The organism is Blastococcus sp. CT_GayMR19 (assembly GCF_004570385.1).
Taxonomy (GTDB): Bacteria; Actinomycetota; Actinomycetes; order Mycobacteriales; family Geodermatophilaceae; genus Blastococcus_B.
On record NZ_SPQL01000009.1, the window covers coordinates 1 to 115,079 of the forward strand.

At 73.3% G+C, this 115,079-nt stretch carries 99 protein-coding genes and 1 pseudogene (1 of these 100 running past the window's edge); 67 read left to right on the forward strand and 33 right to left on the reverse strand.

What is annotated here, in order from left to right:
• The 6 genes from E4P39_RS13410 to E4P39_RS13435 all read left to right on the forward strand — a co-directional run.
• Positions 1–803, forward strand: an 803-nt coding sequence (locus E4P39_RS13410) for a hypothetical protein (RefSeq protein ID WP_135137091.1), incomplete at its 5' end; no start/stop codon positions are given.
• 10 nt (positions 804–813) lie between these two features.
• Positions 814–1,320, forward strand: coding sequence for a dUTP diphosphatase (gene dut, locus E4P39_RS13415; protein WP_245159811.1), 507 nt, complete (start codon positions 814–816; stop codon positions 1,318–1,320).
• Positions 1,320–2,060, forward strand: coding sequence for a DUF3710 domain-containing protein (locus E4P39_RS13420; protein ID WP_135137092.1), 741 nt, complete (start codon positions 1,320–1,322; stop codon positions 2,058–2,060). Before dut ends, E4P39_RS13420 begins: the two co-directional genes overlap by 1 nt.
• Positions 2,061–2,068: 8 nt before the next feature.
• A complete protein-coding gene (locus tag E4P39_RS13425; protein WP_245159812.1) occupies positions 2,069–2,845 on the forward strand; it encodes an alpha/beta fold hydrolase in 777 nt (258 codons plus the stop codon).
• A 3-nt stretch (positions 2,846–2,848) separates the two neighbouring features.
• A complete protein-coding gene (locus E4P39_RS13430) occupies positions 2,849–3,226 on the forward strand; it encodes an OB-fold nucleic acid binding domain-containing protein (RefSeq protein WP_135137094.1) in 378 nt (125 codons plus the stop codon).
• Between the two features lie 68 nt (positions 3,227–3,294).
• On the forward strand, positions 3,295–4,110 hold the full coding sequence (locus tag E4P39_RS13435; protein ID WP_135137095.1) for a DUF3159 domain-containing protein: 816 nt from the start codon (positions 3,295–3,297) through the stop codon (positions 4,108–4,110).
• A 7-nt stretch (positions 4,111–4,117) separates the two neighbouring features.
• Here the strand turns inward: E4P39_RS13435 and E4P39_RS13440 are convergent, their stop codons facing one another.
• Positions 4,118–4,777, reverse strand: a complete 660-nt coding sequence (locus E4P39_RS13440; protein WP_135137096.1) for a TrkA family potassium uptake protein — start codon at positions 4,775–4,777, stop codon at positions 4,118–4,120.
• Positions 4,777–5,445 (reverse strand): TrkA family potassium uptake protein, encoded by a 669-nt coding sequence (locus E4P39_RS13445; RefSeq protein WP_135137097.1) that lies wholly within the window; start codon positions 5,443–5,445, stop codon positions 4,777–4,779. Before E4P39_RS13445 ends, E4P39_RS13440 begins: the two co-directional genes overlap by 1 nt.
• A gap of 185 nt (positions 5,446–5,630) precedes the next feature.
• Between E4P39_RS13445 and E4P39_RS13450 the strand changes: the two genes are divergently transcribed.
• The 9 genes from E4P39_RS13450 (at position 5,631) to E4P39_RS13490 (ending at position 14,172) form a co-directional block, all read left to right on the forward strand.
• The gene (locus E4P39_RS13450; protein WP_135137098.1) at positions 5,631–7,667 is read left to right on the forward strand and encodes an APC family permease; all 2,037 of its coding nucleotides are present in this window, start codon (positions 5,631–5,633) and stop codon (positions 7,665–7,667) included.
• On the forward strand, positions 7,660–8,964 hold the full coding sequence (locus tag E4P39_RS23240) for a TRAM domain-containing protein (RefSeq protein ID WP_135137099.1): 1,305 nt from the start codon (positions 7,660–7,662) through the stop codon (positions 8,962–8,964). The genes E4P39_RS13450 and E4P39_RS23240 overlap by 8 nt, the downstream gene beginning before the upstream one ends.
• A gap of 50 nt (positions 8,965–9,014) precedes the next feature.
• The gene (locus E4P39_RS13460) at positions 9,015–9,245 is read left to right on the forward strand and encodes a DUF4177 domain-containing protein (RefSeq protein ID WP_135137100.1); all 231 of its coding nucleotides are present in this window, start codon (positions 9,015–9,017) and stop codon (positions 9,243–9,245) included.
• Between the two features lie 60 nt (positions 9,246–9,305).
• Positions 9,306–9,674, forward strand: coding sequence for a hypothetical protein (locus E4P39_RS13465; RefSeq protein ID WP_135137101.1), 369 nt, complete (start codon positions 9,306–9,308; stop codon positions 9,672–9,674).
• Between the two features lie 138 nt (positions 9,675–9,812).
• Positions 9,813–11,741: a 1-deoxy-D-xylulose-5-phosphate synthase gene (dxs, locus tag E4P39_RS13470; RefSeq protein WP_135137102.1), complete on the forward strand. Its 1,929-nt coding sequence runs from the start codon at positions 9,813–9,815 to the stop codon at positions 11,739–11,741.
• Between the two features lie 64 nt (positions 11,742–11,805).
• Positions 11,806–12,087: a thiamine-binding protein gene (locus tag E4P39_RS13475; RefSeq protein ID WP_135137103.1), complete on the forward strand. Its 282-nt coding sequence runs from the start codon at positions 11,806–11,808 to the stop codon at positions 12,085–12,087.
• 342 nt (positions 12,088–12,429) lie between these two features.
• Positions 12,430–12,747 (forward strand): metalloregulator ArsR/SmtB family transcription factor, encoded by a 318-nt coding sequence (locus tag E4P39_RS22945; protein ID WP_135137104.1) that lies wholly within the window; start codon positions 12,430–12,432, stop codon positions 12,745–12,747.
• A complete protein-coding gene (locus E4P39_RS22950; RefSeq protein WP_135137105.1) occupies positions 12,744–13,286 on the forward strand; it encodes an SRPBCC domain-containing protein in 543 nt (180 codons plus the stop codon). Before E4P39_RS22945 ends, E4P39_RS22950 begins: the two co-directional genes overlap by 4 nt.
• A 187-nt stretch (positions 13,287–13,473) precedes the next feature.
• Entirely contained in the window at positions 13,474–14,172 is a 699-nt protein-coding gene (locus E4P39_RS13490) for a DNRLRE domain-containing protein (protein ID WP_135137106.1), read from the forward strand.
• Positions 14,173–14,183: 11 nt separating this feature from the next.
• On the opposite strand, the gene E4P39_RS13495 is transcribed toward E4P39_RS13490, so the two are convergent.
• Positions 14,184–15,440 carry an HRDC domain-containing protein gene (locus E4P39_RS13495; RefSeq protein ID WP_245159813.1) on the reverse strand — a complete coding sequence of 419 codons (1,257 nt, stop codon included), beginning with the start codon at positions 15,438–15,440 and terminating at the stop codon, positions 14,184–14,186.
• A 167-nt stretch (positions 15,441–15,607) separates the two neighbouring features.
• Positions 15,608–16,240, reverse strand: a complete 633-nt coding sequence (locus tag E4P39_RS13500) for a DUF3000 domain-containing protein (RefSeq protein WP_135137108.1) — start codon at positions 16,238–16,240, stop codon at positions 15,608–15,610.
• A gap of 119 nt (positions 16,241–16,359) precedes the next feature.
• Between E4P39_RS13500 and hemE the strand changes: the two genes are divergently transcribed.
• Together hemE and hemG are read left to right on the forward strand one after the other, a co-directional pair.
• The gene (gene hemE, locus E4P39_RS13505) at positions 16,360–17,439 is read left to right on the forward strand and encodes a uroporphyrinogen decarboxylase (protein ID WP_135137109.1); all 1,080 of its coding nucleotides are present in this window, start codon (positions 16,360–16,362) and stop codon (positions 17,437–17,439) included.
• A complete protein-coding gene (hemG, locus tag E4P39_RS13510; RefSeq protein ID WP_135137110.1) occupies positions 17,436–18,803 on the forward strand; it encodes a protoporphyrinogen oxidase in 1,368 nt (455 codons plus the stop codon). Before hemE ends, hemG begins: the two co-directional genes overlap by 4 nt.
• 72 nt (positions 18,804–18,875) lie before the next feature.
• Here hemG and E4P39_RS13515 read toward each other — a convergent pair whose 3' ends face one another.
• On the reverse strand, positions 18,876–19,232 hold the full coding sequence (locus tag E4P39_RS13515) for a hypothetical protein (RefSeq protein WP_135137111.1): 357 nt from the start codon (positions 19,230–19,232) through the stop codon (positions 18,876–18,878).
• 61 nt (positions 19,233–19,293) lie between these two features.
• Here E4P39_RS13515 and hemQ point away from each other — a divergent pair, with 61 nt between their 5' ends.
• Together hemQ and E4P39_RS13525 are read left to right on the forward strand one after the other, a co-directional pair.
• Entirely contained in the window at positions 19,294–20,004 is a 711-nt protein-coding gene (gene hemQ, locus E4P39_RS13520) for a hydrogen peroxide-dependent heme synthase (RefSeq protein ID WP_135137112.1), read from the forward strand.
• 181 nt (positions 20,005–20,185) lie between these two features.
• On the forward strand, positions 20,186–21,751 hold the full coding sequence (locus E4P39_RS13525) for an HNH endonuclease signature motif containing protein (protein WP_135137113.1): 1,566 nt from the start codon (positions 20,186–20,188) through the stop codon (positions 21,749–21,751).
• A 1-nt stretch (position 21,752) separates the two neighbouring features.
• Here the strand turns inward: E4P39_RS13525 and msrB are convergent, their stop codons facing one another.
• The 3 genes from msrB to E4P39_RS13540 all read right to left on the reverse strand — a co-directional run bounded on the left by msrB (position 21,753) and on the right by E4P39_RS13540 (position 25,141).
• A complete protein-coding gene (gene msrB, locus E4P39_RS13530; protein WP_135137114.1) occupies positions 21,753–22,172 on the reverse strand; it encodes a peptide-methionine (R)-S-oxide reductase MsrB in 420 nt (139 codons plus the stop codon).
• Positions 22,173–22,204: 32 nt separating this feature from the next.
• Positions 22,205–22,861, reverse strand: a complete 657-nt coding sequence (locus E4P39_RS13535) for a response regulator transcription factor (RefSeq protein ID WP_245159814.1) — start codon at positions 22,859–22,861, stop codon at positions 22,205–22,207.
• Positions 22,862–23,011: 150 nt separating this feature from the next.
• Positions 23,012–25,141 carry a sensor histidine kinase gene (locus tag E4P39_RS13540; protein ID WP_135137115.1) on the reverse strand — a complete coding sequence of 710 codons (2,130 nt, stop codon included), beginning with the start codon at positions 25,139–25,141 and terminating at the stop codon, positions 23,012–23,014.
• 177 nt (positions 25,142–25,318) lie between these two features.
• On the opposite strand from E4P39_RS13540, the gene E4P39_RS13545 reads away from it, so the two are divergent.
• Complete coding sequence (locus E4P39_RS13545; protein WP_135137116.1) at positions 25,319–25,963, forward strand: hypothetical protein; 645 nt, start codon at positions 25,319–25,321, stop codon at positions 25,961–25,963.
• Positions 25,964–26,041: 78 nt separating this feature from the next.
• On the forward strand, positions 26,042–26,506 hold the full coding sequence (locus tag E4P39_RS13550) for a hypothetical protein (RefSeq protein ID WP_135137117.1): 465 nt from the start codon (positions 26,042–26,044) through the stop codon (positions 26,504–26,506).
• A gap of 78 nt (positions 26,507–26,584) precedes the next feature.
• Here the strand turns inward: E4P39_RS13550 and E4P39_RS13555 are convergent, their stop codons facing one another.
• On the reverse strand, positions 26,585–26,788 hold the full coding sequence (locus tag E4P39_RS13555) for a cold-shock protein (RefSeq protein ID WP_014377016.1): 204 nt from the start codon (positions 26,786–26,788) through the stop codon (positions 26,585–26,587).
• Positions 26,789–27,070: 282 nt separating this feature from the next.
• Here E4P39_RS13555 and E4P39_RS13560 point away from each other — a divergent pair, with 282 nt between their 5' ends.
• Positions 27,071–27,361, forward strand: coding sequence for a hypothetical protein (locus E4P39_RS13560; protein ID WP_135137118.1), 291 nt, complete (start codon positions 27,071–27,073; stop codon positions 27,359–27,361).
• A gap of 21 nt (positions 27,362–27,382) precedes the next feature.
• On the opposite strand, the gene E4P39_RS13565 is transcribed toward E4P39_RS13560, so the two are convergent.
• The 5 genes from E4P39_RS13565 to treZ form a co-directional block, all read right to left on the reverse strand.
• Positions 27,383–28,450, reverse strand: coding sequence for a DNA polymerase domain-containing protein (locus tag E4P39_RS13565; protein WP_135137119.1), 1,068 nt, complete (start codon positions 28,448–28,450; stop codon positions 27,383–27,385).
• Positions 28,451–28,483: 33 nt separating this feature from the next.
• The gene (locus tag E4P39_RS13570) at positions 28,484–30,133 is read right to left on the reverse strand and encodes an alpha/beta hydrolase (protein WP_135137120.1); all 1,650 of its coding nucleotides are present in this window, start codon (positions 30,131–30,133) and stop codon (positions 28,484–28,486) included.
• Between the two features lie 61 nt (positions 30,134–30,194).
• Complete coding sequence (locus E4P39_RS13575) at positions 30,195–31,268, reverse strand: ATP-dependent DNA ligase (RefSeq protein ID WP_135137121.1); 1,074 nt, start codon at positions 31,266–31,268, stop codon at positions 30,195–30,197.
• 310 nt (positions 31,269–31,578) lie between these two features.
• A complete protein-coding gene (locus E4P39_RS13580) occupies positions 31,579–32,310 on the reverse strand; it encodes a pyrimidine reductase family protein (RefSeq protein ID WP_135137122.1) in 732 nt (243 codons plus the stop codon).
• 1 nt (position 32,311) lies between these two features.
• Positions 32,312–34,069 carry a malto-oligosyltrehalose trehalohydrolase gene (gene treZ / locus E4P39_RS13585; RefSeq protein WP_135137123.1) on the reverse strand — a complete coding sequence of 586 codons (1,758 nt, stop codon included), beginning with the start codon at positions 34,067–34,069 and terminating at the stop codon, positions 32,312–32,314.
• A 239-nt stretch (positions 34,070–34,308) separates the two neighbouring features.
• On the opposite strand from treZ, the gene E4P39_RS13590 reads away from it, so the two are divergent.
• The 3 genes from E4P39_RS13590 to E4P39_RS13600 are packed head-to-tail and all read left to right on the forward strand — an operon-like array spanning position 34,309 to position 37,315.
• Complete coding sequence (locus tag E4P39_RS13590) at positions 34,309–35,355, forward strand: efflux RND transporter periplasmic adaptor subunit (protein WP_135137124.1); 1,047 nt, start codon at positions 34,309–34,311, stop codon at positions 35,353–35,355.
• Positions 35,352–36,098, forward strand: coding sequence for an ABC transporter ATP-binding protein (locus E4P39_RS13595; RefSeq protein ID WP_135137125.1), 747 nt, complete (start codon positions 35,352–35,354; stop codon positions 36,096–36,098). Before E4P39_RS13590 ends, E4P39_RS13595 begins: the two co-directional genes overlap by 4 nt.
• Positions 36,095–37,315 carry an ABC transporter permease gene (locus tag E4P39_RS13600; protein ID WP_135137126.1) on the forward strand — a complete coding sequence of 407 codons (1,221 nt, stop codon included), beginning with the start codon at positions 36,095–36,097 and terminating at the stop codon, positions 37,313–37,315. The genes E4P39_RS13595 and E4P39_RS13600 overlap by 4 nt, the downstream gene beginning before the upstream one ends.
• 37 nt (positions 37,316–37,352) lie before the next feature.
• On the opposite strand, the gene E4P39_RS13605 is transcribed toward E4P39_RS13600, so the two are convergent.
• The 3 genes from E4P39_RS13605 to glgX all read right to left on the reverse strand — a co-directional run bounded on the left by E4P39_RS13605 (position 37,353) and on the right by glgX (position 42,732).
• Positions 37,353–38,201 carry an alpha/beta hydrolase gene (locus E4P39_RS13605; protein WP_135137127.1) on the reverse strand — a complete coding sequence of 283 codons (849 nt, stop codon included), beginning with the start codon at positions 38,199–38,201 and terminating at the stop codon, positions 37,353–37,355.
• Positions 38,202–38,275: 74 nt separating this feature from the next.
• Complete coding sequence (gene treY, locus E4P39_RS13610) at positions 38,276–40,609, reverse strand: malto-oligosyltrehalose synthase (RefSeq protein WP_135137128.1); 2,334 nt, start codon at positions 40,607–40,609, stop codon at positions 38,276–38,278.
• Positions 40,606–42,732 carry a glycogen debranching protein GlgX gene (gene glgX / locus E4P39_RS13615; RefSeq protein ID WP_135137129.1) on the reverse strand — a complete coding sequence of 709 codons (2,127 nt, stop codon included), beginning with the start codon at positions 42,730–42,732 and terminating at the stop codon, positions 40,606–40,608. The genes treY and glgX overlap by 4 nt, the downstream gene beginning before the upstream one ends.
• A 421-nt stretch (positions 42,733–43,153) precedes the next feature.
• On the opposite strand from glgX, the gene uvrB reads away from it, so the two are divergent.
• From uvrB to E4P39_RS13670, 11 genes and pseudogenes are all read left to right on the forward strand, one after another.
• Positions 43,154–45,268, forward strand: a complete 2,115-nt coding sequence (gene uvrB / locus E4P39_RS13620) for an excinuclease ABC subunit UvrB (RefSeq protein ID WP_135137130.1) — start codon at positions 43,154–43,156, stop codon at positions 45,266–45,268.
• Between the two features lie 18 nt (positions 45,269–45,286).
• Positions 45,287–45,645: pseudogene (locus E4P39_RS22955) on the forward strand (MmcQ/YjbR family DNA-binding protein).
• A gap of 281 nt (positions 45,646–45,926) precedes the next feature.
• Positions 45,927–47,012: a TerC family protein gene (locus tag E4P39_RS13630; RefSeq protein WP_135137131.1), complete on the forward strand. Its 1,086-nt coding sequence runs from the start codon at positions 45,927–45,929 to the stop codon at positions 47,010–47,012.
• A 125-nt stretch (positions 47,013–47,137) separates the two neighbouring features.
• Positions 47,138–48,232, forward strand: coding sequence for a TerC family protein (locus tag E4P39_RS13635; protein WP_135137132.1), 1,095 nt, complete (start codon positions 47,138–47,140; stop codon positions 48,230–48,232).
• Positions 48,233–48,284: 52 nt separating this feature from the next.
• Positions 48,285–49,607, forward strand: coding sequence for an MFS transporter (locus E4P39_RS13640; RefSeq protein ID WP_209306530.1), 1,323 nt, complete (start codon positions 48,285–48,287; stop codon positions 49,605–49,607).
• Positions 49,608–49,665: 58 nt separating this feature from the next.
• Positions 49,666–51,729 carry a S9 family peptidase gene (locus E4P39_RS13645; protein WP_135137133.1) on the forward strand — a complete coding sequence of 688 codons (2,064 nt, stop codon included), beginning with the start codon at positions 49,666–49,668 and terminating at the stop codon, positions 51,727–51,729.
• 13 nt (positions 51,730–51,742) lie between these two features.
• Positions 51,743–52,846 (forward strand): winged helix DNA-binding domain-containing protein, encoded by a 1,104-nt coding sequence (locus tag E4P39_RS13650; protein ID WP_209306531.1) that lies wholly within the window; start codon positions 51,743–51,745, stop codon positions 52,844–52,846.
• Positions 52,847–52,897: 51 nt separating this feature from the next.
• Positions 52,898–54,109: an alpha-hydroxy acid oxidase gene (locus E4P39_RS13655; protein WP_245159815.1), complete on the forward strand. Its 1,212-nt coding sequence runs from the start codon at positions 52,898–52,900 to the stop codon at positions 54,107–54,109.
• 40 nt (positions 54,110–54,149) lie between these two features.
• Positions 54,150–55,151, forward strand: a complete 1,002-nt coding sequence (locus E4P39_RS13660) for an acetamidase/formamidase family protein (RefSeq protein ID WP_135137135.1) — start codon at positions 54,150–54,152, stop codon at positions 55,149–55,151.
• 19 nt (positions 55,152–55,170) lie between these two features.
• Positions 55,171–55,935: an SDR family oxidoreductase gene (locus E4P39_RS13665; protein ID WP_135137136.1), complete on the forward strand. Its 765-nt coding sequence runs from the start codon at positions 55,171–55,173 to the stop codon at positions 55,933–55,935.
• Between the two features lie 49 nt (positions 55,936–55,984).
• A complete protein-coding gene (locus E4P39_RS13670; RefSeq protein ID WP_135137137.1) occupies positions 55,985–56,266 on the forward strand; it encodes a hypothetical protein in 282 nt (93 codons plus the stop codon).
• Between the two features lie 66 nt (positions 56,267–56,332).
• On the opposite strand, the gene E4P39_RS22675 is transcribed toward E4P39_RS13670, so the two are convergent.
• Positions 56,333–56,866, reverse strand: a complete 534-nt coding sequence (locus E4P39_RS22675) for an SHOCT domain-containing protein (protein WP_209306532.1) — start codon at positions 56,864–56,866, stop codon at positions 56,333–56,335.
• Positions 56,867–56,954: 88 nt separating this feature from the next.
• Positions 56,955–57,623, reverse strand: coding sequence for an MBL fold metallo-hydrolase (locus tag E4P39_RS13680; RefSeq protein ID WP_135137138.1), 669 nt, complete (start codon positions 57,621–57,623; stop codon positions 56,955–56,957).
• Positions 57,624–57,670: 47 nt separating this feature from the next.
• Here E4P39_RS13680 and E4P39_RS13685 point away from each other — a divergent pair, with 47 nt between their 5' ends.
• From E4P39_RS13685 to E4P39_RS13695, 3 genes are all read left to right on the forward strand, one after another.
• Positions 57,671–59,098: an amidase gene (locus tag E4P39_RS13685; protein ID WP_135137139.1), complete on the forward strand. Its 1,428-nt coding sequence runs from the start codon at positions 57,671–57,673 to the stop codon at positions 59,096–59,098.
• A gap of 141 nt (positions 59,099–59,239) precedes the next feature.
• A complete protein-coding gene (uvrA, locus tag E4P39_RS13690; RefSeq protein WP_135137140.1) occupies positions 59,240–62,131 on the forward strand; it encodes an excinuclease ABC subunit UvrA in 2,892 nt (963 codons plus the stop codon).
• Positions 62,132–62,199: 68 nt separating this feature from the next.
• Positions 62,200–63,129: an alpha/beta hydrolase gene (locus tag E4P39_RS13695; RefSeq protein WP_135137141.1), complete on the forward strand. Its 930-nt coding sequence runs from the start codon at positions 62,200–62,202 to the stop codon at positions 63,127–63,129.
• A gap of 27 nt (positions 63,130–63,156) precedes the next feature.
• Here the strand turns inward: E4P39_RS13695 and E4P39_RS13700 are convergent, their stop codons facing one another.
• Positions 63,157–63,672 carry a hypothetical protein gene (locus E4P39_RS13700; RefSeq protein ID WP_135137142.1) on the reverse strand — a complete coding sequence of 172 codons (516 nt, stop codon included), beginning with the start codon at positions 63,670–63,672 and terminating at the stop codon, positions 63,157–63,159.
• 106 nt (positions 63,673–63,778) lie between these two features.
• Between E4P39_RS13700 and uvrC the strand changes: the two genes are divergently transcribed.
• The 10 genes from uvrC to E4P39_RS13750 all read left to right on the forward strand — a co-directional run bounded on the left by uvrC (position 63,779) and on the right by E4P39_RS13750 (position 74,906).
• Complete coding sequence (gene uvrC / locus E4P39_RS13705) at positions 63,779–65,818, forward strand: excinuclease ABC subunit UvrC (protein WP_135137143.1); 2,040 nt, start codon at positions 63,779–63,781, stop codon at positions 65,816–65,818.
• A gap of 31 nt (positions 65,819–65,849) precedes the next feature.
• Positions 65,850–66,797 (forward strand): RNase adapter RapZ, encoded by a 948-nt coding sequence (gene rapZ / locus E4P39_RS13710; protein ID WP_135137144.1) that lies wholly within the window; start codon positions 65,850–65,852, stop codon positions 66,795–66,797.
• A gap of 14 nt (positions 66,798–66,811) precedes the next feature.
• Positions 66,812–67,780 (forward strand): uridine diphosphate-N-acetylglucosamine-binding protein YvcK, encoded by a 969-nt coding sequence (yvcK, locus tag E4P39_RS13715; protein WP_135137145.1) that lies wholly within the window; start codon positions 66,812–66,814, stop codon positions 67,778–67,780.
• 196 nt (positions 67,781–67,976) lie between these two features.
• Positions 67,977–68,957, forward strand: a complete 981-nt coding sequence (gene whiA / locus E4P39_RS13720; RefSeq protein ID WP_135137256.1) for a DNA-binding protein WhiA — start codon at positions 67,977–67,979, stop codon at positions 68,955–68,957.
• A gap of 212 nt (positions 68,958–69,169) precedes the next feature.
• Positions 69,170–70,174 carry a type I glyceraldehyde-3-phosphate dehydrogenase gene (gene gap / locus E4P39_RS13725; protein ID WP_135137146.1) on the forward strand — a complete coding sequence of 335 codons (1,005 nt, stop codon included), beginning with the start codon at positions 69,170–69,172 and terminating at the stop codon, positions 70,172–70,174.
• On the forward strand, positions 70,174–71,379 hold the full coding sequence (locus tag E4P39_RS13730; RefSeq protein ID WP_135137147.1) for a phosphoglycerate kinase: 1,206 nt from the start codon (positions 70,174–70,176) through the stop codon (positions 71,377–71,379). Before gap ends, E4P39_RS13730 begins: the two co-directional genes overlap by 1 nt.
• Before the next feature lies 1 nt (position 71,380).
• Positions 71,381–72,208 carry a triose-phosphate isomerase gene (gene tpiA, locus E4P39_RS13735; protein WP_135137148.1) on the forward strand — a complete coding sequence of 276 codons (828 nt, stop codon included), beginning with the start codon at positions 71,381–71,383 and terminating at the stop codon, positions 72,206–72,208.
• 52 nt (positions 72,209–72,260) lie between these two features.
• Positions 72,261–74,042, forward strand: a complete 1,782-nt coding sequence (locus E4P39_RS13740) for an ABC transporter substrate-binding protein (RefSeq protein ID WP_245159816.1) — start codon at positions 72,261–72,263, stop codon at positions 74,040–74,042.
• A 156-nt stretch (positions 74,043–74,198) separates the two neighbouring features.
• Positions 74,199–74,438: a preprotein translocase subunit SecG gene (gene secG / locus E4P39_RS13745; RefSeq protein WP_245159817.1), complete on the forward strand. Its 240-nt coding sequence runs from the start codon at positions 74,199–74,201 to the stop codon at positions 74,436–74,438.
• Positions 74,439–74,564: 126 nt separating this feature from the next.
• Positions 74,565–74,906 (forward strand): RNA polymerase-binding protein RbpA, encoded by a 342-nt coding sequence (locus E4P39_RS13750; protein WP_135137150.1) that lies wholly within the window; start codon positions 74,565–74,567, stop codon positions 74,904–74,906.
• 388 nt (positions 74,907–75,294) lie between these two features.
• On the opposite strand, the gene E4P39_RS13755 is transcribed toward E4P39_RS13750, so the two are convergent.
• The 7 genes from E4P39_RS13755 to tkt form a co-directional block, all read right to left on the reverse strand.
• On the reverse strand, positions 75,295–76,131 hold the full coding sequence (locus E4P39_RS13755) for a PIG-L family deacetylase (RefSeq protein WP_135137151.1): 837 nt from the start codon (positions 76,129–76,131) through the stop codon (positions 75,295–75,297).
• 61 nt (positions 76,132–76,192) lie between these two features.
• On the reverse strand, positions 76,193–76,963 hold the full coding sequence (pgl, locus tag E4P39_RS13760; RefSeq protein WP_135137152.1) for a 6-phosphogluconolactonase: 771 nt from the start codon (positions 76,961–76,963) through the stop codon (positions 76,193–76,195).
• Entirely contained in the window at positions 76,960–78,006 is a 1,047-nt protein-coding gene (locus tag E4P39_RS13765) for a glucose-6-phosphate dehydrogenase assembly protein OpcA (RefSeq protein ID WP_135137153.1), read from the reverse strand. The genes pgl and E4P39_RS13765 overlap by 4 nt, the downstream gene beginning before the upstream one ends.
• Before the next feature lie 46 nt (positions 78,007–78,052).
• Positions 78,053–79,570 (reverse strand): glucose-6-phosphate dehydrogenase, encoded by a 1,518-nt coding sequence (gene zwf / locus E4P39_RS13770; RefSeq protein ID WP_135137154.1) that lies wholly within the window; start codon positions 79,568–79,570, stop codon positions 78,053–78,055.
• Between the two features lie 106 nt (positions 79,571–79,676).
• The gene (locus E4P39_RS13775; protein ID WP_167761853.1) at positions 79,677–81,275 is read right to left on the reverse strand and encodes a glucose-6-phosphate isomerase; all 1,599 of its coding nucleotides are present in this window, start codon (positions 81,273–81,275) and stop codon (positions 79,677–79,679) included.
• Positions 81,276–81,348: 73 nt separating this feature from the next.
• Complete coding sequence (gene tal, locus E4P39_RS13780; RefSeq protein WP_135137156.1) at positions 81,349–82,449, reverse strand: transaldolase; 1,101 nt, start codon at positions 82,447–82,449, stop codon at positions 81,349–81,351.
• A gap of 43 nt (positions 82,450–82,492) precedes the next feature.
• Positions 82,493–84,703, reverse strand: coding sequence for a transketolase (gene tkt, locus E4P39_RS13785; RefSeq protein ID WP_135137157.1), 2,211 nt, complete (start codon positions 84,701–84,703; stop codon positions 82,493–82,495).
• A gap of 287 nt (positions 84,704–84,990) precedes the next feature.
• On the opposite strand from tkt, the gene E4P39_RS13790 reads away from it, so the two are divergent.
• Both E4P39_RS13790 and E4P39_RS22375 read left to right on the forward strand, forming a co-directional pair.
• Positions 84,991–85,923 carry a heme o synthase gene (locus E4P39_RS13790; protein WP_135137158.1) on the forward strand — a complete coding sequence of 311 codons (933 nt, stop codon included), beginning with the start codon at positions 84,991–84,993 and terminating at the stop codon, positions 85,921–85,923.
• A 100-nt stretch (positions 85,924–86,023) separates the two neighbouring features.
• Positions 86,024–86,308 carry a hypothetical protein gene (locus E4P39_RS22375; RefSeq protein ID WP_167761855.1) on the forward strand — a complete coding sequence of 95 codons (285 nt, stop codon included), beginning with the start codon at positions 86,024–86,026 and terminating at the stop codon, positions 86,306–86,308.
• A 73-nt stretch (positions 86,309–86,381) separates the two neighbouring features.
• Here E4P39_RS22375 and E4P39_RS13800 read toward each other — a convergent pair whose 3' ends face one another.
• Complete coding sequence (locus E4P39_RS13800) at positions 86,382–87,317, reverse strand: COX15/CtaA family protein (RefSeq protein WP_135137160.1); 936 nt, start codon at positions 87,315–87,317, stop codon at positions 86,382–86,384.
• A 114-nt stretch (positions 87,318–87,431) separates the two neighbouring features.
• On the opposite strand from E4P39_RS13800, the gene E4P39_RS13805 reads away from it, so the two are divergent.
• The 8 genes from E4P39_RS13805 to E4P39_RS13840 are packed head-to-tail and all read left to right on the forward strand — an operon-like array spanning position 87,432 to position 94,400.
• Positions 87,432–88,250, forward strand: coding sequence for a metalloregulator ArsR/SmtB family transcription factor (locus tag E4P39_RS13805; RefSeq protein ID WP_245159819.1), 819 nt, complete (start codon positions 87,432–87,434; stop codon positions 88,248–88,250).
• On the forward strand, positions 88,247–89,686 hold the full coding sequence (gene sufB / locus E4P39_RS13810; RefSeq protein WP_135137162.1) for a Fe-S cluster assembly protein SufB: 1,440 nt from the start codon (positions 88,247–88,249) through the stop codon (positions 89,684–89,686). Before E4P39_RS13805 ends, sufB begins: the two co-directional genes overlap by 4 nt.
• Positions 89,686–91,035: a Fe-S cluster assembly protein SufD gene (gene sufD, locus E4P39_RS13815; protein WP_135137163.1), complete on the forward strand. Its 1,350-nt coding sequence runs from the start codon at positions 89,686–89,688 to the stop codon at positions 91,033–91,035. The genes sufB and sufD overlap by 1 nt, the downstream gene beginning before the upstream one ends.
• Positions 91,032–91,385, forward strand: coding sequence for a non-heme iron oxygenase ferredoxin subunit (locus E4P39_RS13820; RefSeq protein WP_135137164.1), 354 nt, complete (start codon positions 91,032–91,034; stop codon positions 91,383–91,385). Before sufD ends, E4P39_RS13820 begins: the two co-directional genes overlap by 4 nt.
• Before the next feature lie 9 nt (positions 91,386–91,394).
• On the forward strand, positions 91,395–92,246 hold the full coding sequence (gene sufC / locus E4P39_RS13825) for a Fe-S cluster assembly ATPase SufC (protein ID WP_135137165.1): 852 nt from the start codon (positions 91,395–91,397) through the stop codon (positions 92,244–92,246).
• A complete protein-coding gene (locus tag E4P39_RS13830; protein WP_135137166.1) occupies positions 92,243–93,553 on the forward strand; it encodes a cysteine desulfurase in 1,311 nt (436 codons plus the stop codon). The genes sufC and E4P39_RS13830 overlap by 4 nt, the downstream gene beginning before the upstream one ends.
• The gene (gene sufU, locus E4P39_RS13835) at positions 93,553–94,014 is read left to right on the forward strand and encodes a Fe-S cluster assembly sulfur transfer protein SufU (protein ID WP_135137167.1); all 462 of its coding nucleotides are present in this window, start codon (positions 93,553–93,555) and stop codon (positions 94,012–94,014) included. The genes E4P39_RS13830 and sufU overlap by 1 nt, the downstream gene beginning before the upstream one ends.
• Positions 94,011–94,400 (forward strand): metal-sulfur cluster assembly factor, encoded by a 390-nt coding sequence (locus E4P39_RS13840; protein WP_135137168.1) that lies wholly within the window; start codon positions 94,011–94,013, stop codon positions 94,398–94,400. The genes sufU and E4P39_RS13840 overlap by 4 nt, the downstream gene beginning before the upstream one ends.
• Before the next feature lie 78 nt (positions 94,401–94,478).
• On the opposite strand, the gene E4P39_RS22380 is transcribed toward E4P39_RS13840, so the two are convergent.
• The 3 genes from E4P39_RS22380 to E4P39_RS13855 form a co-directional block, all read right to left on the reverse strand.
• A complete protein-coding gene (locus E4P39_RS22380) occupies positions 94,479–96,263 on the reverse strand; it encodes a hypothetical protein (protein ID WP_167761857.1) in 1,785 nt (594 codons plus the stop codon).
• A gap of 80 nt (positions 96,264–96,343) precedes the next feature.
• Complete coding sequence (locus E4P39_RS13850; protein ID WP_135137169.1) at positions 96,344–97,090, reverse strand: response regulator transcription factor; 747 nt, start codon at positions 97,088–97,090, stop codon at positions 96,344–96,346.
• Positions 97,087–98,349 carry a sensor histidine kinase gene (locus E4P39_RS13855; RefSeq protein ID WP_167761859.1) on the reverse strand — a complete coding sequence of 421 codons (1,263 nt, stop codon included), beginning with the start codon at positions 98,347–98,349 and terminating at the stop codon, positions 97,087–97,089. Before E4P39_RS13855 ends, E4P39_RS13850 begins: the two co-directional genes overlap by 4 nt.
• Positions 98,350–98,567: 218 nt before the next feature.
• Here E4P39_RS13855 and E4P39_RS13860 point away from each other — a divergent pair, with 218 nt between their 5' ends.
• Together E4P39_RS13860 and E4P39_RS13865 are read left to right on the forward strand one after the other, a co-directional pair.
• Entirely contained in the window at positions 98,568–102,239 is a 3,672-nt protein-coding gene (locus E4P39_RS13860) for an efflux RND transporter permease subunit (protein ID WP_167761861.1), read from the forward strand.
• The gene (locus tag E4P39_RS13865) at positions 102,239–105,484 is read left to right on the forward strand and encodes an efflux RND transporter permease subunit (RefSeq protein ID WP_209306533.1); all 3,246 of its coding nucleotides are present in this window, start codon (positions 102,239–102,241) and stop codon (positions 105,482–105,484) included. The genes E4P39_RS13860 and E4P39_RS13865 overlap by 1 nt, the downstream gene beginning before the upstream one ends.
• On the opposite strand, the gene E4P39_RS13870 is transcribed toward E4P39_RS13865, so the two are convergent.
• Complete coding sequence (locus E4P39_RS13870; protein ID WP_135137172.1) at positions 105,481–107,637, reverse strand: DUF2157 domain-containing protein; 2,157 nt, start codon at positions 107,635–107,637, stop codon at positions 105,481–105,483. The two genes, E4P39_RS13865 and E4P39_RS13870, sit on opposite strands and share 4 nt — an antisense overlap.
• Positions 107,638–107,767: 130 nt before the next feature.
• Here E4P39_RS13870 and E4P39_RS13875 point away from each other — a divergent pair, with 130 nt between their 5' ends.
• Positions 107,768–109,369 carry an ABC-F family ATP-binding cassette domain-containing protein gene (locus E4P39_RS13875; protein ID WP_135137173.1) on the forward strand — a complete coding sequence of 534 codons (1,602 nt, stop codon included), beginning with the start codon at positions 107,768–107,770 and terminating at the stop codon, positions 109,367–109,369.
• 164 nt (positions 109,370–109,533) lie between these two features.
• Here the strand turns inward: E4P39_RS13875 and E4P39_RS13880 are convergent, their stop codons facing one another.
• Entirely contained in the window at positions 109,534–110,262 is a 729-nt protein-coding gene (locus tag E4P39_RS13880) for a hemerythrin domain-containing protein (RefSeq protein ID WP_135137174.1), read from the reverse strand.
• Positions 110,263–110,661: 399 nt separating this feature from the next.
• Between E4P39_RS13880 and E4P39_RS13885 the strand changes: the two genes are divergently transcribed.
• The 5 genes from E4P39_RS13885 to E4P39_RS13905 form a co-directional block, all read left to right on the forward strand.
• Positions 110,662–110,892 carry a helix-turn-helix domain-containing protein gene (locus tag E4P39_RS13885; protein ID WP_135137175.1) on the forward strand — a complete coding sequence of 77 codons (231 nt, stop codon included), beginning with the start codon at positions 110,662–110,664 and terminating at the stop codon, positions 110,890–110,892.
• Positions 110,889–111,665: an enoyl-CoA hydratase/isomerase family protein gene (locus E4P39_RS13890; protein ID WP_135137176.1), complete on the forward strand. Its 777-nt coding sequence runs from the start codon at positions 110,889–110,891 to the stop codon at positions 111,663–111,665. Before E4P39_RS13885 ends, E4P39_RS13890 begins: the two co-directional genes overlap by 4 nt.
• A gap of 120 nt (positions 111,666–111,785) precedes the next feature.
• A complete protein-coding gene (locus E4P39_RS13895; protein ID WP_245159820.1) occupies positions 111,786–113,657 on the forward strand; it encodes an ABC transporter ATP-binding protein in 1,872 nt (623 codons plus the stop codon).
• A gap of 262 nt (positions 113,658–113,919) precedes the next feature.
• Positions 113,920–114,384, forward strand: coding sequence for an SgcJ/EcaC family oxidoreductase (locus E4P39_RS13900; protein WP_209306535.1), 465 nt, complete (start codon positions 113,920–113,922; stop codon positions 114,382–114,384).
• A protein-coding gene (locus E4P39_RS13905; protein ID WP_135137178.1) for a sulfurtransferase crosses the window boundary here: on the forward strand, positions 114,381–115,079 show its 5' portion. Its footprint extends 147 nt past the window's final position; only the first 699 of its 846 coding nucleotides appear in the window; the start codon lies at positions 114,381–114,383; the stop codon falls past the right edge of the window. Before E4P39_RS13900 ends, E4P39_RS13905 begins: the two co-directional genes overlap by 4 nt.

Genomic DNA, 115,079 nt, shown 5'->3' on the forward strand with positions numbered 1-115,079 from the left:
GATCTCTCGTCGGGGCCGGCCCGGCCGACGACGTGCCCGGCAACGGGCCGCGCCGGTCGGCGGCCACCGGGCTCCGTGACGTCGTCGGTGCCGTCGCCGAGGCGGTGGGCGCCGCGTTCGGTCCGTCCGGGCCGGATACGCGGCCCCCACCGCCGGGGCCGGTCGGGGCGCCGACCGCGGGGGGCGAGCGGACTCCGGGCGCCCTGCTCGGTGACCTGCTCGCCGCCGCGGCGCCGCGGCTGCCCATCCGCGACGGGAGCCGGCTCCGCCGGGCCTACCCCGGGGCCTCCGACGCCGAGATCGCCGACCAGCTGGTCGCCCGGGCAGCCCGGATGACCGGCGGGATCGGGGCCGCCACCGGTGGCCTCTCCGCGGCGCACTGGTTCGCCCCGCCCTCGCTGCTCGCCCTGCCCCTGGAACTGGGCGCCGAGACCGTGCTGATCGCGGCCGTCGAGGTGGTGCTCATCGGGGAGCTGCACGAGCTCTACGGGCAACCGGCCACGGGCGACGCGCGTGACCGCGCGGCCGCCTACCTGGCCAGCTGGTCGGCGCAGCGGTCGGTCAGGGGCGCCGGCGCCGCGGGCCTGGGCTCCCTCCTCGGCAGCGCGGGCGTCCGCGCCCTCCGGCGCAGGGTGACCCGCAGGCTCGCCGGGAACGTCACGACCGCCGCCCCCTTCCTGCTCGGGGCCGCCCTCGCCGGCCGGGGCAATCGCCGGGCGACCGAGGGGCTCGCCGGGCATGTCCTGGCCGACCTCCGCGGGTCGGGCCCGGTGGGTCCCGAAGGCACCGGCCCGCGCCGCTAGGGTCGCTCGCGTGCCCCAGTCCTCCCCGCCCGAGCTGGACGTGCCGGTCCGGCTGACACCCGAGGGGCAGGTGCCCGGCTACGCGCTCCCCGGCGACGCCGGCGCCGACCTGACCGCCGCGGAGGACGTCGAACTGGCGCCGTTCCAGCGGGCCCTCGTCGGCACCGGGGTGGCGGTGGCCATCCCCGAGGGGTACGCCGGGTTCGTGCACCCGCGCTCCGGGCTGGCCCACCGGGTGGGTCTGAGCATGGTCAACGCCCCGGGCACCATCGACGCCGGCTACCGAGGGGAGATCAAGGTGAACCTGATCAACCTCGACCCCACCCGACCGATCGTCCTGCACCGCGGGGACCGGATCGCGCAGCTCGTCGTCCAGCCGGTGGTGCGCGCCCGGTTCGTGCCGGTCGAGGAGCTCCCGGGCAGCGAGCGGGGCGAGGGCGGCCATGGCTCGACGGGCGGCCATGCCTCCGGCGGGCGGGCCGAGAGCGACACGGCGTTGACCGGGGGGCGGAGCTGATGCCGTTCGGACGGCGGCGGAACCGCATCGACCGCAGCCTGCGCGAGCGCGGCGTCCCCCCGGAGCCGCAGCACCGCGTCCGCGAGGTGTCGGCCACCACCGGCCCCTACGACGAGGCCGACGCCCCGGCCGACGGGATCTCGCGGATCGACCTGGGCTCGATCCGGCTGCCCGCACTCCCCGGGATGGATCTGCGGGTCGAGCTGAGCCCGCAGCAGAAGGTCATCGGCGCCACGCTCCGCGCGGGGAGCTCCACGCTCCAGGTGTCGGCGTTCGCCGCACCGCGCGCCGCCGGCATCTGGGACGACGTCCGGGCCGAGCTCGCGACGACTGCCTCCGGCCAGGGCGGCTCCCTCCGGGAGGTCGAGGGTCCCTTCGGTCCCGAGCTGGCCGGCACGATCCTCGCCGCGCCGCCTCCGCAGCCCGGCGCGACCACGCCGCCGCAGCCCGTCCGGCGCGCGACCCGCTTCCTCGGCGTCGACGGGCCGCGGTGGTTCCTGCGCGGCATGCTCAGCGGCCCCGCGGCCGAGGACGCCGAGGCGGCGCGACCGCTGGAGGCCGCCTTCCGGGGAATCGTCGTCGTCCGCGGGTCCGAGCCCATGCCGGTCCGCGAGCAGCTGCCGCTGACCCTGCCGCCCCAGGCCGCCGCGCAGCTCGCCCGCCAGCAGGCGGCCGCACAATCCGCACCGGGGCCACGGGGACCGGCGCAGCCGGGCGGTCCTTCCCCGGCGCCCGGATGAGCGGACCTGTGCCCCGGGTCCATCGCTACGGGCCGGGGCCCGACCGGTTCCTCGAACTGACGCTCCCGCAGGGCGCGGGGCCGGCGCCGGTGGTCGTCGTCCTGCACGGCGGGTTCTGGCGGCCGGCCTACGGGATCGAGCTGGCCCGCCCGCTCGCGGCCGACCTCGCCGGGACGGGCTTCGCCGCGGTCGCGGTGGAGTACCGCCGGGTCGGCGCGGGCGGCGGCTGGCCCGGGACCCTCGAGGACGTCGCGGCGGCGGTGGACAGCCTGGCCGACCTCCCCGACGCCACCCGCCTCGACCTCACCGATGTCACCGTCGTCGGCCACTCCGCGGGCGGGCACCTGGCCGCCTGGCTGGCCGGACGGCACCGGTTGCCGCCGGGAGCGCCGGGAGGCGCGCCCCGCGTCCGGATGACGGCGGCGGTCCTCCAGGCGGGCGTCCTCGACCTGTCGGCGGCCGACGAGCAGGACCTGGGCGACGGGGCCGTGCGCGCCTTCCTCGGCGGTGCCCCCAGGGACGTGCCGGAGCGCTACGCGGCGGCGGACCCGGTGCGACTGCTGCCGACCGGGACATCCGTGCTGTGCGTGCACGGCGCCGCCGACGACGACGTCCCCGTGCAGCAGAGCCAGCGGTACGCGGCCGCGGCCCTCGCCGTCGGGGACCGCGTGGAGCTCCGCGTCGTCCCCGGCGACCACATGACGCTGATCGACCCGGCGTCAGGCGCGTGGGCCACGACGCGCGACTGGCTGGCCCACGGGCGGGCGGGCGCGCCGTACGCTTGACCCGTGACCGAGACGCGCGCACCCGGCTGGCTGTCGCGGAGCCTGCAGCGGCTCACTGCCGACGACCACTCCATCGACGCCGAGGAGCTGCGCGCCGACGCGGTGAGCGCCGGCTGCGAGCCGGTCAGCTCGTGCCGCAAGGGTGCCGTCGTCACCGTGACCGGCCGCCTGAAGTCCGTGGTCTACACGCCCCGGGAGACGGTGCCCACGCTCGAGGCGGAGCTGTTCGACGGGTCGGGCTCGGTCACCCTCGTGTGGCTGGGTCGCCGGCGTATCCCGGGCATCGAGCCGGGCCGCACGGTGACCGCACGCGGCCGGTTCGCGGCCTTCGACGGCAAGCGGGTCATCTACAACCCCTGGTACGAGCTGGGCGCGGGCTGATCGTCACCGGCGGCGTGCAGGGTCCGGGGGAGCTCCCCGGCGAGCGAGGGACCGGGGGACAGGCGACGATGAGCGGCGAGCAGGGCAGCGGTTCGTCACCGGCGCGGGACGACGGGACGGTCGGCTTCGACCGCCACCTGGTGCTCGAGCAGCTGGGTGGCTGGCGCGGAATGGTCGACGCCACTCTCCCCACGGTGGCCTTCATCGTGGCCAACTCCGCCGCCGGCCTGCGCACCGGGATCTGGGCCGCACTCGGCGCCGCCGTGCTCATCTTCCTGGTCCGGCTGGTCCGGCGGGAGAGCGTGCAGCAGGCCGTCAGCGGCCTGTTCGCCGTCGGCATCGCGGTGGCCATCGCCGCCAACTCCGGTGAGGCGCGCGACTTCTTCGTCCTGGGGATCGTCCGCAACGCGGCGATCGGGGTGGTCCTGCTGGGGTCGGTCGCGCTGCGCCGCCCGCTGATCGGCTACCTTGCCGAGTTCCTCGCCCCCAGCCACATGGGCGGCATGGCGGCGCACTCCCTGCCGTGGCTGTCGCGCGGCGCCGGCGTCTCCCGGGCTGTCCGCGAGGCCACCGTGCGGACGCCGGGGGCGGACCCCGCCCCCGAGCTGCACTGGCGGGAGGACCCGCGGGCGTTGCGCGTCTACGGCTGGCTCACGGTGCTCTGGGCGGCCACCTTCCTGCTGCGCGTGGTCGTGCAGGGCCCGCTGTACCTGGCCGACGAGGTGGAGCTGCTGGGGACGGCGTCGCTCGTGCTCGGCCTGCCGCTGACGGCAGTCGTGGGTGTGGCGACCCTGGTCGTCCTGTCGCGCCTGCACCGCGCCCGCTCCGCCCCGCCCGAGGCGGCTCCGGAGCCGGCTGCGGACGACGACCTCCAGGCCCGCTGAACGAACCTCAGCTGGGCGCGAGCACGGTCTTCAGCTGGTCCTCGACCTCGGCGTGCGTCACGAACAGCAGCTCGTCGCCGGCCTCGAGCGGCTCGTCCGGCGTCGGGGTGATGACCCGGTCGCCCCGCAGGATGGCCGTCAGCACCGTCTCCCGGGGCAGCGGAACCTCGCGCAGCGGCTTGCCGACCCAGGGTGTGTCCTCGGCGAGAGTGATCTCGACCAGGTTCGCCGCACCCTTGCGGAAGCTCATCAGCCGGACGACGTCGCCGACGGTCACCGCCTCCTCGACGAGGGCCGCGAGCACCCGCGGGGTGGAGACGGCGACGTCGACCCCCCATGCCTCCGTGTAGAGCCACTCGTTGCGGGGGTCCTTCACCCGGGCCACGACGCGGTTGACGGCGAACTCGGTCTTGGCCAGCAGCGAGACGACGAGGTTGGCCTTGTCGTCACCGGTGGCGGCGACCACGACGTCGCAGGTGGCGAGCTGGGCCTCCTCGAGCGAGGAGACCTCGCAGGCGTCGGCCTGGACCCATTCGGCTCCCGGCACCGCGCGGGTGCGCACCTTCCGCCCGTCCTTCTCGATGAGCATGACGGTGTGCCCGTTGCCCAGCAGCTCCCCGGCGATCGACCGGCCGACGGCGCCGGCGCCGACGATGGCGACCCGCATCAGTGCCCACCTCCCACGGGGCCGTGCTCGACGGCCTCGTGCACGCGCGCGGTGATCTCGTCGGTGACGGCCACGATCAGCTGGTCGCCGTCCTGCAGGACGGTGCCGGACGTCGGCAGCTGGGCGTCGCCGAAGCGGACCAGCCAGGCGGCCCGGGCGCCGGAGGCGGCCTCCAGGCCGGACAGTTTCTTGCCGACCCACGGCTCGGTGACGGTGATCCGCATGAGCAGCACCTTCCCGGTCGGCTCGCGCCACAGCTCGCTGACGTTGACCGAGAGCAGTTCGCGCAGGAGCCGGTTCACCGTCCAGGGGACGGTGGCCACGCTCGGGATGCCCATCCGCTCGTAGACCTCGGCCCGCTTGGAGTCGTAGATGCGGGCGACGACGTGCTGGACGCCGAAGGTTTCGCGGGCCACGCGGGCCGCGATGATGTTGGAGTTGTCGCCGCTGCTGACCGCCGCGAAGGCGCCGGCGGAGTCGACGCCGGCGTCGAGCAGGGTCTGCCGGTCGAAGCCGAGCCCGGTCACCTGGCGCCCGCCGAACTCCGGACCGAGCCGCCGGAACGCCTCGGGGTCCTGGTCGATGACGGCGACGCTGTGCCCGATCTCTTCCAGCTTGCGGGCGATGGCGGAGCCGACGCGACCGCAGCCCATCACGACCACGTGCACGGATGACTCTCCCCGCGATCCGGAGCACGGGCACCGTCCGCCCGCGCAATTCCCGGCGCGAAGCTACACCCGGGGCGGGGGTCCGGCGGTCAGCGCGGAGGCATCACCCGCAGAGTTCCCTCTCACGGGCGGGGCGCGCCGTCCGGAACGCCGCTCCGCCCCCGGGCGTCCGTACCATCGCCGCCGTGCCCAGCCTGTCCGACCTCGGACAACTCCCCAAACGGCTCGTCCTCGGCCGCGCCGTCCGCAGCGACCGCCTCGGCGAGTCCCTGCTGCCCAAGCGCTACGCGCTGCCCATCTTCGCCAGCGACCCGCTCTCCTCCGTGGCCTACGCGACCCAGGAGATCCTGATCGTCCTGACGCTCGCGGGGACGGCGTTCCTCTACCTCGCGCCCTGGCTGGCGGTCGCCGTCGTGCTGCTGCTGATCACGGTGGTGCTGTCCTACCGGCAGGTCGTGCACGCCTACCCGTCGGGCGGCGGCGACTACGAGGTCGCGATGAAGAACCACGGGCAGTTCGCCGCCCTCGTCGTCGCGAGCGCCCTGCTGGTCGACTACGTGATGACGGTCGCCGTCTCGGTGTCGGCGGGCACCGACAACATCATCTCGGCGTTCCCCTCGCTCAACGAGTACCGCGTCCCCATCGCCGTCGGCCTCGTGGCGCTGCTGGCCGCGGCCAACCTGCGCGGTGTCCGGGAGTCGGGCAAGGCGTTCGCCGTTCCGACGTACCTGTTCATCAGCGGCATCGCGGTCCTCATCGTCACCGGGCTGATCCGGTACTTCTTCACCGACGCCGGCATCGTCTCGGAGACGGCGCAGTACACCGTCACCCCGGAGCCGGCGTACGAGAGCGTCGCCGGGCTGGCGCTGCTGTTCTTCGCGCTGCGGGCCTTCGCGTCGGGGTGCACGGCGCTGACCGGGGTCGAGGCCATCGCGAACGGCGTGCCGGCGTTCAAGCCGCCGAAGAGCCGGAACGCGGCCACGACGCTGGCCCTCATGGGCGGCGTCGCGGCGGCCATGTTCGCCGGCGTGACGGCGCTGGCCCTGCTCGCCGACGTCAAGTACGTAGAGCACCCTTGCGATCTCAACGGGTTCGCGAACTGCGAGACCGAGCCCCAGCGGACCGTCATCGCGCAGCTCGCGGCGGCCGTCTTCGGCGGGGACGCGTCGGTCGGCTTCTTCTTCATCCAGGCGGCCACCGCGCTCGTGCTCGTCCTGGCGGCCAACACCGCCTTCAACGGCTTCCCGCTCCTGGGCTCGGTGCTGGCGCAGGACCGGTTCATGCCCCGTCAGCTGCACACCCGCGGCGACAAGCTGGTGTTCAGCAACGGGATCCTGCTGCTGGCCGGCTTCGCGATGTTGCTGATCGTCGCGTTCGACGCCGACGTCTCCCAGCTCATCCAGCTCTACATCATCGGCGTCTTCACGAGCTTCACCATCGGCCAGTGGGGGATGGTGCGGCACTGGAACCGCGAGATGCGGTCGGAGCAGGACGCGGTGGCGCGGCGGCGGATGCGCCGGTCGCAGATCATCAACACCATCGGCGGCAGCCTCACCACCGTCGTGCTCGTGATCATCGTGCTGACCAAGTTCACGCACGGCGCCTGGCTGGTCCTGGTGGCGATGCCGATCCTCTTCGTGCTGATGAGGGGGATCAACCGGCACTACTCGCACGTCTCCGAGCAGCTGGTCCCCGACACCGACTCCCGGCTGCTGCCGAGCAAGGTGCACGCCGTCGTCCTGGTGTCCAAGGTGCACAAGCCGACGCTGCGGGCGCTCGCGTTCGCCCGGGCCACCCGGCCCGACGAGCTGACCGCGCTGACGGTCAACGTGGACGACGCCGACACCCGCGCCCTGCAGGCCGACTGGGAGCGCTACGACATCCCGGTCTCGCTCACCGTGGTCGAGTCGCCCTACCGCGAGATCACCCGGCCGGTGGTCGACTTCGTGAAGGGCATCCGGAGGGACAGCCCGCGCGAGCTGGTCGTGGTCTTCGTCCCGCAGTACGTCGTCGGCCACTGGTGGGAGAACGTGCTGCACAACCAGAGCGCGCTGCGCCTCCGGGCGCGGCTGCAGTTCCAGCCCGGTGTCATGATCACGACGGTGCCGTGGCAGCTGGAGAGCTCCGTCGGCCGGGACGACGACGCGAACGGCGGTCCGGCCCCGGGCGATCTGCGCCGCGGGCTCACCGACGACCAGGTCGACGCCAGCCCCTATGGCTGAGCGGCGTCGCGCGCACGGCCGCCGCGGGCGGCCCACCCGCCGTGAACCGGTCGACCGCGGCGAGGGCTGGACCGGGTCGGAGTTCGAGGTGATCGTGGGCCCGGTCGCGCACGGCGGGCACTGCGTGGCCCGGTACGAGGGGCGGGTGGTCTTCGTCCGGCACGCGCTGCCGGGGGAGCGGGTCGTCGTCCACGTGACCGAGGACCGGCACCCGGGCTTCTGCCGGGCCGATGCGATCGAGGTGCTCGAGGCCTCGCCCCACCGCGTCGAGCGGCCCTGCCCCTACAGCGGCCCTGGGCGGTGCGGGGGCTGCGACTGGCAGCACGTCGACCCCGCCGAGCAGCGGCGGCTCAAGGCCTCTGTCGTGGGCGAGCAGCTGGCCCGGCTGGCCGGGCTGCCCGACGTCGAGGTGACCGTCGAGGAGCTGCCCGGGGGGCCGCTGCGGTGGCGGTCCCGCGCGCGGTTCGCCGTCGACCGCTCCGGGGCGCCGGGGCTGCGGCGGCACCGCTCGCACGACGTCGTCGTCCTCGACGACTGCCCGATCACCGTGGAGCCGGCCGCCCAGGCGGTCCTGGCCCGCCGGTGGCCCGGCGCGGGCGCGGTCGACGTCTCGATCGACTCCACGGGGGCGGTCACGACCAGCCGGCTGGACCGGCGCGGACAGGCCACCTCGAGCCGGGTGGTGCGCCCGGGAGGGGACCTGCCGGAGGAACCGGTCGGCCGGGTCGAGCGCCGGGCCGGCGGACGTGACTGGGAGGTCGAGGGCACCGGCTTCTGGCAGGTGCACCCGGCGGCCGCCGACGCGCTGGTGGCGGCGGTGGCGGGCTTCGCCGGGGTGACGGCGGGGGAGACGGTGCTGGACCTCTATGCGGGGGTGGGGCTGTTCGGTGGCGCGCTGGCGCCCGCGGCGGGACCGGGCGGCCGGGTCGTCTGCGTGGAGGCCGACCCGGCGGCCTGCGCGGCCGCCGACGCCAATCTCGCCGACCTCCCGCAGGCCGAGGTGTGGGAGGGAGAGGTCGACGCCGAGGGGCTCGCCGGGCTGCTCGACGAGCTCGGGGGGAGGCCCGACGTCGTCGTCCTCGACCCGCCCCGGGCCGGTGCCGGGCCGGGGGTGAGCCGGCTGCTCGCGGCGACCGGTGCGCGGGCCGTCGTCTACGTCGCCTGCGACCCGGCCGCGCTGGCCCGGGACGTGGCCGCCTTCGGCGGGGCGGGCTACCGGCTGGGGGGACTGCGCGCCTTCGACGCCTTCCCGATGACCGCCCACGTCGAATGCGTCGCCCTGCTCGTCCCCGCCTGAGCCCGGCGGTCGCGGCGGGCCCGCGGAGGCCCACCCGCTACCGTTCGGGGGTGCCCACGTGGGAATACGCCTCGGTCATCACCGCCAACGACGCCGAGTCACAGCGCGCCGGTGTCAGCGTCAAGCTTCCCGGCGGCCAGTCGGAACGCCAGCAGGGCGACACGAGCTCCGTGCTCAACAAGCTGGGCGCGGAGGGCTGGGAGCTGGTCAGCTACCACTCCAGCGGCGCCGGCAGCTGGGGGTACGAGCAGTTCTGGCTCAAGCGCCAGTCAGCCTCCTGAGGCACTCCGTGTTCGCCGTCGCGGGCTGAGTCGTCAGGGGTCGGGGGCAGACTGAGCCGCGTGGACGGGACGCTGCCGCCGGGCTGGCCGGAGCAGGTGCGACCGCCGGGCGCCCCCGACTGGGAGCAGAGCGCGGTCGCCTGGCTCTTCGACCTCGTGCCGCCGGACTACCGGGCGCACGACGTGCTGCGCCGCTACCCGGTCCTGCTGGCCCGTTTCGCCGGGGACCACGTGGCAGCCGGGCTCGAGGCGGCGCGGAAGGGCTGGCGCACGGTGCGCGTCGAGCTCGCCGACCAGCTGCCCGCCGACGCGATCGAGGCGGCGATGGTCGCCTACGAACGGGAGGGGGCCCGGCTGGGGGCCGCCGCCCGGGGGGTGGACGTCGTGGCCGGTGCGCTGCGGGGGGAGCGCTGGGTTCCGCGGCTGTGAGCACCGCGCCCCGCGGGCCCAGGCCGCTGTGAGCTGCATCCGCGGACCGCTCACGACCGGAAGAGCTGGGAAACCGCAGCTACAGTGGATCGGCGGCTGCTCCACAGCTGCCGCCGATCGAAAGGACACCGTCGAGCCGTGCCGTCACTGCGATCGCTCCGGGGTCCTGCGGACCTCCGCGCGCTGCCCGCCGACCAGCTTCCCGCCCTGGCGGCCGAGATCCGCGACGCGCTGGTCACCAGCGTCGCGAAGACCGGCGGGCATCTCGGTCCCAACCTCGGCTGCGTCGAGCTGACCATCGCGCTGCACCGGGTGTTCGACTCGCCGCGCGAGCCGATCGTCTTCGACACCGGCCACCAGGCCTACGTGCACAAGATGCTGACCGGGCGGGTCGAGGGCTTCGAGCGGCTGCGTCAGCGCGGCGGGCTCTCCGGCTACCCGAGCCGTGGCGAGAGCGAGCACGACTGGGTCGAGAACAGCCACGCGTCGACGTCCCTGTCCTACGCCGACGGGCTGGCCAAGGCCTTCGCCGTCCGCGGTGACAAGCGGCCCGTCGTGGCCGTGATCGGCGACGGCGCGCTCACCGGGGGCATGGCGTGGGAGGCATTGAACAACATCGCCGCCGCCGACGACCGCCCCGTCGTCATCGTGGTGAACGACAACGGCCGCTCCTACTCGCCGACCATCGGGGGAGTGGCCGACGCCCTGGCCACCCTGCGGCTGCGGCCCGGGTACGAGGACGCGCTCAACGCCGTCCGCCAGGCCCTGCACCGCGCGCCGGTCGTGGGGACGGCGCTGTACGACGCGCTGCACGCGATCAAGAAGGGCCTCAAGGACGTCCTCTCGCCGCAGGGCATGTTCGAGGACCTGGGGCTCAAGTACATGGGCCCCGTCGACGGGCACGACATCGAGCACATGGAGTCGGCGCTGCGCCGGGCCCGGGCGTTCGGCGGGCCGGTGATCGTGCACGCCGTCACCACCAAGGGCTTCGGCTACCCGCCGGCCGAGACCGACCAGATCGACGCCTGGCACGCCACCGGCGTCTTCGACCCGGACAGCGGCGTGGGCAGCGTGGCGGCCCGCGACTGGACGGCCGCGTTCTCCGACGAGCTGGTGCGGATCGGTGCCGAACGCTCCGACGTCGTCGCCATCACCGCCGCGATGCTGCATCCCACGGGCCTGGCCGCCTTTGCCGAGCGGTTCCCGGAGCGGACCTTCGACGTCGGCATCGCCGAGCAGCACGCGCTCACCTCGGCCGCCGGCCTGGCGATGGGCGGGTTGCACCCGGTCGTCGCGGTGTACTCCACGTTCCTCAACCGGGCCTTCGACCAGCTGCTCATGGACGTCGCGCTGCACCGCCAGCCGGTCACCGTCGTCCTGGACCGGGCCGGGGTCACCGGAACGGACGGCGCGTCGCACAACGGCATGTGGGACATGTCGATCCTCCCGATCGTCCCCGGCCTGCGGCTCGCCGCGCCGCGGGACGAGTCGACCCTGCGGGAGGCGCTGCGCGAGGCGGTCGCGGTCACTGACGGCCCGACGGTCGTGCGTTTCCCGAAGGGCGTGCCGCCGGTCGACATCCCGTCGCTGGAGCGGCGCGGGCCGGTCGACGTCCTGCGCCGGGGATCCCGGCCGGACGTGCTGCTCGTCGCCGTCGGCTCGATGGTGCCGATGTGCCTGGCGGTCGCCGAGCGGGCCGCGGACCACGGCATCGAGGTGACCGTGGTGGACCCGCGCTGGGTCCTCCCCGTCGCCGACGAGCTGGTGGTGCTCGCCGCCGGCTTCAAGCTGGTGGTGACCGTCGAGGACGGTGGCCGGGCCGGCGGCGTCGGCACGACGCTGACCCAGGCCCTGCAGGACCGCGACTGCGACGTCCCGGTGCGGGCCGTCGGCCTGCCGCAGCAGTTCTTCGACCACGGCAGTCGCGGCCAGGTGCTGGCCGACGCCGGGCTCACCGAGCAGGACATCGCCCGGCGGATCGCCGAGTGGACCGCGGTGCTGGCCGAGCGCGCCGACGGCGTCGTGAGCGACCCCGAGAAGAACACGGCGGTCGAGGGCCGGTCGTGACCGGGCTCGCGAGGTCCGCAGCGGCGCAGTGCACGGTGACGACGAGCGCCCGCGAGGAGGCACCGTGATCGCGGAGATCCAGGTCGCGCCGTCACCCCCTGGGACGGCCGAGAATCCGCACGCCCACGTCGAGGCGGCGATCGCGGTCATCCAGGCGTCCGGCCTGCGCTACGAGGTGGGTGCCCTCGGCACGACGATCGAGGGCGAGGACGACGCCGTCTGGGCGACGCTGCGTGCGGCGCACGAGGCGATGCTGGCGGCCGGAGCCACCGCCGGCCTCTCGCATCTCAAGGTCGCCTCGGTGGACCGCACGATGGACAGCCTCACCCACAAGTTCCGGGGATAACACTGCGATCCTCCGGATCGCACCGCGATGACATCTCGATCCTCCGGATCGCACCGCGATGACACTGCGATCCTCCGGATCGCACCGCGATGACACTGCGATCCTCCGGATCGCACCGCGGCCAGGAGCCGTTCCCCGGTGTCGTTGAGCCGCTGCGTCGTGCCTGCGCGGAGACCCTCCGGGCCCCCACTCGGCCCGACAGGACAATCGTTCCCCCTCTCGTAGAGCCGCTGCGGCGTCCCTGCGCGGGACCCACCGGGCCCACTCGGGCCGACAGTCGTGGTCGCGTTTCCGTGTCGTGATCCGTTGACATGTGACCTTTTGGTCACCTATCTTTTCGCCATGGACGACGACCGCGTGTTCAAGGCGCTCGCCGATCCGACCCGCCGTCTCCTGCTCGACCGGCTGTTCGTCCGCGACGGGCAGACGCTCACCGAGCTGGAGTCGGCAGTGGAGATGACGCGCTACGGCGTGATGAAGCACCTCCGGGTGCTGGAGGAGGCCGGCCTGGTCGTCTCCCGGAAGTCGGGTCGGGAGAAGTTGCACTTCCTCAACCCGGTGCCCATCCGCCTGATCCACGACCGGTGGATCGACAAGTACACCGAGCACCGTGTCGCGGCGCTCGTCGACCTGAAGCACGAGCTGGAGGAACAGTCATGACCACCACCGAGACCACCGACACGGCCCAGGACGAGCGGACCCTGCAGGTCTACCGGGTCTACATCAAGGTCGCGCCCGAGAAGGTGTGGCAGGCGATCACCGACCCGGAGTGGAACGGGCGCTACGGCTACGGGGCGCCGCAGTTCTTCGAGCTGCGCCCGGGCGGGAGCTACCGCTCGACGGCGTCGGAGGAGATGCGCAAGGTCTCCGACGAGATGGGCTACGGCATCCCGGACGTCGTCGTCGACGGTGAGGTCCTCGAGGCCGACCCGCCGCGCAGGCTGGTGCAGACGTTCCGGATGCTCATGAGCCCGGACGCCGCCGCCGACGGCTTCACCCGGCTCACCTACGAGATCGCCGAGGTGGCCCCGGGCGTCAGCCGGCTGACCGTCACGCACGACGTCACGGGTGCGCCGAACCTGGCCGCGGTCGTGGCCGGTGCGTACGAGGACCAGGGCGGCGGCGGGGGCGGCGGCTGGGCCTGGATCCTCAGCGACCTGAAGTCGTTGCTCGAGACAGGGTCGGTCCTCGCCGGCTGAGCGCTGGTGATGACGGCCCGGGCCCCTCCACGCCGAGGGACCCGGGCCGTCGCGACTGCGGGTCAGGCCCTTCTCGAGCCCCGAGCGGGCCGAGCAGACCGGCCGGACGGACGGCGCCGGCTCCGTGGCCACGCAGAAGGCCCCGGCCTGACTTGATTCCGGCTCCTGTCCGTCCGATGAACCATGCATGGGGGACGGCCGGGGCGATGGTGGCTGGATCTGGGCACGCAGGACCCGCCGGGTCCAGGTGGCGGTGGCGCTGGCGGCGGTCGCGCTGACCCTGGTCCTGGCGCAGCAGCCCGTACGGGGCGCCTTCAACGGCAGTACCAACTCCACCGGCAACCAGGTCAGCACCGCGACGACCTTCTGCGCGTCCCCGGGCAACTCGACGGTCACCGCCACTGCGGACTCCTTCGTCGACCTGGGCAGCCCCACGAGCTTTTCCGGGGGCAGCGCGACCTTCCTGGTCGTGACGCCGCAGGCCGCTGCGACCCGGCGCATCCTCGTGCGGTTCGACCCGCTGCCGACCGTCCCGGCCCGGTGCACGGTCACCACCGCGACGCTGCAGATCTTCGCCGAGACCCTGGTCGCCGGACGCACGCTCGGGGCCTATCGGGCCGATCCGAACGTGGCCGCCTGGACCGAGGCCGCACTCAACTGGAACAACCAGCCGGCGGCCCTGGTGCCCGCGGCGACGGCGGTCATGCCGGCCACCGACCAGTACGTCTCGTGGACCGTCACGTCGCAGGTGAAGGATCTCTACACCCTGGGCAACAACGGCTTCGTCGTCCGCGACCAGGACGAGACCGGGACCGGGGCCTGGCAGCAGTTCAACTCCCGTGCCGTGGCGACCAACAAACCGCAGCTCTACGTCGCCTGGAGCTGATCCCGGGGCCGTCAGGTTCCGGCGACGGCCTCGGTGAGCAGGTCCAGGGTCAGCTCGATCTGCCACTCGCGGGCGCCGCCGGCGCGGAGCGCCGCGCCGATCGTAGCGGCGTCCGCTGGTGCGGGCGGGCTCCACATGATCCGGCGGACCAGGTCGGGGGAGACGATGTTCTCCACCGGGACCGAGTGTTTCTCCGAGACCTCCGCCAGGGCGGCGCGGGCGGCCTGCAACCGTGCTGCCGCAGCGGGATCGCGGTCGGCCCACCGGTTGACCGGCGGGGGGCCGTCGCCCGGCTTGCTGTGCAGCGGCAGGTCCGCCTCGGGGACGGCGCGGCCGCGGGTGAGCGCCCCGAACCAGGTGCTCACCAGCTTGCGGTTCGCGCGCCCGCGGAAGACCGGCAGCTCCAGCAGCGCCGCCTCGTCGGTGGGGTCGGCGTGGACCGCGGAGACCATCGCCGAGTCGGGCAGCACCCGGCCGGGGGCGACGTCGCGGCGCCGGGCCATGTCGTCCCGGGCCTGCCACAGCGAGCGGAGCATGCCGAGCTGACGGCGGCTGCGGAGCCCGTGCACCCCGGACGTCCGGCGCCACGGGTCGACCTTCGCGGGGGGCGGCCCGGCGGCCAGGATCGCCTCGAACTCCTGGCGGGCCCACTCGGTCTTGCCCTGCCGGTCCAGGATCGCGGCGAGCGCATCCCGGAGGTCGACGAGGACCTCGACGTCCAGGGCGGCGTAGACCAGCCACTCCTCGGGCAGCGGCCGGGTGCTCCAGTCCGCGGCGGAGTGGCCCTTCTGGAGGGAGTAGCCGAGCAGCGACTCGACCACCGCCCCTAGGCCCACGCGGGGCAGCCCGGCGAGGCGGGCGGCGAGCTCGGTGTCGAAGATCCGCCGTGGCACCAGGCCGATCTCGGCCAGGCAGGGGAGGTCCTGGTTGGCGGCGTGCAGCACCCATTCCTCGTCGCCGATCGCGTCCTGGATCACCGATAGGTCGGGCAGCGGCACGGGGTCGATGAGCCCGGTACCCGAGCCGTTGCGGCGCAGCTGGACCAGGTAGGCGCGCTGCCCGTAGCGGTATCCCGACGCGCGCTCGGCGTCGACGGCGACCGGCCCGGTCCCGGCGCGGAGCGCCGCGGCGTAGTCCACGAGCTGGGTGGAGGTCTCGACCACCGGCGGCAGTCCGTCGCGCGGGGCGAGGAGCGGCGTCGCGGGCGGGGCGGTGTCCTCCGGCGCGGGGGTCTCCACGGCGGCCGTGTCCGCGGCGGGGACGTCCACGGCGGCGTCCGGCTGAGGAGTGGGCTCGGTGCTCAGTTGCCGTCCACCTTCTTGCCGGGTCGCGTCGCTCGGGCCGCCGGGCTCCGTCCGGTCCGCGGGCGTGCCGCACCAGGACGGGGAAAGGAGCTCCGGCTCAGCGGGCGGAAGCCCGGCTGTCGGTGACGATGTTAGAGAGTCTCGCCGCCGGGGCGGTCGGAGGGACCCAGCAGGCGGACCCCGGGCGGAGGCAGCCCCGCCGCATTGCCGAGCACCTCGAGCCAGGCGAGCAGGTGCCGGTCGAGCGCGGTGTCCTCCGCCGTCCAGGAGGCACGCATCTCGACGTCGACGCTGTGCTCGGGCCCGGCCAGGTCACCGAAGCGGGTCGAGGCGGTGCGGGTGACCGTGCCGCCGACCGCGTGGTGGGCCGCGCCGGCGTCGGTGAGCGCGTCGGTCAGCCAGCTCCAGGCGACCTCGGAGAACATCTCGTCGTCGACCAGCTGCTCGTCGGTCTCGGCCGAGAGGTAGCCCACGCAGCGGGTCGTGCCGTTCCAGGCCTCGTGCCCGTCGGGGTCGAACAGGACGATGAAGCGGGCACTGGCGATCTCGACGTCGTCGTCCCCGTCCGGTTCGGTCACCAGCGCGCCGATCGCGTGGGCCCACGGCGCCAGCCGCTGCGGTGCGGGAATGTGCTCGAGCGTGATCTCCGGCCGGGCCCGGACCCCGTCCAGGGCGGCGAGGGCGGCACGGAACGCGGCGGGGGGCTCGTCCCCGCCCGCGTTCCTGCCTCGGTCGCCGGCGCCGGCCAGGCTGGTGGGCTCCACGTCCGCAGGGTAGGCCGCCACCTAGCACACCGCGCCCGACGCGCCGCAGCACGCGCCCGCGTGTCCGCACGGCCCGGGACCGGCGGCGCCGCCCGGAACGTCTGGGAGGATGGCCAGTCGTGACTGCCGTTCCCGACCCGGTCTCCCCGGCCTCCCCGCCCGTTGCGGGCTCTCCCGCCGATTCGGACCTGGTCCGCGCCGCCCGCGGCCTGCCGGTGAGCCGGACGCCCGTGTGGTTCATGCGGCAGGCCGGGCGCTCGCTGCCGGAGTACCGGGCGCTGCGGGCCGGGACGGCGATGCTCGCTGCCTGCCAGGACCCCGACCTGGTCACCGAGATCACCCTGCAGCCCGTCCGCCGGCACGGGGTGGATGCCGCCATCCTCTTCTCCGACATCGTGCTGCCGCTCGTGGTCGCCGGGATGGACGTCGAGATCAAGCCCGGTGTCGGCCCCGTCGTCGCGTCGCCCGTGCGCTCGGTGGCCGACGTCGACGCGCTGCCGCCGCTGGAGCCCGAGCGGCTCGCCTTCCTCGAGACCGCCGTCCGCCGGCTGGTCGCCGAGCTCGGCGCCACGCCGCTGATCGGCTTCGCGGGCGCCCCCTTCACCCTCGCCACCTATCTGATCGAGGGCGGGCCGTCGAAGGAGCACGCGCGCACGAAGGCGTTCATGTACGCCCAGCCGGAGGCGTGGGGGCGGCTGCTGGACAAGCTGGCCGTCTCGGCCGCCTCGTTCCTGCGTGCTCAGATCGACGCGGGCGCCTCCGCCGTCCAGCTGTTCGACTCCTGGGCCGGCGTGCTCTCGGCGGCCGACTACGCCGAGCGGGTGCTGCCGCACTCGCGGGCCGTCTTCGACGGGCTCGGGGACCGGGACGTGCCGCGCATCCACTTCGGCGTGGGAACCGGGGAGCTGCTGCCGCTGATCGGGGACGCCGGCGCCGACGTCGTCGGGGTCGACTGGCGGATCCCGCTGGACGAGGCCGCCCGCCGGGTCGGGCCGAGCCGGTCGCTGCAGGGCAACCTCGACCCGGCCGTGCTGCTCGCCGACCGGGCGACGGTAGACCGCGAGGTGCGGCGGGTGGTCGAGCAGGGCCGGGCCGCCCACGGGCACATCTTCAACCTCGGCCACGGCGTGCTGCCCGACACCGACCCGGGGGCGCTCACCCACGTCGCCGACCTGGTGCACGAGCTCACCAGCACATGAGCCGGCTGGTCGTCGTCGGGGCCGGGATCACCGGCCTGGCCGCCGCCTTCGAGTGGCGGCGCCGGCGGCCGGACGACGAGATCGTCGTCCTCGAGGCGGGCGACCGCATCGGAGGGAAGCTGCACCGCGTCGAACTGGCCGGCCACTGGTACGACACCGGGGCCGAGGCGGTGCTGGCCCGGGTGCCCGAGGCCGTCGCGCTGATCGAGGCGCTGGGCCTCGCCGACGACCTGGTGGAGCCGGCCACGTTGCAGGCCTCCGTCGTCCTGCCGGACGGGCGCCACCCGCTGCCTGCGGGCACGGTGCTCGGGGTGCCGGCCTCCGCCGAGGGGCTGGACGGGCTGCTCACGGCGGATGGCGTCGCGCGGGTGCGCGCCGAGGCGGACCTGCCCCCGGTGCGGTTCGACGGCGACGTCGCCGTCGGCACCCTGCTGCGCGAGCGGCTGGGCGACGAGGTCGTCGACCGGCTGGTCGAGCCGCTCCTCGGCGGTGTCTACACGGGCCGGGCCGACGAGCTCTCCCTGGCCGCGACGATGCCGGCCCTCGCCGCCCAGCTGCCGGGAGCGCCGTCGGTGCTCGCCGCCGCGGCGGCGGCCCGGGAGGTGGGGGCCCGCGGCCGGGGGGACGTGGACGGTCCGGTGTTCCGCACCGTGCGCGCCGGCCTCGGGTCGCTCCCGGCCGCGCTCGTGGCGGCCGCGCGCGCCGAGGTCCGGTTGCGCACCCCGGCGCACGGGCTCCGGCGGACCCCGCACGGCTTCGAACTGTCGATCGGCCCGGCCGCCGCGCCCGAGCTGCTGACCGCGGACGCCGTCCTCGTCGCCGCGCCCGCCGCCAAGGCCGCCCGGCTGCTGAGCGGGATCGTGCCGGCCGCCGTCGAGCCGCTGCAGGGGATCCCGTACGCGTCGATGGCGGTCGTGGCGATGGCCTTCCCCGCTCAGGACGTGGACGCCGGGTCAGGGCTGCTCGTCCCGCCCGTCGCCGGCCGGCTGGTCAAGGGGGTGACCGTGTCGTCGTCCAAGTGGCGGCACCTGGCCGGGGAGGCGCTGATCGTGCGCGCGTCCGTCGGCCGCTTCCGGGGCGAGGCCGAGCTCCAGCGGTCGGACGACGACCTCACCACCGCCGTCGTCGGCGACGTGGCGGATCTGCTCGGCCTGTCGCGGCCGCAGCCGGTGGAGACGCGGCTGGTGCGCTGGGGCGGCGGGCTGCCCCAGTACCTGGTCGGTCACCAGTCACGGGTCGACGCGATCCGGGCCGCGGTGAGCGGGGTACCGGGCCTCGCGATCGCCGGCGCCGCCTTCCGGGGGGTCGGCGTCCCCGCCTGCATCCGCGACGCCCACCACGCGGTCGACGCTCTTCTCGCCTGACCCGTGCGATTGCGCGAGAAAGCACCTGTCGCGGAGCTCTGATACGTCGATTCCTGCGCAATCGCGGTCCGGTCAGGGGCCGCGGCGCTCGCGCAGGGGTCGCGGGTCGTCGTCGTGGGCGCACCGGACGTCGATGTCGTGGCCGAGCGCGTCGAACTCGTTCTGCAACCGGTGGGCCAGCCGCAGCCCCTCCCGCGCCCAGGCAGCAGCCTCGACGACGCGGTCGCCCGGCCCTCCCAGGTCCAGCGCCCGACGGCTCCACTCGACGTTCCAGGTGGCCAGGCGCGCGACCAGCTCGGGGGAGATCCCGAGGGCGGCGGGGTCGACGACGTAGTCGTCATCGGGTTGCTGGTCGGGCGACCGGTTCCAGAGGAAGGCATCGGTGTGCTCGGCCATCAGCTCCACGACGGTGGGCGTCCGGTCGGCCACCGGGGCAGTCTCACATCCCCCGCGGCGACGGTGGACGCGTGCGGCGCGGGACAATGGGCGCATGAGCGACGACGAGCGCAGCCTGGGCAAGCGGGCGAACGAGCTGAACGCCACCATCCGCTACACGATGTGGTCGGTGTTCAGGCTGGCCCGCCCGCTCGGGGACGACCAGCGGACGGCGGCCGCCGACGAGGTGCAGGCCCTGCTCGACGAGCTGGCCGGCAAGGACGTCGTCGTGCGCGGGGTGTACGACGTCGCCGGGCTGCGGGCCGACGCCGACGTCATGGTCTGGTGGCACGCCGAGTCGCCCGACGCGCTGCAGGAGGCCTACACCCGATTCCGGCGCACCGCGCTCGGCCGGCACCTCGACCCGGTGTGGTCGCAGATGGCCCTGCACCGGCCCGCCGAGTTCAACCGCAGCCACATCCCCGCGTTCCTGGCCGACGAGGAGCCGCGGCGCTACGTCTGCGTCTACCCGTTCGTGCGGTCCTACGAGTGGTACCTCCTGCCCGACGAGGAGCGTCGCGCGATGCTCGCGGAGCACGGGAAGATGGCCCGCGGCTACCCCGACGTCCGGGCGAACACCGTGGCCTCGTTCGCTCTGGGCGACTACGAGTGGATGCTCGCCTTCGAGGCCGACGAGCTGCACAGGATCGTCGACCTCATGCGTGAGCTGCGGGCCTCGACCGCGCGGCGGCACGTCCGCGAGGAGGTGCCGTTCTACACCGGCGTCCGCAAGCCGATCGCCGAGCTGGTCGCCGACCTGGCCTGACCGATGACATCGTCGTCCTCCGGACGACACCGCGGGCAGGTGCCGTTGCCCCGCCGCGCTGCCGCTGCGTCACGCCTGCGCGGAGCCCGCCGGGCCCCACTCGGCGCGACAGAGCAGGCATTCCTGGCAAAGCCGCAGGTCAGCTCCGGGAACTGTCGTACCCCTCCCGTAGCTTCGGGGCATGTTCCCTCCGGGTTCGTTCGGTGTCGGCGTGACGGTCGCCGCCTTGTACCCGGACCTGCCCGAGGGCCTGTCGCTGCCGCCCCGGGTGGTCGACCGGCCGTCCCGGCTGGGTGAGCTGCTGCCGGTGGATCGGATGACGCCGGAGCAGAAGGCGGCGAACCTGGAGCTGGTCGCCGAGGCGGAGGCGCAGCTGGCGGCGTTCAAGGCCGAGCTCGTCGTGGGGCTGGCTGCTGACCGGCCCGCGAGCGACGACCGCCGATCAGGAACGCCGGGGGCGGCGTCCGGGGAGTGGGCCGCCGAGCTGCTCGACGCGTCGGTGTCGGAGTTCTTCCCCGACGAGCTGGCGCTGATCCTGAACTGCTCGCGGACCGAGGCAACCCTGCTGTGGGAACGGTGCAGCACGCTGCGGCGGCGCCTGCCGCACACGTGGGCAGCGCTCGCCGACGGCACGCTGGACTGGCCGAGGGCGCGGGTGATCGCCGCGGAACTGGGGTGGCCGGCACGCGATTCCACGCCGCAGGTCCTGGCTGCGGTGGAGGCGGTGGTGCTGCCGCGGGCCGCCGGTCTGTCGATCACCCGGCTACGGGCCCTGGTGCGCGCGGAACTGCTGAAGGCCGACGCCGCCGCGGCCGACACCCGCCGACGGCTGGCGGAGCGGGCGGCCGATGTCACCGTCCGCTCGCTGGGCGACGGCATGAGCGAGGTGCGCAGCCTGATGCCGGCACCGGCCGCATCAGCGGTTCGCGCCGCGGCCGACGCCCGGGCCCGCGCGTTGAAGGCCGCGGGCGACGAGCGGCCGCTCGGCATGCTCAGGGCGGTAGTGCTGCACGACCTGGTGACCCGCCCCTGGGAGGAGTGGCCGGCCGTCAGTGCGCACGTGGCCGTCGTCGCCTCGCTGGACACGCTCGAGTCGGCGGCCGCCGGAGCGCCGGGTACGGGACTCGAGCCGGCCACCGTCGACGGGCAGCCGGTCACCGCCGCACAGGCCCGGGAGCTCCTGGAACGGCTCGACGCGCTGTGTCCCGGCGGGCTCCGGGCACCGACCGGCGGAACTCTCGGCATCTGCATGACCGACGCCGAGGGCCGCCTGGTGGCGACGGCCACGCGAGGCGAGCTGGAGCGGGTCGTCCGCCGCGGCTGCGGCGATCATCCCGATGGCGAGTGCGGGTGCCCGGTGCTCGGCATGCCCCCGCGGGTCGACCGGTACGAGCACGCTCCGGCGCAGCGACGCTTCGTCGAGGCCCGTGATGGCACCTGCCGGCACCCCGGTTGTCCCAACCGGGCCGGTCTGGCCGACCTGGACCACGTCACCCCGTACGCCTGCGGCGGGGAGACGGACTGCACCAACCTGTGCTGCCTGTGCCGCCGGCATCACCGGCTGAAGACCCACGCCGCGGGCTGGTACTACGTCATGACGTCCGACGGGGTCCTGGCCGTGACCACGCCGACCGGCGTCACCCGCACCAGTCGGCCACCGGGTCTGCGGTCCGGCATCCTCGAGCAGCTGCGCACGTACTCGGAACGACGACCGGTCCCGCACGACCTGGACCCGGCGCCCTTCTGACCTACTCCGCGGGCTGCAGGCGGATGGACACCGAGTTGATGCAGTAGCGGTCGCCGGTGGGCGTCTGCGGGGCGTCGTCGAACAGGTGACCCAGGTGGCTGTGGCACGTCGCGCAGAGCACCTCGGTGCGGAGCATCCCGTAGCTGCGGTCCGCGCGGAGGATCACGTTGTCCTCGGCGGAGGCCTCGTAGAACGACGGCCAGCCGCAGTGCGAGTCGAACTTGGTCTCCGACCGGAACAGCTCCGCGCCGCAGGCCCGGCACTCGTAGACGCCGACGGTCTTGGTGTCGACGTACTCGCCGGTCCAGGCGCGCTCGGTGCCGGCCTGACGCAGGACGGCGTACTCCTCGGGGGAGAGCTGCGCCCGCCACTCCTCGTCGGTCCTGCTGACGGCCGGCTGCTTGTCCGCGGAGGTGGTCATGCGCCCCACGGTACGACCGCGCCGCCACCAGCTCACCTGCCCAGTCCCGCTTCCCGGGCCCGGACGATCGCCTCGGCGCGGTCGGCGACCTGCAGCTTGGTGAGCACGTTGGACACGTTGTTGCGCACCGTCTTCGGCGACAGGTAGAGCGTGGCGGCGATCTGCGCGTTGTTGCGGCCCGCCGCCACCAGCTCCAGCACCTCCCGCTCGCGCGCGGTGAGCTGGGGGAACGCCGCTGCCGGTCCGGCCGGCGCGGCGGCGAAGAACTCCGCGATGCGCCGGGCCAGCGAGGCCCCGAAGACGGCACCCCCCGCGGCCACGGTGGTGATCGCCCGCACGACCTCCTCCTGGTCGGCCCCCTTCAGCAGGTAGCCGCGGGCACCGGCCCGGACGGCGGAGAAGACGGTGCCGTCGTCCTCGCTCATGGTCAGGACGACGACGCCCACCGACGGCGACTCGCCCGTCACCTGGCGGGTCGCCTCGATGCCGTCGAGGCCGGGCATCTGCACGTCCATGACCACGACGTCGGGCTGCTCCTCCCGCGCGAGCCGGACCGCCTCGACGCCGTCGGCCGCCGTCCCCACGACCGTGAGCCCGGGAACCGAGGCCAGCAGCGTGGCCAGACCCTCGCGGTAGACCGGATGGTCGTCGGCGACCACCACCCGCAGCGGCTCGTCCTGCTCACGCACCACGTCTCTCCTCGCTCCCGCGGCCCGCTCCGCTCCTCGCTCCGAGGTCCAGGCCGCCTCCGCGGTCGGTCCGCTCCTCGCTCGTTCCTCGCTGCGATGCTCCCTCCCTGTCGGCGGCCGCCTCGCTGCGATGCTCACGGCCCTGTCCGCTCACGTTCCTCCTCCGTCGGCGGGCAGGATCGCCCGTACCACCGTGCCGCCGGACGGCGGGCATTCCACCGTGCAGCGGCCCCCGAGCTCGGCGGCCCGCTCCCGGAGCGAGACCAGCCCGACGCCCGCCGGTGCGCCCGGCGGGATGCCGGTGCCGTCGTCGGCGACGGTGACCACGAGGGCGGCATCCGCGTCCCGGGCCAGTTCCACGCGGCAGGTCGCTGCCGACGCGTGCTTGGCGACGTTGGCCAGGGCCTCCGACGCGATCCGGTAGGCGGCGACCTCGACCGCGGCCGGGAGATCGTCCGTGCCGGGACCCGCGACGACCTCGGTGGCCACCCGGGGCGCGAGCAGCCGCTCGGCCTGCTGCCGGACGGCGCCGACCAGACCCAGGTCGTCCAGGGCCGGTGGTCGGAGGTCGTGCACCAGGCGGCGGACGTCGGCCAGCGCGGCGGCCACGTCGTTGCGCGCGGAGCGCAGCAACCGGTCGGCCTCGGCGGGATCCCTGCCGACCAGGTTGCGGGCCGTGTCGATGCGCAGGACGACGGCGCCGAGGCTCGGGCCCAGCCCGTCGTGCAGGTCGCGGCGCAGCCGGCGGCGCTCCTCCTCGCGCGCCGCGACCAGCAGCTCGCGGCTCGCCTGCAGCTGGGCGGCCAGGGAACTCGCGCGCGCGGCTGCGGCGGCCTGCCGCACGACGTCGGCCAGCAGGCGCTCGTCCCGCGTGACCAGGTGGGCGCGGACGCCGTCGCGGGGGAGGAGCAGCCGGCCGACCTCCTCGCCGCGGTACGCGATCGGCAGGGCACGTACTGCCGCCGGGCGGCTCCCGTGCTCGGCCACCAGGTGCCCGCCCCCGGCGGAGTCGACCTCCACCCCGACGTAGGGGGACCGGAACGCCTCGGCGACCGCGGCGGCGATCGCCATGAGCTGCTCGTCCGCGCCGTCCGAGCGCTCCAGCCGTTCGGCCAGCCCCGACACCACGCGGTACGGGTCCTCCCGCTCGCCCAGCACCCAGCGGCGGACCAGCCGCCACAGCGGGGCCCGCAGCGGCACGTAGACCGCGGCGACGAGCAGGAGTGTGAGCAGCGTGGCGTCCCGCTCGCCGAACCGGTCGCCGAGCAGCGCGCCGGCCGCAGCGAGGACGGCCAGATCCAGCAGGACCACACCCACACCGAGCACGCCGTAGACGACGGTCCCGCCCAGCAGCCGGTCGATGTCGACGGCCCGCGGGCGGAGGATGCCGATCGTGACCGCGGCGCCGGTCAGGGCCACGGCCACCGACAGGCCCGTCGAGCTCGCATCCCCCGGCACGAGCAGGGCCGCCACCATGACCAGGACATCGACGACGCCGGCCCAGAGCAGCCAGCGCATGCGGCGGCGGTCGTCGCCGTCGGCCCGCCGGAGCCGCGCCACGACACTGGCCACCGGGACCAGGACGCCCAGCAGGGCGATCGGGAACGCGATCCGCAGCAGGGGCAGGGCTACCCCCGCGGGCAGCGGGAGGCTGATCGGGTCGAGGTCGAGCGGTGCGAACACCTCCGGCAGCGGCTCGCCCGACCGCGCGATCGCGATCTCGGAGGGGACGACGCTCAGCAGCGCGGGCAGCAGCGCCGTCGAGACCAGGCTGACGACCGCGAGCGGCCGCCAGCGGCCGCCGGGCAGCCGGCCGTCGGGATAGAGCAGGAGCAGGAGCGGCAGCCCCAGCAGCAGCGAGGCACCGAACCGCTGGACGAACCAGAACGAGAAGCTGGCGGCCGGCAGCGGCGGATCCGACTGCACCGCGAAGACCATCCACGACTGGGCCAGGCCGTCGAGGGCCCACAGCATCCCGGTCGCGGCCAGCACCCAGGAGACCGCGTTGCGCGGGGCGCGGTGCAGCAGCACCGCACCCGGGACGGCGAGAGCGAACCCCGGCAGGCCGATGATCCAGCCGACGGTGGCGTCGGCCGCGGCGCGGGCGGCGTCCGAGGTGACCGCGTCCAGCACCGCCGTCGCGACGGTGGCCAGGAGGCTGACGGTCAGCGATCCCCAGGCGACCGCCCGGGCACCTCGCGCGGGCCGCGCACGGCCGGGTTCCACGGCCGCCTCCGGCTCGGGGACGGCCGGTCCGGTCACCGGGAGCTGCGCCTGCACCCGGGGATCTTCGCCTGCCGGCGTCCCGGAGGGAACGAGGCAGCTGTCCCGTGTCACCCGGGACATTTCTCGGGACCGGATCGAGGGCGGCGGGCCCTGGGTGCCCGGGACGCCGTCCCCGGAAGGTTCTGGTCAGGCGGTGCGCAGGGCACCGCGACACCCGATACGGAGAATCCGATGTCTCTCAGCACCACCCCCGCCACGGCCCGCACCGACGTCGCGGCGCCTCGCACCACCCCCGCCGCCCCGGTGAGCACGGGGCTCACCCGCCGGGTCGGGATCGCCGTCACCACCGGATCGGTGGCCTGGGCCGCCGGCATGGCGGCGTTCACCAACACCCCGACGGCCGGCACCGTGCAGCACTACGTGTACGAGGTGACCGCGCTGATGTTCCAGCTCGGCCTGGTCGCGCTCGTCTGGCTGCAGCTGCGCACGGGTGCCACGGGCACCGGCAAGCTCGCCCGCGGCTTCCTGCACGCCGAGCACGTCCTGCTCGGCCTGGCGATCACCTCGACGTTCACGTGGATGTTCCTCCGCGACTACCAGGAGACCGGATGGTTCATGGCGCTGGACGTCTTCTGGCCGCTGTCGATGCTGGGCATGGCCGCGATCGGGGTCCGCATCGCGATCGCCGGTCGCTGGAAGGGCGCGGCGCGCTTCTGGCCGATGGTCGCCGAGAGCTGGGCGCCGGTCGCCGTCCCGGCGTCGTTCCTGGTTCCCGCGTTCGCGCAGTACGTCGGCGCGGCGCACCTGCTGATCGGCTACGTGCTGCTCGGCGTGATCCTGGCCCGCCGCCCGGAGCTCACCGGGGCCCGCGACTGATCTGACACCGCACCGCTCCGCGCCCCGCCTCCCGCACCGGGAGGCGGGGCGCTGTCATGCCCGGGGGAGACTGGGCCGGTGACCTCCCCGGATCGAGCCCTGCCCGACGTCTGGTTCACCCGCGACCTGCCGGTGCTCCGCGCCATCGCGCGGCTGGTGGACGAGGGGGAGCACGGTGGCTCGCCGTACCTGCTGGGGGCGGTCGTGCCGGCGAGCGGGCTGCCGAAGGCCGACGTCGTCGCCGCGGCGAAGGCTCTGGCGGGCGCGGGGTACGTGGAGGTGCTGACCAACCACGCCGGGGAGATCGTCCGCTGCACCGGCATCTCGGCGGAGGCCCGTCGGCTGGCCGGCCTCTGGCCGACGCCGCAGGGGGAGTGGGACCGGCTGCTCCAGCAGCTGACGGTGCGGGCCGAGCACGCACCGACCGAGGTCGAGCGGCAGCGGTGGCGGGCGATGGCGGACGCGGCCGCCGCGATCGGGCCGGACGACGGGGCGCTGCTGATGTCCTCGCTGGTCGGCGGCTACGTGCCCCGGCGCCGCTGAGACATACGCAGGCCTGCCCGACGAACGACAGCGCCCCCGCCCGGAGAACCGGACGGGGGCGCTGTGCTGATCAGGAGATCAGAGGGGGGTGACGTTCGCCGCCTGCGGGCCCTTCTGGCCCTGCTCGATGTCGAACGCGATGCGCTGGCCTTCATCGAGCGAGCGGTACCCGCTGGACTGGATGGCCGAGTAGTGGACGAAGACGTCCGGGCCGCCACCATCGGGTGTGGCGAAGCCAAAACCCTTCTCGGCGTTGAACCACTTCACTGTTCCTTCGGGCATTGCTCGCTCCTAGCTGAGGTCGTGCGTCGGGGTCCTGCCATAGCGCAGGGCCTTCCCGACAGGCACAACACTAGTGGTACGTGTCCAGTGCTGGGGAAGCGGACGGCGAACATCGCCGAAATCGGCGCGTCGGAGCCCTCGTCCGCCCCGTTCCGGGCGGCCCCGCCCCTTCGCCGGCGTCTTGCGGATTTCCTGCGGCTTTCCCCACGGGGACGTGCGGCCGGGCCCGGAGAGTCTCCCTTGCCGGGAGGACCCGGCGGCCCCACCGAGCCAGGAGACGTCATGGAGACCATCGCCCCGCCCCGCCCCTTCGTCGAGCGGCGCCGTCCCCACTCGGTCGCCCCGCGGGGCGTGGACTTCGTCGAGCGGCGCCGTCCCACCCCGGTCCTCCTGCGCGAAGTGGACGACCTGCACGACGCCGACCTCGACGCCGTCGTGGCGGACAAGCTGGCCGAGGGCTACGGCGGCGTCCCCATGGACACCTTCGCGGCGTTCGCCACGGCCACGGCGCTGGCCCGGCTCATCGGGCAGTCCGGCCCGGTCGCGTTCCGGGCGCACGGCCTGGGCAGCTGACCACCGGAGCCGGGAGGAGCGTCAGGCGTCCTCGGTGTCGGGCTTCCTCGCCCGGCTGGGCTGGACGCGCATCGGCTCGCCCGGCATCTTCGGGTACTCCGGGGGATAGGGCAGGTCGCCCAGCCCGTCGTCCCTCGTCTGCCGCTCGAAGAGCTCCAGCAGCGGCTCGATGCCGAAGGCGTGGTCGGCCAGCCCGGCGTGCTTGTCCCCGACCTCCTTGAACCGCGCCGGCATCGTCAGGACGTCGAAGTCGAACGGGGTGACGTCGGGCAGCTCGTCCCAGTCGAGCGGCGCGGAGACCGGGGCGTGCGGCTTGGGCCGGATGGAGTAGGCCGAGGCGATCGTGCGGTCCCGGGCCATCTGGTTGTAGTCGATGAAGATCTTCTCGCCCCGCTCCTCCTTCCACCACGACATGGTCACGCGGTCCGGGATCCGCCGTTCCAGCTCCCGGCCGAAGGCGATGACCGCGTGCCGGACCTCGGTGAAGGTCCAGCGCGGGAGGATCGGCACGTAGATGTGCACGCCGCGCCCGCCGGACGTCTTCGGCCAGCCCTGCATGCCGAACTCAGCCAGCAGCTCACGCACGTGCGGAGCCACCCACACGGCGTCGGAGAAGTCGGTGCCGGGCTGGGGGTCGAGGTCGATGCGGATCTGGTTGGGCGACTCGACGTCCGTCTTGTCCACCGGCCAGGGATGGAACGTCAGGGTGCCCAGGTTGGCGCACCACGCCACGACCGCCACCGAGTCGGGGGCGATCTCGTCCGCCGTCCGCCCGCTGGGGAAGGTGATGTGCGCCGTCGGCACCCACGGCGGGGCGTTCTTGGGCACCCGCTTCTGGTAGAACGCGTCGCCGGTGTTGTCCACCCGCGTGGAGATCCGGGCGCCCTCGAACACCCCGCCGGGCCAGCGCTCCAGGGTCGTCGGCCGGTCCTTCAGGGCGAACAGGATCCCGGGACCCACGGCCACGAAGTACTCGACGACGTCGATCTTCCGGATGCCGCGGTCGCCGAAGTACGGCTTCTCCGGGTTGGAGACGCGCACCTCGAGGCCGTCGATGTCCAGGACGACGGCGTCCTTGCTGCTTGCCATGTCGGCTCCGTTACGGCAGGGGGACGCCGGTTCTCACGCGGGGCACGTGAGACCGTCGAGCGGGGCGACCAGGTCGATGAGGTACGCGTTGACGGCGGTCGTCACGCACTCGGTCTTCGGATAGGCCGTGTGCCCCTGGCCCTGCCAGGTGAGCAGGACGCCGGACTCGAGGTTCTCGGCCAGCTCGACGGCGCCCGGCAGCGGCGTGACCGGGTCGCCGGAGGTGCCGACGACCAGGATCGGGGCGCTGTCCGCGGCGTCCCGCTCCGGCACGGGCGTGCGCTCGGCCTCCCACACCGAGCAGCGGTAGAGGCTGACCGCCGATCCCGCGCCGAACAGCGGGTACTTGGCGGACCACTCGCCGGCCAGCTCCCGGACCTCGGCCTCCTCGAACGTCTCCTCGCTGTCGGCGCAGTTCACCGCCAGGTTCGCGTCGAGGAAGTTGGAGTAGCTGCCGTCCTCGAGGCGCCCCGAGAAGGTGTCGGCGAGCGAGAACAGGGCCGCGGAGTCGCCCTGCTGCGCGGCGGCCAGCGCCTGGACCAGTTGCGGCCACGACTGGGTGTCGTACAGGCCGGCCTGGATCGCGGCCATGACCACGCCCGGGGTGGCCCGACGAGGCTCGGCGGGCTCGGGCGTCTCCGTGGCAGACGCCGTGGGGGACGCCGAGGGCGTCTCCGTGCCCGCCGCCGCGCTCGGCACCGCCGCGGCCTCCGAGCTCGGGATCGGGGTCTGCTCCGCCTGGCCCAGCAGCGCCTCCACGAACTGGCGCGGCTGGGCACCGAGCGGACAGCCGGCGATCAGGCCGGTGCAGCCCGCGGCGAACGCGTCGAATCCCGCCTCGAGGGCGGCCGCCCGCCCTTCGGCGTGGGCCACCTCGTCGGCATCGGGATCCACGACGCCGTCCAGGACCATGGCCCGCACCTTGTCGGGGAAGAGCTCGGCATACGTGGAGCCGAGGGTCGTGCCGTAGGAGTAGCCCAGGAAGCTGAGCTGCTCGTCACCCACTGCCTGGCGGAGCTGGTCCATGTCCCGCGCGGTGTCCACCGTGTTGAAGGTGCCGAGGGAGGCGGCGTTGTACTCCTCGGCGCAGGCGTCGGCCACCTCCTGGCTCAGGGCGAAGACGTCGTCGAGCTGCTCGTCGGTGGTCGGCCGCGGCTCGGCGGCGAGGACCTGCTCCTTCAGCTCGTCGGGGATGCACTCCACGGGCGTGGAGCCCGTCACTCCCCGCGGGTCGAACCCGACCAGGTCGAACCGCTGCAGCACCTCGACCGGCAGGCTCAGGGCGAGGCTGATCGCAGCGTCGGCGCCGGAGGCACCCGGCCCGCCGGGGTTGACCATCAGCGAGCCGATGCGGTCGGTCTGCCCGGCCATGACCACCCGGATGAGGAAGATCGGCAGCTTGTCGCCGCCCGGCTGGTCGTAGCTGATCGGCAGCGCGGTGTTGCCGCAGGAGAAGGTCAGGTTCCGGTCGCTGCCCGGCTGGGCGGCGATCAGCTTCTGGATCGGCTCGTTGCAGTCGCTCCACTCGATCTCGGGCACCTCGGGCTCGGCGGGCGCGGAGCTCTCCGGCGCCGAGGGCTCGTCGGCCGCGGTCTCCGCGAACGAGGTGCAACCGGCCAGCCCGGGGACCACTGCCAGGAGGAGGACGGTGAGCAGGGCGGGGAGCCCGTGGTGCAGACGCATGATCACGAGACTAGGAGCGGGTCGGCGCGGGTGCAGGGGCCCGTTCCCGAACGGGGGACGTTCATCCCGCCAGGACCTCGGCCAGGTCGTAGCGCACCGGGACGTCCAACTGGTCGTACGTGCAGCTCGCCGGCTCGCGGTCGGGCCGCCAGCGGAGGAACTGCCCCGTGTGACGAAGACGACGCCCTTCGAGCTGGTCGTACTTGATCTCCACGACGAGTTCGGGACGCAGCGGCACCCACGACAGGTCCTTCTTCGCGTTCCACCGGCTGACCGCGCCGGGCATCCGGTTCTCCCCGTTCTCCTGAACCTGGGCGTTGGCCCAGTCCTGCCACGGGTGACCGTCGAGGGCCTCGGCCCGGTAGGGCGCCAGCTCCTCGACCAGCTCGGCCCGCCGGGTCATCGGGAACGACGCGGCGACACCGATGTGCTGCAGGTCGCCGGCGTCGTTGTAGAGGCCCAGCAGGAGCGAGCCGACGATCGGCCCGCTCTTGTGCCAGCGGAATCCCGCGACCACGCAGTCCGCGGTGCGCACGTGCTTGACCTTGGTCATCAGCCGCTGGTCCGGCCCGTAGGGGAGGTCCGCGGCCTTGGCGACGACGCCGTCCAGGCCGGCGCCCTCGAAGGTCTCGAACCAGCGCTGCGCCGTCCCGGCGTCCTGGGTGATCGCGCTGACGTAGACGGGGGCCTGCACGTCCGCCAGCGCCGCGCGCAGCCGCGCCTGGCGCTCGCCGAACGACACCTCGAGCAGCGACTCGTCCCCGAGCGCCAGCAGGTCGAAGGCGACGAACGAGGCAGGGGTCTGCCCGGCCAGCAGGTCGACCCGCGACTGCGCCGGGTGGATGCGCTGGAGGAGGTCCTCGAAGTGCAGCCGGTCGCCGCGCGGGACGACGATCTCGCCGTCGACCACGCAGCGCTCGGGGAGGTTGGCCTTCACGGCGGCCACGACCTCGGGGAAGTAGCGGGTCAGCGGCCGCTCGTTGCGGCTGCCGAGCTCGACCTCGTCGCCGTCCCGGAAGACGACGCAGCGGAACCCGTCCCACTTGGGCTCGTAGAACAGGCCGTCGCCGACGGGGAGCTTCGTCGCGGCCTTGGCCAGCATCGGCTTGACCGGCGGCTGCACGGGGAGATCCATGCCGGTCAGTCAAGCAGCCGGGCGGTCCGCCGGGACCGGGTGCGTGCTTGCATCGGCGGCGTGACCGGCGAACGGTTGATCCCGATGCTGCCCTGCGCGGACATCGACGGGATCGCCGACTTCGCGGCGCTCGGATCCGAGGGGCGGCTGGCCCGCAGCCTGGCGGACGCCGTCGTCCTCGCCGACTCGCACGGCGACGTGGAGCAGGCCGCGAAGAGGAACTGGCCGGCATCGAGCTGTCGGCAGCCGACCGGGTCGCCGTGGCCGATGCGCTCGCGCAGGCCGCCGAGCGGGCGGAGGCGCTGCCGGCTCAGCCGGAGCGCAGCCCGTAGCGGGTGAACAGGACGCCGTCCTCCTCGAGCACCTGACGGAGCTCCAGGCGGACGACGTCCGGCAGCGCGGCCTGGAGGAGTCGCGCCTCGCCGCCGACGAGTGCCGGTGCGATCGAGAGGTCCAGCTCGTCGACGACCCCGGCGGTGAGCGCGGCGCGCAGCAGGTGCGGTCCGCCCTCGCAGAGCACCTGCTCGTGGCCGCGGTCGGCGAGGGCGTCCACGGCGGCGGGCAGGTCGACGTCGTCGTCCCCGCACACCATCACCGTCACGCCGGCGTCGGCCAGCGCGGCCCGGCGCGACGGGTCGGCCGCCTCGCAGGTGATCAGGATCGTGGGGAAGTCGTCCCCGGCGGCCATCCGGCTGCCCGGGTCGAGCGAGGCCCGGCGGGAGACGACCGCGATCGGTGCCGTCGCGGGTCGCCCGAGCGACGTCCGGAGCCGGCCCACCGCCGACTCGGGCGTCATCGGCCCGTAGCCCTCGGCGGCGGCGGTCCCGTGGCCGACCAGCACGACGTCGGCCAGCGCCCGCAGCAGGTCGAAGATCCGTTTGTCGCCCGGCGTCCCCAGCCCCGCGCTGCGGCCGGCGACGGTGATCGCGCCGTCCAGCGAGGCGACGAAGTTCACCCGCAGCGACCGGCCCGGCGGCAGCCGGTAGGCCGCCGCCAGGCCGGCGTCGTCGAGGGGCCCGGGGTCGGGGAGCAGCCGGCGCATGTCAGCGCGTGGCGAGGACGGCCGCGCTCTCGGCGGGCAGGGTCACGGTCTCGCCGTCCAGGGCCGGGGGCTCGCCGGTGGCGAACAGGACGTCGGTCGCCGGGACGTCGAGGTCGATCTCCCGTGGCTGCTCGGCCAGGTTGACGACGACCCGCAGCGAGCCGCGGTGGACGACCATCCAGCGGTCGGCGTCGTCCCAGCTGACCTCCATGCCCGACAGGTCGGCGTCGACCAGGTCGGGGTGCGCGCGGCGCAGCGCCAGGAGCGCCCGGTGGACGGCGAGCAGCCGCTCGTGCGGCTCGCGTTCCAGCTCGGACCAGTCCAGCTTCGAGCGGGTGAACGTCTCCGGGTCCTGCGGATCGGGGACGACGTCGGCGTCCCAGCCGTGCTCGGCGAATTCACCGATCCGCCCCTCGGCCGTGGCCTTCCCCAGTTCGGGCTCGGGATGGCTGGTGAAGAACTGCCACGGCGTCGCGGCGCCCCACTCCTCGCCCATGAAGAGCATCGGCGTGAACGGGCTGGTCAGGACGAGGGTGGCGCCGACGGCGAGCAGACCGGGGGAGACGGTCGCGGAGATCCGGTCGCCCACAGCGCGGTTGCCGATCTGGTCGTGGTCCTGCAGATAGCCGAGGAACTTCCAGCCGGGCAGGCTCGCGGTGTCCACCGGCCGGCCGTGGTGCCGGCGGCGGAAGCTCGACCACATGCCGTCGTGGAAGAACGCGTCGGTCAGCACCTTGGCCACGCCACCGAGCCCGGCCGCGGCGAAGTCGGCGTAGTACCCCTGCCCCTCGCCGGTCAGCGTCGCGTGCAGCGCGTGGTGGAAGTCGTCGCTCCACTGGGCGGTCAGGCCCATCCCGCCGGCGACCCGGGGGGTGACCATGCGGGGGTCGTTGAGGTCGCTCTCCGCGATCAGCGTCAGGGGCCGGCCGACGGCGACCGAGAGCTTGTCGACCTCCTGGGCCATCTCCTCGAGGACGTGGGTGGCCCGCTCGTCGACCAGCGCGTGGACGGCGTCCAGCCGGAGCCCGTCGACGTGCATGTCCCGGAGCCACATCAGCGCGTTGTCGATGATGTAGCGGCGCACCTCGTCGGAGTCGGGGCCGCTCAGGTTGATCGAGTTGCCCCAGGTGTTGGCACCGCCCTCGGCGAAGACCGGGAAGAACTCGGGCAGGTAGTTCCCCGACGGCCCCAGGTGGTTGTAGACGACGTCCTGGATCACGCCGAGGCCCTGCTGGTGGCACGCGTCGACGAAGCGCTGGTACGCCGCCGGGCCGCCGTACTCCTCCTGCACGGCGTACCAGAGGACACCGTCGTAGCCCCAGTTGTGGGTGCCGTTGAACGCGTTCACCGGCAGCAGCTCGACGAAGTCCACCCCGAGGCGGACCAGGTGGCCGAGCCTGCCGATCGCGGCGTCGAGCGTCCCCTCCGGCGTGAACGTCCCGATGTGCAGCTCGTAGACGACGCCGCCCGCGAGCGGCCGGCCGGTCCAGGCGCGGTCGCCCCACTCGTAGGAGTCCGGGTCGAACCGCCGGGAGAGGCCGTGGACCCCCTCGGGCTGGCGCCGGGAACGCGGGTCGGGGCGGGGCGTCCCGTTGTCGTCGAGGAGGAAGCCGTAGTCGGCCTCGGCGCCCGCCTCGACCTCGGCACGCCACCAGCCGCCCTCGTCGTCGCGGCGCATGTCGTGGACGACGCCGTCGACCTGGAGCTGCACCTTCTCGGGCAGGGGCGCCCAGACGGCGAACTCGGCGGGAGCGGACATGCAGGGGCCTCCAGAATCGGTGCGGGGGTGACCGCCCGATCATGCCCGGAGCGCAGCGGCCGAACCGTTCGATCGAGAGCGCGGACTGCGGCGTGGCACACCCTCGGACACGTGCCGCGACCCGCTGACCACAGGCCTGTACGGCGCGCCGCGGGTGCCGTGGCACCGCTCCGCGAGAAGGACCGCTACCGTGCCGCCGAACCGGCACTGCCGAGTGCCCTAACAGTCGGAGCACGCCCATGAGCACGGCCCGCACGATCGTGTTCCCTGTCCTGCGGCTGCTGGTGTGGGCGGTGATCGCCGTGTCGCTGGCGGTGCTGGCCTTCGGCGGCGGCGGGGGCAGCGACGGTCCGCTGGACGGTCCCACCGTGCCGACCGTCACCCTCACCGACCCCGCCGTGCCGGTCACCCGCGGAACGGTCCTGAACACCGTGACCGTGGACGGCGTGGTCGCCGCCGACCCGGCCGTGCCGGTCAAGGCCACGGCCGCGGGCACCGTCCGGCGGCTGCTGGTCGCCCAGGGCGCCACGGTCGCCCAGGGGCAGCCGCTGATCGAGATCCGTTCGGAGACGCCCCGGCCTCCGCTCACGGGCACCGACGCCGAGGGCAATCCGACCGTCACCGAACGCCAGCCGGTGGTCAAGACCACCACCGTCCCGGCGCCCGTGGCCGGCAAGCTCACCTCGCTCGGTGTGCTCGTCGACCAGATCGTGGCCGTCGGTGACGCGGCCGGGTCGATCTCGCCCGGCACCCTGTCGATCACCGCCACCCTGACCCAGGCGCAGCAGTTCCGGCTGCTCACCCCGCCCGCCACCGCCGAGATCGTCGTCCAGGGCGGTCCCGCACCGTTCACGTGCACCGGCCTCACCCTGGGCGCGGAACCCGCCGGCACCGACCCCGGTGGCGACGCCCCCGTCGACCCCGGCATGGGCCCCGGGGGTGCGCCGGCCACGGGGGGCACGACGGCGCGGTGCTCGATCCCGCCGGGGACCACCGTGTTCGCCGGCATGACGGCCTCGGTGGCGATCGCGGCCGGCGAGGCGACGGACGTGCTGGTGGTTCCGGTGACCGCGGTGCAGGGCGCGGTGGGCAACGGCATCGTGTGGGTCGTCGCCGAGGGGGGCGAGCCGGAGGAACGGCCGGTCACGCTTGGGCTGACCGACGGGGAGCAGATCGAGGTCCGTGAGGGTCTCACCGAGGGCGAGATGGTCCTCCAGTTCGTGCCGGTGGCCGACGACGAGGTCGTCGAGGGCGACGGGTTCGTCATGTACGGGCCGGGCGGATGAGCCTCCTGCACCTGCGCGGAGTGAGCCGCGAGGTCGTCCTGCCCGACGGGAACCTGCTGCACATCCTCACCGGCGTGGACCTCGACGTCGACGCCGGCGAGCACGTCTCGATCGTGGGGCGGTCGGGCTCGGGCAAGTCCACCCTGCTCAACCTGCTGGGTCTGCTGGACAGCCCGACCGGGGGCGAGTACCTGCTCGACGGCGAGCCCACCGACCGGCTGCGGGCCCGTCGCCGCTCCCGCCTGCGTGGTGAGGCCTTCGGGTTCGTCTTCCAGCAGTTCAACCTGCTGCCCCGGCGCAGCGCGGTGGAGAACGTTGCCGCGCCGCTGCTGTACGCCCGGGGGAAGGCGTACTACCAGCGGCGGCGCAGCGCGCTGGAGATGCTCGACCGGGTGGGGCTCTCGGCGCGGGCCGAGTCCACCCCGGAGAAGCTCTCCGGTGGCGAGCAGCAGCGGGTCGCCATCGCCCGCGCGCTGGTCCGTCGTCCCCAGGTGGTGCTGGCGGACGAGCCCACCGGAGCCCTGGACGTCGAGACCGGTGCGGCCGTGATGGCGCTGCTGGAGCAGGTGACCACGGAGACCGGGGCCGCGCTGGTGACGATCACCCACGACCTGAACGTCGCCGCGCTCGCGGGGCGCCGGCACCGGCTCGACTCCGGCCGGCTGTCCCCGCTGGACGGCGCCGGCGGGAACGCCGAGCTGAGCGCGCTGACCGCCAGCCGCCCGGCCGGGGGGATCTCGTGACCGGCTTCCTGGGCGCGATCGCCGAGGCCTGGGGCGAGGTGCGGGTGCACAAGTCGCGGGTGGTCCTCTCGCTGATCGGCGTCTTCTTCGCCGTGCTGGCGATGACCACGGTCACCGCGCTCGGTCAGCTCACGGCGCAGGCGTCCCAGGAGCAGAGCGAGCGCTACGGCGGCCGCCCGGCCACCCTCTCGGTGCAGCCGTACGACGCCCGCACCGGAACCCCCTTCCCGGCGGACCAGTGGGACGAGGCCGTCGCCGACCTGGTCGAGCGGTTCGGCATCAGCCAGTACGCCGTCATCAGCTACGACACGGGCCTCTACCGGATGCCGGGCGGGACGCAGGAGATCCAGACGACGCGGGTCAGCCCGTCCTACGCCGAGCTGCACCGCATCCAGCCGGTGCAGGGCCGGTGGTTTCGCGACGCCGACCGGCTGAACCTCGCCCCGTCGCTCGTGGTCAACGAGGACTTCCTGACCATGCTCGGGGTCCCCGACCTCTCCGGTCGGCCGACGGTGGTCATCGGCGGCACCACACCCGTGGTCGCTCCGATCGTCGGCGTCATCAACGAGGACCTCGGCGGTCAGCCGGTCGCCTATCGGATCGACACCTCCGCGGGGCCGTGGGACACCGGCGAGCAGGAGGTGTCGCCGATGTCCCCGATGGGACCGCCGATGCTCGAGCTGTGGGTGCCCGACGCGGACGCCGACGCGGTGATCGCCTCGGTCCAGGCCCAGCTGTCCGCGGTGTTCGACGACGCGGACGTCCAGGTGTTCCGGCAGGACGCCGGCGACCAGGAGTCGTTCCAGAACGTCCTGCGCTGGGTGGTCCGCGGCGCCGGCCTGCTGGTGCTGTTCCTCGGCGCCCTCGGCGTGCTCAACGTAGGGCTGGTCACCGTGCGGCAGCGGATCCGCGAGATCGGCGTCCGGCGCAGCTTCGGCGCCACCTCGGGGCGGGTGTTCGCCGCGATCATGCTGGAGAGCGTCGTCGCCACGTTCCTGGCCGGCCTGGCCGCGGTGGCCTGCTCGGTGGCTCTGGTGCGCGCGCTGCCCCTGGACCAGATCCTCAACGGCGGCCAGCCGCTGCTCGACGTCCCCGCCTTCCCGGTGGCGGCCGCGATCGAGGGCCTGCTGGCCGCGACCGCGGTCGGCGCGCTGGCCGGGCTGCTCCCCGCGATCATCGCCGTCCGCGCCAAGGTGATCGACGCGATCCGGTTCTGACCGCGACGAGCGGGGGCCGGAGGCTCCCTGGCCGGTGCTAGGTCGCCGCGTCCAGGACCGGGTTGTCCCAGCTCCGGTCGGACGTCGGTGCATCCAGGAAGGAGGTCACGACGTCCAGGACCAGCTCGGTCCGGGCGAGCCCGAAGAAGTGCGTGGTTCCCGGGAACACCGCCAGCTGCGAGGACGGTACGCCGGCGAAGTCGCCGTTGACGTCGCCGCCCCGCAGCCGCAGGAGCCGGACCGCATGGTCGAGGGTGACCGCGTCGCAGTCGCCCACCGTGATCAGGGTCGGGGCGGCGATCCCCTGGATGACGGCGTCGGACCAGCCCGGGAATCCCTCGTCGAACGTGCCCAGCTTGTCGAGCAGGCCCTGCAGCCTGTCGGGGTGCGGAGACTTCGCCCGGTACTCCTGCTCCATCGGCGTGCCGGCGATCAGCTCCACGGTCAGCTCGGGAACTGCGTCGGTGTTCTCGGGGCGGTCCCCGTCCGGGTGGAACGAGGCGGACGACACGATCAGCTTCCGGACCAGCTGCGGCTGCGTGATGGCCAGGTGGAGCGCCGTCCCGCCCCCCACGCTGAATCCGAAGACGTCCGCCCGTGCGACGTCGAGGTGCCGGAGCAGGCCGACGACGTCGGAGGCGAGGTCCGCACTCCGCAGCGGCCGGTCGATGTCGTTGGTCCGCCCGTGACCCTGGAAATCGGCGGCGATGACCTGCCGGGTGGCCGCCAGCCCGGGGATCAGCTTCCCGAACTGCTGGTCGATGTCGAACAGCCCCCCGTGCAGCAGGAGCAGTGGCGTTCCGCCCGAACCGTGGATCTCGAAGTACATCTGCAGGCCGTTGACCGGCGCATACCCGGTCGTTGGCGCGGTCTCCGGCGAGGGCATCACGCGAGTCTTCAGGTCACGACCGATGCCGGTCAACGCCCGCCTCGTGAGGCGGGCGTCGACCGAGCAGCGGTTCAGTCGCGGACGAGCAGGGCCACGGGCAGGCGGGTCAGCAGGACGTCGGCGGCGATGCCGGCGACGTCGGAGACGAACCGCGCGCCCGTGAGCAGGTCGCGCCAGGCGCCGTTCGGCAGCTGCAGCGCGGTGTCCCCCCAGCCGTCGCCGGCGAGCTTTGCCGGCAGCCGGGTGGCCACCGCGACGACGCCCCCGCGGTCGAAGGCGACCACGTGGTCGGCGCCCGAGCCGGTGACCGCCACGGGCTCGTACCCGGCGAACCACTCCGGGTGGTCCCGGCGCGCGCGCAGCACCCGGGAGACGACGAGCAGCTTGGCCGCGCCGGACTCGTCGACCGCCGGCACCTCGCCGGTGTCCAGCGAGGCCAGCAGCTTCCGGCGCAGCGCGTAGTCGACCGGCCGGCGGTTGTCGGGGTCGACCAGCGAGAAGTCCCAGAGCTCCGTGCCCTGGTAGACGTCCGGGACGCCGGGCATCGTCAGCTGCAGCAGCTTCTGCGACATCGAGTTCGACCAGCCCAGCGGCGCGATGCGCGCGACGAACGCGTCGATCTCCGCGGCGGTCGCCGGGTCGTCGAACGCGGCGTCCACGAGTGCGTGCAGCTGCTCCTCGAACGCCTCGTTCTGGTTCGTCCAGGTGGTGGACGTCCCGGCCTCCCGCGCTGCCTTCTCCACGTAGGCGTGCGCCCGCTCGCGGGACAGCGGCCACGCGCCGACCAGGTTCTGCCACACGAGATGGGCCAGCGGGCGGTCGCCCAGCGGGTGCCGGGCCAGGAGCCCGCGCACCAGCGCCGCCCACTCGCTCGGCAGCTCGGCGAGGACGGCGAGGCGGGCCCGCACGTCCTCGCTGCGCTTGGTGTCGTGCGTGGAGAGCGTCGTCATCGACTCGGGCCGGCGCTCGGCCCGGCGGACCTGCGCCTCGTGGAACTCCGCCACGGTGCTGCCGAACTCCGCGGGGTCGCCGCCCACCTCGTTGAGCGCCACGAAGCGTGCCCACCGGTAGTAGGCGCTGTCCTCGACACCCTTGGCCATGACCGGGCCACTGGTCTGCTCGAACCGGGTGGCCGCCTCGGTGCCGGCCTGCGACAGCACGGGGTGCAGCGCGTCGAGCGCCGGCGTCAGGTCGGGGCGGCGCTCCCGCACCGCGGCGACGGTCGCGTCGAGGTGCTCGCGGCCGTCGGGCAGGTAGCTGCGGTACACGGGGAAGCTCGCCAGCAGTTCGGCGAGGGCCTCGGTCTGCTTCGCGGGATCGATGCCGGGCAGCTCGCCGATCACCCGGACCAGCCGGGCGACCTCGGAGCCGAGGATGCCGTCGGTGACCTCGCGCTTGCAGCCGTGCACCAGCTCCGCGTAGTCGACCGCCCGGCCCGCGAGCTCGGTGTCCAGCGCGGTGAGCGCCGCCTCGCCGGCGGGATCGACGAGGACGTCGTCCACCTCGGCGAGGGCGTCGTAGCCGGTGGTGCCGGCGGTCGCCCACGAGTCCGGCAGGTCCTCGCCGGGCTCCAGGATCTTCTCCACCACGGTCCACCGGTTGCCCGACGCCTCGGCCAGGCGGTCCAGGTAGCCCTTCGGATCGGCCAGCCCGTCGGGGTGGTCGATCCGCAGCCCGTCGACGGCACCGTCATGGACCAGCCGCAGGACGAGCTCGTGCGTCGCGTCGAAGATCGCCGGGTCCTCGACGCGCAGCCCGGCCAGGGTGTTGATGGCGAAGAACCGGCGGTAGTTCAGGTCGGAGTCGGCGCGGCGCCAGTCGACCAGCTCGTAGTGCTGCCGGGCGTGCACCTCCTGCGCGGTTCCGCTTCCGGTGCCCGGCGCGAGCGGGAACCGGTTGTCGTAGTACCGGAGCTCGCCGTCGACCACCTCGAGCTTCTCGACGTCGTCGGCCGAGCCCAGCACGGGCAGGCGCACCTTGCCGCCGCCGAACTCCCAGTCGATGTCGAACGCCGACGCGTGCGCGGAGTCGCGCCCGTGCTGCAGGACGTCCCACCACCACGGCGAGGCCACGGGGTCGGCGACGCCCATGTGGTTGGGCACCAGGTCGAGGACGAGCCCCAGCCCCTGCTCGTGCAGGGACGCGACGAACCGGTCGAAGCCGGCCTGCCCGCCGCGCGCCTCGTCGATGTGCGCGTGGTCGACGGTGTCGTAGCCGTGGTTGCTGCCCTCCGCCGAGCGCAGCAGGGGAGAGGAGTAGGCGTGCGTCACCCCCAGGTCGGCCAGGTAGCCGGCCACGCCGGCGGCGTCCTGCAGGCGGAACCCGGCGTGCACCTGCAGGCGGTAGGTCGAGGCCGGGACGCCCCGGCGGCGCTCGCCGCCGGGGACGTTGATCGGTCCGGTCATGCGGCGCCGGCCTCCACCGCGGGAGCGTGCAGCACCACGACGGCCCGGCCCTGCACCGTCACGGTGGCGCCGGGCTTCACCTCGACCGGCTCGACCTCGTCCATCTCGGCGGTGTCGAGCACCGTCGTCCAGGTGGAGGCGTAGTCGTCGCTGGGCAGGGCGAAGTCGATCGGCTCGTGCGAGGCGTTGAAAGCCAGGTAGAAGTGGTCGTCGACGACCTCCTCGCCCCGCTCGTCGGTGCTCCGGATCCCGTGCCCGTTGAGGTAGACGGCCAGGGACTTCGCGTAACCGGCGTCCCAGTCGTGGTCGGTCATCTGCTCGCCGGCCGGCGTCAGCCAGTCGATGTCGGGCACCGGGTCGCCGTGGCCGCGGCGGATCGGCCGGCCGTGGAAGAACCGGCGGCGCCGGAACGTCGGGTGGTCGGTGCGCAGCTTGGTGACCTTCTTGGTGAACTCGAGCAGGCCCTCGTCGACCTTCGCCCAGTCGATCCAGGTCAGCTCGGAGTCCTGGCAGTAGCCGTTGTTGTTGCCGCCCTGGCTGCGGCCGAGCTCGTCGCCGTGCAGGAGCATCGGCACGCCCTGGCTCAGCATCAGCGTGGCGATGAAGTTGCGCCGCTGCTGCGCGCGGAGCTGGAGGATCGCGGGGTCGTCGGTCTCGCCCTCGACCCCGCCGTTCCAGCTGCGGTTGTGGCTCTCGCCGTCGTTGTTGCCCTCGCCGTTGGCCTCGTTGTGCTTCTCGTTGTAGGAGACGAGGTCGTTCAGGGTGAAGCCGTCGTGGGCGGTGACGAAGTTGATGCTCGCGACCGGGCGCCGTCCGGAGTGCTGGTAGAGGTCGGCCGAACCGGTGATCCGGCTGGCGAACTCGCCGATGGTGGCGTCCTCGCCCCGCCAGAAGTCCCGGACGGTGTCGCGGTACTTGCCGTTCCACTCCGTCCACAGGGCCGGGAAGTTGCCGACCTGGTAGCCGCCCTCGCCGACGTCCCAGGGCTCGGCGATGAGCTTGACCTGGCTGACGACCGGGTCCTGGTGCACAAGGTCGAAGAACGCGGCCAGCCGGTCGACGGCGTGCAGCTCGCGGGCCAGGGTGGAGGCCAGGTCGAAACGGAAGCCGTCGACGTGCATCTCGGTCACCCAGTAGCGCAGCGAGTCCATGATCAGCTGGAGCGACTGCGGCGTCCGGACGTTGAGGGTGTTCCCCGTGCCGGTGTAGTCCATGTAGAACTGCTTGTCGTTCTCGACCAGCCGGTAGTACGTCCGGTTGTCGATGCCCTTGAACGACAGCGTGGGGCCGAGGTGGTTGCCCTCGGCGGTGTGGTTGTAGACGACGTCGAGGATGACCTCGATGCCCGCCTCGTGCAGGGCCCGGACCATGCCCTTGAACTCCTGGACGTGCTGCCCGGCGGTGGTGTCGCTGGCGTACTCGTCGTGCGGCGCGAAGAAGCCGATCGTGTTGTAGCCCCAGTAGTTCCGCAGGCCCTTCTGCTGGAGGGTGTCGTCCTGCACGAACTGGTGCACCGGCATGAGCTCGATGGCGGTGATGCCGAGATCGGTGAGGTACTCGATGACCGCCGGGTGGGCCACGCCGGCGTAGGTACCGCGCAGCTCCTCGGGGATCCGCGGATTGGTCATCGTCAGGCCCTTGACGTGGGCCTCGTAGATCACCGTCTTGTGGTACGGGGTCTTCGGCGGGCGGTCGACGCCCCAGTCGAAGTACGGGTTGACGACGACGGACTTCGGCATGTGCGCCGCCGAGTCGGCGTCGTTGCGCTTCTTGGTCTTGAAGTCGTAGCCGAACACCGAAGGGTTCCAGTCGATCTGCCCGTCGATGGCCTTGGCGTAGGGGTCGAGCAGCAGCTTGTTCGGGTTGCACCGGTGGCCCTGGCCGGGGTCGTAGGGGCCGTGCACCCGGAAGCCGTACTTCTGGCCGGGATGGATGCCGGGCAGGAAGGCGTGCCAGACGTAGCCGTCCATCTCGGGGAGTTGGATGCGCTCCTCGTTCCCCGCGTCGTCGAAGAGGCAAAGTTCGACCTTCTCGGCCACCTCGCTGAAGATCGCGAAATTCGTGCCGGTGCCGTCGTAGGTGGCTCCGAGGGGGTAGGCGGCGCCGGGCCATACCTGGGTCATCTGCGGTGTTCCTTCTGCGGTGGGCCCCTCCGGGGACGGAGGGGCCGGTGGCCTCCCGCGCACGTTCGGCGGGGGTCGGGGTGCGGCGACGGTGCTCCGGTGCCCGCGTCCATGCTTCCGCACACCTGATACCGGTGTGAGACCGCACTCCCGTCCGGAGGGAATGACGGGACGACGACGCCCCCCGCGGCGGGGCCGCGGGGGGCGTCGGACGCAGGGGCGGACGGGTCCGACCTCGCCCAAGGAGATCTCCCCGGGTGGCGCTGGACCCGGCCGCGGATCGCGCTCCTGCGTCCAGGCACGCTAGGGGTCACCGGAACGGAGGACAAGAGGCGATCCCGTCCCGCGGGAACGCCGCAGCGGCAGCCGTCCGCAGCTCGCACCGCGCCGTTCTGTCGGACCCTCGTCGTACCGTCGTCCCGTGCGCGCGACCACCGACCTCAGGCCCACCAAGGGACGCTTCGAAGTCATCAGCGAGTTCGAGCCCGCGGGGGACCAGCCGGCGGCGATCACGGCGCTGGCCGAGCGGGTGAACGCGGGGGAGACCGACGTCGTCCTGCTGGGCGCGACGGGCACCGGCAAGTCGGCGACGACGGCCTGGCTGATCGAGCAGGTGCAGCGGCCCACGCTGGTCATGGCCCCGAACAAGACCCTCGCCGCGCAGCTGGCCAACGAGTTCAAGGAACTGCTGCCGAACAACGCGGTCGAGTACTTCGTCTCCTACTACGACTACTACCAGCCCGAGGCCTACGTCCCGCAGACGGACACCTACATCGAGAAGGACTCCTCGGTCAACGACGAGGTGGAGCGGCTCCGCCACTCCGCCACGCACAACCTGCTCACCCGGCGGGACGTGGTCGTCGTCGCGTCGGTGTCGTGCATCTACGGCCTCGGGACGCCGCAGGAGTACGTGGACCGGGCGCTGAAGGTGCGGGTGGGGGAGTCCCGCGAGCGGGAGGACCTGCTGCGGACGCTGGTCACCGAGCAGTACACCCGCAACGACCTCTCCTTCACCCGCGGCACGTTCCGGGTGCGCGGGGACACGATCGAGGTCTTCCCGGTCTACGAGGAGCTCGCGGTCCGGATCGAGATGTTCGGCGACGAGATCGAGCGGCTCTACTACCTGCACCCGCTCACCGGCGAGGTCGTGCGGGAGGTCGAGGAGCTCTTCGTCTTCCCGGCGACGCACTACGTGGCCGGGCCCGACCGCATGGAGCGAGCCATCCGCGGGATCGAGGCGGAGCTGGAGCAACGGCTCGCCGAGCTGGAGCGGCAGGGCAAGCTGCTGGAGGCCCAGCGGCTGCGCATGCGCACCACCTACGACATCGAGATGATGCGTCAGGTCGGGTTCTGCTCCGGGATCGAGAACTACTCCCGGCACATCGACGGCCGCGCGCCGGGCAGTGCCGGCGCCTGCCTCATCGACTACTTCCCCGACGACTTCCTGCTGGTCATCGACGAGTCGCACGTGACCGTGCCGCAGATCGGCGGCATGTACGAAGGCGACATGAGCCGCAAGCGCACCCTGGTCGAGCACGGCTTCCGGCTGCCGTCGGCGATGGACAACCGCCCGCTGAAGTGGGAGGAGTTCACCGACCGGATCAAGCAGACCGTGTACCTGTCGGCCACCCCGGGTCCCTACGAGCTGGGTCGCACCGGCGGCGAGTTCGTCGAGCAGGTCATCCGGCCGACGGGGCTGATCGACCCGGAGGTCGTGATCAAGCCGACCAAGGGCCAGATCGACGACCTCGTCCACGAGATCCGGCTGCGCACGGAGAAGGACGAGCGGGTCCTGGTCACCACCCTGACCAAGAAGATGGCCGAGGACCTCACCGACTACCTGCTCGAGCTCGGCATCAAGGTGCGCTACCTGCACTCCGAGGTGGACACCCTCCGCCGCGTGGAGCTGCTCCGCGAGCTGCGCCAGGGCGAGTACGACGTCCTGGTCGGGATCAACCTGCTGCGGGAGGGCCTCGATCTGCCGGAGGTGTCGCTGGTCGCGATCCTGGACGCCGACAAGGAGGGCTTCCTCCGGTCGGGCACCTCGCTCATCCAGACGATCGGCCGGGCGGCGCGCAACGTGTCCGGCCAGGTGCACATGTACGCGGACAAGATCACACCGTCGATGGCGCACGCGATCGAGGAGACCAACCGGCGCCGGGAGAAGCAGGTCGCGTACAACGCCGAGCGCGGCCTGGACCCCCAGCCGCTCCGGAAGAAGATCGTCGACATCCTCGACGGCATCTACCGCGAGGCGGAGGACTCCGAGACGGCCACGCTGGTCGGCGGCTCGGGGCGTCAGCAGTCCCGTGGCAAGGCTCCGGTCCCCGGCCTGTCCTCGAAGAAGGCCGGCAAGGCGGGCTCGATCGACGTGCAGGGCCTGCCGCGGAACGAGCTGGCCGACCTCATCGCGCAGATGAACGAGCAGATGCTCTCGGCTGCTCGGGAGCTCCAGTTCGAGGTCGCCGCGCGGCTGCGCGACGAGCTGTCCGAGCTGAAGAAGGAACTCCGCCAGTTCGACGCGGCGCACGCCTGAGCGCGGGGCACGACCGCGATGGATCGGGACCAGCTGGTCGCCTACTGCCTCGGCAAGCCGGGCGCCGAGGAGACCTATCCCTGGGGTGAGGGGGAGCTGGTCGCGAAGGTGGGCGGCAAGGGGTTCGCCTTCATCGGCCTGGACGGCGGCCGGTCAGCGTGAAGTGCGGCCGCGACGCCGCCGAGGCGGCCGAGTGGCTGGACCGCTACCCGAAGGCCGTCACCACGAGCCACTACGTCGGACGGTACGGCTGGAACACCGTCGACTGGACCGGCCCGGTGCCCGACGACGACGTCCGCGAGCTGGTGGACGCCTCCTACGACGCCGCGGTCGCCGCGCTGCCCAAGAGCCGCCGTCCGCAGGGCCCGCCGGGCTGACCGCGGCCGGCCGGGTCTGCCGGAGTCGTTCCGGCGTCCGGCGGTGTGAGCGGCGCAACCCGGCCACCCGGTATCGGAAGCAACAGCGCACCGGGTACGTTGCACCGGACGGATCCGACCTGCGCAGTGCGCAGCCGGGTTCGTTCGTGGAGGGGAGTATCCCTGCGCGGCGGAGTCGTCAATACGAGGTCCCACGACCTCCGGCCCCGCCGGTCGCCCGTTTCCGGGCGGCGGGAGAGACCTCCGGTCACTGACGCAAGCCAGTCTCCGGAGGTAGTTGCATGGACGTCCCCTTCTGGGCGTGGGCTCTCACGATCACCGCGATCGTCGGGATGCTGCTCGTCGATTTCCTCGGCCACGTGCGCAGACCGCACGCGCCGTCCCTGCGCGAATCGGCCGTCTGGTCGGCGCTCTACGTGGGCATCGCGGTCGCGTTCGGCCTGCTGATCCTCTGGTTCTACGGGCCCGAATACGGCGGCGAGTACTTCGCCGGCTACATCACCGAGAAGAGCCTCTCGGTGGACAACCTCTTCGTCTTCGTGCTGATCATGGCCGGCTTCGGGGTGCCCCGGCAGCTGCAGCAGAAGGTGCTGCTCTTCGGGATCACGTTCGCGCTCGTGCTGCGGACGATCTTCATCCTGGTCGGCGCCGCGGCCATCGAGAACTTCAGCTGGGTCTTCTACCTCTTCGGCGCGATCCTCCTGTCCACCGCCTGGGCGCAGGCGCGCAGCGGTGGGCACAGCGGCGACGAGGACTACCAGGAGAACGCCGTCCTGCGGTTGACCCGCAGGGTCCTGCCGACGACGCAGGAGTACCACTCCGACCGCATGACCGTCCGCCTCGGCGGGCGCCGGTTCATCACGCCGCTCGCCGTCGCCCTGATCGCGATCGGCACGGCCGACGTGATCTTCGCCGTCGACTCGATCCCGGCGATCTTCGGCCTGACCCAGGAGACCTACCTGGTCTTCGCGGCCAACGCGTTCTCGCTGCTGGGGCTGCGTCAGCTGTTCTTCCTCATCGACGGCCTGCTCGACCGGCTCGTCTACCTGGCCTACGGGCTGGCCGTGATCCTCGGCTTCATCGGCGCGAAGCTGGTCATCCACGCCCTGCACACCAACGAGCTGCCCTTCGTCAACGGCGGGCAGCACGTGACGGGCATCCCGGAGATCCCGACCTGGCTCTCGCTGGCCGTCATCCTCGGCACGCTGCTGATCACCACGGTGGCCAGCCTGGCGAAGAGCCGCCGGGACCGTGCGGGCCACTCGCCCGCGGCCCCGGGCGACCTCCAGGCCGACCCTGTCCACCCGTCCACGACCGCTCCGACGACGATGTCGGCCGAACCCGTCGGGGCGCCCTCGTCCCGCTGATCCACGGGCTGCCGGCGCCGGTTCCGCGCCGGTGCCGGCAGCCCGCGCACCACCGCAGCACCCCATCCATCCACCGGCTCTCGGCCCCGAGCGGGACCAGGGCACCGCCCGTAAAGTGAGGCTCCGTGGAGCTCCCCGTCTGGTTCGAGATCGCGACGTTCGTAGGGCTCACGCTCCTGCTGCTCGCCGACCTCGCCCTCGTCGTCCGCCGCCCGCACGAGCCCTCCATGAAGGAGGCGGGCCTGTGGGTCGGCTTCTACGTGAGCCTGGCGCTGATCTTCGGGCTGGTGATCCTCGCGGTCACCAACGCGCAGTTCGCGACGGAGTTCTACGCCGGCTGGCTGACCGAGTACAGCCTGTCGGTGGACAACCTCTTCGTCTTCGTGATCATCATGGCGCGCTTCCGGGTGCCGCGGTACCTCCAGCAGGAGGCCCTGATGGTCGGCATCATCATCGCGCTGATCCTCCGCGGCATCTTCATCCTGGCCGGTGCGGCGCTGATCTCCCGCTTCACCTGGGTGTTCTACATCTTCGGCGCATTCCTCATCTACACCGCCATCAACCTCCTCAAGCACCGCGGGGAGGAGGACGACTTCGAGGAGAACGCGTTCATCCGGCGGATGCGCAAGATCCTTCCGATCTCCCAGGACTTCCACGGCGCCAAGATCCGGGTCACTGAGAACGGCAAGAAGCTGTGGACGCCGATGATCATCGTCTTCCTGGCGCTCGGGACGACGGACCTGATCTTCGCCCTCGACAGCATCCCGGCGATCTTCGGGCTGACCCGCGAGCCGTTCATCGTCTTCACGGCGAACGTCTTCGCACTGATGGGCCTGCGGCAGCTCTACTTCCTGCTCGGTGGCCTGCTCAAGCGGCTGGTCTACCTGTCGATCGGGCTCTCGGTCATCCTCGCCTTCATCGGCGTGAAGCTGATCATGGAGGCCTTGCACGAGAACACGCTGCCGTTCATCAACGGCGGCGAGCACATCGACGCCGTCCCGACCATCCCGATCTGGCTGTCGCTGAGCATCATCCTGGGCACGCTGGTGATCGCCACGGTGGCCAGCCTGGTGAAGACCAAGGGTCAGATGATCAGCGTGGACGAGCCGGTCGTGACGCCCGAGGAGGCGGAGAAGATCCCGTCCCGGGGGCCGGAGGCGCTGGCCGAGGCCGAGCCGCGGCTCGAGGACGAGACCGACGAGGAGCGCTCCCGGCGCTGACCCGGTGCCGGCGTCGGAACAGACCCCACCGGGCGGCGGTTGACCGCATCTCGTGGGCCCCTCCTCCGACGCCGGCCGCGTCGCCGCGCTCGTCGGGCTGCTGTTCGGCCTCGCCGGCATGGGCAGTGCGGCCGTCGCCGTCACCCTGCCCGAGATCGCGGCCGATCTCGGCCTGACGACCGGCGGCGCGTCCTGGGCGATCAGCCTCTACGCCCTGATGCTGGCGGTCGCGACCGCCGTCTACGGCCGGGTCGCCGACCTCGCCGGGATCCGGCTGCCGCTGCTCGTCGGCGTCGGGCTGATGACCGGCGGGGCGGTGCTCGGTGCGTTCGCCCCGTCGTTCGAGGTCCTGCTCGGCGCCCGGCTGCTGCAGGGGCTCGGTGCCGCCGCCGTGCCCACGCTCGGCATGGCCATCGTGAGCGCCCGGTACGAGGGGACCGTCCGCACCTCGGCGCTGGGCCGGGTCGCCGGCATGGCCGCCGCGGTCAGCGCGCTGGGCCCCCTGGCCGGCGGGCTCGTCGCCGACCTCGTCGGCTGGCGGGCGGTCGTCGCCCTGCCGGCCCTCGGGCTCATGGTCGTCCCGGCGCTGTGGCGAGCGGTCCCGTCGCAGGGCACCGGGGCGCGCCTGGACGTCCTCGGCGCGGTGCTGGTCGCCGGCACGGCCGCCGGGCTGGTGCTGCTCGTCCAGTCACCGGCCGGGGGAGCCGCCGTCGCCACCGCGGGCGCCGTCCTGCTGGGCCTGGGCGTCCCCGCCGTCGCGGCCCGCGTCCGGCGCCGGCCGGAGGGGTTCCTGCCGACGGCGGTTCTCCACGAGCCGGTCGTCGTGCGCAGCGCCCTCGCGGCATCCGCGGTCCCGGCGGCCTGGTTCGCCCTGCTCATCGCCGTCCCCGCGGTGCTCGCCGCCGAAGGGTGGACGCCGCTGCAGGTCGGGCTGGCGCTGGTCCCGAGCGCGGTCACCGGCTTCCTCGCGCCGCGGCTGGCCGGGCCGCTGCTGGCCCGGCTCCGGCCGGCCCGGTCGCTCGTCGCCTCCGGGATCACCGCCGCCGTCGCGCTCGGCGTCGCCGCCCTCGGGGCAGCCGTCGGATCGGCCCCGGTCCTGGTCACCGCCGTCGTCCTGGTGACCTTCGCCTTCGGCCTGGGCCAGCCGGCGCTGATGGCGGCCGTCGGCGGGGCCGTGCCGCCCGACGTGCGGGGTGTCGCGCTCGGCATCGCCACGCTGGTGTTCCTCGTGGGCGGCGGCGTCGGGTCCGCCGTCGTCGGCGGGGTCGGGGAGGTGCTCGGCCTGGACCGCAGCCTGCTGCTCCTCGCGGCGCTGCCGCTCGCCGGCTGCCTGGCGCTCGTGGGCACGATCCGGGCGGAGCAGGTCGGGTCCTGACCCCGGCGGCGGATCCCCGGGAACCCGGGCGTCCACGGCCCGGATAGCGTCGCCCCTCATGCGGCCGAACGACCTCGAGCTCCTCCGGACGCCGGGAGTCCCGACCGTGTCGCCGGACGGCCGGATGGCCGTCGTGGCCGTCTCCCGCCTCGACCTCGACGCCGACGAGTACCGCAGCCAGCTGTGGGCGGTGCCCACCGACGGCTCGGCGCCGGCCCGGCCGATCACCTCCGGTGCCCGCGACACCGCGCCGGCCTTCTCGCCCGACGGCCGCTGGCTGGCCTACCTCGGGGCCGAGCCCGGCGGCCGGCCGCAGGTCCACCTGCTGCCCACGGCGGGCGGGCTCGCGCGCCGGTTGACCGGCCACCACCTCGGCGCCGGGACGCCGGTCTGGTCCCCGGACTCCCGCCGCCTCGCCTACACGGCCCGGGTGCCCGAGCCGGGCCGGTACGGCACGGTCGAGGGCGTCGGCCCCGCCGCCGAGCCGCCGCGGCTGATCACCACGCTGAAGTACCGGCTGGACGACGTCGGGTTCCTCGGCGACCGTCGCAGCCAGGTGTTCCTCCTCGACCTGCCCGCGGACTTCGAGGACGACACCGCCCCCCTTCCCGAGCCGGTCCAGGTCACCGCCGGGGACGCCGACGCCGAGGACGTGGCCTGGCGCCCGGACGGCAGCGAGCTGGCCTTCGTGTCGGCGCGGCACGAGCGGGCCGACCGCGATCTCGTCCGGGACGTGTACGTCGTCCGGACCGACGGATCCGGCCTGCGGCGCGTGACCGGGTCCCGCGGCGACTGCGCGCTGCCCGCCTTCACACCCGACGGGCGGACGCTCGTCGTCACGGCCGTGCCCGACCTCGGCCCCGACGGGCTCGACTTCGTCGCCCGGCAGGCGGTGCCCTGCCGCGTCGACGCCGTCGGCGGGCAGCTGGAGCCGCTGCTGGATCCCGCGCAGCACCACCGCGGGGACGAGACGCCGGCGACCGTCCTGGCCGACGGCGCCGTGCTCGCCGGGGTGCAGCGACGAGGCGCGGTGGAGCTGCTGCGGGTGCCGCTGGACGGCAGCGAGCCGGAGGCGCTGGTGGACGGCCCGTTCACGGTCCGGGGCTTCGCCGCCGCCGGGGGAGTGGTCGTCGCCTGCGTCGCCCACGACCGGTCCGCGGGGGAGCTGATCGCGATCACCCCGGGCCGCCGGCGGCTGCTCACGGCGTTCGGCCGCCCGCTGGGGGAGACCGACCGGGTGCACCGGACGGGGGAGCGCACGGCCACGGCACCCGACGGCTACCCGGTGCACGGCTGGGTGACCGTGCCGCCCGGCCCCGGGCCGCACCCCGTCCTGCTGACGGTGCACGGCGGCCCGTTCGCGCAGTACGGCTGGAGCCTCTTCGACGAGACGCAGGTCTACGTCTCGGCCGGGTACGCGGTCGTGCAGTGCAATCCGCGCGGTTCGTCGGGCTACGGGTCGGCGCACGGGCGGGTGATCCAGGGCGCGTGGGGCGAGCTCGACGCGGCCGACGTCCTCGCCTTCCTCGACGCGGCGCTCGACGACCCGGCCCTGGACGCCGGCCGGGTCGGGATCATGGGCGGCTCGTACGGCGGCTACCTGACGGCCCTGCTCCTCGGGCGGACGACCCGGTTCGCCGCGGCGATCAGCGAGCGCGCGTTCACCGACCCGGTCAGCTTCGTCGGGTCCTCCGACATCGGGTGGTGCTTCCCGGACGCGTACCTCGGCACGGACCCGGACCGGATCGCGGCCCAGAGTCCGATGGCCGCCGCGGGCGCGATCACCACGCCCACGATGGTGATCCACGCCGAGGAGGACTGGCGCTGCCCCGTCGAACAGGGCGCCCGGTTGTACGTCGAGCTCAAGCGCCGCGGCGTCCCGACGGAACTGCTGCTCTTCCCGGGGGAGGGGCACGAACTGTCCCGTTCCGGGCGGCCGCGCCACCGGATGGCCCGCTTCGAGCACATCCTGCGGTGGTGGGCGCGCTGGCTGCCCACCCCCGACAACCCCGGGCCGGGAGGCGCCGAGCTGCCCGCCGGGCCGGCCCTGGACGCGGAGGCGACCTTCCCGGAGCCTGCCGGCGCGGAACCGCTCTCCGTGCGCGCCACCCGGGTGGAGTGAGCGGGGCCGGCCGGTGATCCCCGTCCTGAGCCGCCGGGCCCTCGGCCGGGCCACGCTGGCCCGTCAGCTGCTGCTGGACCGGGTCGGGCGGCCGGTGGACGAGGTGCTGGAGCACCTGGTCGGACTGCAGGCGCAGGTCCCGCTCGTGCCGCACCTGGCGCTGTGGGACCGGCTGGCCGGCTACGACCCCGGCGAGCTGGATCGGCTCATGACCTCCCGTCGGGTGGTCCGGACCCAGCTGATGCGGACGACGATCCACACGGTCACGGCCGCCGACGCGCTCGCCCTGCGCCCGTTGCTCCAGCCGGTGCTGAACCGGACGTTCGCGAGCACCTCGTGGGGGCAGCGGCTGCGCGGTCAGGACGTCGGCGCCGTGGTGGCGGAGGCCGCCGGGCTGCTGGCGGAGCGGCCGCTGGGCCGGGCGGCGCTGCAGCGGGAGCTGGCGCTGCGGCACCCTGGCCTGGACGCCGAGGCGGTCGCGTTCGGGGTCAGCTACTGGGTGCCGTGGGTGCAGCCGCCGCCCCGCGGGCTGTGGGGCGCGTCCGGCGCGGCGGTCATGACGACGGTCGACGCGGAGCTCGGGCCCTCCACCGGCGCCCCGATGACCCCGGAGGACCTCGTGCACCGGTACCTGACCGCCTTCGGGCCGGCGACGGTCCGCGATGTCCAGGTCTGGTGCGGGCTGACGCGGTTGCGGGAGGTGGTCGAGCGGCTGGGTCCGCGGCTGCGGCGGTTCCGCGGCGAGGACGGCGCCGCGCTGGTCGACGTCCCCGGCGGGCCGCTGCCGGACCCGGACACCCCCGCACCGGTCCGCTTCCTCGCCGAGTACGACAACGCGCTGCTGTCCTACGCCGACCGGTCCCGGGTCGTCGAGGAGGGCGACCACGTCCTGCTGCAGGGCGGCTCCGGTGGCTGGACCGGCACGGTGCTCGTCGACGGGCGGATGCGGGCCACGTGGGCGGCCCGCCGGGACGGCGACACCACCGTGCTCACCGTCCGGCCCTCGGTTCCCCTGCCGGCCGCCGACCGGACCGACGTGGCCGGCGAGGGCGGACGGCTGCTCGAGTTCCTCGCCCCGGGCCGGCTCCACGACGTCCGGTTGCTCGACAGCCGCTAGCGTCGTCCTGCCCGTTCCGCATTCCCCGTCTCCGGAGGAGGTCGCCCCGTGGTGGAGCGCCGCTTGCCGCGCTGGTCCGAGCTGCGGGAACTCGCCCGGCCGCGGCCGCTCACCGGGGACTCGACCGACCGGCGGCTGGCCGCGGCGCCCACGGTGACGGACCTGCGCGAGATCGCGCGGCGGCGCGCGCCGCGGGCCGTCTTCGACTACACCGACGGCGCGGCCGGGGCGGAGATCAGCCTCCGCCGGTCGCGGGAGGCGTTCGAGCGGGTGGAGTTCTGCCCGAGCGTCCTGCGGGACGTCTCCGCCGTCGACACGTCGGCGCGGCTGCTCGGGGCTCCCTCGGCGCTGCCCCTGGCGTTCGCGCCGACCGGGTTCACCCGGCTCATGCACACCGAGGGGGAGACCGCGGTCGGCCGCGTCGCCGAGCGGGTCGGGATCCCCTACGCCCTGTCGACCATGGGCACCACCACTCTGGAGGACCTGGCGGCGGCGGCGCCGGGTGCGCGGAAGTGGTTCCAGCTCTATCTCTGGAAGGACCGGGAGGCCAGCGCCGCCCTCGTCGAGCGGGCCCGCGCCGCCGGCTACGAGGCGCTCGTGCTCACCGTGGACACCCCGGTCGCCGGACCCCGGCTGCGCGACGTGCGCAACGGGTTCACGATCCCCCCGGCCCTCACCCTGCGCACCGTGGCCAACGCCGCCGTCCATCCCCGGTGGTGGGTGGACCTGCTCACGACCCCGCCGCTCGAGTTCGCCTCGCTGCGCTCCTGGGAAGGCACCGTCGCCGAGCTCGTGGACCGCGTCTTCGAGCCGGCCGCGACGATCGCGGACGTCCGCGCGCTGCGCGAGACGTGGCGCGGCCCGCTGGTGGTGAAGGGCGTGCAGGGGGTGGCCGACGCCCGCGCGGTGGTCGACGCCGGCGCCGACGCCGTCCTCGTCTCCAACCACGGCGGCCGGCAGCTGGACCGCGCACCGACACCGCTCGAGCAGCTGCCTGCGATCGTGCAGGCGGTCGGTGACCGGGCCGAGGTCTACCTCGACGGCGGCGTCCTCGACGGCGCCGACGTCGTCGCCGCCGTGGCCATGGGCGCCCGTGCCTGCCTGGTCGGGCGGGCCTATCTCTACGGGCTGATGGCCGGCGGCGAACGGGGCGTGCAGCGGGCGGCCGACATCCTCGCCAAGGAGGTGGCCCGCACGATGCAGCTGCTCGGCGTCACCTCGGTCGCGGAGCTGACCCCGGACCGGGTGCGCCTCCGCTCCTGAGGTCATTGCCCCTGGGACCGGCGAGTTCCTAGGGTGCGCCATGGACGTCGTCGAGGTCGTTCCCACGTTCGAGCAGTACGCGTTCACCTTCGGCGGCGTCGCCCCGTTGCGGCGGATCGCGCCCGGGACCGCGCTGCGTCTGTGGTCCGACGACGCGTTCTGCGGGGCCCTGCGCTCGACCAAGGACCTGGCGAGCGAGAAGGTCGACCTGCGGTTCGTCAACCCGCAGACCGGTCCGTTCTACGTCGAGGGCGCCGAACCCGGGGACGCCCTCGCCCTGCACTTCGTCGCGGTGGAGCCGGCCCGGGACTGGGGTGCCTCCGCGGCGATCCCGTTCTTCGGCGGCCTGACCAGCACCGACCGCGTCGCCACCCTGCAGGATCCGCTGCCCGACACCACCTGGATCTACGAGCTGGACCGGGCCCGGAACACGGTCACCTTCGCCGCGCAGCACAGCGACCTGCGGATCGACCTGCCGGTCGAGCCGATGCTCGGCACGGTCGGCGTCGCCCCGCCGGGTGGCGAGGTGCGCAGCTCCCTGGTGCCCGAGCGCTTCGGCGGCAACATGGACACGCCCCAGATGCGGGCCGGCACCACCTGCTTCCTGGGCGTCAACGTCGAGGGGGCGCTGTTCTCGATCGGTGACGGCCACTACCGGCAGGGCGAGGGCGAGGCCTGCGGCACGGCCGTCGAGGGCGCCATGACGACGACGCTGATCGTGGAGCTGATCAAGGGCGCCGCGCCCGCCTGGCCGCGGCTGGAGGACGACACGCACTGGATGACCGTGGGGTCGAGCCGACCCCTCGAGGACGCGTGGCGGATCGCCCAGGTGGAGCTGGTGCGCTGGTTCGGGCAGTTGTACGGCCTGCACGCGATGGACGCCTACCAGCTGCTCTCGCAGATCACGCAGGCGCCGATCGCCAACGTCGTCGACGCGAACTACAGCGCCGTGGTCAAGGCACGCAAGTCACTGCTGCCCCGCGCCACCGCCTACGGCGGCCTGCACGACGAGCTGCGCAGCCGCGCAGCGTCCCTGCTCTGACCTCCTGGGAGAACCGGTCATGGACCTACAGCTGAACGACGCGCGCGTGCTCGTCACCGGCGGCACGCGTGGCATCGGCCGGGCGATCGTCGAGGCGTTCGTCGACGAGGGCGCCGTCGTGGAGTTCTGCGCCCGGGACGCGGCGGAGATCGAGGCGACGGAGAAGGCGGTCGCCGGGCGCGGCGGGGGACGGGCCACCGGGGTCCAGCTCGACGTCCGGGACGGGCCGGCTCTGACGTCGTGGGTGGCGGCCGCGGCCGGGCGGATGGGCGGTCTGGACGCCGTCGTCGCGAACGTCAGCGCGCTGGCCATCCCCGACACCGAGGAGAACTGGTACACGTCCTTCGAGGTCGACCTCATGCACACGGTCCGCCTGTCGCAAGCGGCCGTGCCGTACCTCGAGGCGAGCAGCAACGGCTCGATCGTGGCCATCTCCAGCGTGTCCGGGCGGGAGGCCGACTTCGCCGCCGGGCCCTACGGGACCATGAAGACGGCGATCATCGGCTACATCTCGGGGCTGGCCTTCCAGCTGGCCGGCCGGGGTGTGCGGGCCAACGTGGTCTCGCCCGGCAACACCTACTTCGAGGGTGGCGTCTGGCAGCAGATCGAGCAGGGGAACCCGGAGCTCTACTCGCTCGCCGTCGGGCTGAACCCCACCGGGCAGATGGGCACGCCCGACGATTCGGCGAAGGCAGCCGTCTTCCTGTCCAGCCCGGTGTCGAGCCGCACCACCGGTACCCACCTCGTCGTCGACGGCGCGCTGACCCGGGGCATCCAGCTGTGACGCGCCCCGACCGGCCGCACGCCCGGCCTTGCGTTTAGCGTTCGTCCGCATGGCGCTCATCTATCCCGTGCTGGCCGATTCCCCGGAGCCCGAGGAGGGCTCGGCCCCCGACTTCGCCGAGCTCGAGACGGACCTGTCGGACCAGTGGCTGGTCGAGGTCGCCGTGAGCGAGGACGGCGACGACGGGTGCTTCGGCCCGCTGACGGCGCGCGAGGCGTGGGACCTCGCGATCGCGGTCGACAGCCGGCGTCCCGAGTGGTCGGTCTCCGTCGTCCCGCTCTACGCGCCGGAGCCCGCCGACGAGCTCATCACCCTCTTCGACGAGGACTGAGCCGGCTCACCGAACCGAGAGAGGCCCCGTCGTCGGACGGTGCCTCTCTGCTGACGTTGCTGCTCGTCAGAGCCGTGCGAGCAGTTCGCCCTTCTTGCTCGCGAACTCCTCGTCGGTGAGCACACCCAGGTCACGGAGCCCCGCGAGCTTCCCGAGCTGCTCCGCGACGTCCAGCTGAGGTGCCGACTGCGCGACGGCGTCGGGCGGAAGAGGCGCGGCGGCCCGGCGGTCCCTGAGGACGACCGTGAGGTGGGTGAAGAGCTGTTCCGGCAGCCGGATGAGGGACTGCTTGCCATCCGACCAGTCGACGCGGACGGTGCGCGGTGGACGGGAAGCCGACTTCACGGTGGCATCGAGCGCTGCCCCCGCCACCTTCCCCATGAAACCGGGCAGGACCGCGCCCGCGACGATCTTGCCGACGGCGCCGGCGACGGCATAGCCACCGCCGGCCTCGGCGGCAACCTCTTCCCACTCCGCGACTTCGGCGGCGGTCAGCTTTCGCCCCATCAGCCCTGTCTGGACGACGAGGTCGCCCCGGAAGCCGGTCGACACTGTCGAGTCGATGTAGTGCCCGGCCACGACCTTGCCCTGTCCACTCATTCTTCGATCACGAGTGGACCGTAATGAGGGCTGTCGACGTCGTTCGGACGAATCGCCGGATTGGCCGGACGGGTTCGTCTCAGTCGGCTCACCAGCCCCGCGCGCGCCATTCGCCGAGGTGCGGGCGCTCGGCGCCCAGCGTCGTGTCCCCGCCGTGGCCGGGGTAGACCCAGGTGCTGTCCGGTAGCGCGCCGAACAGCCGCTCCTCGACGTCGCCCATCAGGCGGGCGAACCGGGCGGCGTCCTGCTGCGTGTTGCCGACGCCCCCGGGGAACAGGCTGTCGCCGGTGAACACGTGCACCCCGGCGTCGTCCGGCCCACGCCACACGAGGGCGATGCTGCCCGGGGTGTGCCCCCGCAGGTGGACGACCTCGAGCGTCTGCTCGCCGACGGTCAGGGCGTCGCCGTGCTCGACGGTGCGCTGCACGGGCACCGGGAGGTCGGCGGCGTCGGCCCGGTGCGCCACGGTCTGCGCGCCGGTCGCCTCGACGACCTGGGGGAGCGCCCGGTGGTGGTCCCAGTGCCCGTGCGTGGTGACGACGGTGCGGAGGTCGGCGTCCCCGATCAGGGCCCGCAGCGACTCCGGCTCGGCGGCGGCGTCGATCAGCAGCGCCTCCCCGGTGGCGGTGCACCGCAGCAGGTAGGCGTTGTTGGCCATCTCGCTGACGGCGAGCTTGCGGATCGTCAGGCCGGGCAGGTCCCGCACGGCGGCGGGCCCGCCCACCTCGACGTCGCCGGTGTAGGCCGGAGCGCTCACGGAGGTCTCCCATCGAGACTGTCGGAGGGGGTCGTTACGGTCCAGGCATGGACGCTAGTGGAGGTCTCGGGGCTGGATCCGGCGTCAGCACCTCGGTCGTCGGTCTGCCGGCCACGGAGATCGCGGCACGGGTGCGGGCGGGGGAGCTCTCGGCGGTCGACGTCGTCCGCGCCCACTTGGAGCACATCGCGGCGGTCGACGCCCGGGTCGGGGCCTTCCGCGTCGTCCGGCGGGCCGCGGCGCTGATCGAGGCGGCCGCCGTCGACGCGGCTCCCGACCGGGGCTCCCTGCCGCTGGCCGGGGTCCCGATCGCGATCAAGGACAACGTGGCCGTGGCCGGGGAGATCTGCACCGACGGATCGCCGGCGGCCCCGCAGGAGCCACGGACCGCCGACCATCCCGTCGTCGCCCGGCTGCGCGCCGCGGGAGCGGTCGTCGTGGGCATCACCCGCGCGCCCGAGCTCTGCCTCTACGCCGCGACGGACGGGCCGGGCACCGTCACCCGCAACCCCTGGGACACGGCCCGGTCGTCGGCCGGCAGCTCCGGGGGCAGCGCGGCGGCCGTCGCCTCGGGGAGCGTGCCGCTCGCGCACGGGAACGACGGGCTGGGGTCCCTGCGCCTTCCCGCGGCCGCCTGCGGGCTGGTCACCCTCAAGCCGGGCCGTGGCGTGGTCCCGGCGGACATCGGGTTCGACGACTGGTCGGGGATGGCGGTGAACGGGGCGCTGGCCACGACGGTCGCCGACGTCGCCCTGGCGCACGCGGTCATGGCGGGGGAGGAGCCCTCCTCCCCGGAGGCGTCGGGCCGGCCGCTGCGCATCGCCGTCTCCACGCGCTCACCGGTGCCCGGCGTCCGTGCCGACGGCCCATCGCTCGCCGCGGTCGACGCCGTCGTGGCCCTGCTCACCGCCGCCGGGCACACCGTCGTGCGGCGGGACCCGCCGATCACGATGGGCGCCGCCGCGGGGGCGCTCGCCCGGTGGATGGCCGGCGCCGAGGACGACGCGCAGCACCTCGGCATCGACCGCACCGCGCTGCAGCCGCGCAGCCGGGCGCATGCCCGGGTGGGCCGCCTGGTCCGGCGGGCGGGCCTGGTGCGGCCCCGGACCGCGGAGCGCTTCCGGGAGCGGATGGTCGCCTGGTTCGGCGACGTCGACCTGCTGCTCAGCCCGGTCACCACCGGCCCGCCGCTGCCCGCGCGGCCGTGGCACGAGCGCTCCTTCCTGGCCAACATCACGGCCAACGCCCGCTGGGCGCCCTGGACCGCCGCCTGGAACCTGGCGGGCCTCCCGGCGCTCGTCCTGCCTGCGGGCATCCGGCCGGAGGGGCTGCCCCTGGCGGTCCAGTTCGTCGGCCCCCCGGGAGCCGAAGGGCGACTACTCTTGCTGGCCGGAGAGCTGGAACGTCAGCAGCCATGGCGCCGCTACGCGCCCGTGTTCGATCCCACCGCCACGCCGGCCGCGGCGCCCGTCTGAGCCCTCGTTCCCGACGGCGGCGCGCCGTTCCGCATGCGTGACGGGTCCGACAGCGGGGCACGCCGGGGAACGGGAACAGCTCTCCGACCGGGGCCCTTGGCTCCACTGATGCATCTGGCCACAGCGACTGACAGGGATCACATGGACCGCCTCGTCGTCCGCGGCGCCCGCGAGCACAACCTCAAGGACGTCCACCTCGACCTGCCCCGCGACGCGCTCATCGTGTTCACGGGGCTCTCCGGGTCCGGCAAGTCCAGCCTCGCCTTCGACACGATCTTCGCCGAGGGGCAGCGCCGGTACGTCGAGTCGCTGTCGGCCTACGCCCGCCAGTTCCTGGGCCAGATGGACAAGCCCGACGTCGACTTCATCGAGGGCCTCTCGCCGGCCGTCTCGATCGACCAGAAGTCCACCAACCGCAACCCGCGCTCGACGGTCGGCACCATCACCGAGGTCTACGACTACCTCCGCCTGCTGTACGCCCGGGCGGGGCAGCCGCACTGCCCGAACTGCGGCAAGCCGATCTCGCGCCAGACGCCGCAGCAGATCGTCGACCAGGTGCTGGCCATGCCGGAGGGCACCCGCTTCCAGGTCCTGGCACCGGTGATCCGCGCGCGCAAGGGCGAGTACGTCGACCTGTTCAGCTCCCTGCAGACCCAGGGCTTCTCCCGGGTCCGGGTCGACGGCACGGTCCACTCGCTGACCGAGGCGCCGAAGCTCAAGAAGCAGGAGAAGCACACCATCGAGGTCATCGTCGACCGGCTGACGGTGAAGGAGAGCGCCAAGCGCCGCCTCACCGACTCGGTCGAGACGGCGCTCGGCCTGGCCGGCGGTCTCGTCGTCCTCGAGTTCGTCGACATGGACGAGCACGACCCGCACCGCGAGCGCACCTACTCCGAGCACCTCGCCTGCGTCGACGACGGGCTCTCGTTCGAGGCCCTGGAGCCGCGGTCGTTCTCGTTCAACTCACCGTTCGGCGCCTGCCCGGAGTGCACCGGCATCGGCACCCGCAAGGAGGTTGACCCCGACCTCGTGATCCCCGACCCGGAGAAGAGCCTGGCGCAGGGCGCGGTCGCCCCGTGGGCCAGCTCGATGACCAACGAGTACTTCCTCCGCCTGCTCTCCGGCCTGGGCTCGCAGCTCGGCTTCTCCATGGACACCCCGTGGGAGAAGCTGCCCGCCAAGGTGCAGAAGGCCGTGCTGCACGGGTCGCCGGACCAGGTGCACGTCCGCTACAAGAACCGCTACGGCCGCGAGCGCAGCTACTACGCCGCCTTCGAGGGCGTCATGCCGTTCCTCGAGCGCCGGCACGAGGACACCGACAGCGACTGGGCCCGCGACAAGTACGAGGGCTACATGCGGGACGTGCCCTGTCCCGTCTGCCACGGCACCCGGCTCAAGCCGGAGATCCTCGCCGTCAAGCTCAACGACCGGTCGATCGCCGAGGTCACCAACCTGTCGATCGGCGACGCCTCCGAGTGGCTGAACAGCCTCGAGCTCGGCGAGCGGGAGCGGGCCATCGCCGACCGCGTGCTCAAGGAGATCCAGGCGCGGCTGTCCTTCCTCGTCGACGTCGGCCTCGACTACCTCTCGCTCGACCGGCCGGCCGCGACGCTCGCCGGTGGCGAGGCGCAGCGCATCCGGCTGGCCACGCAGATCGGGTCGGGGCTGGTCGGCGTCCTCTACGTGCTGGACGAGCCCTCGATCGGCCTGCACCAGCGGGACAACACCCGGTTGATCGAGACCCTGGTCCGGCTGCGCGACATGGGGAACACGCTGATCGTCGTCGAGCACGACGAGGACACGATCAAGGTCGCCGACTGGATCGTGGACATCGGCCCCGGGGCGGGCGAGCACGGCGGCGAGATCGTGGTCAGCGGCCAGCTCGAGGACCTGATGAAGAGCGAGCGCTCGCTGACCGGGGCGTACCTCTCCGGCCGCATGCAGATCGAGATCCCGAAGGTCCGCCGCGAGCCGACGCCGGGCCGCGAGCTCGTCGTCAAGGGGGCCCGCGAGCACAACCTCAAGGGCGTCGACGTCACGTTCCCGCTGGGCTGCTTCGTGGGTGTCACGGGCGTCTCCGGGTCGGGCAAGTCCAGCCTGGTCAACGACATCCTCTACACGACGCTGGCCAACCAGCTGAACCGCGCGCGGATGGTCCCGGGCCGGCACCGGACGGTCACCGGCCTCGAGCACCTCGACAAGGTCGTGCACGTCGACCAGTCGCCGATCGGCCGCACCCCGCGCTCGAACCCGGCCACCTACACCGGTGTCTGGGACCACGTCCGCAAGCTGTTCGCCAGCACCACCGAGGCGAAGATGCGCGGGTACATGCCCGGCCGCTTCTCGTTCAACGTGAAGGGCGGACGCTGCGAGGCGTGCTCCGGCGACGGCACGCTGAAGATCGAGATGAACTTCCTGCCCGACGTCTACGTCCCCTGCGAGGTCTGCAAGGGCGCCCGGTTCAACCGGGAGACCCTCGAGGTGCACTACAAGGGCAAGACGGTCGCCGAGGTCCTCGACATGCCGATCGAGGAGGGGGCGGACTTCTTCGCCGCCATCCCGGCGATCTCCCGCTACCTGCGGACGCTCACGGAGGTCGGACTCGGCTACGTCCGGCTGGGCCAGCCCGCGACCACGCTCTCCGGCGGTGAGGCGCAGCGGGTCAAGCTGGCCAGCGAGCTGCAGAAGCGGTCCAACGGCCGCAGCATCTACGTCCTCGACGAGCCGACCACCGGCCTGCACTTCGAGGACATCCGCAAGCTGCTGCTGGTGCTCCAGGGCCTGGTGGACAAGGGCAACTCGGTGATCGTGATCGAGCACAACCTCGACGTGATCAAGAGCGCCGACTGGCTGATCGACATGGGTCCCGAGGGCGGGTTCCGCGGCGGCACGATCGTGGCCGAGGGCCCGCCGGAGTTCCTCGCGACGGTCCCCGAGAGCCACACCGGCCGGTACCTCGCGAAGATCCTCGACCCGGACGCGGTCGCCGCGGCGGGCGCGCCCAAGAAGCGGGTCCGCAAGAAGGCCAGCTGATCCGCTCGACCGTCCGCCCCGGCACGGGTACGCCGGGGCGGACGCCCACCCGCTCGGGAGGTATCGCGATGACCGCCACGTCCGGCGAACCGAGGCTGCTGCAGCGTCCCGACGGCACGCGGCTGCACTTCCTGCGCTGGCTGCCGGACGGCGCGGTCCGGGGGACCGTCCAGATCGTCCACGGCGCGTCCGAGCACTCCGGACGCTACGGCCGGCTGGCGACGGCGCTGGCCGGCCGGGGGCTCGCCGCCTACGCGATGGACCTGCGCGGTCACGGCCGGACGGCGGAGAGCACCGGCGTCGGCCGGTTCGGACCGGGGGGCGTCGACGCCGTCCTGGAGGACGTCCGTGAGATGAACCTCCTGATCGAGGAGGCGCACCCCGGCGTGCCGAGGGTCCTGCTCGGGCACTCGATGGGGTCGATCATCGCGCTGGCGGCCGCCGAGCGGGCGGGCGGCGACCTCGTCGGCCTGGTGCTCTCCGGCCCGATCGGGGCGGCTCCGCACCTCGCGGACACAGTCACCGCACTGGACGAGGCCGTGGCCGCCGGCGCGGGGGACAACGCCCTCGATGCGCTCGGCGCGTTCAACCAGCCGTTCGAGCCGGCCCGCACCCGGTTCGACTGGCTCTCGCGCGACCCGGCCGAGGTGGACGCCTACATCGCCGACCCGCTCTGCGGTGACGACATGCCGCTGACCGCCGGCTACGCGGCCGGGGTGTTCCGGCTCGCGGTCGGGAGCGCCACCCCCGAGGCGATCACCCGGCTGCCCGACGACCTGCCGGTGCTGCTCCTCTCGGGCCACCTGGACCCCGTGGGCGGCGCCGGGGCGGCCCAGGTCACCGCGCTCGCCGAATTGCTCCGCGCCCGCGGCCTCCCCGTCGAGCAGCACGTCTATCCCGACGCCCGGCACGAGGTGTTCAACGAGACCAACCGCGACGAGGTGACCGGCGACCTGCTGACCTGGCTCGACCGGCGCGTGGGCGCGCCGGCCCGCTGAGCAGCCCCTTCTCGGCTGGAGGGAGCGCTACCGGGCCCGTCGACGCGGCCGGCCGTCGTTCCGGGCCGGCGCCTTCCAGTCCACCGCCCACGTGTCGCCGGGCGCCAGCCGCGCCCACCGCGAGGCCGCGGACGCCAGCTCGGCGGCCGCGGCGCGCAGCGCCTCGACCGGATGGCCGGCGCGGCCGGGCTCCCCGGGCAGCACGTCGTCGCCGCGCGCGAGCCTTCCCACGAGGTCGGCCAGGTGCTCGGCCGCCTGGATCGCCGCGGCGCGCTCCTTCTTGAGCCGCGCCGACCGCTCGGCGGCGTGCGGCGGCTGCCGGCCCGAGACGTGCCGCATGCTTCCCCAGACGACCCCGTCGGCCACGCAGCCCCAGATGCCGTCGGTCACCCGGAGGCTCTGCTCGACCAGCGCATGCACCAGGTCGTGCGGCAGGTCGGCGCCGCCGCCCGCGCCCCGCATCCGGAAGACGACACCGTCGCCGCGCTCGACCAGCGTCTCGACGGGTCGCCGGTCCGCCATCCGCTCGAACGTGATCCGCACGCCTCCAGGGTCGCCGGTGTGGTCAACCGAGAATTGCTGAGGCTGCCGTGACCGGTGGTGCGACGGGGCACGGCGGTCTGTCGGTCTCCCGACCTAATCTGGAGCCATGGCCGATCCGTCGACGTACCGCCCGGCGGTCGGCAGCATCCCCGAGTCGCCCGGGGTCTACCGGTTCCGTGACCCGTCCGGCCGGGTCATCTACGTCGGCAAGGCCAAGAGCCTCCGGCAGCGGCTGAACAGCTACTTCGCCGACGTCGCCGGCCTGCACCCGCGAACCCGCCAGATGGTGACGACGGCGGCGGCCGTGGACTGGACCGTCGTCGGCACCGAGGTGGAGGCCCTCCAGCTCGAGTACAACTGGATCAAGGAGTTCGATCCGCGGTTCAACGTCCGCTACCGCGACGACAAGAGCTACCCGAGCCTCGCCGTGACGCTCAACGAGGAGTACCCGCGGCTGCAGGTCATGCGCGGGCCCAAGAAGAAGGGCGTCCGCTACTTCGGGCCCTACGCCCACGCGTGGGCCATCCGCGAGACGCTCGACACCCTGACCCGCGTCTTCCCCGCCCGGACCTGCTCCAACGGCGTCTTCAAGCGGGCCGGCCAGATCGGCCGGCCCTGCCTGCTCGGGTACATCGGCAAGTGCGCGGCCCCGTGCGTCGGCCGGGTCGATGCCGAGGAGCACCGGAAGATCGTCGACGACTTCTGCGACTTCATGGCCGGCCGCACCGAGGCCATGATGAAGCGGCTCGAGCGGGAGATGGCCGCGGCCGCCGAAGGGCTCGAGTACGAGAGGGCCGCCCGGCTCCGGGACGACCTCGGCGCCCTCAAGCGGGCGATGGAGAAGCAGGCGGTCGTCCTCGGCGACGGCACGGACGCCGACGTCGTCGCCTTCGCGCAGGACGAGCTGGAGGCCGCCGTCCAGGTCTTCCACGTCCGCGGCGGGCGGGTGCGCGGCCAGCGCGGCTGGATCGTGGACAAGGTCGAGGCCGTCACCACCGGCGAGCTGGTCGAGCAGTTCCTCCTCCAGGTCTACGGCGGCGTCGACGAGCAGACCGGCGTCGGCGAGGCGGGGGAGGCGGTGCCCCGCGAGGTGCTCGTCCCCGAGCTCCCTGAGGACGCCGACGTCTACACCGAGCTCCTCGAGGAGCTGCGCGGCGGCAAGGTCTCGCTGCGGGTGCCCCAGCGCGGCGACAAGCGCAACCTGATGGAGACCGTCGAGCGCAACGCCAAGGAGGCATTCGCCCGTCACCGGGTGAAGCGCGCCAGCGACCTCACCGCCCGCTCCCTGGCACTGGCCGAGCTGCAGGAGGCCCTCGAGCTGCCCGACGCGCCGCTGCGGATCGAGTGCATCGACGTCTCGCACGTCCAGGGCACCAACGTCGTCGCCAGCATGGTCGTGTTCGAGGACGGGCTGGCCAAGAAGTCCGACTACCGCCGGTTCTCCGTCACCCACGGAACCGACGACACCGCGGCGATGGCCGAAGTGGTGCGGAGAAGGTTCGCCCGGCACCTCAAGGAGGAGGCGGACCGCCTCGACGAGCAGGGCGTCGCCGCCGAGGCGGGCCGGCCGCGCCGCTTCGCGTACCCGCCGAACCTCCTCGTGGTCGACGGCGGCGCACCGCAGGTCGCGGCGGCCAGCCGGTCGCTCGCCGAGCTGGGCATCGGCGACGTCGCCGTCTGCGGGCTGGCCAAGCGCATGGAGGAGGTGTGGCTGCCGGGCGATCCCGACCCGCTGATCCTGCCGCGCACCTCCGAGGCGCTCTACCTGCTCCAGCGGGTCCGGGACGAGGCCCACCGCTTCGCCATCACCTATCACCGGCAGAAGCGGTCCACGGGCATGCTGGTCTCGCTGCTGGACGACGTCCCCGGGCTCGGGGAGTCGCGACGGAAGGCACTGATGAAGCAGTTCGGATCCCTCAAGCGGCTGCGGGCCGCGACCACCGAGGAGCTCATGACCGTCCCGGGCATCGGCCGGCGGACGGCCGAGGCGGTGCAGGCCGCGATCGCGGAGCCCGTCGAGCCCCGGCCGGGGGAGGGGGAGCCGCCCGCCCCAGGGTCGGTGACCGCGCCGCAGGGACCGGCGGAGCGGGGCACGCCGCGCGCCGGCACCGGGGAGACCGCCGAGGTCGGGCTGGTGGCCTCGTGAGCCGCCGTCCCGGCGTTCACGGGGGGCCCGAGTGACGACGGACGACGGCCGGCCCGCGGACGGCGGCGCCGGGCCGCAGCGCGATGTCCCGCCGAGCCTGGACCCGACCTCGACGGAGACCCAGCCGCTCGAGGTCGTCGTCGTCACCGGGCTGTCCGGGGCGGGGAAGAACAGCGCGGGCCGGGTGCTCGAGGACCTCGGCTGGTTCGTGGTCGACAACCTGCCACCGGCGCTGCTGCAGCCGATGGTGGAGCTCGGCGCCCGCGGCGACCTGCGCCGCTTCGCCGCCGTCGTCGACGTCCGCAGCCGCGCCTTCTCCAGCGACCTGCAGGAGGCGATCCGGGTCCTGTCGGAGGCCGGTCACCGCCCGCGGGTGGTCTACGTGCACGCCCGCGACGAGGTGCTTGTCCGCCGGTACGAGTCGAACCGCCGGGAACACCCCCTGCAGGGCAACGGGACGCTCACCGACGGGATCGGCGAGGAGCGGGCGCTGCTCACCGGCATCGCCGGCGAGGCCGACCTCTGGGTCGACACCAGCGACCTCAATGTCCACCAGCTGCGCGCCACGCTGGAGAACGCGTTCGCCCGGGAGGGCCGCACCCCGCCCCTGACCGCCACGGTCATGAGCTTCGGCTTCAAGTACGGCCTGCCGCTGGACGCCGACCTCGTGGTCGACGCCCGGTTTCTCCCCAATCCGCACTGGATCCCGGAACTGCGGCCGCGCACCGGGCAGGACCCGGACGTCCGCGACTACGTGCTGGGGCAGCCCGACGCCGACGAGTTCCTCGACCGGTACACCGACGTGCTGCGCCTGCTGATCCCCGGCTACCGGCGCGAGGGCAAGCGGTACCTCACCCTCGCGGTGGGCTGCACCGGGGGGAAGCACCGCAGCGTGGCGATCGCCGAGGAGTTCGCCCGGCGCCTGTCCGTCGAAGGCCTCACCGCAGCCGCTCGTCACCGCGACCTGGGCCGCGAGTAGTGGGCTCCGAGCCGGTGGACCCGGAGAGCAGTGCCGGGGGTCCGCCGCGGGTGGTCGCGTTCGGCGGAGGGCACGGCCTCGCCGTGGCCCTGGCGGCCTGGCGGCGGATCACGCCCGCGCTGACGGCCGTGGTCACCGTCGCGGACGACGGCGGGTCCTCCGGCCGGATCCGCCGCGAGATGCCCGTCCTGCCCCCCGGTGACCTCCGCATGGCCCTGGCCGCGCTGACCGGCGACGGCGAGCGCGGCCGGGAACTCGCCGCGTTGCTCCAGCACCGGCTGGGCGGCACCGGCGTCCTCGCCGGGCACCCGGTGGGGAACCTGGTGCTCACCGGGCTGACCGAGATCCACGGCGGGGACGCCGTCGCCGCCCTCGACGCGCTCGGGGCGATGCTCGGCTGCCACGGACGCGTGCTGCCCATGGCCGACGTCCCGCTCGATCTCGTCGCCCGCGTGGAGAGCACCGATCCCGACGATCCGGAGCGCACCCGCACGATCCGCGGTCAGGTGGCGATCGCCACCACGCCGGGGCACGTCCGCGAGATCGAGCTCTCGCCCCCGGACCCCCCGGTGAACGGCGCCGTCCTCGACGCGATCGCCGCCGCGGACCTCGTCTCCCTGGGCCCCGGCTCCTGGTACACGTCGGTGCTCCCGCACCTGCTCGTCCCGCGGCTGAGGGCGGCCCTGACGGCCTCGCAGGCCAGGGTGGTCGCGGTCCTCAACCTGCAGCCGCAGCCCGGCGAGACCGACGGATTCTCGCCGGAGGAACATGTCACCGTGCTGCAGGCGCATCTGGGCGGAGTGGCGTTGCACACGGTGATTGCCGACGCGGGATCGGTGGTTGACCGCCGTGGTCTGCTGTCAGCGGTACGTGGGTGTGGGGCCGAACTGGTCCTGGCTCCCGTGGCCGAGGCCACGGGCTCAGCACGGCACGATCCCGTGCGCTTGTCCGCCGCACTGGCCTCCGTGGTCGGAATGCGCTGAGAGAGAACGGAGGACCGGTCGGGTACCGGAACGATCAAGCACCTGATCGGTACGAGGGGGAGAGGGGACGCCGCAGGATGGCGCCTGACATGGCAGCGTGCAGCACAGCGCGCACGATCGAGTGCGCGGCCGTGTGGACGACGAGGACCCGAAGGTCGGGGACGGTTTGCCCCGGGGGAACGTGGGGGTGGACGACGTGGCGATGACGGCCATGGTCAAGGACGAGCTGTCCCGGGTGGAGTGCACCAAGACCTCCGAGCGCAAGGCCGAGGTGACGGCCCTGCTGCGCTTCTCGGGCGGCCTGCACATCGTGGGCGGGCGCGTGGTCATCGAGGCGGAGCTGGACACCGGCTCGGTGGCCCGTCGGCTGCGCCGCGACATCAGTGAGGTCTACGGCTACACCAGCGGCGTGAGCGTGCTCGCGGGCGGCAACATCCGCCGCGGCGTGCGGTACCTCGTCCGCATCGCCAAGCACGGTGAGGGGCTGGCCCGTCAGACGGGCCTGGTCGACCAGCGGGGCCGGCCGGTCCGCGGGCTGCCGCCGTCGGTCGTGTCGGGCGGGATCAACGACGCCGAGGCCGCCTGGCGCGGCGCGTTCCTGGCGCACGGATCGCTGACCGAGCCCGGCCGGTCGTCCTCGCTGGAGGTCACCTGCCCGGGCCCGGAGGCGGCGATGGCGCTGGTCGGGGCGGCCCGCCGGCTCGGCATCCCGGCCAAGGCCCGGGAGGTGCGCGGCGCCGACCGGGTCGTCATCCGGGACGGCGACGCGATCAGCGCGCTGCTCACCCGCATGGGCGCGCACGACGCCGTCCTCGCGTGGGAGGAGCGGCGGATGCGCCGCGAGGTCCGGGCGACCGCCAACCGGCTGGCCAACTTCGACGACGCGAACCTGCGCCGTTCCGCCCGCGCCGCCGTCGCCGCCAGCGCCCGGGTCGAGCGGGCGCTGGAGATCCTGGCCGACGACGCCCCGGAGCACCTGCTCGTCGCCGGGCGGCTGCGGCTGGAGTTCGGGCAGGCGTCGCTGGAGGAGCTGGGCCAGCGCGCCGATCCACCGATGACCAAGGACGCGGTGGCCGGTCGCATACGGCGTCTTCTGGCTATGGCCGACAAGCGCGCCAAGGACCTCGGCATCCCGGACACAGAATCCGTCGTCACCGACGACATGCTCGCGCAGTAGGGCACTGGTGACCGGTGACGACGGAGGCTGCCGAGGCGAAGGCGATGGTCGTTCCCGACGACATGCTCGCGCAGTAGGGCAGAGCTGACCGCCGGTTCCCGTCCGCCCCTTGCGGGCGGCGGGAGCCGGAGTCGCCCGCGACCGATAGGGTTTCCGCGAGCGAGGCCGCATCCCTGACGCGCGGCCCACGACACGCAGCGTGGAGGTCTTTCGTGACGGTTCGGGTGGGCATCAACGGCTTCGGGCGCATCGGGCGCAACTTCTGGCGGGCGGCGGCAGCCAGCGGCCAGGACATCGAGATCGTGGCGGTGAACGACCTCACCAGCCCCGAGGCGCTGGCCCACCTGCTCAAGTACGACAGCATCCTGGGCAAGCTGCCCCAGGACGTCGCCGCCGACGGTCAGGCCATCACGATCGGCGACTCGACGATGAAGGTCCTCTCCGAGCGCGACCCGGCTGCCCTGCCCTGGGCCGACCTCGGGGTGGACATCGTCGTCGAGTCGACCGGCTTCTTCACCAAGGCCCCCGACGCCCGCAAGCACATCGACGCCGGCGGGGCCAAGAAGGTCATCATCTCCGCGCCCGCGACCGGCGACGACATCACGATCGTCATGGGCGTCAACGACAACCTCTACGACGGCTCGCAGACGATCATCAGCAACGCGTCCTGCACCACGAACTGCCTGGCGCCGCTGGCCAAGGTGCTCCACGACGCCTTCGGCATCGAGCGCGGCCTCATGACCACGATCCACGCCTACACCGCCGACCAGAACCTGCAGGACGGTCCGCACTCCGACCTCCGCCGGGCCCGCGCCGCCGCCCTCAACATCGTGCCCACGGGCACCGGCGCGGCCAAGGCGATCGGCCTCGTCCTCCCCGAGCTCAAGGGCAAGCTCGACGGCTACGCCCTGCGCGTGCCGGTACCGACCGGCTCGGCCACCGACCTCACCGTCCAGCTGACCCGCGAGGCCTCGGCCGAGGAGATCGACGCGGCCTACCGCGAGGCCGCCGCCGGCCCGCTGGCGCCCTACCTGACCTACACCGACGCGCCGATCGTCTCCTCCGACATCGTCACCGACCCCTCGTCGTGCATCTACGACGCCAAGCTGACCAAGGTGTTCGGCCCCATGGCCAAGGTGCTCGGCTGGTACGACAACGAGTGGGGCTACTCCAACCGCCTGGTCGACCTGACGACGCTGGTCGGCAAGTCGCTCTGATGCGTGCTGTCGACGACCTCATCGCCGAGGGCGTCTCCGGCCGGCGCGTGCTGGTGCGCACCGACCTGAACGTCCCGCTGGACAAGGAGACCGGCGCGATCACCGACGACGGCCGGATCCGCGCCAGCCTGCCCACGCTGCAGGCCCTCCGCGACGCCGGCGCACGGGTGATCGTCGCCGCCCACCTGGGCCGTCCGAAGGGCGCCCCCGACCCGAAGTTCTCCCTCGCGCCGGTCGCGGCCCGGCTGGGCGAGCTGCTCGGGACGACGGTGCCGCTCGCGGCCGACGTCGCGGGCGACGACGCCCGGGCGAAGGCCGGCGCGCTGGCCGACGGCGACGTCCTGCTCCTGGAGAACGTCCGCTTCGAGGCGGCGGAGACGTCGAAGGACGACGCCGAGCGGGGCGAGCTCGCCGAACGGCTGGCCGCCCTCGCCGAGCTCTACGTCGACGACGCGTTCGGGGCCGTGCACCGGAAGCACGCCTCGGTCTACGACGTCGCCGCGCGGCTGCCGCACGCCGCCGGCCGGCTGGTGGCACGGGAGCTCGACGTGCTCACCCGGCTCACCACCGACCCGGACCGGCCCTACGTCGTCGTCCTCGGCGGCTCGAAGGTCAGCGACAAGCTGGCGGTCATCGAGGCGCTGCTGCCGAAGGTCGACCGGCTGCTCGTCGGCGGCGGCATGTGCTTCACGTTCCTCGCCGCCCAGGGCCACGGTGTCGGCGGATCCCTGCTGGAGGCCGACCAGGTGGACACCTGCCGCCGGCTGCTGGCCGAGGCCGGGGACCGCATCGTGCTGCCGGTCGACATCGTGGCCGCGACGGCGTTCAGCGCCGAGGCGGAGACCCGCGTCGTCCCGGTGGAGGAGATCCCGGACGGGCTCATGGGCCTCGATGTCGGGCCCCGCACGGTCGAGGTCTTCGGCTCGGCGCTCGGCAACGCCCGGACCGTTTTCTGGAACGGCCCGATGGGCGTCTTCGAACTGGCCCCCTTCCAGGCGGGCACCCGCGGGGTCGCCTCGGCGGTCGCCGCGGTCGACGGGCTCTCCGTCGTCGGGGGCGGGGACTCCGCGGCCGCCGTCCGCCAGCTGGGCCTCGACGAGGAGGCCTACGGCCACATCAGCACCGGCGGCGGCGCGTCGCTGGAGTACCTCGAGGGCCGGGAGCTCCCGGGCCTCGCGGTGCTCGCCGATCGATCGGGGACCTGAGATGGCACGCAAGGACCGGACGCGCGCTCCCCGCGAGGGCCGGCGGCCGCTGATCGCGGGCAACTGGAAGCTGCAGATGACCCACCTGGAGGCCATCGGGCTGGTCCAGAAGGTGGCCTTCTCCCTGAACGAGGCCCAGCTGGACGCGGCGGAGGTGGTCGTGCTGCCGCCGTTCACGGCGCTGCGCAGCGTGCAGACCCTGGTGACCGGCGACAAGCTCGCGATCGGCTTCGGCGCGCAGGACCTCTCGGCCCACGACGCCGGCGCGTACACCGGTGAGGTCAGCGGCGGCATGCTCGCCGCCCTGGCCTGCTCCTACGTGGTCGTCGGCCACTCCGAGCGACGGGCGATGCACGCCGAGGACGACGCCGTCGTCGCGGCCAAGGTGCAGGCCGCGCTGCGGCACGGCCTGGTCCCCATCCTCTGCGTGGGGGAGGGGCTGGAGATCCGGCAGGCCGGGCAGCACGTACCGCACACCACGGCTCAGCTCGACGCCGCCCTCGAGGGCGTGACCGCCGAGCAGCTGGCCGCGGGCGACGGCGGTGGCGTCGTGATCGCCTACGAGCCGGTCTGGGCGATCGGCACGGGCGAGGTCGCGACCCCCGAGGACGCGCAGGAGGTCTGTGGGGCACTGCGCTCGCGGCTCGCCGAGCGGTTCGGCCCGGATACGGCCGCCGTCGTCCGTATCCTCTATGGCGGGTCGGTGAAGGCCGCGAACACGGCCGGGATCCTGGCCGGGCCGGATGTCGACGGTGCTCTCGTGGGCGGTGCCAGCCTGGACGCCGACGAGTTCGCGCAGATCTGTCGGACCGCCGCCGACGGCAGCTGAACTCCCGCTGACCGCCGCCGGCCGAGCACGGGTGGGGGCGGAGCAGCAGGCAGTGGCAACCAGTTCTGAGCGGTCGACGAGCCGGGGCCCGGCATGGGCCCGCGGCTGGTCCCGTCGCCGGATCGTCGCCGTCGCGGCCGTCGTCGTGCTGGTGGTCGTCCTCGCGGTCAGCTTCGGGGGCGGTGCCGGTGGGCGGGCCGACGTGCCCGTCCTGGCCGACGGCGCGGACGTCGGCGTGACCGGGGTGCGGTCGCCGTCGGAGCGGGCCGGCGGCACCCTGCGGGTGGCGGCGCCCGTCATCGACAGCCTCGATCCGCAGCGGTCCTACACGCCCGGCGTGTGGAACCTGATGCGGCTCTACGCCCGCACGCTGGTCACCTACTCCTCCGAACCCGGGGCGACCGACCAGCTCGTCCCCGACCTGGCGACCGACCTCGGCACACCGTCGGACGACGGCCTGAGCTGGACCTTCACCCTCCGCGAGGGGGTGCGCTTCCACACCGGCCGGCCCATCACCTCTCGCGACGTCAAGTACGGGATCGAGCGGACCTTCGCCTCCGACGTGATCGTCGGCGGCCCGACCTACGTCGTGGACCTGCTCGACGACCCGGCCAACCAGTACGCCGGCCCGTACCAGGACGAGGCGGCGGACCGGCTCGGCCTTGCCTCGGTCGAGACCCCCGACGACGCCACGATCATCTTCCGGCTCCGCGCTCCGCAGTCGGACTTCCCCTTCGTCCTGGCGCTGCCCTCGAGCAGCCCGGTGCCCATCGAGTCCGACACCGGCGAGGCGTACGGGAACGCCCCCATCTCCTCCGGCCCGTACGTCATCACGTCGATCGACGCGGCGACCGGCATCCTCCTGGAGCGCAACGACCAGTGGGACCCGGCCACCGACGGCGTGCGGACCGCCCTGCCCGACCGCGTCGTCGTCCGCACCGGGATGTCGGGTCTCGAGCGGGACCAGGCGGTGCTCGCCGGTTCCGCCGACATCGACCTCTCCGGGACGGGAGTACAGCCGGCAACGACGTCCCGGCTGGCGATCGAGGACGACAACCCGCTGCGCGAGCGCGCCGACGACCTGACCACCGGGGCGATCCGGATGCTGGCGCTGCCCACCGACGTGGCCCCGATGGACAACCCGGCCTGCCGGACGGCGGTCGCGGCCGCGGTCGACCGGCACGCGGTGCAGGAGGAGCTCAGCCGCCAGGGCAACGCGGTGCGCAGCTCACGGCTGTGGCCACGGGCTCTCGGCGACGGGCCCGAGGAGAGCGACCCGCGGCCGGACCAGGCTGCCGCCCGCGCCGCGCTCGCTGACTGCGGGCAGCCGGAGGGCTTCGACACCGTGCTCGCCGTGCTGGACAGCCAGCTCAGCGTCAAGGTGGCCGAGGAGGTGGCGGGCCAGCTCGCCGAGGTGGGCATCCGGGCGGAGGTCCGACCGCTGGACGGCTCCACCTTCTACGCCACGGACGTCGGGAATCCCGACAACGTGGCGGCCAACGGCTACGGCATCATCCTCACGACCTGGACGGCGGACTTCCCGACGCCGGGGTCGTTCCTGGCGCCGCTCGTCGACGGACGGACCATCAGCTCTGCCGGGAACACCAACTACGCCCGGTTGAACGACCCGGGGATCAACTCGCTGGTGGACTCCGCCCGCGCCACCGGTGAGGACGCCGCCTGGCGCGAGGTGGCCGTGACGGTCGGCTCGGCGAGCGTGTACGTGCCGCTCGCGGAGACCCGTGTGCAGCTGGTCAGCGGGCAGCGCCTGCGCAACGGCCTGGTGATGCGGCCCTACATCGGGTACGACCTCGCCACGGCCGGCGTGCGCTGAGCGCCGCGAGCCACGCGTAGCGCGGGTTGCACGGTGGACGTCGGTTAGGCTCGTAGTCCAGAGCCCGGCGTCCGTCGCCGGCCGCCGGGCATCCCGGTCCGCCCCGCGGGGCGGAGTCCACGAACCGAAACCCGCTGCCGCGGGGCAGGAGAGGTCATGATCGAGCTGGTCCTGAACGTGCTGCTGGTCATCAGCAGCGCGCTACTCATCGTGCTGATCCTGCTGCACCGTGGCAAGGGTGGGGGCCTGTCCTCGATGTTCGGTGGCGCCGCCTCCTCGTCGCTGTCCGGTTCCTCCGTGGTCGAGAAGAACCTCAACCGGCTGACGGTGCTCATCGCCTTCATCTGGACGATCTGCATCATCGGGCTGGGCATCCTGCTCAAGGCGACCACCTGACCGGCTCCCTGAGCGACCGCTCGAACCCGCGCGAAATCGTGACCGGAGATCGCACCTCCAGGCCCTAGACTGCCCGCGCGGCGGTGATCTGCCGCACGACCCGGACCGCTGATTCAAGGGGCGCTCGTGGCAGGTGGCAACGCGATCCGGGGGACCCGGGTCGGAGCAGGTCCGATGGGTGAGGCAGAACGCGGTGAGGCCGCACCACGGAACCGGATCCCCTTCTGGTGCGCGAACCTGCACGAGACGCGGGTGGCGTTCGCCTCCGAGGCCGACGTCCCGGAGCTGTGGGACTGCCCCCGGTGCGGGCTGCCCGCGGGGCAGGACCAGCAGAATCCGCCCGCGGCGCCGCGTACCGAGCCCTACAAGACCCACCTGGCGTACGTGCGTGAACGGCGCAGCGACGCCGACGGCGACGCGCTTCTCGAGGAGGCCCTCACCCGGCTGCACCGGCGGCGCGGCGTCTGATCCCGGGCGGGGTTCCTCGCGACCTCAGTCGCCCGCGCGCTCCTGGGGTGCGTGCGAGTGCCAGCACGCGGTGGTGAGGTCCCAGTACTCCGTCCGGGGGCGGGCCCCGTCGGCCGACCGCCACGGCTCCGGCCAGGGGAACGCTGCCTGCGTGCGCGCCGGCCCGGCGGGCGCAGCGGCGGCGTCCGTCCCGGCAGCGCGAGGGCGAGGGATCGGCGGGCTGCTGACCGCAGGGGGGGCGTCGGAAGCGCTCATCGGAGGTCTCCTGACCGGGTCGTCGGGACGGCTGGTGGAGCTGCCGGACGGACGGATGGTCGACCGTTCCGCTCCGGAGGAGTGCGCAGGCCGCGATACGGATGCGGACGGACGGACGTGCCCCGGCTGGTCCTCACGTCGCGTGCCCGTCCGCGCGACCCCCGGTGAGCAGCGCCGACCCGGGGGCGACGCGCACCAGGTGGTCGGCGGTCAGGAAGGCCCGGCGCAGTTCGTCGCTGAGGCCGTCGAAGGGTGAGGCCTGCGAGCGGTGCTCCGCCATCGCCGCCTCCCTCAGCGCCAGCACGCCGCTGCCGTCCACCACGTCGGTGATGTCCTCGTCGGCCCGGCCCAGGTCGGCAGGGTCGAGGGAGTGGTAGGCCGTGCCGGGCCGCAGCGAGCGCATCTCGTCCAGCCAGCGGCGCATCAGGGCGTTGGGCAGGCAGTGCTCGTAGAGCTGCGGGGTCCCCTCCGCCGCCCCGTCCCCGGTCGGGGCGGCGGCCAGGGCCGCGTGCACGGCGGCCCGGACATGGCGGTGGTCCCGGTGTCCGTCGCTGCCGTCGAGGACCACCACGACCGCGGGGCGCAGGTCCGTGATCAGCCGCTCCAGCACCCCGGCCACGGCGTCCAGGGGTGCCGCGCACAGGGAGCCCGGCGGCGGTGCGCCGTCGAAGCCCGAGTCGCGGTAGCCCAGCAGCTCGACGCGGGTGACGCCGAGCAGCGCGGCGGCCCGGTGCAGCTCCGCCTCCCGGACGGCCCCGAGGTCCCCCGTCGAACCGGGCGTCGGTTCGCCGGCCTCGCCCCGGGTCGCGCAGGCGACGGTGACCTCGGCGCCCAGCGAGGTGGCCCGCGCGATCACCGAACCGCAGCCGAAGGTCTCGTCGTCGGGATGGGCGACGGCGACCAGCCACCGGTCGCCGGGCCGGACGTCGCGCAGGAGGTCGCGCTCGCCGGCGCGGAGGTTCTGGGTCACGGCGTCATCGTGGGCGCCCGTCCTTGCGGCGGACTTGCGAACGACTAGCAGCGGCGCCCGGTCAGGGCGGCGGCACCGGCAGCCGGCCCGCCCCGGCGGCGTCGAGCAGCCACCGCGTGGCCCGCCGGCCGTGCACCCCGGCGGCGGGGAGCTCCACCGGGTCCGCGCCCGCCACGGCGCGCGCGACCGCGGGTGCCTTCTCCGCCCCCGCGACCACCAGCCACACCTCCTCGGCCGTGTTGATGGCCGGGAACCCGAGGCTCACCCGGGTCGGGGGTGGCTTCGGGCAGTTCCGGACGGAGAACACCGGTCGCTCGTCGTGCGCGGCGGGCGACGCCGGGAAGATCGAGGCGGTGTGCCCCTCCGCGCCGATGCCCAGGAGCAGCACGTCGAAGCGGGGGAGGTCGCTGCCCGGTGCGGCCGCGGCGCCGAGTTGGTCCGCGTACCAGGCGGCGGCCTCCTCGGGCGTGGCGAACCCGCCGTCCGACGGGGGCATGGGGTGCACGCGCGCGGCCGGGACCCCGACCACGTCGAGCAGCGCCCGTCGGGCGGCCTTCTCGTTGCGGTCGTCGGAGTCGGCGGGCACGAAACGCTCGTCCCCCCACCACACGTCCACCGCCGTCCAGTCGACGCCCGCACCGTCCGATCCGGTCGCGAGAGCGGCGACCTGCTCGAGGACGGCGGTCCCGACACCCCCGCCGGTGAGCACGACCGAGGCGCTGCCGTGGGCCGCCTGGGCCGCGGCCAGCTGCGCGACGAGCTCCGCGGCGACGGTCCGGGCGAGCGAGTCGGCGTCCGGCTCCACCACGACGTCGGGCGCGGGACGGGTCACGAGTCCTTGCCCCCCTTGGCCGCCCGCTTCCTCGGGCGGGCGCCGTTGTCCTCCTCGGCCGGGTCGAACCACTGGTGCTCCCGCTCCGGCGAGCGCTTGGCCAGCCCGGTCACGCCGGTCGTGACCTCCAGCGCCTCCTGGTACGGCTCGTCGCAGTCCAGCCGGCGCAGTTCCTCGCTGAGCAGGTCGCCGAGCGCGCGGTCGGGGAGCGCGACGGTCGCGTCAGGGCGGAACGGCTGCGAGATCGTGGCGCCACCGCGCCGGTCGGCCTGGATCCGGACCTCCTCCTTCTGGTCCAGCTGGAGGACGACGGAATCCACCCCGCTGGCCCCCGGGACACGTCCACCCGCCTCCACGGCGATCGGCCGCCCGGTCCGCGACGACAGCCAGCCGCCCAGCAACTGGGCGCTCGCGTTCGCCGGATCGCCCTCGATGAGCCCGCCGGTGATCTCCACGGGTTCGCCCCGGCGGCCGGCGACCGCGTCGACGGTGGAGGCCAGGATCGCCCGCCACGACGTGCAGCGGGTCCAGGCCAGGTCGGTGTCCCCGGGGGCGAAGTCCGTCGCGCGGGTGCGCAGTGCGGCGAGGGAGTCCTCGGGGATCGAGCTGTCCGTGATCCGCCGGTCGGCGAACACGGCCAGCGCGTCGGTCGCCAGCTTGTCCGGGGGAGCGGCGTGCCACCAGGCCACGACCGGGGCGTCGGCGGCGAGCAGCGGCAGGACGACGGATTCCGCGTGCAGCCCGAGCCGGCCGTACATCCGCATGACCACAGCCTCGCCCGGACCGAGCCGGCCGCCGATCAGCACCTCGGCGTCCAGCCGGGGCGCGGGCGCGTCGATCTGCCGGCGCACGACGACGAGGATGCGGCACGGGTGGGACTCGGCGGCCTGTGTCGCGGCCTCCTCGGCCTCGCCGACCCGGGCCTCGTCGGCGACGACCACCAGCGTCAGCGCCACACCGGAGAGCACCGCGCCGCCGGTGCGCCGCTGGGCCGCCAGCTCCTTCACCACGGCCGAGCCGGTGGTGTCCCAGAGGGTGGTCATGGGGTGTCCTCTGCTCGGATGCGGGTCGGGGTGGCGGTGGGGCCGGTCACGGTCGCCGCCACCGGCGGCCCTCGGCGGCCAGCATCTCGTCGGCGGCGCGCGGCCCCCACTCACCGGCCCGGTAGGGCTGCGGCGTCGTCCCCTCCCAGAACTCCTCCAGCGGGTCGATCACCACCCACGAGGCCTCGACCTCGGCGTTCCGCGGGAAGAGCGTGGCGTCGCCGAGGAGGACGTCGAGCAGCAGCCGCTCGTAGGCCTCGGGGCTGGTCTCGGTGAACTGCTCGCCGTAGAGGAAGTCCATCGACACATCGCGGACCTCCATCACGCTGCCCGGGACCTTCGACCCGAACTTGAGCGTGACCCCCTCGTCGGGCTGTACCCGGATCACCAACTGGTTGTTGCCCAGTTCCTCGGTGTCGGTGTCGGCGAAGGGCAGGTGCGGAGCCCGCTTGAACACCAGGGCGATCTCGGTGACCCGGCGGGGCAGCCGCTTGCCGGTCCGCAGGTAGAAGGGCACGCCCGCCCAGCGGCGGGTCTCCACCCCGAGCCGGACCGCGGCGAAGGTCTCGGTCGTGGAGTCGTCGGCGACGCCGTCCTCCTGCCGGTAGCCGTTGGCCCGCTGGCCGGCCAGCCAGCCCGGCTCGTACTGGCCGCGGACGGCGAACGTCTCCTTGTCCTCGGGCACGGAGATCGCGCGGAGGACCTTGAGCTTCTCGGTGCGGATCTCCTCGGCGGAGAACTCGACCGGCTCCTCCATGGCGGTCAGCGCCAGCAGCTGGAGCAGGTGGTTCTGCAGCACGTCGCGGGCCGCGCCGGTCTTCTCGTAGAACGCCGCCCGCCCGCCGATGCCGACGTCCTCGGCCATGGTGATCTGCACCGAGTCGACGTGGTGGCCGTTCCAGATGGGCTCGAAGAGCGTGTTCGCGAAGCGCAGGGCCAGCAGGTTCTGGACCGTCTCCTTGCCGAGGTAGTGGTCGATCCGGAAGACGTCGTCGGCGCCGAAGACGGAGTCGACCAGCTCGTTCAGCTCCCGGCTGGAGGCCAGGTCCTCCCCGAAGGGCTTCTCGACCACGACCCGGCGCCACCGGTCGGGGGTGCTCTCGGCCATCCCCGTGCGCTGCATCTGCTTGAGGACGACGGGGAACAGCGACGGCGGGATGGAGAGGTAGAACGCCGCGTTGCCGCCGATCCCGTGGCTGCTCTCCAGTTGCCCGAGGGTGTCGGCGAGGGAGTCGAAGGCGTCGTCGTCGTCGAAGGCGCCCTGCACGAACGTGATGTCGGCGGCCAGCTGCTCCCACACGTCCTCGCGCCAGGGGGTGCGGGCGTGCTTCTGTGCGGCCGTGCGGGACAGCTCGGCGAAGTCCTGGTCCTCCCAGTCGCGCCGGGCGAAGCCCAGCAGCGCGAAGTTGGTCGGCAGGAGGCCGCGGTTCGCGAGGTCGTAGACGGCCGGCAGCAGCTTCTTGCTGGCCAGGTCGCCGGTGATGCCGAAGACGACGAGAGCACACGGCGCGGGCACCCGGGGCAGCCGTCGGTCCCGCGGATCGCGCAGCGGGTTGGAGATCATGGTCCGTCCTCGAGGTCGGAGAGAGTCCGCCGTCCGGCCCGGGTGCGGGGCCGGACGGCGGGACTGATCATGACGCGGTTCGTGCGGTTCGGGCCCGGTCGCGGGGTCAGGCCAGCGCCGCCAGCAGCTGCTCGAGGCCGGCGGAGCGGTCGGTCAGGTGCAGGTGCAGCAGCGGCCGGCCCCGGTCGGCGAGTGCCTTCCGGTCCCCGGCGGCCTGGGCGGCCTGCAGGGTGCCGAACGTGTAGGCCTGGTCGGGCACCTGCAGGTCCGTCGCCACGGCGCCGGTGACCTGCAGGAACGCGCCGGTCTGGGGGCCGCCCTTGTGGTACTGGCCGGTCGAGTGCAGGAAGCGGGGGGCCCAGCCGAAGGTGACGGCCTGCTCGGTGCGGCGGGCCAGCGCGGCGCGCAGCGCGTGGGCGTCGGCGTCCCGCTCGCGGTCGAGATAGGCCATCAGCGCGAGGTAGCCCCGCGGCGGGATCGCCGCCAGCAGCGCGTCGAGGGCCAGCCGGACGCCGTCGACGCGGGACAGGTCGACCCCGTCGAGGACGCCACCGCTCCCGCGGATCTCGATCGCACCCTGGACGGCGGCCGGCCGCTCGTCCGGCAGGCCCTCGCCGAGGATGCGGGAGGTGTTCTCCTTGCTCTCGGTGACGTTCGGCTGGTCGAAGGGGTTGATGCCGAGCATGCGGCCGGCCACCGCGGTGGCGTACTCCCAGGCCAGGAACTGCGCGCCCAGGGGACCGGTCGCACCGAGCGACGGGCCGGGGGACGGCGCCGGGCCGCCCACGACCGCGAGCACCGCGTCGGCCGCGGTCGCGCCCGGGGCGTCGACCGACTCCACGACGACGGGCAGGATCCCGACGCCCTGCTTGCCCGTGGACTCGGCGATGAGCTGCTCGGCCCAGTCCCCGAAGCCGGTGATCGCGGAGTCGCCGTCCGCGAGCGTGAGCTTGTCCCGGCCCGCCTGCGCGGCGGCGCCCATCGCGAGCCCCAGCTCCAGCGCCGGGTTGTCGGGGGAGTTCAGGTGCTCGGCCAGCTCCTCGGCCTCGTCGAGGAGCGCGCCCACGTCCGCGCCGGCCAGCGCCGACGGCACCAGGCCGAACGCCGAGAGGGCGCTGTAGCGACCGCCGACCGTGGGGTCGGCCAGGAAGACGGCGCGGGCGCCCATCGCCGCGGCGGTCTCCGACAGCGGGGACCCGGGATCCGTGACGACGACGAAGCGCGCCCCGGCCTCCTTCTCGTCGAGCCCCGCGTCCGCGAAGGCGGCGAGGAAGGCGCGGCGCTGGCTCTCGGTCTCCACCGTGCCGCCCGACTTGGAGCTGACGACGACGACCGTCCGCCCGAGCTCGGTCATCGCCGCGCTCACCTGCCCGGGGTCGGTGGTGTCGAGGACCACCAGGGGCACCCCTGCCGTCCGGCAGATGACCTCCGGAGCCAGCGACGAGCCGCCCATGCCGCAGAGGACGATCCGGTCCAGTCCCTCGGCGGCCAGCTCGGCCCGCAGCTCCGCCAGGCGGCCGACCAACTCCCGGGAGCTCGCGGGCAGGTCCAGCCACCCCAGCCGCACCGCGGCCTCGTCCTCGGCCTCGGGGCCCCACAGCGTCGCGTCCTTGCGGAGCAGCCGGGCCGCGACGTCGTCCGCGCCGAGCTCGCTGCGGGCGGCGTCGGGGATCTCCAGGCCGGCGCTGGTGACCGAGAGGCTCACTGGTCCTCCTCGCCGGCGCTCGCCGGCCGCGTGCGCGGGGCCGCCCTGCCCATCCGTGAACGCGCAGGCTCGTTCACTTCTTGGCCTCCAGCTCGGTGCGCACCGACTCGGTGAGCTCGTCCCACGAGTCCACGAACTTCTGCACGCCCTCGTCCTCGAGGACGCGGAAGACGTCGTCGAGGTCCACCCCGGCATCGGCGACCGCCTGCATGACCGCGGCGGCGTCGTCGTAGGACTTCTGCACGGGCGTGCCGGCCTCGCCGTGGTCCGCGTAGGCGTTCATCGTCTTCTCGGGCATCGTGTTGACGGTGCCGGGGGCGATGAGCTCGCTGATGTACATCGTGTCGGAGTACTCGGGGTTCTTGACGCCCGTCGACGCCCACAGCGGCCGCTGCGGCACGGCGCCCTTCGCCTCCAGGGCCCGCCACCGGTCGGAGGAGAAGACCTCCTCGTAGGCCTGGTAGGCCAGCTGGGCGTTGGCGATCCCGGCCTTGCCCTTCAGGGACGGGTCGGCACCGGCCTTGTCCAGCCGCTTGTCGATCTCGGTGTCCACGCGGGAGACGAAGAACGACGCCACCGAGGCGATGCCCTCCAGCGAGCCGCCGTCGGCCACCCGCTTCTCCAGGCCGGAGAGGTACGCGTCCATGACCGCGCGGTACCGCTCGAGGCTGAAGATCAAGGTGACGTTGACACTGATGCCCTTGGCGATGGTGTCGCTGATCGCCGGCAGGCCGGCCTCGGTCGCCGGGATCTTGATGTAGAGGTTGGGCCGGTCCACCAGCCACCACAGGTGCTCGGCCTCGGCCTCGGTGGCCTCTGTCTCGTGCGCCAGGCCCGGCGCCACCTCGAGGGAGACCCGGCCGTCACCCGGCTGCCGCTCGTGCACCGGCCGCAGCAGGTCGCAGGCGTCGCGGACGTCGGTGGCGGTGACGGTGCGCAGCGCCTCCTCGACGCTGACCTCCCGGATCGCCAGGGCGTGCAGCTGGTGGTCGTAGGACTCCGAGCCGTGGATCGCCGCGGCGAAGATCGTCGGGTTGGTGGTGACGCCGACGACGCCGGACTCGTCCACCAGCGACTGCAGGTTCCCGCTGCGGATGCGGTCACGCGACAGGTCGTCGAGCCAGACGGCGACCCCGGCGGCGGACAGCTCGGCCAGCTTCTCGTTCTGTGCCATGGCAAGTGCCTCTCAGGCTGGGTGGATCGGGACGACGACCGCGTCAGCGGTCGCCGGTGGGACTGTCGAGCCCCCCGTGGGACGCTCCCGGACCGGCCGGGACCGCCGCGTCGGACGCGGCGGCCTCCAGGCTCTCGCGGGCGGCGCCGACGACGGCGTCCGCCGTGAGGCCGAACTCCTCGTAGAGCACCGTGTAGGCGGCGCTGGCGCCGTAGTGGTTGAGGCCGACGATGCGCCCGGCGTCACCGACGAACTCGCGCCAGCCCATCGGGACCGCGGCCTCGACGCTCACCCGGGCGCGCACGGACGGCGGCAGCACCTCGTTGCGGTAGCTCTCGTCCTGGTCGGCGAACCACTCGACGCAGGGCAGCGACACCACGCGCGTCGGGACGCCGTCGGCCTCCAGTGACTCCCGGGCGGCGACGGCGATCTGCACCTCGGACCCGGTGCCCATGAGGATCACCTGGGGGGTGCCCGACGAGGCCTCCGCGAGCACGTAGCCACCGCGGGCGACGCCCTCGGCGGAGGCGAACTCGCCGCGGTCGAAGACCGGCAGGTTCTGCCGGGACAGGATGATCCCGGCCGGCCGGTCGTTGTGCTCCAGGATCGTCCGCCACGCGACGGCGACCTCGTTGGCGTCGGCCGGCCGGACGACGTCCAGACCCGGGATGGCCCGCAGCGCGGCGAGGTGCTCGATCGGCTGGTGGGTCGGCCCGTCCTCACCGAGACCGATGGAGTCGTGGGTCCACACGTAGGTGACCGGCAGCTGCATGATCGCCGCCAGCCGGACGGCGCCGCGCATGTAGTCGGAGAACGTGAGGAAGGTGCCGCCGTAGACGCGGGTGCCGCCGTGCAGCGCGATCCCGTTCATGATCGAGCCCATCGCGTGCTCGCGGACCCCGAAGTGCAGCGTGCGGCCGTAGGGACCGCCGGACCACATCTTCGTCTGCCGGTTCGCCGGCAGGAACGACGGTTCGCCCTTCACGGCTGTGTTGTTGCTCTCCGCCAGGTCGGCCGACCCACCCCAGAGCTCCGGCAGCGCCGGGTAGATGGCGGCGAGGACCTCGCCGGACGCCTTGCGCGTGGCGACGCCCTTGGGGTCGGCGTCCCAGCTGGGCAGCGTCTCCGCCCAGCCCTCGGGCAGCGTGCGGGTCGTCATGCGCTCCAGCAGTGCCGCGGCGTCCGCCTTGCCCTGCTGCCAGGCGTCGAAGCGGTCCTGCCAGGCCGCGTGCTCCTTCTGGCCGCGCGCCACGACCTTCCGGGCGTGCTCGATGACCTCGGGGGCGACGTCGAAGGTCTTCTCGGGGTCCAGGCCGAGGATCTCCTTGGTGGCCCTGACCTCGTCGTCGCCCAGCGCCGAGCCGTGGGCCGCGCCGGTGTTCTGCTTGTTCGGGGCCGGCCAGGCGATGATCGTCTTGAGCTGGATGAACGACGGGCGACCCGTCTCCGCCTTGGCCGCCGCGAACGCCGCGTCCAGGGCGGCGAGGTCCTCGCCGTCGTCGACCCGCTGCACGTGCCAGCCGTAGGCCTCGTACCGCTTGCCGACGTCCTCGGTGAAGGCGACGTTCGTGTCGTCCTCGATCGAGATCTTGTTGTCGTCGTAGACGAGGACCAGGTTGCCGAGCTGCTGCGTGCCGGCCAGCGACGACGCCTCGCCGCTGACGCCCTCCTCCAGGTCGCCGTCGGAGGCGAAGACCCAGATGGTGTGGTCGAAGAGGCTCTCACCCTCCGGCGCGTCCGGGTCGAGCAGACCGCGCTCCCGGCGGGCGGCCATCGCCATGCCCACCGCGTTGCCGACGCCCTGGCCCAGGGGACCGGTCGTCGTCTCCACGCCGGGGGTGTGGTTGACCTCGGGGTGGCCCGGGGTCTGCGAGCCCCAGGTGCGCAGCGCCTTGAGGTCGTCGAGCTCCATGCCGTAGCCCGACAGGTACAGCTGGACGTAGAGCGTGAGGCTCGAGTGCCCCATCGACAGCACGAACCGGTCGCGGCCGACCCAGTTCGTGTCGCTGGGGTCGTGCCGGAGCCACTTCTGGAAGAGCAGGTAGGCGGTGGGCGCCATGCTCATCGCCGTCCCCGGGTGGCCGTTGCCCACCTTCTGGACGGCGTCCATCGCGAGCACCCGGGCGACGTCGATCGCCCGGCGGTCGAGGTCGCCGAAGCCCTCGGGGAGGGTCGGGTTCGGCTGGGCCGGGCTGCCGGTGGGCGCGTCGCTCGCGGCCTCTGCCGGGGCCTCGGGCTGGGTGCTCTGCGTCATGTGCTGGTGCTCCTCAGAAGTAGGCCCTGCGTCGTGCGGCTGAGCGGTCGGCCCGGACCGGCGCCGGCCCGAGGGCACCGTCGTCGTCGACGTCGGCCCTACCCGCTGCACGCGCGGCATCAACGTGATCAACCCTAGTCATCCGCGCCCGAGGGGGGACGGTCGCCGGATGCCCCGCGGGCTACAGTTGCCCACGTTCTCGTCCCCGGTCGGAAAAGGGCCCCCGTGCTGTTCAGTTGCCCGGCAGTGCCCTGCCGCACGAGCGCCTCCGCGCCCGGGGTCGCCCGGTGACGGCGCTGTCCGAGCGCCAGACCGAACCCGCTCGCCGCCTGCCCGCCGTGCTCCGTGCGCGCGTGGGTGCCTACGTCGCGCTCACCAAGCCCCGGATCATCGAGCTCCTGCTGGTCACCACGGTGCCGGCGATGATGCTGGCCGCCCGCGGCTGGCCGTCCCTCTCGCTGCTCCTGCTCACGCTCCTCGGGGGCACGCTGGCGGCCGGCGCGGCCAACGTCTTCAACTGCTACTTCGACCGCGACATCGACCGCCTGATGCACCGCACCCAGAAGCGGCCGCTGCCGATGGGCGTCATCTCGCCGCGGTCGGCCCTGATGTTCGGCGCCGTCCTCACCGTGTCCTCCATCGCGCTGCTGGCGGCGACGACGACGCTGCTCGCCGCGGCTCTCGCCGCGGGCGCGATCTTCTACTACGCCGTCCTCTACACGATGGTGTTCAAGAGGCACACCCGGCGCAGCACCGAGTTCGGTGGGGTGCCCGGGGCGGCGCCGGTGCTGATCGGCTGGGCGGCGGTGACCGGGTCGCTGGACTGGCCGGCCGTCGTCGTCTTCGGGATCGTCTTCTGCTGGCAGATGCCGCACTTCTGGGCGCTCGCGATGCGGTTCAAGGCCGATTACGCGCGGGCCGACGTCCCGATGCTGCCGGTGGTCACCTCGGAGCTCTCGGTCGGCCGGCAGACCGTCGCCTGGAGCTGGGTGACCGTCGCCGTCTCGCTGCTGCTCTGGCCCGTCGGGTACGGGCAGGGGATCGGCCTGGGCTACACCGTTGCCGCCGCTGCGCTGGGCGCCTGGTTCATCGTCGAGGCGCACCGCCTGCTCCGCCGGATCGCGCGGGGCGGCGACACCAAGCCGATGCAGCTGTTCCACGTCTCGATCTCGTACCTGGCGCTGCTGTCGGTCGCGATCATCGTCGACGCCATCGTCTGAGCACGTCGCCGTCGAGATCCGCCCCGGGCCGGTGTCGACCGGCGCGGACACCGGCCTCACCCGGATCTCGGCGCCCCGCCCCGCCGGTAGCGTCCGGGGCGTGCGCAGGGATCTCGCCAACGCACGGATGGGGCAGCTGGTCGGATGGGACGGCCGCACCTACGCCATTCGCACGCCGCGGATCGAGGTCGCCGAGGTCGAGGCGCTGATCGAGTCGGGGTGCCCGGTCGTCACCTACTTCCCGGGCGGGCGGCTGGTCTGGCACGACGAGGACGACGCCTGGCCGACCTGGGCCGACGCGCGGAGTGCGGCGGAGACGGTGACCGGCGGGCGGTGGGAGTCACCGGACGGATCGCTCGCGGTGGTGCTCGTCTGGCACGACTGAGGATCGCTGCCGACGGAAGCCGGGTTCCGACGAGTGGGGGGCCGGAGGCCTCCCCGAGGAGGGACGGCTGGGCTCAACGAAGCTCGGGGACGGCTCGTGGCCGCGGTGCCGTCCGGTAGGACGGCAGTGTCACAGCGCCGCGCACGGACCACACGAGCCGCGCCGTGAACGCGGTGATCAGGACCGCGCCGAGCATGTGCACGAGCACCAGCGCGATCGGCAGGTCGGTGAAGTACTGCACGAAGCCGACGACGCCCTGGGCGAGCTGGACGATCAGCAGGTCGCGCACGGCCCGCCGGATCCGCCCGGGGGAGTCGGTCGCGGACAGGGCGAGCAGCAGCGCCACGGTCAGGCCGACCAGCAGGAAGACGAGATCGGCGTGCAGCTGACTGACCGTCTCCGGGTCGAAGTCCATCCGGTCGGCCGCGTTCCTGTCGCCGCTGTGCGGTCCGGCGCCGGTGACGACGGTGCCCAGGACGAGGACCGCGGCTGTCACGGCCGCGATGCCGTGGATCAGCAGCTCGAACGGACGCCGGAGCAGCGGCTGCCCGACGCCCGGTTCGCGGGAGCGCAGCCACAACGTCGTCGCGACGGCGACCAGGACCATCGACACCAGGAAGTGCGCGGCGACGGTCCACGGGTTGAGCTCGGTCAGCACGGTGATGCCGCCGAGCAGCGCCTGCGCGGGGATGCCCAGGAAGCTGACGACGGCCAGCGGCCGCAGGTCCCGGCGGGCCGATCGCCAGACCACGATCACGGTGGCGATCGCGACCGCGGTGAGCACGAAGGTCAGCAGGCGGTTGCCGAACTCGATCGCCCCGTGCGCGGCGAGCTCCGGAGTCGCCACGAAGCTCTCGTCGGTGCAGCGCGGCCAGGTCGGGCACCCGAGGCCCGATCCGGTGAGCCGCACCAGCCCGCCGGTGACGACGATCGCGCCGTTGGCGACGACGTTGGGCAGCGCGACCCGGGAGGCGGTGGCGGGGGAGAAGGCGGTGGGCAGGACCGGCACGCCCCGATGCTAGGTGGTGGCCGCGGTGGTGAGGTCGGTCACGGATCGGCGGTCGGAGGCGGGATTCCGGACCCCCGTGCTTGCGACTCCGCCGAAATAGGACACACTCGTGTTGTGGAAACAAGCGCGGTGCAGTCCCGCCCGTCGGCGGTCGCCGACGACGGGCGCACGCGCGACCGCGTCAGCGCCCTGCTGCTGGAGCACGGCCCGCAGACCGCGACGGAGCTCGCGGGACGGCTGGGCATCTCGCCGGCCGCCGTCCGCCGGCACCTCGACGCCCTGGTCGCGACCGGCCGGCTCGAGGAGCGCCCGACGCGCGACGCGCACCGCGGTCGCGGCCGTCCCGCCCGGCAGTTCCACCTCACCGACGCCGGCCGCTCGGCCTTTCCGCACGCCTACGACGACCTCGCGCTGACCGCGCTTCGCTACGTGGCCGCCGCCGGTGGTCCCGACGCTGTGCGGGCCGTGGCCGAGCAGCAGCTCGCCGGCCTCGAGGCGCGGTGCTCCACCGCCGTCGAGCAGGCCGTCACCGGCCGCGCCGGGGCGCCCGTGGACCGCGCCCAGGCCCTGGCCGCGGCCCTCACGGCCGAGGGCTACGCTGCCACGGCCTCGGCGCTCTCCGGCGGCGGGCAGCTGTGCCAGCACCACTGCCCGGTGGCGCACGTCGCCGCCGAGTTCCCGCAGCTGTGCGAGGCGGAGACCGCCGTCATCGGCCGGCTGGTCGGCACCCACGTGCAGCGGCTGGCCACCATCGCCCACGGCGACGGCATCTGCACCACACACATCCCCGGACCCCACGTGCCGGGGAACAGAACGGCCCCCGCACGACCTGTACTCGGTGAGCGTGCAGCGCACCGGACCGCAGCCGGAACCCGCACCGCACCGTCCACGAGCTCTACCCCCACGATCGACCGGGAGAGGACGCCCGCATGACCACCACCCAGCCGGTGACCAGCACGCCGTTGACGCAGGACGAGCAGATCGACCAGCTCGGCCGCTACAAGTACGGCTGGGCGGACGTCGACACCGCCGGCGCGTCGGCCCGCCGTGGCATCAACGAGGAGGTCGTCACCGACATCTCCCGTCGCAAGGGCGAGCCCGAGTGGATGCTCGAGCGCCGGCTCAAGGCGCTCAAGCTCTTCGGCAGGAAGCCCATGCCCGACTGGGGCTCGGACCTCTCCGGCATCGACTTCCAGAACATCAAGTACTTCGTGAAGTCGACCGAGGCGCAGGCCGCGTCGTGGGAGGAGCTCCCCGAGGAGATCCGCAACACCTACGACCGGCTCGGCATCCCCGAGGCGGAGAAGCAGCGCCTCGTGTCCGGCGTCGCGGCCCAGTACGAGTCCGAGGTCGTCTACCACAAGATCCGTGAGGACCTCGAGGAGCAGGGCGTCCTGTTCCTGGACACGGACACGGCCCTGCGCGAGCACGAGGACATCTTCAAGGAGTACTTCGGCTCCGTGATCCCGTCCGGCGACAACAAGTTCGCCGCGCTGAACACGGCCGTGTGGTCCGGTGGCTCGTTCATCTACGTGCCGAAGGGCGTGCACGTCGAGATCCCGCTGCAGGCCTATTTCCGGATCAACACCGAGAACATGGGCCAGTTCGAGCGGACCCTGATGATCATCGACGAAGGCGCGTACGTGCACTACGTCGAGGGATGCACCGCGCCGATCTACAAGAGCGACTCGCTGCACTCGGCGGTCGTCGAGATCATCGTGAAGAAGAACGCGCGCTGCCGGTACACGACCATCCAGAACTGGTCGAACAACGTCTACAACCTGGTCACCAAGCGGGCCGTGGCCCACGAGGGCGCGACCATGGAGTGGGTCGACGGCAACATCGGCTCCAAGGTGACGATGAAGTACCCCGCCGTCTGGATGACCGGCGAGCACGCCAAGGGCGAGGTGCTCTCGATCGCCTTCGCCGGCGAGGGCCAGCACCAGGACGCCGGCGCCAAGATGGTGCACGCCGCGCCGCACACCTCCTCGACGATCATCAGCAAGTCCGTGGCGCGTGGCGGCGGCCGCACGTCCTACCGCGGGCTCGTGCAGATCGACGAGGGCGCCTACGGCTCGAAGTCGACGGTCAAGTGCGACGCGCTCCTGGTCGACACGATCAGCCGCTCCGACACCTATCCCTACGTCGACGTCCGCGAGGACGACGTGTCGATGGGCCACGAGGCGACCGTCTCCCGCGTCAGCGACGACCAGCTCTTCTACCTGATGAGCCGCGGCCTGTCCGAGGACGAGGCCATGGCCATGGTGGTGCGCGGGTTCGTGGAGCCGATCGCCCGCGAGCTGCCCATGGAGTACGCCCTCGAGCTGAACCGGCTCATCGAACTGCAGATGGAAGGTGCCGTCGGCTGATGAGTCCTGACACCACCAGCACGACCACCACCAGCACGACCGACCTGACCACCGACTCGGCCGACCTCGCCGGGGAGCTCTTCGCCCCCGGCGTGGGCGCCCAGGCGGGCCCCCCGACCACCCCGGCCGCCGGTACCGGCAGCGCCGGTCAGGCCTCGCCGGGCGCGCACTCGCACGGCGGTGCTGCGCCCTCAGGTGCAGTCCCGACCGGGTCGCCGGCCGAGCGGTTCACCTCGCTCGACCCGGACGCCTTCGGCGTGCCGACGGGCCGCGAGGAGACCTGGCGCTTCACGCCCATGAAGCGGATCCGTCCGCTCCTGGACGGCGCCGCCTCCGACGCGCACCTCACCTGGGTGACCGACCTGCCCGAGGGCGTCGAGCTGACCAGCGTCGACGCGGACGACCCGCTGCTCAAGGGCCTGCCCGAGCCGGCCGACCGGCTGGCGGCGCTGGCCCGGCAGCGCAGCGACGGTGCCGCGGTCATCCGGATCGCCGCCGAGGCGCAGCTTGACCGCCCCGTCACCCTCGGCCTGTCGGGCACCGGCAGCGACGAGGTCGTCTGGGGTCAGCTGGTCGTCGAGGTCGGCAACTTCGCGAAGGCGACGGTCGTCCTCGACCACAGCGGCCTGGCGCGCTACGCCGGCGGGGTCGCCGTCCTGATCGGGGACGGCGCGTCAGTCACGCTCGTCTCCGTGCAGGACTGGGCCCCCGGCGCCGTCCACGGCGCGCAGTACGACGCCGTCGTCGGCCGGGACGCGACGTATCGGCAGGTCGTGGTCACCCTCGGCGGCGACCTCGTCCGGCTGGTCAGCAACGTGCAGTACTCCGGTCCCGGCGGGTCCGCGGAGCTCTTCGGCGTCTACTTCGCCGACGAGACCCAGCACCAGGAGCACCGGCTCTGGGTCGACCACGGCGTGCCGAACTGCCGCAGCAACGTCAAGTACAAGGGCGCGCTGCAGGGCGAGGACGCCCGCACGGTCTGGATCGGCGACGTCCGCATCCGCCCGGCGGCCACCGGCACCGAGACCTACGAGCTCAACCGCAACCTGGTGCTCACCGACGGGGCGCGCGCCGACTCGGTGCCCAACCTGGAGATCGAGACCGGCGAGATCGTCGGCGCCGGCCACGCCAGCGCCACCGGCCGGTTCGATGACGAGCAGCTCTTCTACCTCTGCTCCCGCGGCATCGACGCGGAGACCGCCCGCCGCCTCGTCGTCCGTGGGTTCTTCGCCGACGTCGTCCAGGAGATCGGGCTGCCGGAGCTGCAGGACCGCCTGATGCGGGTCATCGAGACCCGGCTCGGTGCCCTGCCGGGCCTGGAGGAACAGCCGGTGGAGCAGGCCTCATGAGCTTCGAGCGGGTCTGCGCACTCTCCGACGTCACGGAGCCCGGTTCCCTGCGGGTCGAGCTCGCCGACGTCGACATCGCGGTCGTCCGGTACGAGGGCGAGGTCTACGCGATCGAGGACCTCTGCTCGCACGCCGAGGTGCCGCTGAGCGAGGGCGACGTCGAGGAGTTCAAGGGCGCACCGACCATCGAGTGCTGGCTGCACGGGTCGTGCTTCGACCTGCGCACCGGCGAACCCACCAACCTGCCGGCCACCGAGCCGGTGTCCGTCTACCCGGTCCGCGTGGAGGGGGAGGACGTGTACGTCGATGTCGCCATCGATGACAGCCTCCCCGCCGCGGCCAGCAACTGAGGAGAGCGAGTGTCCGTCGACACCCAGGCCGGCGTCAGCGCCGCCACCCCGAGCACCGGTTCGGTGCTCGAGATCCGCAACCTGCACGTCAGCGTCGGTGAGGGCGACGACGCGAAGGAGATCCTCCGCGGCGTCGACCTGACCGTCCGGTCGGGCGAGACCCACGCGATCATGGGCCCCAACGGCTCGGGCAAGTCCACCCTGGCCTACTCGATCGCGGGCCACCCCAAGTACACGATCACCGCCGGCACCGTCACCCTCGACGGCGAGGACGTCCTCGCGATGAAGGTCGACGAGCGCGCCCGGGCCGGCATGTTCCTGGCCATGCAGTACCCGGTCGAGGTGCCCGGCGTCTCGGTGTCCAACTTCCTCCGCACCGCCGCGACCGCGATCAAGGGCGAGGCGCCGAAGCTGCGCACCTGGGTCAAGGACGTCAAGGCCGAGATGACGGCGCTGGAGATGGACCCGGCGTTCGCCGAGCGCAACGTCAACGAGGGCTTCTCCGGCGGCGAGAAGAAGCGCCACGAGATCCTGCAGATGCGGCTGCTCAAGCCCAAGATCGCGATCCTCGACGAGACCGACTCCGGCCTCGACGTGGACGCGCTGCGGATCGTCTCCGAGGGCGTCAACCGCACCCGCGCGGAGGGCGAGGTCGGCGTCCTGCTGATCACGCACTACACGCGGATCCTCCGCTACATCAAGCCCGACTTCGTGCACGTCTTCGTCGCGGGCCGGATCGTCGAGGAGGGCGGCCCCGAGCTCGCCGACAAGCTGGAGAGCGACGGCTACGCGGCCTACGTCAAGGACTCGAACGAGCAGGCCAGCGCCGAGCGGGCCGCCCTGGAGGTCGGATCCGCATGACCGTGACCGTCTCGCGTCCCGACACGGGGGCGCGCACGCCCCTCCCGCTGGACGTCGAGGCGATCCGGGCGGACTTCCCGATCCTGACGCGCACCGTGCGCGACGGGAAGCGGCTGGTGTACCTCGACTCCGGCGCGACCTCGCAGAAGCCGCGCCAGGTGCTCGATGCCGAGCGGTGGTTCTACGAGAACGTCAACGCCGCTCCGCACCGTGGGGCCCACCAGCTCGCCGAGGAGGCGACCGGCGCGTACGAGGCCGCCCGCGCCACCATCGGCGCGTTCATCGGCGCCCCCGAGCGGGAGGTCGTCTTCACCCGCAACAGCACCGAGGGCATCAACCTGGTCGCCTACGCGCTGTCCAACGCCGCGACGGCGAAGGAGCCCGAGTTCCGCCGGTACGCCGTCGGCCAGGGTGACGAGATCGTCGTGACCGAGATGGAGCACCACGCCAACCTGCTGCCCTGGCAGCAGCTGTGCGAGCGCACCGGGGCGACCCTGCGCTGGCTCGGCCTGACCGACGGGGGCCGCCTGGACCTCTCGGACCTCGCCACGGTCGTCAACGAGCGCACCAAGCTGGTCGCGGTCACGCAGCAGTCGAACATCCTGGGCACGATCAACCCGCTGGGCGAGATCGTCGCCCGCGCGCACGAGGTCGGCGCCCTGGTGCTGGTCGACGGCGCGCAGTCGGTGCCGCACTCGCCGATCGACGTCGCCGAGCTGGGCGCCGACTTCCTCGTCTTCTCCGGGCACAAGATGCTGGGTCCGACCGGCGTCGGCGTGCTGTGGGGCCGCTACGACGTCCTCGACGCGCTGCCGCCGTTCCTCACCGGCGGCTCGATGATCGAGGTCGTGCGGATGGAGGGCAGCACCTTCGCCGCCCCGCCGCAGCGCTTCGAGGCCGGCGTCCCGATGACCGCGCAGGTCATCGGCCTCGCCGCCGCCGTCGAGTACCTGCGGGCGCTCGGCATGGACAAGGTCGAGGCGCACGAGCACGCCCTCACCGGCTACGCGCTGGAGAAGCTGGCGGAGATCCCCGGCGTCACCGTGATCGGCCCGCCGGACACCATCGCCCGCGGGGGAGCGATCTCCTTCACCGTCGAGGACATCCACCCGCACGACGTCGGCCAGGTGCTCGACGACCTCGGCATCGCCGTCCGCGTCGGGCACCACTGCGCGTGGCCGGTCGTGCGCCGCTACGGCGTCCCGGCGACGACCCGCGCGACGTTCTACGTGCACACCGGCTACGACGACATCGATGCGCTGGCGGACGGCGTCCGTGCGGCCCAGAAGTTCTTCGGGGTGAGCTGATGCAGCTCGAGTCGATGTACCAGGAGATCATCCTGGACCACTACCGGCACCCGCACGGGCGCGGCCTGCGCGAGCCGTTCGAGGCCGAGGTGCACCACGTCAACCCGACCTGCGGCGACGAGGTGACCCTGCGCGTGCACCTCGAGGGCGACACGATCGCCGACGTCTCCTACGAGGGCATGGGCTGCTCGATCAGCCAGGCGTCGGTGTCGGCGATGTACGACCTGGTCATCGGCAGGACGGTGCAGCAGGCGCTGGAGACCGGCGAGCACTTCAGAACGCTGATGCAGGCGAAGGGCGACCTGTCGGTCGCCGAGAAGCTCGAGGACGAACTGGAGGACGCCGTGGCGTTCGCCGGGGTGTCGAAGTACCCCGCGCGCATCAAGTGCGCGCTGATGAGCTGGATGGCCTTGAAGGACGCCAGCGCCCGAGCCCTGTCGACGGCTGGAGGCCAGTCATGAGTGAGACCACCGAGAACGCTGCTCCCGCTGAGGAGACCCCGGCGGAGCTGCCGGCGTACAAGTCGGCGCTGCTCGAGGACCTCGAGGAGGCCATGCGCGACGTCGTCGACCCCGAGTTGGGCGTCAACGTCGTCGACCTGGGCCTCGTGTACGGCATCGACGTCGACGAGTCCAACGTCGCCATCCTGGACATGACGCTGACCTCGGCGGCCTGCCCGCTGACCGACGTCATCGAGGACCAGTGCCGCCAGGCGCTGACCGGCGGCCCCGGTCCCGGGCTGGTCGACGACATCCGGATCAACTGGGTCTGGATGCCGCCGTGGGGTCCCGACAAGATCACCGACGACGGCCGCGAGCAGCTCCGGGCGCTCGGCTTCCGCGTCTGACAGTTCTCCCCGCACCGATGACGGCGCTGTGACCTCGAGAGTGGTCCCGGCGCCGTCCTCGACTCCGGGTAGGGCGGGTCAGCGCAGGGCGGCTAGCCGGGTCCCGTAGAAGGGCACCGGCCGGCGTTCCCGGCGCATCCCCTGCGCCGCCAGGAGGGCACCGACGACGAGGGCGGTGGCGAGCGGCCAGGGCAGCGCCCGCACGGTGAAGCCGAACGCGATCCACAGCTCCGTCGCGGCACCGATCACCAGCGGCGCCCGCACCCCCGTCCGGGAGGCGATGACCATCGCGAGCGCCGCGACGAGGATCACGCCCACGGCCCGCCCGGCGTCCGGCCGGACCACCGCGATGAGCGCGGACGGAACGGCCGCCGTCAGCAGGCCGGGTCCCCAGGCCGGCCCGGAGGCGCCGCGGAGCAGCTTCGGCCCGGCGGCGATCAGCAGCCCGACCGCCGCCGTCAGCGAGTACCACTCGACCTGGGTGATGTCGAGAGCCGCCCCGGCGACCCAGAGGCCGAGGACCAGCTGGCCGGCTCCCACCCGCCACGCGACCGACGGCAGGCCGGCCGCGCGAGGACGGCGCCGGGTCCGCCACGCCCACAGCAGGGTGAACGCCCCGAGAGCGAGGAGCACGGCCGCCAGCGGGCCCTGCTCGCCCTGAGCGCGCAGCAGCACGGCCGCCGCTACCGCGCACACCGCCGCGGCCCGGGCCGTCGCCAGCCGGGAGGGCGGGTCCAGCCGCGACCCGACCGCCATGGCCGCGCCGTAGAGCGCCGTCAGCCACATGGCGGCCGCCACCGGTGTGAGCAGCCCGTCCGGCAACGCGAGCAGGATCGCCCCGGCCAGGCAGCCTACCGCCGTCGGCACCGCGACCGGCTGGTCCTCGGGATGCCGGACGGCGACCACCACGGTGGGAAGGGCGGTGAGCAGGAGCAGCAGGCAGAGCTGCGACCACCGTTCGGCGGCGACGAGCTGCACCACGCACAGCAGGGTCATGACGATCCCGGCGGTGAGCGCCACCGGGAGCAGCAGGCCCCGCCGCCAGCCGGTCAGGTAGGCCGCCGACAGGGTCGCGAGCAGCACGCCGGCGTAGCCGGTCAGCGTCGTCGCGAGCGCACCCAGGGAGGAGAACGCCCCTGCCGTGGCCGCACCGGCCACCAGTCCCGCGACCACGGGCACCACCCGGGGCGGGCCCAGCAGCGGATCGAGCTCCTCGCGCAGCCGGGCGACGAGCAGACCGAAGGCGGCGGCGATCATCAGCCCCGCGGCCAGCCATCGCTCGGCGCCGGATGCCGTCCAGGCGCTCGTCGAGCCCCGGAAGACCCCGACGAGCCACCACGGCGCGGCGGTGAGCAACGCGACCCGCGCCACCAGGGGCCGTCCCGAGAGGGCGATGCCCAGACCGACGAGGGCGACGGCCAGGCAGGTCGCGGTGCGCAGCTGATCGGGCACCGAGTCGAGTGCCCGCAGCACCGCGAGCTGGAGGGCTGCCCAGGACGCGAGCGGCCAGACGGCGGTCGTCGGCGCGAGGCGTCGGTGGTGCAGGGCGAGGAAGACGACGGCGAGCACGGCGGGGGTCCCCGGGTCACCCTCCAGGACCGGGCCGCCGAGGTCGCTCCCGGCGATGACGAGCCCGGCAGCCGAGACGGCGAGGATCTCCTCCGAGCTGCGCAGCCCGGCCCACGCGGCCAGGACCGAGCAGACGGCGGCAGCGGCGGCGACGACGAGGAGGAGCCACCGGAGGGGCGCGCCACCGTAGGCGGACGCGACCGCGACCCCGGCGCTGACGAGCAGGACCGCGCCCACGGCGAGCAGGACCTGGAACGGCTTGGCCCAGTACAGCAGCACCGGCCGACGGCCCATGGCGTTCCTCCCCCATCCGGCGCCGGCTCAACAGTAGGGGGCCGGCTCCGGGTCGCCGGGGCGGGCGGCCCGGGACGGACTCAGGGTGCGGACCGCGCCCCTCCGTCCAGGCGGGTCGACCGGAGGGAACGGGGGCCCGCGTCCTGGGCCGGGGGAGCGTCGGCCGTCCCGGGCCGGACGAGCTCGTGCTCGTAGGCGAAGACGACGAGCTGCACCCTGTCGGTGAACCCGAGCTTCGCGAGCAGGTGTCCCACGTGGGTCTTGACGCTGCTCGGCGCCAGGTCCATCTCCATGGCGATGTCGGCATTGGACAGTCCGCGGGCCGCCAGCTTCAGGACCGTCATCTCGCGGGCCGTGATCGACGAGAGCGCCGAGTCCCGCGAGGCGGTGGGGACGGGCAGGAGGGTCCGCGCGCGGAGGTCCAACAGGCGGCGGGTCACCGACGGTGCCAGCAGGGCCTGCCCGGCCGCGAGGAGCCGGACCGCGTGGACCAGTTCCTGTGGAGCCGAGTCCTTCACCAGGAAGCCGCTGGCCCCGGCGCGCAGGGCCCCGATGATGTACTCGTCGAGGTCGAAGGTCGTCATCACGAGGACCCGTGGCATCTCCCCGGGCAGCTCGGCGAGCCTCCGGGTGGCCTCGATCCCGTCCATGATGGGCATGCGCACGTCCATGACCACGACGGCCGGCCGCAACTGCTGGACCAGCCGCACCGCCGCCGCGCCGTCGGCGGCCTCCCCGACGACCTCGATGTCCGGTTCGGCCTCCAGGCAGGTGCGCAGCGCTCCCCGCATGAGTGGCTGGTCGTCGGCGATCACCACGGTGATCATGACAAGGCCGCCTTCTCGGCCGGCGGCCGTACCGCCTCGTCCATCGACGATTCGAGGTCCGGCGTCACCGACGGGTGGTCCTCCTCCGGGATCGGCAGCCAGGCACACACCACGAACCCGGGCTCGGAGGGCTCGGCGATCAGCCGTCCGCCGAGCATCGCCGCACGCTGTTGCATGCTGATGAGCCCGTAGCCGGCCGACGGGCTCGCGGCGCTTCCGCGGCCCTGGTCTCGCACCACGACGCGGAGGTGGTCGTCCGCGTAGTCGAGGACGACGGTCGCCCTCGTGGGGCCCGCGTGCTTGAGGACGTTCGTCAGCGCCTCCTGCACGATGCGGAAGGCGTTCAGTTCCACGGTCGCCGACAGCGCGCGTGGCCGGCCGCGGATCGTGAGGTCGACCGGCAGGCCGGCGCGCTGGACCTGGGCCAGCAGCAGGGGCAGCCGCTCCATGCTGGGCTGAGGTGACCTCTCCGACTGCTCCACGTCCGTCCGCAGCAGGGTCACGAGCCGGCGGAGACCGTCGAGAGCATCCCTGCCGACGGCCTCGATCGCCCCGAGGGCGACCGCAGCCGTCTGCGGCCTGGTCTCGAAGACGCGCCGGGCGGCTGCCGCCTGCGCGACGATGACACTCACGTCGTGGGCGACGATGTCGTGGACCTCGCGGGCGATGCGCGCCTGCTCCTGCGCCACGGCGGCCTGGGTCCGCCCCTCCTGCTCCCGCGCCAGCTCGGCGGCCCGCTGCTCGGCCAGACCTGCGCGCGCGTGCCCGAGCGCGACCCCGTAGCCGACCATCACGGTGGCCACGACCGACACGAGATCGATGTAGAACTGGTCGTCGGTCAGCGGCGCCCACCCCGTCAACGCCCCGACGGTGAACGCGACCACGTATGCGGTCGCGGCCAGGCTGGCGACCAGCGGCCGCCGGAGGACCGTCACGGTGTAGAGGGCGACGAGCACGCCCACCGGAAGCGGCTCCGGTCGCAGGCCCAGTGCCTGGTAGGCCATGGACGCCCCCGCGGTCAGGCCCAGCACGGTCAGCGGGGCGATCCGGCGGAGGGTCAGCGGCAGCGACCCCGCCAGGACGAGGAGTACGACGTCGGGGCGGGGGACCCCCGGCCAGCCGTCGTCCGCGGTCAGCGACACCTCGAAGTCGTCGTCCAGGGAGACCCCGGAGCCGACCAGGAGCAGCAGCGCGACCAGCAACGCCAGGCGGAGGTCGTGCGCGAGGACGGAGCGCTCCTCCGGATGCTGCGTCGCCACGCTCACCTCCCCTCGCAGGGGGAGGCCGATCTCCCCCTGTGGTACCGGTCCACAGGTCCGAACGGGTGGTCCCGACCGGCCCGCAGGGTGACGCGGCCGGGAACGAAGGTCAATACGGTTCGGCGCCGTACCAGCAGAACTGTTGCGGCGGCGAGCATGCCTTTTCCGCCTGGCGGGGCTGCGGAGACATGCGCCAGAGAACGGGGAGGTGCCCAGTGGTGGGTGCGTTGGTGGATTCCGCGGTGCGGATGCGGCGACTCGTGGTGGCCGGCGTCGTCGCCCTCCTTGCGCTCACGGTGGTGCAACTGGACGACGCTCCGCTCGACGTCTATCCGGAGTTCGAACCGCCGGCGGTCCAGGTGCAGACCGAGGCCCTCGGCCTGTCCGCCGAGGAGGTCGAGGAACTCATCACGACGCCGTTGGAGCAGGACCTGCTCAACGGCATCCCGTGGCTGAAGACCATCGAGTCGCAGTCCATGCCGGGACTCTCCGCGATCGACATGACGTTCGAGGAAGGCACCGACCTGTACCTCGCCCGCCAGATGGTGGCGGAGCGGATGACCCAGGCCGCCGCGCTGCCGAACGTCGGCACCCCGCCGGTCATGGTCCAGCCCACGGCGTCGACCAGCCGCGTCGCGATGGTGGCCATGCGCTCGGAGGACGTCTCCATGGTCGAGATGTCGGTGCTCGCCCGCTGGCAGATGCGGCCCCGGCTGATGGCGATCCCCGGCGTCTCGCAGGTCTCGATCTGGGGCCAGCGCGAGCGGCAGCTGCAGGTGCAGGTGGATCCCGCGCGCCTGCAGAGCAACCAGGTGACCCTCACCCAGCTGATCGAGACGACCGGCAACGCCCTGTGGGTCTCGCCGCTGAGCTTCGTCGAGGCGTCCACCCCCGGCACGGGCGGCTTCGTCGAGACCCCGAATCAGCGGATCGGCGTCCAGCACGTGTCGCCGATCACCACCTCCGACGAACTCGCCAACGTCACGATCGAGGGAACGGCCGGGGCGCCGAAGCGGCTCGGTGACGTCGCCGACGTGCTCGAGGACCACCAGCCGCTGATCGGTGACGCCACCCAGCAGGGCGAGCGCAGCCTCATGCTCGTCATCGAGCGCTTCCCCGACGCGGACGTGGCCGAGGTGACCGCTGACGTCGAGCAGGCCCTGCAGGCCATGTCCGCCGGCCTCACCGGGATCACCGTCGACACCGACGTGTACCGGCCGGCGAGCTACCTGGAGTCCGCGACGGCTCGGCTCGGCATCGCCGCCGGCGTCGGCCTGGTCCTCATGCTGATCGCGGTCGGCCTGCTCACCTGGTCCTGGCGCATGGCGCTGATCACGTTCGGCTCGGTCGCCACCTCGATGGCCGCAGCGCTGTACGTCCTGCGCCTCGGCGACACACCGCTGACCACGATCACCCTGCTGGGGCTGGCCACCGTGGCCGCACTGGTCGTGGACGACGTGGTCGGGGACGTGTCCGCCGTCAACATCCGGGCTCGGGAGCGCCGCGCGGCCGGGCACTCCGCCCTCACGGCACTGATCGGTGCCGCGGTCGTCGGCCGTCGCGGTCCGCTCGCCTACGCGACGCTCATCGCCTTCGTCGCGCTCGTGCCGCTGCTGTTCCTGACCGGACCGGCCGGCGCCTTCGCCCGGCCCGCACTGCTGACCTTCGTCCTCGCGGCGCTCGCCTCGTTCGTCGTGGCGCTCGTCGTCACGCCCGTCCTCGCCGTCCTGCTCGCCCGGCACGGCGAGGGGGAGCACCGTGCCGCACCGTTCAGCGGCTGGGTGCGGCGGGCCCACGACCGGGTGGTGCGGCCCAGCGTGGGGCGCGTCGTGCCCGCAGTCGTCGGCCTCGTCGTCCTGGTGGGGATCGTGCTGGCCGGACTGCCCAGCCTGGGCTCGGGTTCGCTCCTGCCGGGACTCGAGGACCGCAACGTCCTCGTCCGGCTCGAGGCGGCCGCCGGCACGTCGCTGGCCGAGATGGACCGCATCACCGGTATCGCGGCCGCCGAACTGAGCGAACAGCCCGGCGTCGCGTCGGTCGCCACACACGTCGGCCGGGCGGTCGGAGCCGACGAGGTGGTCGACGTCGACGCGAGCGAGATCTGGCTGACCGTCGACGACGCCGCGGACTACGCGGAGACGCTCGCCGGCGTGCGGTCGGCGGTCGCGGGCTACCCGGGCCTGCGCAGCACGGTCCGGACCTACGCCGAGGACCGGGTGGCCGAGGTCAGTGCCACGACCGGCGACCAGCTCGTGGTGCGGGTCTCCGGCGAGGACTACCCGACGCTCCAGGCGACCGCCGAGAACGTCCAGGAGGCGCTGAAGACCGTCGAGGGCGTCATCTCGCCCCAGGTCGAGGCGCTGGTGAGCCAGCCGACCGTGTCGGTGCAGGTGGACCTCGCGGCGGCGCAGGTCTACGGGCTCCGGCCCGGTGACGTGCGGCGCGAGGTCAGCGCCCTGGTCTCGGGACTGACCGTGGGCAGCCTGTACGAGCAGCAGGCGATCTTCGACGTCGTCATATGGGGCGGCCCGCAGACGCGCGACAACGTCGAGCAGATGAAGGAGATGCTCGTCCACACGCCGAGCGGTGTGCCGGTGCGCCTCGGGAACGTGGCGGCGATCGACGTCTCACCGACGCCGACGGTCGTCTCGCACGACGGCGTCCGGCGGAGTCTCGACGTGACCGCGGAGGTCCGCGGCCGCGACGCGGCGGAGGTGGCCGCCGACGCGACGGCGCGGCTGCGGCAGATGACCTTCGAGGACGAGTACCTCGCCGAGGTGCTCGGGGACGCGGTGGAACGGGCGGACGCCGAGCGCAACGTCGTGCTCGCGGCGATCGCCGCGGCGGTGGTCGCCTTCCTGCTGCTGCAGGCCGGCACCAACAGCTGGCGCGGGGCCGCGACGCTCTTCATCTCCGCGCCGCTCGCGGCCGGGGGCGCGCTGATCGGCGGCTACCTGGTCGGCGGTTCCTGGTCGATCCCGGTGCTGGCCGCGATCGTCGCCGTGGTGGCGCTGGCGGTCCGCCAGTCGCTGGTGCTCGTCCGGCGGGCGCAGGTCCTGTTCGGGACCGGCCGGGGGAGCGATCCGGCCGACGCGCTGCGGTCCGCGGCACGGGAACAGGCGCCTCCGGTGATCATCGCCGTCCTCGTCACCGCAGCGCTCTTCGTCCCGGCCGCGCTCATGGGCGGCGGGGCCGGGCTGGAGATCCTCCAGCCGTTCGCGGTCGCCCTCCTGTTCGGCCTGATCACGTCGACCCTCGTGGTGCTCTTCCTCGTGCCGTCCCTGTTCGCGGCGGCCGGGGGGCTGCGGCCGACCCCCGTGGTCGGGCCGGACACCCCCGACGGAGAGCCCCTGGAGGCCCCGGCGGCGCCGGCGCGCGGCACGGTCCCGGCCGGAATCACCCACCACGACGACGTCACGTTCGGAAAGGGAGGTACAGCGATGAGGACCGCCCGCTCCTACGGCATCGCCTCGCTGTTCATGGCGGCCGGGCTCGGCCTGGCCGGTTGCCAGGTCTCCGCCTCGGGCTCCGAGGCCGAGGACGCCATCGCCGCGGCGGCGTCGGTGGAGCTCGATCCGGGCGGTGGGGCCGCGACGCTCACCCTCACCGAGGATGCCGTCCAGCGCCTGCGGCTGGAGACGTCGCCGGTGCAGGGCAGCGCGGGCGCGCTCACGGTGCCCTACGCCGCGGTCATCTACGACGCCGACGGCGCCACCTGGGCCTTCGTCGAACTCGAGCCGGGGGTCTACCAGCGGCAGGCCATCACGATCACGTCGGTCAGCGGGGACACCGTCGGGCTCAGCGCCGGTCCGCCACCCGGCACCGAGGTCGTGACCGTGGCAGCTGCCGAGCTGGTCGGCGTGGAGGCCGGCATCAGCGGTGGCGAGTGATGGCGGGCCAGCGGGGAACGCTCATGGGCTGGACGGTCGCGACCAGCCTCCGGTTCCGGCACCTCGTGGCGGCGCTCGGCGTCCTGATGATGGCCGTCGGCATCGTCGTCCTCCCGTCGTCGCGGCTGGACGTCTTCCCTGAGTTCGCTCCGCCGCGCGTCATCGTGCAGACGGTCTGCCTCGGGCTGTCGACGGCGGACGTGGAGGAACTGGTCACCGTCCCGCTCGAGCAGGCGCTCAACGGCGTCGACGACCTGGACATCCTCCGGTCGAAGTCGTCGCCGCAGCTGTCGAGCGTCGAGCTGATCTTCGACCGGGGCACCGACCTCATCGAGGCCCGCCAGCTCGTGCAGGAGCGGATGACCGCGGTCAGCGCGACGCTGCCCACCTGGGCGGCGCCACCGGTGATGCTCGCGCCGGCCTCGGCGACCAGCCGCGCGGTCAAGATCGGGATGAGCTCGGACGACGGGTCGCTCATCCAGATGTCCATGACCGCCTACTGGACGGTGCGTGCGCGGCTGCTCCAGGTGCCGGGCGTGGCCAACGTGACCCTGTGGGGCGAGCGGCTGCAGATGCTGCAGGTGCAGGTCCGGCCCGACGCCATGGCCCAGCGGAACATCAGCCTGAACCAGGTCATGGAGACCACCGCGGAGGCGGTGGACTCCGGGCTGCTGCTGCACGACGAGGGCTCGATCATCGGCCCCGGCGGGATCATCGAGACGCAGAACCAACGGCTCAACGTGCGCACGGTGCTGCCCATCATCACGCCCAACGACCTGGCGCAGGTGCCGATCGAGACTCCTCCGCCACCGGTGAACCCGGCGGCGGAGGACCCCGACGCGGAGGACGCACCGGCAGAGCCGGCACCGATCGTCCGGCTCGGTGACGTCGCCGACGTCGTGGAGGGTCACCAGCCGCTGCTCGGCGACGGCGCGGTCAACGACGACCTCGGCCTGATGCTCATCGTCGAGAAACTGCCCTGGGCCGACACCGTCGAGCTGACCCGGGACGTGGAGGAGGTCGTCAAGACGCTGGAGCCCAGCCTGCCCAGCATCAAGTTCGACGCGACGATGTTCCAGCAGGAGAACTTCATCCAGACCGCCATCGACAACCTCAGCGACGCGATCATCCTGGGCTTCCTGCTCGTGGTGATCATCCTGGCGCTGTTCCTGTTCGAGTGGCGGGTGGCGCTGATCAGCCTGCTGACGATCCCGCTGTCGATCACGGCGACCCTGCTGGTCCTGTATGCGCAGGACCAGACGATCAACACGATGACGCTCGCGGGGCTGGTCATCGCCCTGGGCGCGCTCGTGGACGACGCCATCATCGACGTCGAGAACATCGTCCGGCGGCTGCGACAACACCGGTTGTCGAGCAGTGGTGTGTCGACGGCGAAGGTGATCCTGGACGCCTCGCTCGAGGTGCGGAGCCCGATCGTGTACGCGACGTTGATCATCGTCGCGGCGTCCGTGCCGGTGTTCCTCCTGCAGGGGCTCACCGGGGCGTTCTTCCAGCCGCTGGCGCTCGCCTACACGCTGGCCATCCTCGCCTCGCTGGTGGTCGCCCTGACGGTGACCCCTGCGCTGTGCCTGATCATGCTGCGGAAGGCACCGATCGAGCGCCGCGAGTCGCCGGTCGTGCGGAGCCTGCAGCGGCGATACACCAGCCTGCTGGTGAAGATCATCCACCGGCCGCGGCGGGTGTACGCCGCCACCGGTCTGTTGCTGGTGCTCGCCCTGGGAGTTCTCCCGACCCTCGGGCAGGCCCTGCTCCCGCACTTCAAGGAGCGGGACTTCCTGATGCACTGGGTCGCCCAGCCCGGGACGTCCGCCGTCGAGATGCAACGCATCACCCTCGCGGCCAGCGAGGACCTGATGGCCATCCCGGGCATCCGCAACTTCACGGCGCACCTGGGCCAGGCGTTCCAGGGCGACGAGCCGTACGGCATCAACTTCGGCGAGAACTGGATCAGCATCGATCCGCACGTCGACTACGACGAGACGATCGCGGCCATCGACGAGGTCGTCGCCGACTATCCGGGCCTGTTCCGCGACCGGAAGACCTACCTCGACGAGCGCACCAAGGAGGTCGTCGCCGGCGGCAGCGACCCGATCGTCATCCGGTTGTTCGGCCCGGACCTGCACACGCTCGGGGAACGGGCGCAGGAGATGGAGGACATCCTCGGCGGCATCGACGGCGTGGTGAACGAGCACGTCGACCTGCACACCGACGTCCCGCAGCTCAACGTGACGGTCGACCTCGCGCGGGCCGCCCAGTACGGGCTCAAGCCCGGTGACGTGCGGCGGGCGGCGGCTGTCATGGTCGCGAGCGAGGAGGTGGGCGACATCTTCCGCGGGAACCGGGCGTACGACGTCGTGGTCTGGACCGTGCCCGAGGCCCGCGACAGCGTGCCGGACATCCAGAACCTGCTCATCGACACGCCGGCCGGGCAGAAGATCCGGCTCAGCGACGTGGCCACGGTGGAGCTGGAGCCGAGCCCGAACTCCATCGACCGCGAGGACGGGTCACGGCACCTGGACATCCTCGCCGACGTGGAGGGGGTCGACATCGGCACCGTGGGTGAGGAGCTCGAGGACCAGCTCGAGGCCTACGACTTCCCCCGCGGCTACCACGTGGAGCTGCTCGGCGAGTTCGAAGAGCAGCAGGCGGCGCAGACGAGGCTGTTCACCACGGGCGCCATCGCCCTGGCGGTCATCTTCCTGCTGCTCCAGGTCTCGCTCGGCAGCTGGCGGCCCGCCTTGCTGGCCTTCGTCACCCTGCCGCTGGCCCTCGTCGGCGGTGTGCTGGCCGCCTTCGCCACCGGTGGGATCCTCTCGATCGGATCCCTGGTCGGGTTCTTCACCGTGTTCGGCATCGCCGCGCGCAACGGCATCCTGCTGATCAACCACGCTCAGCACCTGGAGCGGGAGGAGGGGCAGCCCTTCGGCGTCGACCTGGTGCTGCGGGCGGCCAAGGAGCGGCTGGCGCCGATCCTGATGACCTCGCTGGCGACCGGTCTGGCGCTGGTGCCGCTGGTCGTCCTCGGCGAGCGGCCGGGCCAGGAGATCGAGCACCCGCTGGCCATCGTGATCCTGGGCGGGCTGTTCACCTCGACGCTGCTCAGCCTGTTCGTCATCCCGTCGCTCTACCTGCGCTTCGGCAAGTCACGGCGCGAGCTGGAGTCCATCGGCGGGGACGACGGCGGCACGTCCCGACCGAGGGAGCCGGTGGGGAGTCCGGTCTAGCGCATCTGGGCGACCCACGCGACGGCTTCGCGGGCCTGCTGGCGCCGGCGCTCGTACGTGGCGCCCACGACGAGCAGCAGCAGGCCCACGGCGCCGAGCGTGACCCAGCGCGGGAGGAGGGGCGCGTAGGGGGAGAGGCGCCCGACCGTGACGACGAGCAAGGTGGCGGCGCCGATCACGAACGGTGCCTGCCGGTGCCGGAGCGTCCCGGTGACCGTGAGGGCGGCGGCGGCGAGGACGACGGCGACCAGGCGGAGGGCGGTCGGCTCGGCCACGACGACCACGGCGGACGGCACGAGGGCGACGCCGACCGCGGCGCCCTCCGCCGCCCACGAGCGGGCGCCGGCCCGCAGACGCGGGACGGCGATCAGCAGCAGCCCGGCCGCCGCCGGGAGGGTGTAGGCCTCCGCCGTCTCGATGCCGGCACCGCCGACGGCGATCCACACCGCGACCACCAGGTCGGCGACCGCCGCCACCGCCACCGCACCGCGGCGGGCGACCACCGCGTAGCAGCCCGCCGCCACCCCGGCGACGGCCAGCTGGACGGCCATCTGTCCCCAGGCACCCACGCTGCCGGTGGTGAGGCCGGCGGTGAGACCCGACACCGCGCCACCCGCCGCCAGCACCCACTCCTCGGGCTGCCCGGCACGCGCCGTCGCGGCGGCGAATGCCGCGGCCGCGAGCAGGGCCAGCAGCAGGCCGGCGACCGGCGCCGAGAGCACCCCCTCGGCCCAGAACAGGAGGACGGCGGCCCACGGTCCCAGCAGTGCCGCGCCGGTGGCCTGCGCGCGGAGCACCGGCAGTCGCACCGCAGCCAGGACGGCGGGCACCGCGGCGGCGAGAGCCACGACGGCGAGCTCGTCCAGCCGCAGGTCCTCGGCCAGCACGATCGCGTGCACACCCACCAGGGCCGCGCCCGACGCGACCAGACCGACGGCCGGTCCCAGCCGTCCGGCCAGCAGGACGGCGGCGGTCAGCAGCGCCAGGCCGAGCCCGCTGGCGATCCAGGAGCCGGGATCGCCGACGGTCCGAAGCGAGAGGGCCACCGCGAGTCCGGCCACTACGCCGACCGCGCCGGGTACCACCTCCGGGAAGCGGGCAGGCCGTGCCGAGCGATGGCCGAGGGCGAGCGCGCCCGCCCCCGCGACGAGGAGCACCGCGCTCGCGGTCCAGGAGTCTCCCGGATCGGACCCGGCCGCCGTCGACAGGCCGGCGAGCACGCCGGCAACGGCCCAGAAGCCGGCGAGGACCCTGGTCATGGGCTCGAGGAACCGCCGGATCCGCCGGGCTGCCGCCACGTCGGCCGCGGCCAGCGCGAGGGCGACCGCGACGCCCGCGGGGCCGGTCACGAGCTCCCCGGTCAGCAGCAGGAAGGGCAGCGGCTGCGCCGCCAGCAGCGCCACGAGGGGCCAGGTCACCGTGCTGCGGGTCAGCCGGCCGAGGGCCACGCCGGCGAGCACGACCACGGCGCACGAGACCGCCCACCAGAGGCGGAGGGAGACGTCCTCCAGCCGGAAGAGGCCGAGCGCCCGCGCGGCACCCAGGTCCACGGCCAGCAGGGCCGCGCCTGCAGCGGCGAGGGCCTCCTCGGTCGCGCGCAGGCCCCGGCGCGCCGTCCAGGCGGAGCAGGCGCACAGGAGGGTGGTCACCGCGAGCATCACGCCGGCCTGGAAGACGAGGCCGAAGCGGGTCCAGGCGACCGCGACGAACGTGATCGCGGCGGCGACGACGAGCAGTGCGCCGAGACCCAGCAGCACCTCCTGCGGGCTGAGCCGCCGCCGCGGCGCGGGGCGTGACCAGCCAGGGAGGAACGGGGAGGGAGGCGGGGGGCCGGGCCGTCCCGGGCCGGCGGGCGCCGGGGGGACCCAGGGGAGGGGGCCGGGGGCCGGCGGGGGAGGCTGCGCAGCCGGCGCGGTCGGGGGAGTGGCGGTGCCGGCGGGTGCCGCACCGGGGGCGGCCGCACGCAGGGTGGCCAGCAGGGCGTCCCGGTCGCGGGCCAGGTCCGTCAGGGTCGCGCCGATCCGGGCCACGACGACGGCGGCCTGTCCGGCGCCCGGCAGCCCGCAGGCGGGGCAGGGGCGGGGGCCGAGGTCGTCCACCGGCCGCCCGCAGACCGGACAGGGCGGTCGCCAGCCACCCTCCTGCGCGGTCATGAGCTCATCCTCGCGGGACGCCAACCTGCACGGGGGAGTTCCGCTCGATAAGCCCTCGGGCGGGTGATGCCGCCGACATCACCTCCGATGCATGCGTGGTAGCGCCCCGGGGACGCCTACCCTGGGCTCAGTGATAACGACGACCGGCCTCGAGCTTCGTGCCGGCGCCCGCATCCTCATCAGCGACGCCGCGCTCCGCGTGCAGCCCGGCGACCGCATCGGGCTGGTCGGGCGCAACGGGGCCGGCAAGACCACCACCCTCACCACCCTGGCCGGGGAGCGCGTCCCGCACGCCGGCAAGGTCGACGTCGTCGGCGAGATCGGCTACCTGCCGCAGGACCCGCGCAGCGGCGACCTCGACATCACCGCCAGCGACCGGGTGCTGTCGGGCCGCGGCCTCGACGTCCTCAAGAACCAGCTCACCAAGGCCCAGGTGGCCATGGCCGAGCCGGCCGACGACGACGAGCGCGACAAGGCGGTCCGCCGGTACGGCCGGCTGGAGGACCAGTTCGCCGCCATGGGCGGGTACGCCGCCGAGAGCGACGCGGCCCGGATCTGCACCAACCTCGGCCTGCCCGACCGCGTGCTGGCCCAGCCGCTGCGCACCCTCTCGGGTGGTCAGCGCCGCCGCGTCGAGCTGGCCCGGATCCTGTTCTCCGACGCCGAGACGCTGCTGCTCGACGAGCCGACCAACCACCTGGACGCCGACTCGATCACCTGGCTGCGTGGCTTCCTGACCAGCCACCGCGGCGGGCTCATCGTGATCAGCCACGACGTCGAGCTGCTCGAGGCCGTCGTCAACAAGGTGTGGCACCTCGATGCCAACCGCGCCACCGTCGACATCTACAACCTGGGCTGGAAGCGCTACCTCCAGCAGCGGGAGACCGACGAGCGCCGGCGCAAGCAGGAGCGGGCCAACACCGAGCGCAAGATCGACACGCTCAACGCCCAGGCCGACAAGATGCGGGCGAAGGCCACCAAGGCCAAGGCCGCCAAGAGCATGGACAAGCGCGCCGAGCGGCTGGCCTCCGGGCTGGCCGACGTCCGCGTGCAGGACAAGGTCGCGAAGCTGCGCTTCCCGACCCCCGTCGCGTGCGGCAGGACCCCGCTCACCGCGGAGGGGCTGTCCAAGAGCTACGGCTCGCTGGAGATCTTCACCGATGTCGACCTCGCGGTGGACAAGGGGACCAGGGTGGTCGTGCTCGGACTCAACGGCGCCGGCAAGACGACGCTGCTGCGGATGCTGGCCGGCACCGAGAGTCCCGACACCGGCGAGGTCAAGGCCGGGCACGGGCTGCGGGTGGGCTACTACGCCCAGGAGCACGAGACGATCGACATGGACCGCAGCCTGCTGGAGGTCATGCGGTCCGCGGCGCCGGACAGCACGGACACCGAGCTGCGCCGGATCCTGGGCGCCTTCCTCTTCTCCGGCGAGACCGTGGACCAGCGGGCGGGCACGCTGTCCGGCGGGGAGCGGACCCGGCTGGCCATGGCCACGCTGGTGGTCTCGGGTGCCAACGTGCTGCTGTTGGACGAGCCGACCAACAACCTGGACCCGGCCAGCCGCGAGCAGGTGCTCGAGGCCCTGCGCACCTACGCCGGCGCGATCGTGCTGGTCACGCACGACGAGGGCGCCGTGCACGCGCTCAACCCCGACAAGGTCATCCTGCTGCCCGACGGCACCGAGGACTCCTGGAGCGAGGACTTCGCCGACCTGGTGAGCCTCGCCTAGTAGTTCTAGCGGCGCCGTAGTTCTAGTGGTGCCGTAGTTCTTGTCGCGCCGAGTGGAGGCCCGGAGGGTCTCCGCGCAGGCGCGACGCAGCGGCTCCGCTCAGGCCGGGACGGCTCGTGGCCGCGGTGTCGGCCGATAGGCCGACGATGTCACAGCCCGACAGATCACATCGCGAAGCGCCAGGCCACTGCTTCACGACGGGCGTGGCGGGCGCGGGTGAGGACCAGCATCACCCGCAGGCTCTGGCCGACGGAGCGGAACGCGGCCTCCAGCTGCTCCGGCGTCAGCCCGTCCGCGACCCAGGGCACGAGGAAGAGCAGGTCCCGGGCGCTCTTGCCCGAGCCGGCCGCGTTCTCGACCCGCTCCCACCCCTCGGCGGACAGCAGCCGCTGCACCAGCGGCAGCGCCTCGGTCTCCTCGTGCCCCATGTGGTGGGACAGGGTGTCGCGGGCGGTCTCCGTGGTGGCGGCCAGCCGGTCGCGGGTCGCGGCGTCCGGCCCCTGCGCCATCGCGGCGAAGCCGTCGGCGCACGCCTGCAGCAACGGGTCGATGAGGTCGTGCTCGGCCTCCATGGCCTCGAGCGTCGCCCGGCCCTCGGCGTCCCCGGCCGCGTCGACGATCTCGAGCAGCTGGGGCCACAGGACGTCGTCCTCGGTGGTGTGGTGGTGGTGCAGGATCCCGCTGAACTGCTCCCAGCGGACCGCCAGTGCGCGCCAGACCTCGGTGGCGTCCATCGGCGTCTCCCGGGCGGCGACGGCGAAGCGGGCCAGGTCGCGGCGGAAGGCGTGGTGCGCCATGTACATGCCGTTGAGGTCCAGCGGTCCCTCGGCCACGTGCGCCTGACCGGGCAGGTCCATCAGGGGGCCGGTCGCGGGCCGGGTGGTGGTGGTCATCGACGGGAGTCCTCTCCTACGGGCTGGGAGGACGTCGTGTCCTCCGGTGGCGACAGCGTCGGACGCACGACTTGAGCCGTACTTGGGAAGGACTTGGGGCGCTGCACTTCGTCGGCCTCCGTCCGACACCGCGACCAGGAGGCGTCCCCGGCCTGGGCCGAGCCGCTGCGTCGTGCCTGCCCGGGACCCTGCGGGCCCCACTCGGCACGAGCCGCTCCACTCACCTGTGGATACCGACGGTTCTCGCGTGGCCGACGCGGGGAGCGTGGGTGATCATGGGCCGGGATGTCGCGGTCAGCGGGACGGCGGCGCCAGCAAGACGGACAGCCACCACCGGGCGCGCGTCGGACGACTCCGCCCGGGGTTGACATGGGCCGGCGGCTGACACGGAGGGAAGTCATGGCCGAGGCGGGCACTGCGGACCTGGGCAAGGGCAAGCGGATCACCGGTGGGGACCGGTCGTCGCTGGCCGACGACCTGCGGAAGCGCTACGACGGGGGCGAGAGCATCCGCTCACTGGCCACGTCGACGAGCCGCTCCTACGGCTTCGTCCATCGGCTGCTCTCCGAGTCCGGGGCGACGCTGCGCAGCCGGGGCGGGGCCAACCGCAACGGCAAGAAGAAGGCGTGAACCCGGACTCCTCCAACGGCTGGGTACGGACCGGGCAGGACGGCGCCGTCCTCACCGTCACCCTGGACCGGCCCGAGCGGCTGAACTCCCAGACCCCGAAGACGTGGACGGCGCTGGCGGACATCGGCCGCTCGCTGCCCGACGACGTCCGGGTCGTGGTGGTCCGCGGATCCGGCCGCGCGTTCTCCGCCGGCCTGGACCGCAGCCTGTTCGACCCCACCCCGGGCACCGAGGACGGGCTCGGCGACATCGGCCGGCTGCCCGAGGAGCAGGCGCAGGAGCGGATCCGGGAGTTCCAGGCCGGCTTCCGGTGGCTGCGGTCGCCCGGCGTCGTCTCCATCGCGGCCGTCCAGGGGCACGCCATCGGCGCCGGCGCGCAGCTCGCGCTCGCCTGCGACCTCCGCGTCTTCACCGAGGACGCCGCTCTCCGGCTGCCCGAGGCGACGCTCGGCCTCGTGCCTGACCTGACCGGCACGAGCACCCTGGTGGAGCTCGTGGGGTACTCGCGGGCGCTGGAGATCTGCCTCACCGGGCGGGCCGTGAGCGCGGCCGAGGCCCGGGTCATCGGGCTGGCCAACCTCGTCGTCCCCGCCGCCGACCTGGACGCCACGGTCGCCGACCTGATCGCGGCGATCACCGCCGTCCCCGTGGGCGCCAGCCGGGCGACCGCCGCCCTGGTCCGCTCGGCGGTGCGCAACGACCCGGCCGAGCAGGACGCCGCCGAACGGGCCGCCCAGGTGCGCCGGCTCCGGGAACTCGTCGGAGGCCGCTGACAGACTGACCCGGAACAGCCCGACCCGTCGCGGTGTTGGCCCGACGCGGTGTCGGCTCGACGTGGAGCCGGCCGGGCGTGTGAGGGAGGCGGTGTGGACGTGAGCCATCCCATGACCTCCATGGCTGCCATGAGGTCCTACCGGCGGGATCCGTCGGTGACCGAGCGCCAGCTCCCGAAGGGCACGGTCAAGCGGGTGCTGGGCATCGCCCGGAACTACCGGCGCGACCTGATCTGGTTCCTGCTGCTCGTCGTCGGCTCCTCGGTGATCGGTGTCGTGACGCCGCTGCTGGCCGGTGACATCGTCAACCGCGTCGCGCGGCTCGAGGGCACGCCCGGCGGCATCGTGCGGATCGCCCTGTTCATCGCGGGGCTCGCGGTGGTCGACGCAGGCATCTCCCTGGCCACGCGCTGGTACTCCTCGCGGATCGGCGAGGGCGTCATCTTCGACCTCCGGACCCGCGTCTACGAGCACGTGCAGCGGATGCCGGTCGCCTTCTTCACCCGCACCCAGACCGGTGCGCTGGTGAGCCGGCTCAACAACGACGTCATCGGTGCGCAGCGGGCGTTCACCTCGACGCTCTCGGGCGTGGTGTCCAACGTGATCGGCCTGGTGCTCACCGCCGGCGTGATGATCGCGCTGTCGTGGCAGATCACCCTGTTGTCGCTGGTCATGGTGCCGCTGTTCGTGCTGCCGGCCCGCCGGATCGGGCGGCGGCTGCAGGAGATCACGCGGGAGTCCTACGAGCTCAACGCGTCGATGAACGCCACGATGACCGAGCGGTTCAACGTCGCCGGCGCCCTGCTGGTGAAGCTCTTCGGGCGACCGTCCGCCGAGGCCGAGTCCTTCCGCGGCCGGGCCGCCCGGGTCCGCGACATCGGCGTGCTCTCGGCCATGTACGGCCGCACCTTCTTCACCGCGCTCACCCTGGTCGCCGCGCTCGCCACGGCCCTGGTCTACGGGCTCGGCGGCTGGCTGGCGTTCACCGGCTCCCTCAGCCCGGGCGACGTCGTGGCGCTGGCCCTCCTGCTGTCCCGCCTGTACGGGCCGCTGACGGCGTTGGCCAACGTCCGTGTCGACGTCATGAGCGCCATGGTGAGCTTCGACCGCGTCTTCGAGGTGCTGGATCTCGAGCCGATGATCAAGGAGGCCCCCGACGCCGTGCCCCTCCCGGCCGGCGACCGATCGATCGAGTTCGACTCGGTGTCGTTCAGCTACCCCTCCGGCAGTGACGTCTCGCTGCCGTCACTGGAGGAGGTGTCGCTGCCCGAGCACGGCGGGCCGGTCGACGTCCTGCACGACGTGTCGTTCCGGATCGAGCCGGGCCACCTGGTTGCTCTCGTGGGGCAGTCCGGAGCGGGCAAGTCGACCATCGCCGGTCTCGTCTCACGGCTCTACGACACGACCGGTGGCAGCGTGCGCGTCGGTGGCGTCGACGTCCGCCGCGCGACCCTGAGCTCGCTGCAGGACGCGATCGGCGTGGTCAGCCAGGACGCGCACCTCTTCCACGACTCGATCCGGGCCAACCTGCTCTACGCCCGGCCGGAGGCGTCGGAGCAGGAACTGTGGACGGCGCTGGAGGGCGCGCGGATCGCTGATCTGGTCCGGTCGCTCCCCGAGGGCCTCGACACCGTCGTCGGTGACCGCGGCTACCGGATGTCCGGCGGCGAGAAGCAGCGGCTGGCGATCGCCCGCGTGCTCCTCAAGGGGCCGGGAGTCGTGATCCTCGACGAGGCGACGGCGCACCTGGACAGCGAGTCCGAGGTGGCCGTGCAGCACGCGCTCGACACCGCGCTGGCGGGCCGCACGTCGCTGGTCATCGCGCACCGGCTGTCCACGATCCGCAGCGCCGACCAGATCCTGGTGGTCGACGGCGGCCGCATCATCGAGACCGGGACGCACGAGGAGCTGCTGGCGCTGGGTGGCCGGTACGCGGACCTCTACCGCACGCAGTTCGCGGACAGCGGCAGCCGTACCGTCGACGCCGCCTGAATCTCCGCGGCGAGCGGGAGTGATCGCTCGACGGAGGCGCGCCGGTACGGAGCGTGTCGGGCGCTCGGGAGCGGTTCTCCGTTCGGCCGGCCGACCCACCCCGCGGACGGCGAGCGTCGAACGGTGCAGGCCGCCGGAGCACTACCGTCACTCCAGTCCCAGCATCCGCAGAGGAGTCCGAGACCGTGACCGAGCTGGCGAGGTCACGCATCAAGCACAGCACCGTCGGCACATGTCCGACGAGCGCCAGCGAGGAGGACATGTGACCGCAGCACACCCGCACGACGCCCAGATCCGGGCGCTCTACGCCTCGTTCCTGGACGGCTGGAACCGGCGGAGCGGAGCGGCCGTCGCCGCCGGGTTCGCCGACGACGGGGACATCATCGGCTTCGACGGCACCCACCACCGTGGCCGGCTGTCCATCGCCGCCGACCTGCGCGCGGTGTTCGGCAGCCACCAGACGGCGGCGTACGTCGCCGTCGTGCGCTCGGTCCGTCCCGTGGCCGCGGACGTCGCGGTGCTCATCGCGAACGCCGGGATGATCCCGCCCGGCGGCAACGACCTGGACCCGGACCTGCACACCGTCCACACGCTGGTCGCCGTCGACGAGGGCCGCGGCCGGTGGCGGATCTCGCTGTTCCAGGCCACGCCCGCCGCCTGGCACGGCCACGAGCACCTGCGCGAGGAGCTCACCGAGGAACTGCGCGGCCTGCTCGCACCGCAATGAGCGTCCTGATCGACACCGCCGGCCTGCGGGCGCGCGACCGGCCGGTCGTCCTGCTCGACGTCCGGTGGGCACTCGGCGACGACCGGGGCCGCGAGCGGTACCTGGCCGGTCACCTGCCGGGTGCGGTGTTCGTCGACCTCGAGACCGAGCTGGCCGATCCGCCCTCGGCCGGGCGCGGGCGCCACCCGCTGCCGTCGTTACAGCGACTGCAGGCATCGGCCCGGCGCTGGGGGATCCGGCAGAACGACGCCGTGGTGGTCTACGACGCCTCGGGTGGGTTGGCCGCGGCCCGGGCCTGGTGGCTGCTCCGCTGGGGCGGGCTGAGCGACGTCCGTCTGCTGGACGGCGGACTCGACGCCTGGGTGCGCGCCGGAGGGCCGGTCGAGGCCGGCGACGTCGTACCCGAGCCCGGCGACGTGACCCTGACCGGCGGCGGCATGCCGGTGCTGACGATCGACGAGGCGGCCGCGCTGCCGGCGGCCGGCGGGATCCTGCTGGACGCCCGCGCCGGTGCGCGGTACCGGGGCGAGGTCGAGCCGGTCGACCCGCGCGCCGGGCACGTGCCCGGCGCGGTGAGCGCCCCGACGGCGAAGAACCTGGCGGAGGACGGCACCTTCCGCCCGGCCGGGGACCTCGGCCGGCGGTTCGCCGACCTGGGCGTGGAGCCCGGGAGCACGGTCGGCGTCTACTGCGGC

Coding starts and splice junctions, on each gene's coding strand:
- E4P39_RS13435 (WP_135137095.1), top strand. CDS start 3,295: ATGAGCGGCGAGCAGGGCAGCGGTTCGTCACCGGCGCGGGACGACGGG.
- sufB (WP_135137162.1), top strand. CDS start 88,247: ATGACCACCACCCAGCCGGTGACCAGCACGCCGTTGACGCAGGACGAG.
- E4P39_RS13895 (WP_245159820.1), top strand. CDS start 111,786: ATGGCTGCCATGAGGTCCTACCGGCGGGATCCGTCGGTGACCGAGCGC.
- E4P39_RS13830 (WP_135137166.1), top strand. CDS start 92,243: ATGACCGTGACCGTCTCGCGTCCCGACACGGGGGCGCGCACGCCCCTC.
- glgX (WP_135137129.1), bottom strand. CDS start 42,732: ATGACCCAGGTATGGCCCGGCGCCGCCTACCCCCTCGGAGCCACCTAC.
- E4P39_RS13660 (WP_135137135.1), top strand. CDS start 54,150: ATGGACGTCGTCGAGGTCGTTCCCACGTTCGAGCAGTACGCGTTCACC.
- E4P39_RS13870 (WP_135137172.1), bottom strand. CDS start 107,637: ATGACCGCGCAGGAGGGTGGCTGGCGACCGCCCTGTCCGGTCTGCGGG.
- hemQ (WP_135137112.1), top strand. CDS start 19,294: ATGAGCGACGACGAGCGCAGCCTGGGCAAGCGGGCGAACGAGCTGAAC.
- hemG (WP_135137110.1), top strand. CDS start 17,436: ATGAGCCGGCTGGTCGTCGTCGGGGCCGGGATCACCGGCCTGGCCGCC.
- E4P39_RS13555 (WP_014377016.1), bottom strand. CDS start 26,788: ATGCCCGAAGGAACAGTGAAGTGGTTCAACGCCGAGAAGGGTTTTGGC.
- E4P39_RS13685 (WP_135137139.1), top strand. CDS start 57,671: ATGGACGCTAGTGGAGGTCTCGGGGCTGGATCCGGCGTCAGCACCTCG.
- treY (WP_135137128.1), bottom strand. CDS start 40,609: ATGACCGGACCGATCAACGTCCCCGGCGGCGAGCGCCGCCGGGGCGTC.
- E4P39_RS13670 (WP_135137137.1), top strand. CDS start 55,985: ATGGCGCTCATCTATCCCGTGCTGGCCGATTCCCCGGAGCCCGAGGAG.
- E4P39_RS13885 (WP_135137175.1), top strand. CDS start 110,662: ATGGCCGAGGCGGGCACTGCGGACCTGGGCAAGGGCAAGCGGATCACC.
- E4P39_RS13575 (WP_135137121.1), bottom strand. CDS start 31,268: ATGGATCTCCCCGTGCAGCCGCCGGTCAAGCCGATGCTGGCCAAGGCC.
- E4P39_RS13730 (WP_135137147.1), top strand. CDS start 70,174: ATGCGTGCTGTCGACGACCTCATCGCCGAGGGCGTCTCCGGCCGGCGC.
- tal (WP_135137156.1), bottom strand. CDS start 82,449: ATGGCACAGAACGAGAAGCTGGCCGAGCTGTCCGCCGCCGGGGTCGCC.
- tpiA (WP_135137148.1), top strand. CDS start 71,381: ATGGCACGCAAGGACCGGACGCGCGCTCCCCGCGAGGGCCGGCGGCCG.
- E4P39_RS13630 (WP_135137131.1), top strand. CDS start 45,927: ATGGACGTCCCCTTCTGGGCGTGGGCTCTCACGATCACCGCGATCGTC.
- E4P39_RS13570 (WP_135137120.1), bottom strand. CDS start 30,133: ATGCGTCTGCACCACGGGCTCCCCGCCCTGCTCACCGTCCTCCTCCTG.
- E4P39_RS13420 (WP_135137092.1), top strand. CDS start 1,320: ATGCCGTTCGGACGGCGGCGGAACCGCATCGACCGCAGCCTGCGCGAG.
- E4P39_RS13850 (WP_135137169.1), bottom strand. CDS start 97,090: ATGATCACCGTGGTGATCGCCGACGACCAGCCACTCATGCGGGGAGCG.
- E4P39_RS13605 (WP_135137127.1), bottom strand. CDS start 38,201: ATGCCCTCGCCGGAGACCGCGCCAACGACCGGGTATGCGCCGGTCAAC.
- E4P39_RS22945 (WP_135137104.1), top strand. CDS start 12,430: ATGGACGACGACCGCGTGTTCAAGGCGCTCGCCGATCCGACCCGCCGT.
- tkt (WP_135137157.1), bottom strand. CDS start 84,703: ATGACGCAGAGCACCCAGCCCGAGGCCCCGGCAGAGGCCGCGAGCGAC.
- E4P39_RS13560 (WP_135137118.1), top strand. CDS start 27,071: ATGGAGACCATCGCCCCGCCCCGCCCCTTCGTCGAGCGGCGCCGTCCC.
- E4P39_RS13545 (WP_135137116.1), top strand. CDS start 25,319: ATGTCTCTCAGCACCACCCCCGCCACGGCCCGCACCGACGTCGCGGCG.
- E4P39_RS22675 (WP_209306532.1), bottom strand. CDS start 56,866: ATGAGTGGACAGGGCAAGGTCGTGGCCGGGCACTACATCGACTCGACA.
- E4P39_RS13865 (WP_209306533.1), top strand. CDS start 102,239: ATGGCGGGCCAGCGGGGAACGCTCATGGGCTGGACGGTCGCGACCAGC.
- E4P39_RS13565 (WP_135137119.1), bottom strand. CDS start 28,450: ATGGCAAGCAGCAAGGACGCCGTCGTCCTGGACATCGACGGCCTCGAG.
- E4P39_RS13645 (WP_135137133.1), top strand. CDS start 49,666: ATGCGGCCGAACGACCTCGAGCTCCTCCGGACGCCGGGAGTCCCGACC.
- E4P39_RS23240 (WP_135137099.1), top strand. CDS start 7,660: ATGGCTGAGCGGCGTCGCGCGCACGGCCGCCGCGGGCGGCCCACCCGC.
- treZ (WP_135137123.1), bottom strand. CDS start 34,069: ATGTCCGCTCCCGCCGAGTTCGCCGTCTGGGCGCCCCTGCCCGAGAAG.
- uvrA (WP_135137140.1), top strand. CDS start 59,240: ATGGACCGCCTCGTCGTCCGCGGCGCCCGCGAGCACAACCTCAAGGAC.
- sufU (WP_135137167.1), top strand. CDS start 93,553: ATGCAGCTCGAGTCGATGTACCAGGAGATCATCCTGGACCACTACCGG.
- secG (WP_245159817.1), top strand. CDS start 74,199: ATGATCGAGCTGGTCCTGAACGTGCTGCTGGTCATCAGCAGCGCGCTA.
- E4P39_RS13490 (WP_135137106.1), top strand. CDS start 13,474: ATGGGGGACGGCCGGGGCGATGGTGGCTGGATCTGGGCACGCAGGACC.
- E4P39_RS13765 (WP_135137153.1), bottom strand. CDS start 78,006: ATGACCACCCTCTGGGACACCACCGGCTCGGCCGTGGTGAAGGAGCTG.
- E4P39_RS13840 (WP_135137168.1), top strand. CDS start 94,011: ATGAGTGAGACCACCGAGAACGCTGCTCCCGCTGAGGAGACCCCGGCG.
- E4P39_RS22380 (WP_167761857.1), bottom strand. CDS start 96,263: ATGGGCCGTCGGCCGGTGCTGCTGTACTGGGCCAAGCCGTTCCAGGTC.
- E4P39_RS13440 (WP_135137096.1), bottom strand. CDS start 4,777: ATGCGGGTCGCCATCGTCGGCGCCGGCGCCGTCGGCCGGTCGATCGCC.
- E4P39_RS13525 (WP_135137113.1), top strand. CDS start 20,186: ATGTTCCCTCCGGGTTCGTTCGGTGTCGGCGTGACGGTCGCCGCCTTG.
- E4P39_RS13820 (WP_135137164.1), top strand. CDS start 91,032: ATGAGCTTCGAGCGGGTCTGCGCACTCTCCGACGTCACGGAGCCCGGT.
- msrB (WP_135137114.1), bottom strand. CDS start 22,172: ATGACCACCTCCGCGGACAAGCAGCCGGCCGTCAGCAGGACCGACGAG.
- E4P39_RS22950 (WP_135137105.1), top strand. CDS start 12,744: ATGACCACCACCGAGACCACCGACACGGCCCAGGACGAGCGGACCCTG.
- E4P39_RS13595 (WP_135137125.1), top strand. CDS start 35,352: ATGAGCCTCCTGCACCTGCGCGGAGTGAGCCGCGAGGTCGTCCTGCCC.
- uvrC (WP_135137143.1), top strand. CDS start 63,779: ATGGCCGATCCGTCGACGTACCGCCCGGCGGTCGGCAGCATCCCCGAG.
- E4P39_RS13665 (WP_135137136.1), top strand. CDS start 55,171: ATGGACCTACAGCTGAACGACGCGCGCGTGCTCGTCACCGGCGGCACG.
- E4P39_RS13580 (WP_135137122.1), bottom strand. CDS start 32,310: ATGCGCCGGCTGCTCCCCGACCCCGGGCCCCTCGACGACGCCGGCCTG.
- E4P39_RS13695 (WP_135137141.1), top strand. CDS start 62,200: ATGACCGCCACGTCCGGCGAACCGAGGCTGCTGCAGCGTCCCGACGGC.
- E4P39_RS13590 (WP_135137124.1), top strand. CDS start 34,309: ATGAGCACGGCCCGCACGATCGTGTTCCCTGTCCTGCGGCTGCTGGTG.
- sufD (WP_135137163.1), top strand. CDS start 89,686: ATGAGTCCTGACACCACCAGCACGACCACCACCAGCACGACCGACCTG.
- E4P39_RS13880 (WP_135137174.1), bottom strand. CDS start 110,262: ATGACCACCACCACCCGGCCCGCGACCGGCCCCCTGATGGACCTGCCC.
- zwf (WP_135137154.1), bottom strand. CDS start 79,570: ATGATCTCCAACCCGCTGCGCGATCCGCGGGACCGACGGCTGCCCCGG.